At 36.3% G+C, this 83,809-nt stretch carries 79 protein-coding genes and 1 riboswitch; of the genes, 19 read left to right on the forward strand and 60 right to left on the reverse strand.

Translation table 11 applies throughout. The annotated features are described in order from the left end of the window. Window positions 1-86: 86 nt before the first annotated feature. Genes AC1DCY_RS05170 through AC1DCY_RS05180 form a run of 3 tightly spaced genes read right to left on the reverse strand, consistent with a single transcriptional unit; the run spans window position 87 to window position 2,936 of the window. Entirely contained in the window at window positions 87-893 is an 807-nt protein-coding gene (locus tag AC1DCY_RS05170; RefSeq protein ID WP_477348062.1) for an ABC transporter ATP-binding protein, read from the reverse strand. A 20-nt stretch (window positions 894-913) separates the two neighbouring features. Further along, entirely contained in the window at window positions 914-1,846 is a 933-nt protein-coding gene (locus AC1DCY_RS05175) for a hypothetical protein (RefSeq protein WP_477348209.1), read from the reverse strand. Further along, window positions 1,806-2,936 carry a ThiF family adenylyltransferase gene (locus AC1DCY_RS05180; protein ID WP_460014730.1) on the reverse strand — a complete coding sequence of 377 codons (1,131 nt, stop codon included), beginning with the start codon at window positions 2,934-2,936 and terminating at the stop codon, window positions 1,806-1,808. Before AC1DCY_RS05180 ends, AC1DCY_RS05175 begins: the two co-directional genes overlap by 41 nt. Window positions 2,937-3,768: 832 nt before the next feature. Between AC1DCY_RS05180 and AC1DCY_RS05185 the strand changes: the two genes are divergently transcribed. Continuing rightward, window positions 3,769-4,089, forward strand: coding sequence for a hypothetical protein (locus tag AC1DCY_RS05185; RefSeq protein WP_477348064.1), 321 nt, complete (start codon window positions 3,769-3,771; stop codon window positions 4,087-4,089). Here the strand turns inward: AC1DCY_RS05185 and AC1DCY_RS05190 are convergent. From AC1DCY_RS05190 to AC1DCY_RS05210, 5 genes are read right to left on the reverse strand one after another with little or no spacing between them, the layout of a single operon-like run. Further along, window positions 4,078-5,124, reverse strand: a complete 1,047-nt coding sequence (locus AC1DCY_RS05190; protein WP_477348066.1) for a glycosyl hydrolase family 18 protein — start codon at window positions 5,122-5,124, stop codon at window positions 4,078-4,080. The two genes, AC1DCY_RS05185 and AC1DCY_RS05190, sit on opposite strands and share 12 nt — an antisense overlap. Window positions 5,125-5,145: 21 nt before the next feature. After that, complete coding sequence (locus tag AC1DCY_RS05195) at window positions 5,146-6,897, reverse strand: polysaccharide deacetylase family protein (RefSeq protein ID WP_477348068.1); 1,752 nt, start codon at window positions 6,895-6,897, stop codon at window positions 5,146-5,148. Next, window positions 6,894-8,756: a glycosyltransferase family 2 protein gene (locus tag AC1DCY_RS05200; RefSeq protein ID WP_477348070.1), complete on the reverse strand. Its 1,863-nt coding sequence runs from the start codon at window positions 8,754-8,756 to the stop codon at window positions 6,894-6,896. The genes AC1DCY_RS05195 and AC1DCY_RS05200 overlap by 4 nt, the downstream gene beginning before the upstream one ends. A 5-nt stretch (window positions 8,757-8,761) precedes the next feature. Continuing rightward, on the reverse strand, window positions 8,762-10,198 hold the full coding sequence (locus AC1DCY_RS05205) for a polysaccharide deacetylase family protein (protein WP_477348072.1): 1,437 nt from the start codon (window positions 10,196-10,198) through the stop codon (window positions 8,762-8,764). An 11-nt stretch (window positions 10,199-10,209) separates the two neighbouring features. After that, complete coding sequence (locus tag AC1DCY_RS05210; protein ID WP_477348074.1) at window positions 10,210-11,535, reverse strand: nucleotide sugar dehydrogenase; 1,326 nt, start codon at window positions 11,533-11,535, stop codon at window positions 10,210-10,212. A 380-nt stretch (window positions 11,536-11,915) separates the two neighbouring features. Between AC1DCY_RS05210 and AC1DCY_RS05215 the strand changes: the two genes are divergently transcribed. Next, window positions 11,916-12,335 (forward strand): hypothetical protein, encoded by a 420-nt coding sequence (locus AC1DCY_RS05215; protein ID WP_477348075.1) that lies wholly within the window; start codon window positions 11,916-11,918, stop codon window positions 12,333-12,335. Between the two features lie 18 nt (window positions 12,336-12,353). Here the strand turns inward: AC1DCY_RS05215 and AC1DCY_RS05220 are convergent, their stop codons facing one another. The 17 genes from AC1DCY_RS05220 to AC1DCY_RS05300 form a co-directional block, all read right to left on the reverse strand. After that, window positions 12,354-13,517, reverse strand: coding sequence for a dicarboxylate/amino acid:cation symporter (locus tag AC1DCY_RS05220; protein ID WP_477348078.1), 1,164 nt, complete (start codon window positions 13,515-13,517; stop codon window positions 12,354-12,356). Window positions 13,518-13,817: 300 nt separating this feature from the next. Further along, complete coding sequence (locus AC1DCY_RS05225) at window positions 13,818-14,039, reverse strand: hypothetical protein (protein WP_477348079.1); 222 nt, start codon at window positions 14,037-14,039, stop codon at window positions 13,818-13,820. 40 nt (window positions 14,040-14,079) lie between these two features. After that, window positions 14,080-17,256 (reverse strand): hypothetical protein, encoded by a 3,177-nt coding sequence (locus AC1DCY_RS05230; protein ID WP_477348082.1) that lies wholly within the window; start codon window positions 17,254-17,256, stop codon window positions 14,080-14,082. Then, entirely contained in the window at window positions 17,253-18,677 is a 1,425-nt protein-coding gene (locus AC1DCY_RS05235; RefSeq protein ID WP_477348083.1) for a glycosyltransferase family 2 protein, read from the reverse strand. The genes AC1DCY_RS05230 and AC1DCY_RS05235 overlap by 4 nt, the downstream gene beginning before the upstream one ends. Further along, window positions 18,674-19,720 (reverse strand): HEAT repeat domain-containing protein, encoded by a 1,047-nt coding sequence (locus AC1DCY_RS05240; protein ID WP_477348085.1) that lies wholly within the window; start codon window positions 19,718-19,720, stop codon window positions 18,674-18,676. Before AC1DCY_RS05240 ends, AC1DCY_RS05235 begins: the two co-directional genes overlap by 4 nt. After that, window positions 19,717-20,601 (reverse strand): response regulator, encoded by an 885-nt coding sequence (locus tag AC1DCY_RS05245; RefSeq protein ID WP_477348087.1) that lies wholly within the window; start codon window positions 20,599-20,601, stop codon window positions 19,717-19,719. The genes AC1DCY_RS05240 and AC1DCY_RS05245 overlap by 4 nt, the downstream gene beginning before the upstream one ends. A 510-nt stretch (window positions 20,602-21,111) precedes the next feature. Further along, on the reverse strand, window positions 21,112-21,960 hold the full coding sequence (locus tag AC1DCY_RS05250; protein ID WP_477348090.1) for a MetQ/NlpA family ABC transporter substrate-binding protein: 849 nt from the start codon (window positions 21,958-21,960) through the stop codon (window positions 21,112-21,114). 85 nt (window positions 21,961-22,045) lie between these two features. Then, complete coding sequence (locus AC1DCY_RS05255; RefSeq protein WP_477348092.1) at window positions 22,046-22,714, reverse strand: methionine ABC transporter permease; 669 nt, start codon at window positions 22,712-22,714, stop codon at window positions 22,046-22,048. Next, a complete protein-coding gene (locus AC1DCY_RS05260) occupies window positions 22,704-23,732 on the reverse strand; it encodes a methionine ABC transporter ATP-binding protein (protein WP_477348094.1) in 1,029 nt (342 codons plus the stop codon). The genes AC1DCY_RS05255 and AC1DCY_RS05260 overlap by 11 nt, the downstream gene beginning before the upstream one ends. 196 nt (window positions 23,733-23,928) lie before the next feature. Continuing rightward, a riboswitch (SAM riboswitch) is annotated at window positions 23,929-24,033 on the reverse strand. A gap of 64 nt (window positions 24,034-24,097) precedes the next feature. Beyond that, window positions 24,098-24,400, reverse strand: coding sequence for a thioredoxin family protein (locus AC1DCY_RS05265; RefSeq protein ID WP_477348095.1), 303 nt, complete (start codon window positions 24,398-24,400; stop codon window positions 24,098-24,100). 16 nt (window positions 24,401-24,416) lie between these two features. Continuing rightward, window positions 24,417-24,758 carry a toprim domain-containing protein gene (locus AC1DCY_RS05270; RefSeq protein ID WP_477348096.1) on the reverse strand — a complete coding sequence of 114 codons (342 nt, stop codon included), beginning with the start codon at window positions 24,756-24,758 and terminating at the stop codon, window positions 24,417-24,419. A 186-nt stretch (window positions 24,759-24,944) separates the two neighbouring features. After that, window positions 24,945-25,325: a glycine cleavage system protein GcvH gene (gene gcvH / locus AC1DCY_RS05275; RefSeq protein ID WP_142509367.1), complete on the reverse strand. Its 381-nt coding sequence runs from the start codon at window positions 25,323-25,325 to the stop codon at window positions 24,945-24,947. 170 nt (window positions 25,326-25,495) lie between these two features. Further along, a complete protein-coding gene (locus AC1DCY_RS05280) occupies window positions 25,496-25,852 on the reverse strand; it encodes an arsenate reductase family protein (RefSeq protein WP_370042360.1) in 357 nt (118 codons plus the stop codon). A gap of 80 nt (window positions 25,853-25,932) precedes the next feature. Then, window positions 25,933-26,064 (reverse strand): hypothetical protein, encoded by a 132-nt coding sequence (locus AC1DCY_RS05285; RefSeq protein ID WP_477348099.1) that lies wholly within the window; start codon window positions 26,062-26,064, stop codon window positions 25,933-25,935. Window positions 26,065-26,578: 514 nt separating this feature from the next. Then, window positions 26,579-28,363, reverse strand: coding sequence for an acyl-CoA dehydrogenase family protein (locus AC1DCY_RS05290; protein WP_477348100.1), 1,785 nt, complete (start codon window positions 28,361-28,363; stop codon window positions 26,579-26,581). A gap of 120 nt (window positions 28,364-28,483) precedes the next feature. Further along, the gene (locus tag AC1DCY_RS05295; protein ID WP_477348102.1) at window positions 28,484-29,656 is read right to left on the reverse strand and encodes an acetyl-CoA C-acetyltransferase; all 1,173 of its coding nucleotides are present in this window, start codon (window positions 29,654-29,656) and stop codon (window positions 28,484-28,486) included. A gap of 246 nt (window positions 29,657-29,902) precedes the next feature. Beyond that, on the reverse strand, window positions 29,903-32,287 hold the full coding sequence (locus AC1DCY_RS05300) for a 3-hydroxyacyl-CoA dehydrogenase/enoyl-CoA hydratase family protein (protein WP_477348104.1): 2,385 nt from the start codon (window positions 32,285-32,287) through the stop codon (window positions 29,903-29,905). A 354-nt stretch (window positions 32,288-32,641) separates the two neighbouring features. On the opposite strand from AC1DCY_RS05300, the gene AC1DCY_RS05305 reads away from it, so the two are divergent. Beyond that, complete coding sequence (locus AC1DCY_RS05305) at window positions 32,642-32,995, forward strand: thioredoxin family protein (protein WP_477348106.1); 354 nt, start codon at window positions 32,642-32,644, stop codon at window positions 32,993-32,995. A gap of 162 nt (window positions 32,996-33,157) precedes the next feature. After that, on the forward strand, window positions 33,158-33,661 hold the full coding sequence (locus AC1DCY_RS05310) for a C39 family peptidase (protein ID WP_477348108.1): 504 nt from the start codon (window positions 33,158-33,160) through the stop codon (window positions 33,659-33,661). Between the two features lie 53 nt (window positions 33,662-33,714). Here the strand turns inward: AC1DCY_RS05310 and spoIIP are convergent, their stop codons facing one another. From spoIIP to AC1DCY_RS05385, 15 genes are all read right to left on the reverse strand, one after another. Then, window positions 33,715-34,626 carry a stage II sporulation protein P gene (spoIIP, locus tag AC1DCY_RS05315; protein WP_477348110.1) on the reverse strand — a complete coding sequence of 304 codons (912 nt, stop codon included), beginning with the start codon at window positions 34,624-34,626 and terminating at the stop codon, window positions 33,715-33,717. Further along, the gene (locus AC1DCY_RS05320) at window positions 34,616-35,155 is read right to left on the reverse strand and encodes an RNA polymerase sigma factor (protein ID WP_477348112.1); all 540 of its coding nucleotides are present in this window, start codon (window positions 35,153-35,155) and stop codon (window positions 34,616-34,618) included. The genes spoIIP and AC1DCY_RS05320 overlap by 11 nt, the downstream gene beginning before the upstream one ends. Window positions 35,156-35,209: 54 nt before the next feature. After that, a complete protein-coding gene (locus AC1DCY_RS05325; RefSeq protein WP_477348114.1) occupies window positions 35,210-35,578 on the reverse strand; it encodes a hypothetical protein in 369 nt (122 codons plus the stop codon). A gap of 139 nt (window positions 35,579-35,717) precedes the next feature. Then, window positions 35,718-36,605: a 5'-3' exonuclease gene (locus AC1DCY_RS05330; protein ID WP_477348116.1), complete on the reverse strand. Its 888-nt coding sequence runs from the start codon at window positions 36,603-36,605 to the stop codon at window positions 35,718-35,720. 131 nt (window positions 36,606-36,736) lie between these two features. Beyond that, a complete protein-coding gene (locus AC1DCY_RS05335; protein ID WP_477348118.1) occupies window positions 36,737-37,726 on the reverse strand; it encodes an agmatinase family protein in 990 nt (329 codons plus the stop codon). Between the two features lie 20 nt (window positions 37,727-37,746). After that, window positions 37,747-37,947: a hypothetical protein gene (locus tag AC1DCY_RS05340; RefSeq protein ID WP_477348120.1), complete on the reverse strand. Its 201-nt coding sequence runs from the start codon at window positions 37,945-37,947 to the stop codon at window positions 37,747-37,749. Window positions 37,948-38,166: 219 nt separating this feature from the next. Beyond that, window positions 38,167-39,192: a polysaccharide deacetylase family protein gene (locus AC1DCY_RS05345; RefSeq protein ID WP_477348122.1), complete on the reverse strand. Its 1,026-nt coding sequence runs from the start codon at window positions 39,190-39,192 to the stop codon at window positions 38,167-38,169. Then, window positions 39,180-39,926, reverse strand: coding sequence for a hypothetical protein (locus AC1DCY_RS05350; RefSeq protein WP_477348124.1), 747 nt, complete (start codon window positions 39,924-39,926; stop codon window positions 39,180-39,182). Before AC1DCY_RS05350 ends, AC1DCY_RS05345 begins: the two co-directional genes overlap by 13 nt. After that, a complete protein-coding gene (locus AC1DCY_RS05355) occupies window positions 39,907-41,571 on the reverse strand; it encodes a GNAT family N-acetyltransferase (RefSeq protein WP_477348126.1) in 1,665 nt (554 codons plus the stop codon). The genes AC1DCY_RS05350 and AC1DCY_RS05355 overlap by 20 nt, the downstream gene beginning before the upstream one ends. Window positions 41,572-41,737: 166 nt before the next feature. Further along, window positions 41,738-41,827 carry a glycosyltransferase gene (locus tag AC1DCY_RS05360; protein WP_477348128.1) on the reverse strand — a complete coding sequence of 30 codons (90 nt, stop codon included), beginning with the start codon at window positions 41,825-41,827 and terminating at the stop codon, window positions 41,738-41,740. A 177-nt stretch (window positions 41,828-42,004) separates the two neighbouring features. After that, complete coding sequence (locus AC1DCY_RS05365; protein ID WP_477348130.1) at window positions 42,005-42,244, reverse strand: hypothetical protein; 240 nt, start codon at window positions 42,242-42,244, stop codon at window positions 42,005-42,007. Window positions 42,245-42,248: 4 nt separating this feature from the next. Next, window positions 42,249-42,512: a glycosyltransferase gene (locus tag AC1DCY_RS05370; RefSeq protein WP_477348132.1), complete on the reverse strand. Its 264-nt coding sequence runs from the start codon at window positions 42,510-42,512 to the stop codon at window positions 42,249-42,251. 153 nt (window positions 42,513-42,665) lie between these two features. Then, on the reverse strand, window positions 42,666-43,301 hold the full coding sequence (locus AC1DCY_RS05375) for a sugar transferase (RefSeq protein WP_477348134.1): 636 nt from the start codon (window positions 43,299-43,301) through the stop codon (window positions 42,666-42,668). Window positions 43,302-43,683: 382 nt separating this feature from the next. Then, complete coding sequence (locus AC1DCY_RS05380; RefSeq protein WP_477348136.1) at window positions 43,684-44,127, reverse strand: SACOL1771 family peroxiredoxin; 444 nt, start codon at window positions 44,125-44,127, stop codon at window positions 43,684-43,686. A gap of 183 nt (window positions 44,128-44,310) precedes the next feature. Continuing rightward, on the reverse strand, window positions 44,311-44,592 hold the full coding sequence (locus AC1DCY_RS05385; protein WP_477348138.1) for a hypothetical protein: 282 nt from the start codon (window positions 44,590-44,592) through the stop codon (window positions 44,311-44,313). Between the two features lie 208 nt (window positions 44,593-44,800). Between AC1DCY_RS05385 and AC1DCY_RS05390 the strand changes: the two genes are divergently transcribed. Next, window positions 44,801-45,481 carry an NUMOD4 domain-containing protein gene (locus AC1DCY_RS05390; RefSeq protein WP_477348140.1) on the forward strand — a complete coding sequence of 227 codons (681 nt, stop codon included), beginning with the start codon at window positions 44,801-44,803 and terminating at the stop codon, window positions 45,479-45,481. 117 nt (window positions 45,482-45,598) lie between these two features. Here AC1DCY_RS05390 and AC1DCY_RS05395 read toward each other — a convergent pair whose 3' ends face one another. Beyond that, window positions 45,599-47,287, reverse strand: coding sequence for an FAD-dependent oxidoreductase (locus tag AC1DCY_RS05395; protein WP_477348205.1), 1,689 nt, complete (start codon window positions 47,285-47,287; stop codon window positions 45,599-45,601). 515 nt (window positions 47,288-47,802) lie between these two features. On the opposite strand from AC1DCY_RS05395, the gene AC1DCY_RS05400 reads away from it, so the two are divergent. Continuing rightward, entirely contained in the window at window positions 47,803-48,489 is a 687-nt protein-coding gene (locus tag AC1DCY_RS05400) for a ZIP family metal transporter (protein WP_477348207.1), read from the forward strand. Between the two features lie 41 nt (window positions 48,490-48,530). On the opposite strand, the gene AC1DCY_RS05405 is transcribed toward AC1DCY_RS05400, so the two are convergent. The 13 genes from AC1DCY_RS05405 to AC1DCY_RS05465 form a co-directional block, all read right to left on the reverse strand. Continuing rightward, complete coding sequence (locus tag AC1DCY_RS05405) at window positions 48,531-49,565, reverse strand: S-layer homology domain-containing protein (protein ID WP_477348142.1); 1,035 nt, start codon at window positions 49,563-49,565, stop codon at window positions 48,531-48,533. A gap of 544 nt (window positions 49,566-50,109) precedes the next feature. Further along, a complete protein-coding gene (locus AC1DCY_RS05410) occupies window positions 50,110-50,778 on the reverse strand; it encodes a M15 family metallopeptidase (RefSeq protein ID WP_477348144.1) in 669 nt (222 codons plus the stop codon). After that, window positions 50,775-51,179, reverse strand: coding sequence for a phage holin family protein (locus AC1DCY_RS05415; RefSeq protein ID WP_477348146.1), 405 nt, complete (start codon window positions 51,177-51,179; stop codon window positions 50,775-50,777). Before AC1DCY_RS05415 ends, AC1DCY_RS05410 begins: the two co-directional genes overlap by 4 nt. A 94-nt stretch (window positions 51,180-51,273) precedes the next feature. Beyond that, window positions 51,274-51,468 (reverse strand): hypothetical protein, encoded by a 195-nt coding sequence (locus AC1DCY_RS05420; protein WP_423490684.1) that lies wholly within the window; start codon window positions 51,466-51,468, stop codon window positions 51,274-51,276. A 28-nt stretch (window positions 51,469-51,496) separates the two neighbouring features. Then, the gene (locus AC1DCY_RS05425; protein ID WP_477348148.1) at window positions 51,497-53,302 is read right to left on the reverse strand and encodes a prophage endopeptidase tail family protein; all 1,806 of its coding nucleotides are present in this window, start codon (window positions 53,300-53,302) and stop codon (window positions 51,497-51,499) included. 70 nt (window positions 53,303-53,372) lie between these two features. Then, the gene (locus AC1DCY_RS05430) at window positions 53,373-55,289 is read right to left on the reverse strand and encodes a pyocin knob domain-containing protein (protein ID WP_477348149.1); all 1,917 of its coding nucleotides are present in this window, start codon (window positions 55,287-55,289) and stop codon (window positions 53,373-53,375) included. Between the two features lie 22 nt (window positions 55,290-55,311). Next, on the reverse strand, window positions 55,312-56,124 hold the full coding sequence (locus AC1DCY_RS05435; protein WP_477348151.1) for a distal tail protein Dit: 813 nt from the start codon (window positions 56,122-56,124) through the stop codon (window positions 55,312-55,314). Then, window positions 56,121-61,031, reverse strand: coding sequence for a phage tail tape measure protein (locus tag AC1DCY_RS05440; protein ID WP_477348153.1), 4,911 nt, complete (start codon window positions 61,029-61,031; stop codon window positions 56,121-56,123). Before AC1DCY_RS05440 ends, AC1DCY_RS05435 begins: the two co-directional genes overlap by 4 nt. Window positions 61,032-61,219: 188 nt before the next feature. Then, window positions 61,220-61,543, reverse strand: a complete 324-nt coding sequence (gene gpG / locus AC1DCY_RS05445) for a phage tail assembly chaperone G (RefSeq protein ID WP_400959713.1) — start codon at window positions 61,541-61,543, stop codon at window positions 61,220-61,222. Between the two features lie 109 nt (window positions 61,544-61,652). Beyond that, window positions 61,653-62,228: a major tail protein gene (locus AC1DCY_RS05450; protein WP_477348155.1), complete on the reverse strand. Its 576-nt coding sequence runs from the start codon at window positions 62,226-62,228 to the stop codon at window positions 61,653-61,655. A 26-nt stretch (window positions 62,229-62,254) separates the two neighbouring features. After that, complete coding sequence (locus AC1DCY_RS05455; RefSeq protein ID WP_477348157.1) at window positions 62,255-62,596, reverse strand: hypothetical protein; 342 nt, start codon at window positions 62,594-62,596, stop codon at window positions 62,255-62,257. A 251-nt stretch (window positions 62,597-62,847) separates the two neighbouring features. Next, window positions 62,848-63,156, reverse strand: coding sequence for a hypothetical protein (locus tag AC1DCY_RS05460; RefSeq protein WP_477348159.1), 309 nt, complete (start codon window positions 63,154-63,156; stop codon window positions 62,848-62,850). Between the two features lie 737 nt (window positions 63,157-63,893). Next, on the reverse strand, window positions 63,894-64,292 hold the full coding sequence (locus AC1DCY_RS05465; protein WP_477348161.1) for a DUF1492 domain-containing protein: 399 nt from the start codon (window positions 64,290-64,292) through the stop codon (window positions 63,894-63,896). A 288-nt stretch (window positions 64,293-64,580) separates the two neighbouring features. Here AC1DCY_RS05465 and AC1DCY_RS05470 point away from each other — a divergent pair, with 288 nt between their 5' ends. From AC1DCY_RS05470 to AC1DCY_RS05485, 4 genes are all read left to right on the forward strand, one after another. Beyond that, window positions 64,581-65,213, forward strand: a complete 633-nt coding sequence (locus tag AC1DCY_RS05470; RefSeq protein WP_477348163.1) for a LexA family protein — start codon at window positions 64,581-64,583, stop codon at window positions 65,211-65,213. Window positions 65,214-65,230: 17 nt separating this feature from the next. After that, complete coding sequence (locus AC1DCY_RS05475; protein ID WP_477348165.1) at window positions 65,231-65,884, forward strand: hypothetical protein; 654 nt, start codon at window positions 65,231-65,233, stop codon at window positions 65,882-65,884. Between the two features lie 215 nt (window positions 65,885-66,099). Then, window positions 66,100-66,999 carry a 3-hydroxyacyl-CoA dehydrogenase gene (locus AC1DCY_RS05480; RefSeq protein ID WP_477348167.1) on the forward strand — a complete coding sequence of 300 codons (900 nt, stop codon included), beginning with the start codon at window positions 66,100-66,102 and terminating at the stop codon, window positions 66,997-66,999. Between the two features lie 607 nt (window positions 67,000-67,606). Beyond that, window positions 67,607-67,894 carry a hypothetical protein gene (locus AC1DCY_RS05485; RefSeq protein WP_477348169.1) on the forward strand — a complete coding sequence of 96 codons (288 nt, stop codon included), beginning with the start codon at window positions 67,607-67,609 and terminating at the stop codon, window positions 67,892-67,894. Window positions 67,895-68,069: 175 nt separating this feature from the next. Here the strand turns inward: AC1DCY_RS05485 and AC1DCY_RS05490 are convergent, their stop codons facing one another. Then, window positions 68,070-68,567, reverse strand: coding sequence for an N-acetyltransferase family protein (locus AC1DCY_RS05490; protein ID WP_477348171.1), 498 nt, complete (start codon window positions 68,565-68,567; stop codon window positions 68,070-68,072). Window positions 68,568-68,683: 116 nt separating this feature from the next. Between AC1DCY_RS05490 and AC1DCY_RS05495 the strand changes: the two genes are divergently transcribed. Both AC1DCY_RS05495 and AC1DCY_RS05500 read left to right on the forward strand, forming a co-directional pair. After that, window positions 68,684-69,256: a DinB family protein gene (locus tag AC1DCY_RS05495; protein ID WP_477348173.1), complete on the forward strand. Its 573-nt coding sequence runs from the start codon at window positions 68,684-68,686 to the stop codon at window positions 69,254-69,256. A 66-nt stretch (window positions 69,257-69,322) separates the two neighbouring features. Next, the gene (locus AC1DCY_RS05500) at window positions 69,323-69,658 is read left to right on the forward strand and encodes a CHY zinc finger protein (RefSeq protein ID WP_477348175.1); all 336 of its coding nucleotides are present in this window, start codon (window positions 69,323-69,325) and stop codon (window positions 69,656-69,658) included. Between the two features lie 63 nt (window positions 69,659-69,721). On the opposite strand, the gene AC1DCY_RS05505 is transcribed toward AC1DCY_RS05500, so the two are convergent. From AC1DCY_RS05505 to AC1DCY_RS05515, 3 genes are all read right to left on the reverse strand, one after another. Beyond that, window positions 69,722-70,915: an alpha/beta hydrolase fold domain-containing protein gene (locus AC1DCY_RS05505; RefSeq protein ID WP_477348177.1), complete on the reverse strand. Its 1,194-nt coding sequence runs from the start codon at window positions 70,913-70,915 to the stop codon at window positions 69,722-69,724. A 232-nt stretch (window positions 70,916-71,147) separates the two neighbouring features. After that, window positions 71,148-71,441: a hypothetical protein gene (locus AC1DCY_RS05510; protein WP_477348179.1), complete on the reverse strand. Its 294-nt coding sequence runs from the start codon at window positions 71,439-71,441 to the stop codon at window positions 71,148-71,150. 92 nt (window positions 71,442-71,533) lie between these two features. After that, window positions 71,534-72,382, reverse strand: coding sequence for a pyridoxamine kinase (locus tag AC1DCY_RS05515; RefSeq protein WP_477348181.1), 849 nt, complete (start codon window positions 72,380-72,382; stop codon window positions 71,534-71,536). 191 nt (window positions 72,383-72,573) lie between these two features. On the opposite strand from AC1DCY_RS05515, the gene AC1DCY_RS05520 reads away from it, so the two are divergent. The 4 genes from AC1DCY_RS05520 (at window position 72,574) to AC1DCY_RS05535 (ending at window position 74,910) form a co-directional block, all read left to right on the forward strand. Beyond that, a complete protein-coding gene (locus AC1DCY_RS05520) occupies window positions 72,574-73,125 on the forward strand; it encodes an ECF transporter S component (RefSeq protein WP_477348183.1) in 552 nt (183 codons plus the stop codon). Window positions 73,126-73,329: 204 nt separating this feature from the next. Next, window positions 73,330-73,740: a hypothetical protein gene (locus tag AC1DCY_RS05525; RefSeq protein WP_477348185.1), complete on the forward strand. Its 411-nt coding sequence runs from the start codon at window positions 73,330-73,332 to the stop codon at window positions 73,738-73,740. Between the two features lie 95 nt (window positions 73,741-73,835). Next, on the forward strand, window positions 73,836-74,276 hold the full coding sequence (locus tag AC1DCY_RS05530) for a cell wall hydrolase (protein ID WP_477348187.1): 441 nt from the start codon (window positions 73,836-73,838) through the stop codon (window positions 74,274-74,276). A gap of 193 nt (window positions 74,277-74,469) precedes the next feature. Then, window positions 74,470-74,910, forward strand: coding sequence for a cell wall hydrolase (locus AC1DCY_RS05535; protein ID WP_477348189.1), 441 nt, complete (start codon window positions 74,470-74,472; stop codon window positions 74,908-74,910). A gap of 238 nt (window positions 74,911-75,148) precedes the next feature. Here AC1DCY_RS05535 and AC1DCY_RS05540 read toward each other — a convergent pair whose 3' ends face one another. Together AC1DCY_RS05540 and AC1DCY_RS05545 are read right to left on the reverse strand one after the other, a co-directional pair. After that, on the reverse strand, window positions 75,149-78,178 hold the full coding sequence (locus tag AC1DCY_RS05540; protein ID WP_477348191.1) for a SpaA isopeptide-forming pilin-related protein: 3,030 nt from the start codon (window positions 78,176-78,178) through the stop codon (window positions 75,149-75,151). Between the two features lie 980 nt (window positions 78,179-79,158). Beyond that, a complete protein-coding gene (locus AC1DCY_RS05545; protein WP_477348193.1) occupies window positions 79,159-80,625 on the reverse strand; it encodes a DUF7309 domain-containing protein in 1,467 nt (488 codons plus the stop codon). Window positions 80,626-81,313: 688 nt separating this feature from the next. On the opposite strand from AC1DCY_RS05545, the gene AC1DCY_RS05550 reads away from it, so the two are divergent. The 3 genes from AC1DCY_RS05550 to AC1DCY_RS05560 all read left to right on the forward strand — a co-directional run bounded on the left by AC1DCY_RS05550 (window position 81,314) and on the right by AC1DCY_RS05560 (window position 83,084). After that, on the forward strand, window positions 81,314-81,949 hold the full coding sequence (locus tag AC1DCY_RS05550) for a hypothetical protein (protein WP_477348195.1): 636 nt from the start codon (window positions 81,314-81,316) through the stop codon (window positions 81,947-81,949). Window positions 81,950-82,105: 156 nt separating this feature from the next. Next, the gene (locus tag AC1DCY_RS05555; protein ID WP_477348197.1) at window positions 82,106-82,321 is read left to right on the forward strand and encodes a hypothetical protein; all 216 of its coding nucleotides are present in this window, start codon (window positions 82,106-82,108) and stop codon (window positions 82,319-82,321) included. A gap of 517 nt (window positions 82,322-82,838) precedes the next feature. Next, complete coding sequence (locus AC1DCY_RS05560) at window positions 82,839-83,084, forward strand: hypothetical protein (protein ID WP_477348199.1); 246 nt, start codon at window positions 82,839-82,841, stop codon at window positions 83,082-83,084. Window positions 83,085-83,809 lie beyond the last annotated feature (725 nt).

An 83,809-nucleotide genomic window follows, 5' to 3' on the forward strand; every position in this document is an offset into this window, starting at 1 on the left:
TTATTGAAGATGGTGCAAGCCGATAGTTAACTACTTCATTTTGACTGATTTTTCTTAACACCCAATTCAAAGCATCTGGAACTTGTTTATGTGTTAGCCTCGAAATCATATTGCATTTCTTCATCATTAAAATCAATATCTAATGCTTCTGGAAAATCATTTAAGTCCAACGAATTATTAACCGTTATTGTTAGTAAGTTTGACACAGATAACCCTAATTTCACTTCTCTAATGGGAGAATCCTTAATCAATTTTCCTCGATCCATAAGAAGATATCTGTCAGTGTATTGTTCTACTTCTAACAAATTGTGCGTGACTACAACGATAATATGTCCTTTTTGCGCAAGCTTCCTCAAGTATCTCCAGATGATTTTTCTTCTCACAGGGTCTACATCATTTGTAGGTTCATCTAATAAAATAATAGGTGGGGGTGCTACAACTGCCATAGCAAATGAGGTAAGTCTTTGCAATCCCCCAGATAATTTTTCTCCAGGTTTATTTGCCCATTCCTCAATCTGCAATTCCTGAATAATGTCATCAGTCAGTTGCTTATTTTCATATCCACTAACACCTTTTATTCTTAACACTGACTCAACAGATTGTCTCAATGTCACACCAGCTAACGGTGCATGAAACTGCGGCATCATTGATATTAAACTTCGGGCAACTTTAGTTTCTTTAACTAAAGAATGTCCCTGATAAGTTATAAAACCACTATCTGGTTTTGTTACACCAATTATTTGGTTTAAGAATGTTGTTTTACCAGCACCATTGTGACCTGTTAGAGCTACAACTTCACCCGCAGAAAAACAAGTCGATATGTTATCATTTGCTTGTACATTGCCTTTTCGATAGCTTTTACTAATTGAGTAGATACATAAATCATTTTTCATTTCTTCACCCCTTTATTTATTTAGTGCACTATGTTAATTACACTATGCACAAAAGGAATAAACCATAGAAAAACTAATATGAACGTAACGAAGTATCCCATTAAGCGAATTTTACTTAGAAAGGGATTCTGGCTGTTTGAAGCCTTTGAACTAAATTCTATGAAAGGATCGTCAATAACCATAGATATCAAAAATTGTCCATCACTTTTTTTATGAAAGCGCAACTGCCAAAGAATCCTAATCCACAATATGGAGCAAGATACAGGAAGAACCCAGCTATTAATCCAGAACTGAGAATACGTCAAAATCGAAAGGAGGAATAAATCAAAAATTACTCCCGCACTAATTGCAGTAATTCTACCTAAGAATGACCATACCCAGATATGGGACATTGCAACTGTTGCGGTTGCCTTTTTAAAGTTTAACTTCAATCCTCCTTTTGTCTTTTTCCAACTATTAGCGAATAGCATGTGCATTACCTCATGAATAGAAGTAGTCACTATGGAGAAGAGTATAATAAAAAGAATATTTACCCATATGTTTGTATCTTTTGAGATTAATTTGCTACCAATTGGAATACCAAAAAAGAATGTAGAAACAATTATACTTATTAAAGAAATGAAGCCAACAATCAATATGCCTTTTCTAAGAGTAGTCCACTTTTTCGTAATATTTTCTTCCGAAAAAGCAAAATTTTCTGATTCGACAGACTGAATAAATCCAGTTTCAGTAAGAGTGTTTATGAACTCTTGGTCATAAATTTCTGAATTAAGAACCCCTGATGATAAAACAGTAACAATATCTTCGTCAACAACAATTGGTTCGGATTTAGTTGATAAGATTATATAATCCCCACACTTAAGTTTTCTGCTAAACGTTGGATTTAAGACCAATAATTTAGACATAATATACTCACTTTCCATCTTCATAGTATTGGAAGATTTCCCAATCATCTATCTCACCTTCACCACAAGTTGGACATTCTTTTGGAAATCTCGGCCATGAAGGATGTCTAAAAGAGGAACCATCTTCATAATTGATTTCGCATTGAGTTCCCAAACTTCTTGGTGCAGCATAATTAGTCACCAATCTGACTAATTCATCAACAATCCCTGAGGTTAATTGGAAAATTCCTGGTCCGTATGCAATTGATGGGGGATCAAAATTAATTTCTCTAAATCCCACAAATTGTTCGATGAACTTTGGATCGTTTTTACTAAAATTCAAATTTAAACAGTCGAAACAACCTGTTTCCCTTGGAATTACTGTGTAAACTCGTCCTCTACTTACTTGAGAGGCTCCAAATACACATGGTAATCCAGCCCGCACAATCGCTTGGTTAACAATTCTATGAATAATAAAAGGAGGTTCATCAATTGCGCAAATTACCACATCCACGTCATTCGTATATAATAGAACATCCTCAACAGTGACAATTTTTTTATTATGACTCTCAATGATAATGTTTGAATTCATTTGAGAAAGTGATTCTTCAGCTACTTCAGTTTTCAACCTACCAATATCAGATTCTCTGTATAGAAATTGTCTCCCAAGGTTACTTGCTTCAACTCTATCATAGTCAACAATAGTAATTTTTTTTGGACCTAATCCAGCTAAAAGGGTCAAAATATTTGACCCTCCACCTCCAAGTCCCAATAAAAGTATACGTGTATCATTCATTTTTCTTTGAATGTCAAATCGATTACCTTGTGTATTCGTAAATCTGCTGAAGTAGTTAACATTGGCAATGTATCTGTCTTGAATTTCTTGTTCAGGTAGTGTTTCTTCAAGGACTCCTTCACTATCAAGTAATTCTATTCCACCAATAACGTCCTCCTCAGTCAAGCTAGGAAACAAGGTCTGCATTTCCTTTACTACTTCATCTATATGTCGTCCGTCCAGTATTTTAGCTAGTTCCCAATACTGTTTTTCTGGATCTTCGAATTCTGTTGTAATCCCCAGCTGCGCTCCAATTCTAAATACTTCTGGATTTAATTGATATAAAGGATAAATCGGTTTTATTCGCGGATTTTGAAATGACATAACTAAAGACCTCCTTATGTTATTATTTCTCTGGCGTGTTTATTATCGAAAGTCATATAGTAGATTTTTGATAAATCAACTGCGCAGATTTCAAAATATCGTTTATGTGTTCTGAAATTAGTTAAATAAAAACCAAAGGCAAGATTATTAGATAACCTCGCTTTTGGTTTTCGACTGTCCTTAAACGATAATCCACCATGCTGTAGCATCAACCTTTACCGCTTTCCTAACTTTAACATTTTTCATAGCTATCCCTCCCTTCGTATTAAGTTACACCTTTGCATAATAGGTTAGGTGCGTTTAATCACATATAGGGTTTAGATACCAATAGAATTCTTTTAACCTAAAAATTAAAAGATTTTACTTTCTATCGTTACGTTCATAATAATGTTAAATTTCAAAAAATTCAGCAAGCTGCAACAATTGACAATCTAGATGTAATAATTAACCTCGTATATGACTCATAAATCAAAAATATGGTCAAATTCTTTCGCCTCCAATCGGAAACAAGAAATAGAAGTTATTTTTACTTTTTTATAAAAGCAGTGTAATCTTTACTAAATATCTTCTTGGATTACACTAAAATTGCTAAATCAAGTGCATCTTTATGGAATCTTTTCGATGAAGCAAGTGAACAGCAATTTCAAATAACTAACGCCAGAGTTAATACATAAGATGATCTAGAAACTTATTGTCCATGAACGAGATACAAGCACACAATGAGATTCATAGTTTTGGTCTAGGAGGATTAATCATCACAGAAGATGCATTAATCTAACAGGAAAAAATAAGAGAAAATAAAAAAGCAATTTGACCACAAATGTGATCAATATTGCTTATCGGTAAATATTCCCGTATAAAAAGTTACCTAAATGGCTTTGGCGGCTCTACCCATCGCTTTGATGATTCTTTCCACGACTTTGGCTGTTCTATCCATCATTTTGACGTTTCTATCCACGATTTCGGCTGTTCTATCCACGACTCTGACGTTTCTATCCACGAATTTGACTCTGTAATCCGTCGCTTCGATGATTCTTTCCGTCGCTTCGGCTCTTCTTTCCGTCTCTCTGATTTTATCCGTCACCTTGGCTCTTCTTTCCGTCGCTCTGATTTCCATCCGTCACTCCGGCAATTCTATCAATCATTCCGCTGATTGTTCGTTAATCCATTGTAACGTTTTTGAGCCTAGACCTCCGGCACGCCATAAAACAACCTCATTGTAGCTTCTCTTTTGCACGTGCGCTGTCCATTTTTTAAGTGTTTCCTGATCGGCGTACCAAACTTCATGCTTAACATTTTGTTCATCTAAAAAAGTGAAATAAGCCGCACCACTTGCTTGATCGCGATGTTTAACCGCTTTCGTTTTGTTTAGTAATTCCTCTGCTTCTACCTCCGTTAAAGCAACTGTCTTGCCTTGATTTACCCATTGGAATCCGCCAGTTGCAAAAGCGATCGCTAATTTTTGATTAGACTTCCTAATTTTTTTTACTAAATCATTTAAAAATGCAAAGGTTGCCTTTGGACCTGGGCCACTATGATACCCGTGCACATTATAAGCCATCACTGTATATTTAGGCCCACTCGGTATTTTAATATTAAATGGAAATCCTGGCTCTAGTACGACATGTAATGAAACATCCTTTTTTAATAGCTGTTCATAAAGTTCCTCTATGAAATGGACGTACTTAGAGAGATCCTCTTTAGCAAACTTTTCATAATCAATTTCGATACCATTCACATTATATTGTTCAACAACCTGCATAATATTATCAATATGTCGCTGCCTTGATGATGTATCTTGAAGCAATCGATGTAATAGCGCACTATCCTTTTGAACTAATGGCGCGTTATCTGTAACATAATCGTTAATTAACGTGAGTATAACAGGATGTGATTCATTAAATTGTTGCTGCGTTTGTTTCAACGTTTCTATCGCATCTTCAGTTAATAATAATTGGTCATTCTCATTAAAATAAGCACCAAAAACGTGAATGTCTTGTAAGCCCTGTTGTGAATTTTTCACATCCTCGATGGCAGATTTATTTTGCCATTCCGGTAACCAAATAGATAATTGAAGCTTGTCTTTGTGCTTCAACCTCTCGCTTGCTTTAACAGGTGCTTCTTTGCTATTACTACAAGCTGTGATAATTAGTAGTGCTATACAGATAAACAGAATAATTTTTTTCACTTGAATCTAGTTCCCCCCGTTTTAGAAGGTTTCAATAAAGAAATCAACAACATTATTAAATAAAGTCATTGTTTTGTGCTTTACTTTATCGAAATTCGTATATTGGTTAGTAAAAAGCGTATGATCGTTAACATCTGTAATCAAAATATCTTCGATGAATGTATCATAAATATCATCTGCATACTGTTCATGCGATGTTTCTTTTTTGCTGAACAACGCACCAAATCCAATTTTAGATCCTTGAATGTCAGGATTTACTTGAATTGTCTTGGATAATACTTTATCTACATCTATCTTAATTTCACCATTTTCTACATAAATATTAAATACTCTCTTTTTTGTTAAGTTTCGCGGATACTCTTCCTCGTCAATTCTAGAACCTTTTTGCGTATCCTGATAATTGTATACAGTAGCCTTATTAAATGCATACTCTTCTTCATTCCACTTTATTTCATTTAGCAGAAACCGCTCCTTCTCAACAACGCTTGATTTTGGTGATTTTTCAGAAACAACAATCTCATTATCTATTAATGCCACCCGAATATAACTATTATTTTTTTCATCATAGTTTAAATAAATAGATTGTTGTCCAACGACATTCCCTTTAAAGGCAAAGTTTATATTATATTTCTCCGGAAGAGTTTCCTTCAATATTACCCGACCTTCACTTGAAGGTGCTGATGTTATTGTAATCTCATTATTTTTAAATTCTGCTGCACCTTTTATTACAGACCATTCTTTTGCCCGTTGAGGATCTCCGACTTCAAATTCTACATTTTGCTTACTAGCTTGGCGGATTTTCATCATCACATGATTGGTAGACCAATAGGGTGATACTTGTAATCTACTTAAATTGTAGAGATCAGCATCCGCATCATTATATGCTCCTAGTTCCAAATTGAAATGCATTTTAAATATATCCTTAATTTGCTTATTATTCGCACTTCCAACTAACGAATCCATATTATTATAAAGTGCGTTGGCATGCATAATAGCATAGGCCTTAGGAACTTCTCCTAATTCCTCCTTATAAATATCATGCATTAGCTTGTAATCTTTTTGGATACGTTTTTCCATTTCTTGTCGCGTTTCACTTGGAATCATATATTGATTGCGAATGAAGTCCATTAAATAATGATTATAATATTCGATAGTCGTTTTATCCGGCACATTATTTTCATCTATTACACCTAACGACTGTCCTTTATTGTTATAAATATTAATATATGTCAGACGGTACCCATTTGAGCCCAACTCCCAATAGCCACTTTTCTCCATAAGTAATAAGTCTTTCGGCTTTAAAAATTTGTTGTCCCGTGTATCCATTTTATTGGCGTACGTAAACATCGTAGCTTTATAATTTAGATCCTCCATGATGTTTTGAGCAAATATACTAGAATCTGTACGGCCATCTTCAAATGATAAATACAACGCCTTTTCTGGCAATGGTTTGTTTTGCTGATAAAAATCTAAAATATCCTGCTGAGTAATTGTTGTATAGCCTTGACTTTCAAGCAGTGCTAGTTGTTTTCTCAAATTCTCTTTAGATACATATTTAGGAGATTCACCCCTGCTCACACCAAAATATGATAAAGCGATGAAACCATCTTTATTCACTAAAGGTACCGTTTCCTCTCCCCTTTTATCAGTTAAAAATACTACACGTATTAAAATAACAGCTAAAAATACAACGATAATCGTTTGAACAATGGATCGTATTATTTTCCTTCGATTTTTTTTAGTTGGATTTAATACAACATTTTTTTCACTCATTTCTTCTCACCCATTTTTCTATTTAGAATCGAAAATCGGGATTTTCGTAATTTGTGTTTTTCTAATTTCTTTTCTTTAGCGATGACATCTTGAGGTGTTTCTCTCGTACCCCATGTTGATTTCCAAAATGTAACCCATGCAACAGGCATTTGCCACAGCAAAATAAATTCATAGAAAAGTACAAAGATAAAACCAAATGCCCACAATTTACTTTTTCTAAAGAAAAGATGGGCCAAACTCATTAACATCGCCATCAATAACAAGCCCATTAAAAATGTAGTTGGAAAAATGCCATGCATAATTGGCACATAAATTAAATTGTAAACAACAACAATAGGAGCTGCTATTGGTACGATTAAACCAATGATGAAGAAAAGAAACATAAAAGGTTCCTTTTTCCACATAAATAAAAATGCTCGTAACGATTCGCGTAGCCATGATCGTTTCCATCTCATTTGTTGAGATAAAAATACTTTTGTATCTGATGGAACAATTGTAGAACATACGGCATTGTCCTGATATCCCGTTCGATGTGTTTTTAAAATATAATTTGTCATACTACGGTCATCACCGAATGTTGCGGGTTGTCCAAGAAATTTTTGGTTTAACCAAGCTGTTTCGTTTTTCAAAATAAGCTCTTTTCGATAACATGCTAACGGACCAGATAAACAAGTTACTGTATCAAACCAAGACTCAGCAGCTTTCATGATCCGGAAGGCTATATAATAGCGAACTGTTTGCAATTTTGTCAGAGCATTTGTAAATTTATTTTCAACCTCTGTTCTTCCTGCCACACCGCCCATTTTAGGATCTTGGAAAGGCTGTACTAAATTTCGAATGGCATGAGGTTCTAAAAAACTATCAGAATCTACGAAAACAACTAAATCGTGTTTGGCCATATGCACTCCTGCCACTAAAGCTTCACGTTTCCCTCCATTTTGAGGTAGTTTATAGAAACTCAGGCGATCTTTTGTTTTAAATCGCTCACCCTCGCTATAAATAAGTTCAATCATTTCCTTTGCCTTTTCCTCAGTTCTATCTGTTGAATAATCATCTACAACAATAACCTCTAATTTGTCTACAGGATAATACTGATTAATACAGCTTAAAATTGTTCTATGAATCCATTGTTCTTCGTTAAACACTGGAATAATAATAGAAACGCCCGGTTCAAATTTAGGATTTATCGGTACATTCCTATAGAAAATACCAAACAAATATCTACTTAAAAGAAAAGTTGCAGCAATAATACTATATAGATATAGAAATTTATTAAATCTAAAATAAATAACACTTTCAGCCCTCATTAACATAACAATAAGAGAAACAATCAATAGAAATAGACTTGCCACAAAGATTGATAGTCCCCAACGTTTTTTAGTCATATAGTCATTTAAAGGCTGTAAAAATTCACATGCATAATAGCTTCTAGTTTCACCATCTACTTCTTTTGTAAAATGACGAACAACTTTCGCCTTTACCTTTACCTTAGATTCATAACCCTCCGGCATCGCACCACCAGGTATAGTGAATTTCATCGTAATAATTTCATCCATAAAAAAATTATTAGGACTATTTGAAAATACAAGGATACCCGTAACCGAAATATCCTCCGCATAATATTTGTTACTAACCTTTTGCTTTGCTCTTTTAATTTGTACTTCAAAATCAGTTTCATAGCGTAAACTTAACAGCTGTAAACGATATATTTCATTGACATCTGTAGAATCGATTTCTTCCTTTTGATACGAAGCACCTCGACGGTTAACGAGACTTCGTACATTTTCTGGGTCAGGAATATTTGATAAAATTCGTCGATCAGAGCGCGGTATCGTTAAAATCTCTTTTTTCTTATTCATGATTATCAATTCACTTTCTTATTTGAATCTTCTTCAATCCAAGTCGACATTTTTGCAAAACTATAGCCATCTTTTTGCAGCTTTTCAATGATTAATGGTAATGCTTCAACTGTTTTTGTTCCGTCTAAAATGTGCATAACAATTACCTTTCCAGGACCAATTCTAGTCATCACACGATTATAAATATCTCGAGCGGTATATTCTAAATTCCAATCGAATGATGCTATATCGTACATGGCAATCGATTTAACACCGGTAGCAGCAATAATTTTCGCTGATTCTTCATTAATAGCACCTTTATTAGGCCTGAAATACAACAAAGGCTCTTCTTGCAAGGCGTATGTTAGAGCCTGATGTGCCATTACGACATCCTCTTGGAGTTCCTCGGATGTCATTGTCGTTACATCAAGATGATTATAGGAGTGACTTGCAACCTCATGCCCTCTCTCAACAATTAATCGCGCTAATTGCGGATCCTTTTTCACGCCTTTGCCAATTAAAAAGAATGTAGATTGAACATGATACTTATCAAGAACATCTAAAATTTCTTTAATTCTCTCCTCACTTGCCCAATCATCGAAGGTTAAAGAAATTTCTTTTTTTGAAGTATTTTTACGGTAGAACATATTTGGTTTAACATTTTTGTAATCTGGGTTCAATTTAATAGCATCATAGCCTTCAATTTCCTCTAAGGGTTTTGCTAAATATTGTTCATCTAATACGTCCGTTAATGTAGAGAATGCATATCCTTTCTCTTCCCCTAATTGAGACAGTAGTGGAATAACATCAATAATCGCAGGATTAATGTACGTGTTTAAATGAATAACAGATCCTCTATTGATAAAGCGATGAATATAATCCATTATTTCCTCAGCACTTTGCATATTTCGATCTTTCGGATTAATGGAAGATTCGACGACTCCCTTCATATTGAGCGTTTTAGTTGCTAAACGCATATTGTCAGTTGAATCACCAGAACGACTACGAACAAATTTTGGTATATAACCTAGATGCTCTTCAAAAACTTGATTAGCTAAGTAAATTTCTTTATATGTTTCTTCATAATTTAAATCAGTCATATCAGTAAACGTTAACGTACCATTTTCTACTTCATGACCTTTAGCTAAAATATCCTTCACTAACTCAGGATCTTGCGCTACTCGCGTACCTTCTACAAAAAATGTTGCCTTCATGTTAAATTGTTCTAATACCTTTAGTAATTTCTGCATTGTTTCATTGTCTGCAAGTCCATTAAAAGTTAATGCTACCTTTGGACTAAGAATGCTTGCGTGACTATAAATTTCACTCATCGTTCCATCCGGTTCCTTTATTTCAATTGCTGAATCAACTGGTTTAACCTCATTAGTTTGAGCGGACGATTGACATCCTGCAAGAAATAAAATGAATAATAGACTACATAATTTTAGTCGCCTCGTGATCACAGAATCCCCCTCTACAATTTGTGATATCCTTCATTTTTAAACAAATAATGGGTATTGCGTGTGTCAAAAATTAAAGCAGCATGTTGATCAATCAATGCATAATCAATAGCTGTATGATCCGTTAAAATGACTACAGCATCCGCTTTTTCAATTAATTCTTTTGTAAGTGAAACTGTGTTAAACATGTCATTACCAACTGTAAATGTTTCAATAAATGGATCAATAACTTTTAGACCACACCGCTTTTCCTTTAATTTATCAATGACATGTAATGCTGGTGATTCCCGAAGATCATTAATATTTGGCTTATAGGAAACTCCAATAACTACAATTTCTGCATCATCTATCTCTTTTCCATGTGCACCTAAATAATTTTCTAATCTTTCAATTACAAAGCTTGGCATAGAATCATTAATTTTATCTGCCGTCTCAATTAATGTTGCTGAAACACCATGCTGCTGGCCAGCCCATAATAAATATTTAGGGTCTATTGGTATACAATGACCACCTACCCCAGGGCCAGGTGTAAATGGCATAAAACCATAAGGCTTTGTCGAAGCCGCTTCAATAACTTCCCACACATCGATATTCATTTTATGGCAAACCTGACTTAATTCATTGACAAGGGCAATATTAATTTGCCGAAACGTATTTTCTAGTAACTTTTCCATTTCAGCAATCTTTGGGTCTGTTACAGCAAACACATTTGTATTGATCACTGTTTCATAAAAAAGCTTGGAAACTTCTAAACAAGCAGCTGAGATACCACCTACTACTTTAGGCGTATTCGAAACTGAAAAATTTAAATTTCCTGGGTCCACACGTTCAGGAGAATAAGCTAAAAATATATCTTGTCCAATAATGAAGTTACCTTTTTCTAAGATCGGTTGAACTACTTCTTCTGTTGTTCCAGGGTAAGTTGTACTTTCAAGAATAATTAATGTATTAGGGGATATATTTTGTTCGATTGCATTAGCTGCATCTACAATATACGAGATGTTAGGTGTTCCATCTGCAGTCGTAGGCGTCGGTACACAAATAATAATGATATCTACATATACAAGTTTAGAAAAATCATTTGTCGGCTCAAATTTATCTTCTTTAACCGCTTTGTCGATGATTGCATTAGACATATCAGCAATATAACTATCACCACTTTTTAATTTGGCAATTTTTTCATCGTCTTTATCGAAACCAATTACTCCAAAGCCTTTATTGACGATTTCCAAGGCTAGTGGGAGCCCCACATAGCCAAGTCCAACAACCCCAATTGTGGCACTTCTTGTCTTGATTTTTTCTGATAAAGCTAATCCCTTTGACTCAATCTTTATTCCCATAAACAAATTACTCCTTTGTCTAAGTTATTGTGAAAACGTAATTCTAAGACTGCTCTGTACAATTGCTATTTTTTTACGATTCATTCCTTTGTACATGTAATCCCCTCATATCACACCCATTCTCTTCCATCAAATTCTTAAATATAAAACACACACTTCCTCAATACAACTATAATACTAAATAAAACTAAACTTTTTCTAAACAATTCCGTGACAAAGTGAAAAAATAACTATCTTACCACAAATTAGTTTCGACTAAATCCGCAGTTCCTATCTTTGGAACTATATATTTTCGATAAATTTCTAGATAAATACGGAATTTTATTAAATTTCAACAAGAACTAAGCAAAAAAAAAAAATCGCCGTAGCAGGCGATTTTTTTGTATTCAGGTGGTTCTATTAGTCAGATTGGCTGTTCTTTCCGTCGTTTTGACGGCTCTATCCACGACTTTGGCTATTCTATCCACGATTCTGACGCTTCTATCCACGACTTTGACTGTTCTATCCGTCACCTTGGCGCTTCTTTCCGTCGCCTCGGCACTTCTATCCGCCACTCTGACGTCTCTATCCACGACTTCGGCTCTTCTATCCACGATTCTGACGTTTCTATCCACGACTTTGGCTATTCTATCCACGATTCTGACGCTTCTATCCACGACTTTGACTGTTCTATCCGTCACCTTGGGGCTTCTTTCCGTCGCCTCGGCACTTCTATCCGCCACTCTGACGTCTCTATCCACGACTTCAGCTGTTCTATCCATGATATTGACGTTTCTTCCACGACTTCGACTCTGTTCTAGCCGTCGCTCTAATGTTTATTAATTAGTTTTTTTACTAAAACGATCGACAATCATGGCTAATGCACCATCTCCCGTTACATTTGTAGCTGTACCAAAGCTATCTTGTGCTAAGTACAGTGCGATCATTAGTGCAACCATTGTTTCATCGAAGCCGAGCATTGTTTGGAGTAAACCAATCGCTGCCATAACTCCCCCTCCAGGGACACCTGGTGCAGCAACCATCGTAATACCTAGCATAAAGATAAAGCCTAAATATTGCGCAAAGCTTATGTCCATACCGTTCATCATCATAACACCTAAAGAACAAGTTACGATTGTAATGGTACTACCTGATAAATGAATGGTAGCAAACAGCGGGATTGTAAAATTCGTTACTTTTTCTGAAGCTCCTGTTTTTTGTGATTGTCGCAATGTAACCGGAATTGCTGCAGCTGAAGATTGTGTACCTAATGCTGTAAAATACGCAGGTAGCATTGTTCGAAGTAACTTAAGTGGATTTTTCTTATTTAAAGTTCCCGCAGTAGTGTATTGCACTAGCAATATTACCCAATGCATCACAATTATAAGTGCGAAGACAATTGCGAAGACAGATAATATTTTTGCTACTTGTCCTCCATATGTCATGTTCAAGAAGATCCCGAAAATATGAAATGGTAAAAGTGGAATAATAACAAATGAAATTAACTTTTCAATGATTACATTAAACTCTTCAAAACCACGTTTCATAACATCGCCTTTGATGGCAGTCATACCAATCCCCACGATAAATGCAAAAATTAATGCTGACATAACACCCATTAATGGAGGCATTTCAACTTTAAAGAATGCCTGTGCTAAAAACTCCTCTGGGTTTTTCATGCTTTCCATAGCACCATTTGATATGAAATTAGGCAACACATTTCGCGCTACCAAAAAGGCAAATATTCCTGCAATGATTGTTGAGAAATAGGCAAAGAATGTTGCCAAGCCTAATAATTTTCCTGAACCTTTCCCAAGCTGAGCAATGCCCGGCGCAATAAATGCAATAATAATAAGTGGTACAACAAAATTTAAAAAATTACCGAATAAGCCATTAAATGTTGCAAATATACGTACAAATGGCTCTGGCATAAATCCTCCAAGTATTACCGCTAACAAAATAGCGACAATAATTTTTGCCAATAGACCAAATTTAAACTTCACGATTTTGTCCTCCTTAGAAAAACAACTGTCTCTCTCGAATGTATTATAAGTAATTTAACATAAACAGTTGCGAGAATATACAGCTCACAAAATAGGCGGAATTGTAAAATTTTTTTATATCTTCTAATAACGAAACAAAAAACTTAGAATAGGCAAAACTCACCTATCCTAAGTTCCATTTAACTTCTTTCAGCAATGTTTTCTGTAACGAAAGTGAAACGGCAGTTACAAAATTCTCCCACCTCTATAGATGATGAGATGAATGCGGATTTAAGCTACTTTACAACGGTTGTCCAAACACTAGCTGATATAGAGGAACTCAGTCGTTGCCACGTCCTGTGGCAACGACTGAGTAACCAACATCATGCCGCTGACGCTACGCTTTCGCGCAAAAACATCTGTTGTTGCTGTCGCTTCGCTTTCGCACAAAAAACATCTGTTGCTGTCGCTTCGCTTTCGCACAAAAAACATTTGTTGCTGTCGCTTCGCTTTCGCACAAAAAACATTTGTAGGCCTAAGCACAAAGCCGATTCCAGACGCAATTATGCCGAGGCATAATTGATTAATCTTTAAATAATTTTTGTAAAATATAATATGATTGTTTTAAACGCTCTTCATACTTTGGAGTTTGCCATTTTTCCCAAGAATAAGCTGAGAGAGCAGGTAAAACATGATCCTTTGTCTCTGGTAATGATTTCACAACCTTGCCATCCTTATCTACAAAGACAGCACCAATATAAATATTATCTACCTTAGTAGAAGCTGTCACTCCATCTTTATATAGATCTCCCATAAACTCACGCTGACTTGGATCTTTTGCTTGGATTAGTAGCCAAGGAATTCGTAGCTCAATAACATTATCATCCGTCCACGTATAATCTACTAACGAATTATAATCTTTTGCTTTTGGATTGGCGTTCCCTTGAAGCAGTTTCCCTGTTTCATAAGAACTAAAATCGGTCGTAATTTTTTGTTCTGGTAAATACAGCTCTTTATTTAATACATAATTAATCGGTGCAAACTTACCGCTATTTTTTGTGATAGCTGCCATACGAGGCGGAATCATTTTTAAATTGTGACCGTAAAAATAATCATAGAAATCATAGTACTCATCTATGACAACTCGAGAGTCTCCACTTTTATTTAATTCCACCATAAAATCTACGCCATTTGAAAAGGTCATATCTTTTATTGATGTTGCCGACGTATTTCCTTGGTTTGGTACGACATCAAGTAAAATACGCGGTGAGGCTTTATCTAAAACATCACTTTTTATTTTAAAATACAAATATCTTTCATCATAATCGACAGCAAAATCTGTTGAATCAGAAGGTGCGGTATTGTACATTTGTGTACCTTTCCACTCCTTTGTATCGCCGTCTACTTTTACTTTAAATCGATCAAAGCTTAATACGCCAAATTGTTGTTCGTTCGTTTGTGCATTGGACCAAAACGGTCGACGATTTGGATCATCGTAATCCATCGTATTCCAAGTTCGCTTAAACCACTCGTCCTGCCATGTAAAAATAAGACCTCCTAGCAAGCCTTCATGCATAATATCTTCATATAAATGTTGAAGCGTTTCACCCTGCTGCTGTTCGGACATATGCCCCTGATTCCAGCCGTATACATTTTCATGTGTCTTACCACGCGCTGCTGGGATTCCAAATTCAGCAATAAGAACAGGCATACGATGAGCTTCATGTAAGTCTTTTAAATATCCTGCATAACTATTTTTATTGCCCCGGAAATCTTTGTAATTTAAATATTTTTGGTCGTAGTTAAAGAAGTCAGGGTAATATGGATACACATGATAGGAAGCAAATTGTCCTGGTGCCTGCATCTCACCCTTCGTATAGATAACATTTGGATTTACGCCTACCAAATCTTCATCCTCTGAAGGTTCAGATGGATGGTCTAGTAAGTCAGTTGTTACCCAGTTTGTGAAACTCATTGGACGGATCCAATTATATTTATCCTTCTCGTAAACAGTAATAAGATCCATTTGCTCCGCTAGCCAATGCTCAAATGGTGAAGCATTTTTCGTTTCGAAATACTTCCCATTGTATTCGCCAATATTAGCGTGTTTTTCGTTCGTACCGACTACCATGTGCGGATACCATTCGATTCCAAGCACCCAACCAATAACATATTTTGAAACGTCAACATCGTATAACCCTGAAGCATGTCCTGCTACTGGCTTCACATAAGTATTACCGTGAATAACGTCTACCATGCGCTTCATTTCACTTTGAAAATCCTTCAAGGTAGCTTCATCATAGGCATCTAGTGAATCAACCAAGCCTTCCTCATTAATCCACACACCATGCAATACATACAGTGGTTTATCTGGATTTTCTTCATTGTATTTAGCAAGTGCTCGATAAAAACCTGGAGGGTGTAATGTATAAACACGAATCGTATTGGCATTCATCTCACCAATTTGACGGAACCATCGATAGTACTCTTCCTCCGTAATAGCAGCTTCCCCGGGGAATGCTCCCGGTTTACCCATACCGATATTAACGCCCTTAAAGACTAGTGGCTCCCATTTCCCATCGCGTAAGACTTCAAATGACTCGCCCTTAGTACGTGCGTTATAATTTAATTTGTCATGATTAACGTTTTCTTGAACTTCTTTTTGCTCAAACGTTTCAAAAATTTTATGCATGACCGGTATATAGATTGACCAATAAAATGAACTATCTGCATACTTCTCAGCATATTTATAAATGGTCGGTAATCCCTTTATTTTGTAAAGGGTCGGTACCCGTGACATATCGTTGAAGTCTCCAGCAAAATAGTAGCTTGTCGTGTAGCGTTTATCCTGTGAAACGATTGCCGCAAATTGCTGTGGAATATCGTTATCCTTTAATAGTTTTTCTCCTTCTTTGGTTAAGTCCCATTCATAATTAGCGAGAGCATCTTCCGCATATTTTGGTGTGACAATATCAAACCAATAGTCATACTCTGCACGAGTAGAAGTATTAAAGAATTTTTGCCCTTCTTCAGTAAATTGCACCTGGATGCCTTCGGTTTTTACATGTTTGTCCATTTCTAGCACAATGAGCTTTTCTGTTATTTCATTAAATAGAAGAAAGCCTCCGCCCTTGTATGGCCAATTATCACCATGTTCATCGATTACCCATTGTGGGATTTCTGAATTTTTATGATAATCAAGCTCATCGAAATAACGCCCAATCCATCCAGACCATGAAATTCCTAAATAATCCTGTAACTCTTTTCTAACTGCCTCTGATGTTGGTGACGCAAATGTATTGTATTCTGCTATTAGCATACTTTTCTTGTTGCTTGCTAAACGACCAACTATTGACTGCCATTCATCCATTTCCAAGCCGCCAACAATTTTTTCTGAGCGTTTACCTAGACGCTTTTTTTCATTTAAATCATCCTTATAAACCCCATACGTATCTGCCAAATAAATAACATCATAATTACTATAGTCAGTCGGAAACTTTTTTTCTGACACTTTCTTCGTTTTATCATTCGGAATCGTACCATAATAATTTTTTTGTACATCATACGGATGATCATCGATAGTGTATTTATAATGGTTTAAAAACCAGTTCACACCTAAATGCTCTCGATAGGTTTCATTCGGAACCGTTTTATCTAGAATCGCAACGTTCAGCGGTTTTTCATCGCTTAAATACCACCATGCTATAGGTGTGATAATAAGAATTAGAACGACAATAATTCCTATATATATACGCTTCATACACTTTTCTCCTTTTCACCGATGCCGACACGCTTCATATTACCCCAATCGCTTCTTCTTAACATAAATCGAATCAATCCCTCACAGCGCCAAAAAAGAGTAAGTGGTCTATACCAGAAAATTTCAGTAAATGCTAAAAGTATCATGCGTAGTAGATCTCTCGGTCTCGGATAAGCATTCAAGATCCATGCTTCGAATAATATTGAGGCTATTGAAAAAATTACGCCATAAATGACGAAAAGTAGTAACAGGATTATGGCTACTTCATAATAGATTTTCCCTAAGAAAAATGCCACTACGATATAAATATAACCACCTAGCTCAACTAGTGGTCCTAGGCATTCTACTAGCCAAAAATATGGAAATGAAAGCAAGCCTATTAAGCCATATTTAGGATTCAACGTCATCGTCTTATGCTTCCATAGGCTTTCAAATAATCCTTGATGCCAGCGTCTACGTTGGTTTCGTAAAACCCCTAATGACTGAGGTGCTTCAGTCCAGCACACAGGATCTGGAACAAATTCTATACGTTTCTTTTCTTTTTTCTTTCTTATCAAACGGTGAATATTAACGACAAGCTCCATGTCTTCTCCAATAATATCCGTTGAATAACCGCCCGCTTCTACAGCCCATTCCTTCGAAAACACACTAAATGCTCCCGAAATAATAAGCACAAGATTGTATTTACTTAAAGCTATTCGCCCCATTAAAAAGGCTCGAGCATATTCTATTATTTGCATGATGACTAAGTGATTATTTGGTAAGTGTGTTTCAGTAACGGAACCAAGCTGCATCTTCGCTCCATTGGCTATTCGGATATTTCCTCCTGCCGCAATCACTTCTCCATCTGATAAAATAATCGGCTTCATCACACGAAGCAATGACTTTTCATCTAAGATTGAATCACCATCAATAGAGCAGAAGTATGGATATTGAGATACATTAATACCAACATTCAATGCATCTGCCTTACCACCATTTTCTTTATCAACTAAAATACAATTTTTATAGATTTCAGATTCATAAATTTGTTTAACTTGTTTTGTAGGGATATTTGTACGAACAATTTTATCAACGGGCTTCATTCGGAAATGCTCGATTACGGTTTGTAGTGTAGAGTCAGTTGACCCGTCGTTAATAATGATAATTTCCGTTTGTGGATATCGTAAATTCAACAATGAATAGACTGTGTCTACAACACCAATCTCTTCATTGTAAGCAGGGACTAATAAGGATACTGGTTTGGAGTAAAAGGCATCTATATGCGCATCATCATACTCCGAGGGATCTAATTTATAGCGTTTTCGCATAGCTAGCATGGCAATGACAAACATTGCGCAATATGAAACAATAACAATTAACATATAAAACAGAATAAAGCCACCAAAAAACCACATACAAAAATCTAAAAATACTTTCATTTGCTCCCTCGCTTTCTGACTATTGTTTCCTGTGCCATTTCAATTGCATATGGGTCATTTGAGGACTCCAAAAATTGCTGTAATTTTGCAATTCCTTCTCTTTTTTCTACAATTGTTTTAGCAGCCTGTGAGCGTACCCACCAATTTTCATCTTGAAGAAGCTGTTCTAAATAAGCATAGGTATAGCTAAGTGGTACATGCTTAAAGATTTTCGCAACCATTAATCTTATTTCCCACATATCCGATGTTACAAACGGAACATAAGGATCGATTTCATCAATTACACCAATTTCATAAAGACCCTTTAATGCTCTTATTTTTATTTCTGGCATCTCATGTGTTAATAGCTGTTTTAACTGATCAATATATTGCATATTTTTTTTGACAGCTGCAGTATCAATTGCAGCAAATTGGATTTTTTGTGTCCAGTTATTAAAGTCTTCAAATAATCGAATAAATATGTCATCCTCTAACAATACAAATAATCTTCTATATTCACTTTCAGAATAATTGACACTCGATTCTTCAATTTTTTCAATAAACAATTCTGGTTGGAAGATAGAGTAAATTTTTAACAGCTGAAAATATTCCTCTTCCGAAATTTTGGTTTTCTCGAATTGTTGACAAGTATCTACTAATGCTTCTATCTGGAAATCAGCAATTCGATATAAAGCATTCATCCTTATGCTCCATCGTTTACTGGATAAATCCTTTTCATAAAAATTTTTTAAATAGAAATTAGAAAACTCTTTTATTTTATGTTCAACTTTTTCATTGGTTATATTTTTCAAATAAGATGAAAAGATTGTTTCTATAGCCGCAACTTGAGCTCTTCCTCGGGGAACAAGCACTACAGAGAAAATTTCATCATTGATCAAATAGTTGTACCAATGCTGTGCAGAGTTTTGTAAAAAAGTATCACGCACTTCTGCAAAACGAATCTCTCGCTTGCGCTGGACAAGTATATAGATCGTAAATAAAAATAAAACTACTAATAAAACACCGCTGACCGTTAAAAGCAAAGGAATCGACAGCTTGATCATAGCCAAAACCTCGCAAAAGTCTGCTTAATTTTTGCTTCTAATATACGTAAATTAAATGGTTTTACGATATATTCATCGACGCCACCTTCATAAGCATTAAGTGTCGCACCCTCTGAGTTTCGTTCTGACATCATATAAATGATGAACTTTTTCTCATTCGGCATTTCTCGTAAAATGTGCAAAATTTCTAAGCCATTTTTACGTGGTAAAATATCGTTCATCACAACTAAATGCACATGGCCTGTTTTATAGCTATCGGACTGTAAAAAACTATAGCCATCTTCATAGGTTGACACGTCTAAAGTATAATGAGGAATGTCTAAATTTTTGAGTGTCATTTCTAGCACTTTTCTAAAGATTTCATTTTGTTCAATAATGCTAACTTTTACTTGCTCCGTAGGTTGTACACGATAATCTGTAACCTGCTCTACTAACCAAGTCGGCTGTTCGTCATCTGCCAGTTTGTGCTTATTTTTCTCTAACAATGTTTCAAAGTCAACACTATTATTTCTTATTTCAGTAACAGAAGCTTTTAACTCTATTTGTTGAAATTCCCTTTCTTGCGTTAGAATTGCGAAAATCCGTTTTAAAAACGCCTTTACCTCTACCTCACTACTTTGCAGAAAAAATATTCCCCAATGCATGCCATCTGCTAGTTGGAAAAGTAAATCTGTTTTTCGTATTTTTGATTTTAGAAAAGCCGAAATTTGATGATTCACTTGATTTCGTTCTATATTAGTTCCTTGTGAGGAATTCGCTACTTTAAAAAAGACTGCAGTCATCGTTAAACGTGAGCGAATAACACTCTCACGTAATATTTCAAAATATCCCTTTACCTCATGCTCCTGCATAATGTCTTCTGTAATAATTAAATTATTCATTGATGATCACCCCAGTCGATGGAAGAAGCATTTTATTCTCCTTCATTATTCTTCTATCATTCTTTTGATTTATAAACACAACAACTATAGTAATAAAAATGACTAAACAATTGCTATACAAAATTTTTGGTAAATCGATTACTTTTAAAATATTATTACATTTTTGCTACAAACTACAGAATAATATCTTTTTCGACAAAATGTTATATTTTTCTGACAAAAGACAACCCTATTATAATAGAAGAAAGGGTATGTAAGCTTTATCACTTACATATCCTTTCAGACTACAAAAAAACACTATTTTGATTCAGCTTGTCGACTCATCCTGTGATGAGAAACCGTTGATTTGTCACGGAGATTGACGAGGAGATTGAAGCCAAGAGCCACAGCAAGCGCCAACTCGGAGTGAACATCAACCTTTGTTAACCGATACGCAATTATTCTTTTGTCGACAAGCAAAAAGGGTATGTAAGCTGCATACTTACATACCCTTTTTTCGATAAGTTTTAATTATTTAACTGGTACAACTGAGCCTTTCCACTCTTCAATAATGAAGTCTTGGATTTCTTTAGATTTTAATACTTCTACTAATTTTTTAATTTCTGGTTTTGTTTCATCACCGGCACGTACAGCGATAATGTTTACATATGGAGATTCTTTATCTTCAAGAGAAATTGCATCTTTCATTGGATTTAAGCCGTTATCGATTGCAAAGTTCGAGTTGATCAGAACCGCATCACCTTCATTATTTTCGTACATTTGTACAAGCATTTCAGGTGCTGTATTTGCATCGAATTTAAGTTTTTTAGGATTTTCTGCGATATCTTTTATTTCTGCTGCTGTTTTATCAACACCATCTTTTAATTTAATTAAGCCCTTAGCTTCTAACAATGAAAGCATACGACCGTGGTCTGCAACTGAGCTAGAAAGTAAAATTGTTGCACCCTCTGGAAGATCCTCAAGAGATTTATATTTTTTAGAGTAAATTCCGATTGGTTCAATGTGAATAGCACCAGCATTTACAAAGTCATAGCCATTTTCTTTCATGCTAAGCTCTAAGAAAGGTAGATGTTGGAAATAGTTTGCATCAAGTTCGCCAGATTCTAAATCTTTGTTTGGTAATACATAGTCTTGATATGTTTCAATTTTAAGATCGATGCCTTCTTTAGCTAAAATTGGTTTTGCTTTTTCCAGAATAACAGCATGTGGTGTATTTGAAGCACCTACTGTTAACGTTGCTTTTTCTTTACTATTACTAGATGATGATCCTGAGCTTGTATCTTCTTTTTTACCAGCACCACAAGCGGCTAAAGCTAGTACTAATACTGATAAAAATAATCCAGCTAATAACTTCTTCATTTTATTACTCTCCCTTTTTTCTTAATTTAAATATGTTAGCGGTATAAAACCGAGATAACCTCTTAGATGTAGCGAAATGTTCTTTTTAGCGTTTATCTGTTTTGATCGTAATCATGTCGCCAATCCATTGGATAATAAATACAACTATTAAGATTAATATAGTCGCCATTAAAGTTACATCTGTGCGATTACGTTGGAAACCATCTAAGAATGCTAAGTTTCCTAGACCACCTGCACCGATAATACCTGCCATCGCAGTATAGCCGACAAGTGCTACAGCCGTTACAGTAATACCAGAAATAAGCGCTGGTAACGATTCTGGAATTAATACTTTCCAAATAATCGTTGACGTTTTAGCACCCATTGAACGAGCTGCTTCAATAACACCTTTATCAATTTCGCGTAAGGCAATTAATACCATTCGTGCATAGAATGGGGAAGCTCCAATAATTAAGGCTGGTAAAGCAGCATCTGCGCCACGAATTGTGCCAAGTAAAAATTTCGTAAATGGAATTAATAAGATAATCAATACGATAAATGGAATCGAACGGAAAATGTTAACGATTGATCCTGTTAAAAAGTTCACAATTTTATTGGCCCATAGTTGGTTGGGACTTGATAAAAATAATAAGATTCCAATCACTAATCCAAGTATAAATGTGATGACCGTAGAAATTGTTGTCATATACAATGTTTCATACGTAGCGTCCCACATTTTTTCCCAGTCGACATTCGGAAAAAGACTAGTTAGCATTTGCAATCACCTCCGTTTGTACTTCGACTGTATTTAAGTAGCTAAGTGCAGCAGCAACATTTGCCTCTGAGCCATCAATTTGCACAATAAGTGTACCGTACGCTCCATTTTTCGTTTGCGAAATATTACCATGTACAATACTTACTTCTACATCAAACTGTTTCACAAGATGTGAAATGACAGGCTGCTCTGTTTTTTCTCCTACAAAGATTAGCTTAACAAGTTGTCCATTAGGGTAATTTGCTTTAATTTGTGTCACAGTTTCCTGTGTTTCCTTCGTATCTGTAATTTGAGAAACAAATTTTTTCGTAATGGCTGCTTGTGGAGCTTGGAATACTTGTAATACTTCACCACGTTCTACAATTTCTCCAGCTTCCATAACCGCTACACGATGACAAATTTTACGAATAACGTGCATTTCATGTGTGATTAACACAATCGTTAGACCTAATCGTTCGTTAATATCGACAAGTAGATCAAGGATAGAATCTGTTGTCTCCGGATCGAGTGCGGATGTGGCCTCATCACATAACAATACCTCTGGATTATTAGCAAGTGCACGAGCGATACCTACACGTTGCTTTTGTCCCCCTGATAGTTGTGATGGATATGCTTCTGCGCGTCCTTCCAAGCCAACTAGTGTAATCAATTCTTTCACACGTGCTTCACGTTTTGCCTTTGGAACGCCTGCGATTTCTAGTGGGAAAGCGATGTTTTCTGCAACAGTTCTAGACCAAAGTAAATTGAAATGCTGGAAAATCATACTGACTTTTTGTCTAGCATCCCTGAGCTTCYGCCCCTTTATGGATGAAAATTCCTGATTGTTAACCGTCACCGTACCTGATGTAGGCTTTTCTAAACCGTTTAACAAGCGAATCATTGTACTTTTACCAGCGCCACTATAGCCGATAATGCCAAAAATTTCACCTTTATTAATAGAAAGATTGACGTCTTTGACTGCTGTTAATTCGCCATTCGCGGTTTTGTATTTCTTCGTAATATTTTGAAGATTGATCATAGCGAATTCTCCTTTTCTCATTTCATATCAATTATGCCTCGGTATAATTGCGTCCGGAGGCTTTAGGCCAACAAATGTTTATTGCGCGAAAGCGTAGCGACAGGTACAGGTGTTTGGAAACCCGCTGAAAGAATTAAAAAACCCCTTCACTTATAGACAAGTAGAAGGGGTCACGTAACTTATACGCTAAACCGTTCTCTCATCTGTCAAAGATAAATCTTTGGGTGATTTGGCACCTTTTCACAATTGTGATGGTTGCCGGGCTTCATAGGGCACTTCCCTCCGCCGCTCTTTATAAGAGTTCGATATATTTATTGTTTTTTTAATATATTTGTTACTTTACCATGCGATTAATATTCAGTCAATTAGTTTTTTAACAATTCGTATAAATATGGTACGGATTGAAAGGCATAAACCTTTTCTGTCACTTCTCCGCCTTCACATACGAGTAAACATGGTACACTTTCGATTTTATTATCATAAGCTATTTGCTCTATAAAATTTATATTCGCTTTACCAATCTTTAACTGTGGCAGCAATTGCTCAACAACCATCATCATTTTCGATGCAACTGCACACGTCCCACACATTGGCGTATATAAATAAAAGGCAGCCTTTTCACCGGATTGGACAGCCGCGTCCCACTGCTCTTTTGACCATTCTTCCATCTTTTTTCACGCAACCTTACAAAATATATTCATTATGGATTGAGAAATGTGCACGAAGCAATATCGTCGCTAACACTTTCCTCGGAGTTGTCTCAACTTCCTTATACGTTGGCATCGTACGTAAATGCTCAGCCTCTGGATAATGTCTGTCCATTAATGCCCTTAGCTTATTACCCGATGTATCTGCATCAAAAAATGTATAAAGCTCACAACCCTCATATGGATCGAGTAGCTCTTCTAATTGATGCACACCAATTGTACCATTTGTACAAAGTATTTTTACGTCTTCATTTAAAATAGGTTCGATTTGAAGTTTATCCGATCGGCCTTCGACAATTAAGCATTTTCCATCGAACATCACGCCACCCCCATTTAGACATATCCCTTATAATTCATTATATCAATAAACCTTGTCGTCGATACAGTTAGATACCTATTAATAAGGGAATATACTTGTATTTACCTTACCAGCTATAGTGGCAGGATGGTTGAAGATAATAAAAAACGTCGGTAGTTTCCGACGTTTTTCTATTTCAGGCTTGTCTTATTCAGCAATCATTTCTTCGTATTGCTCAGCTGTCATAAGCTTTTCAATTTCTGAAGCATCAGCAGGCTCTACAACGATCATCCATGCTTTTTCATATGGTGATTCGTTAACGAATTCTGGGCTATCTTCTAAATCTGCATTTACTTCAACTACTGTACCTGAGATTGGTGCGTATAATTCAGAAACTGTTTTAACAGATTCTACGCTACCGAATGGATCATCAGTTTTGATTTCGTCGCCAACTTGTGGAAGTTCAACGAAAACGATATCTCCAAGTTCAGCTTGTGCGAAATGAGAAATACCGATACGTACTTTACCATCTTCTACTTTTACCCATTCGTGCTCTTCAGAGTAACGTAAGTCTTTAGGTGTGCTCATGCAAAAAACCCCTCCATAAATATGTAATATATTCATTTTCAGTGTGCCATACTTCTTCCATAAAAACAAGAAGAATCAATCATGCCTCGGCATGATTTCGTCCGGAATCGGCTTTGTGCTTGCACAAAGAATTCCTTTCCGATTTCGTGACATCCGCCGGAGGCTTTAACTTATTTCCAAGCTTGCTCAAAATCTGATTCTTTAAACCCTAAAGTAACTTTTTTTCCATCAGTTACAATCGGACGTTTAATCAACATACCATCTGATGCAAGCAGTTCAAGCTGCTCCTCTTCAGTCATTTCAGCAAGTTTATCTTTCAAGCCAAGCTCTCGATATTTCATACCAGAAGTATTAAAAAATTTCTTTAAAGGTTGTCCACTAGCTTGCCATAAGTTTGATAATTCGTCCTTTGTAGGTGGTTGTTCGACAATGTGTACCTCTTCGTATGAAACCCCATTGTCATTTAGCCATTTTTGAGCTTTTTTGCAAGTAGTACATTTCGGATATTGAATAAATTGAATCGTCATTTATAGGCTCCTCTACTTTCATCTTTAGGAACTACATTTTCAGTGTAGCCCTCATTTTCTGTAGTATACCATCATAACCGTTACGAACCAAAATGAAACTCATTATGGGAAAGCATAGGGTTGATTTCCGTTCCGGCTGGGCGCTTTCCTGGGGGCGTCCGATGAGCCGCTTCGCTTCGCTGCAGGGTCTCATCTGTGACGCTAATCCCCATGGGGTCGCCCAGCCTACACTCCAATCAACCAATTCATATAGCGTGTATTACATGTATCTCTAATTTAGAGTAATAAAATCAAACTTTAGCAAACGGATTTTCATGTACGAATGCAGAGAGCTAACGTAGCGATAGCAACAACAGATGTACAATCACCGTCACTATTCTGATTGATTATGGTGAGTAGCCATAAAGCTCTCTTTTGACATACATAAAATTTATTAAAGTTCTACGCTATTGTTGATTGGAGTGGAAGGCTACTCGACTCCCGTGGGAAAGCGAGACAGGCGAGACCCTGCACGGAGCGTAAGCGGAGGAAGCGGCTCGACGCTCGCCCACAGGAAGCTCTGCTCTGCGCGAAAGCGAAGCGTCAGCGACAAAGCGAGTAGCCTGGAAAGGAAATCACCACTCGTTTTGTAGAAGAGCCATACTTTAATTTCATTGGGATAATAGTTTTTCAACAAAAAACCTAGCTATCACATCTTGGATAGCTAGGTTAAGTAGGTCTGCTATATTAAACTACAAATTTTTCTGCTTCAATTAGTTTAACAGAAGCTTCGCGTTTCTTCGCGATTAAGTTGTATGGGTTGTTACGAGTTAATTTACGTAGCGCAGACAATGTCATGCGTGCAGCGTCGCCGTCTGCTGAAGCAAGAATCGTATCTTTTGCTTCTTTTTCAATTTCTGCAAATGCTTCTTGGCAGAAGATTTGAGTGTACAGTAATTTTTGGTGAGCTTTTTCAGCACCGTCACGAGCAATCGCTTTTTCTGTACGTAATACAGCTGATTCCATCGCGAATAGTTGGTTTGCGATATTTGCAATATTCACCAATACTTCTTGCTCTTGATCAAGCTTCGCGCCGTAGCGTTGTGCTGCTAAACCTGCTGCTAACACAGCAATTTTCTTCGCATTTTTCACAAGATATTTTTCTTGTGCTAGCGGCTCTGTGCCTACATCTTCAGGCATTAGCATAAGAAGCTCTTGTTGTAAGTTTTGAGCGACTTGTAGTAATGGCAATTCACCTTTTAATGCTTTCTTCATAAATGTACCTGGTACAATCATGCGGTTAATTTCATTTGTACCTTCAAAAATACGATTAATACGAGAATCACGATAAATACGCTCTACTTCGTATTCAGCCATAAAGCCGTAACCACCGTGTAATTGAACCGCTTCATCTGCAATGTAATCTAAAGTCTCAGAACCAAATACTTTAGCAATAGAACATTCAATAGCATACTCAGCAATTGCACCTGCAATCACTTTCCCTTGCTTTTGCTCTTCTGGGCTTAGCTGACTTAAACGATCTTCAAATAAACCTACTGTACGATAGTTTAATGACTCAGACGCATATAATTGTGAAGCCATTGTTGATAATTTTTCTTTTGTTAGATTGAAATCAGACAGCTTCGTTTTAAACTGCTGACGTTGGTTTGTATATTGAATAGCAAGCTCTAATGCACGCTTCGAGCCACCAATTGTGCCAACCCCTAATTTATAGCGCCCGATATTTAAAATATTAAAGGCAATAACGTGTCCACGACCTACTTCACCTAAAAGGTTTTCTACAGGTACTTCTGCATCTTCAAGGATTAATGTACGAGTCGATGAAGATTTGATCCCCATTTTTTTCTCTTCTGCGCCAACCGAAACGCCATTGTAGGCACGTTCAACGATAAATGCTGAGAATTTATCGCCATCGATTTTCGCATAGACAACAAATACATCTGCAAAGCCTGCATTTGTAATCCATTGCTTTTCACCATTTAAAATATAATGTGTCCCTGCATCATTCAATTTTGCAGTTGTTTTTGCACCTAATGCATCAGAACCTGAACCTGGCTCAGTTAATGCGTAAGCAGCAATTAATTCACCTGACGCAAGCTTTGGTAAATACTTTTGTTTTTGCTCTTCATTTCCGAAAAGTACGATTGGTAAAGAACCAATACCTACGTGTGCACCATGCGTAATAGAGAAGCCACCAGCAACTGACATTTTTTCTGCGATTAATGCAGAAGAAACTTTGTCTAACCCTAGACCTTCATATTCTTCAGGTACATCTGCGCTTAGTAAGCCGAGCTCACCAGCACTTTTTAGTAGACGAACCGAATGCTCAAATTCATGGTGTTCCAAGTTTTCAACGACTGGTAACACTTCATTTGCTACATACTCTTCCGTAGTTTTAGCAATCATTTTATGCTCATCTGTGAAATCTTCTGGTGTAAATACACGATCTAATTCCACATCTTCAATAATAAATCCGCCGCCTTTAATGAAATCCGTTGTTTTTTCTGTCATTCTAAATTCCTCCCTATATATCTATTTTTAATAGTATTTATCCCCAATATATAGAAAAGCCTGAAGCACCGTGTTCGGAGGCAACCGAAAACGCAGCACTCCAAGCTGATCTAGCAAAAATTATAGAATTTCAAATACTCCTGCAGCACCCATTCCGCCGCCAATACACATTGTCACGACACCATATTTCTTACCTTGTCGCTTCAATTCATGAATAAGCTTTAATGTTAAAATGGCACCAGTTGCACCAAGTGGGTGACCTACGGCAATTGCTCCACCATTGACATTTACTTTGTTTTGGTCGATGCCTAAATGACGTACGACCTGTAAGGATTGTGACGCAAATGCTTCGTTAATTTCCCATAAATCAATGTCATCAATTGCTAACCCTGCAATTTCAAGTGCTTTAGGTACTGCCACGATTGGTCCAATACCCATCACCTCAGGAGGTACGCCACCAACTGCAAAGCCTAAAAACTTCGCCATTGGTGTAAGCCCTTGCTTCTCGGCTTCCTCACGATCCATCACAAGTACTGCCGCTGCACCGTCCGAAGTTTGAGAGGCATTACCAGCTGTAACACTGCCCTTAACATGGAAGGCTGGACGAAGCTTCGCTAAACCTTCTACAGATGTACCTGGACGTACACCTTCATCCATGCTAAACGTGAATTTTTTCACCTGTGGCTTATTGTTTTCATCTACATAATGCTGCTCCACTTCGATTGGTACGATTTCATCATTGAACTTACCTTCTTTAATCGCTTTTTCTGCAAGCTCATGTGAACGCACAGCAAATGCATCCTGATCTTCTCTACTTACATTATATTGACGTGCCACTTCCTCTGCTGTGTGCCCCATCCCCATATAATATTGGGGAGCAGTTTCTGCTAGCGTTGGATTTAAGCGAGGTGTATTACCTACCATTGGCACCATACTCATAGACTCGACTCCACCAGCAAGAATTGCCTTAGAATGCCCTAGCATAATACGCTCTGCTGCAAAAGCAATTGCCTGTAAACCTGATGAACAGAATCTATTAATTGTCAGCGCTGGTGTTGTATCTGGTAACCCGGCTAGCGCTCCTATATTACGTGCGACGTTCATGCCCTGCTCAGCTTCAGGCATTGCACACCCTAAAATTAAATCGTCAATCGGACCTTCATAGCCCGCTCTTTTTAATGTTTCTTTGACAACAACCGCTCCAAAATCATCTGGTCTAACTGTTGCCAAAGAACCTTTCTTCGCTTTTCCAATCGGAGTTCGTGCTCCTGCTACAATAACGGCTTCACGCATCGTATTAATCCCCCTTTGTTTCATGTGCAAGTATGGTTAAGTTCGTGTTATCAATTATGCCTCGGGCATAATTGCGTCCGGAATCGGCTTTGTGCTTGCACAAAGAACTCCTTTCCGATTCCGTGACATCCGCCGGAGGCTTTAACTTCTTTCAGCGGATGTTGGATATCCGCTGAAAAGTAGCTTAAATTCGCATTCATCTCACCACCTATAGAGTTAGGAGACTCCTGCTGAAAGAAGTTAAAATCAGTTACGCAGTGGTTTGCCCTTTAAAAGCATGTGCTGCATTCTTTGTTGAGATAAAGGTTCTGCAACTAAGCTTAGGAACGCCTCACGCTCAAGGTTTAATAGGTATTGTTCATCTACTAATGTGCCATACGGAACTTTACCACCAGCAATGACATACGCTAATTTTTTAGCGATTTTTAAATCGTGTTCACTAATATAGCCTGATTCAAACAATCCTTGCGCACCGATTAATAGCGTACCGTAGCCTGAAGCACCGACTACAGGAACTTTCGCAGGTACAGGTGGTTGATAGCCTGCCTCATAAAGAGCTAGTGCAGCTTGTTTTGCATCATATAGTTGATGATCTGGGTTAACAGAAATCCCATCAGCAAAGTTTAAGAAGTTATTTTCACGTGCTTCTTCGCCAGACGTCGAAACTTTTGCCATCGCAACTGTTTCAAATACTTTATTCGCAATATGTTGATAGTCTACCTCAACACCATTTGGTAACCCTTTGATGAATTTTTGGTAAAGTGCCTTATTACCGCCACCGCCAGGAATTAATCCTACGCCGACTTCCACTAAGCCCATATACGTTTCCATTGTTGCTTGAATATGTGCAGCTGGTAAGCAAACCTCTGCTCCTCCACCAAGTGTCATAGCGAAAGGTGCTGCCACAACAGGTTTGCGAGAATATTTAATCTTTTGCATTGCATCTTGGAATGCTTTAATAACGAAATCTAGCTCAAAAATATTATCATCCTGTGCTTCTACTAAAATCATTCCTAGATTCGCACCAACACAGAAGTTTTTCCCTTGGTTACCGATGACTAAGCCTTTATAGTTAGCTTCTACTTCATCGACTGCAAAGTTAATCATTTGAATAATGTCTAAGCCGATTGCATTTGATTGGGAATGGAATTCAAGTAAGGCAATTCCGTCACCTAAATCTATTAAGCTAGCACCTGTATTTGATTTAATAACACCATGCTTTTTCTTATAGCGTTTTAAGTTAATTTCCTTTTCATTAACTGGCACTTTTACATATTCAGAGCCATTATAAAATGCTAGGTCACCGTCAATTTCCGAATAGAAAGTTTCAAAGCCGCTTGCTAACATATCTTTGACAAATGCCGGCACCTCACGACCTTCAGCCTCCATTTTAGCTACGGACTCTTTGATGCCAATTGCATCCCATATTTCAAATGGCCCTTGCTGCCAGCCGAAGCCCCATTTCATAGCATTGTCAATCGCAACAATATCATCAGCAATTTCACCGTGTAGCTGTGCCGAGTAAATTAGCGTCGGAGCGAAGATTCCCCATAATAACTCTCCTGTGCGATCCTTCGCATATGTTAGAACTTTTATTTTATTTGCTAATCCACGAGTTTGTTTTGCCATCTCGATAGAAGGTGTTTTTAATTTTTTTGCTGGGCTATATTCTAGTGTGTCTGGATCAATTTCAAGGATCTCTTTACCTTGCTTCAAGAAGAAACCTTGACCTGATTTTGCCCCTAGCCAGCCGTTTGTGACCATTTTCTGTAGGAATTCTGGTACTGCAAATACTTGCTGCTCTTCACCAGTTGTTTGATCATAAACGTTTTTCGCTACATGAATAAATGTATCTAAACCAACAACATCCAACGTTCGGAAGGTTGCAGATTTTGGACGACCGATTAATGGACCTGTTACAGAATCCACCTCGCCAACTGAATAGCTACCCTTCATCATTTCTTGTAAAGTAATTAGTAAGCCGTACGTTCCGATACGGTTGGCAATGAAGTTCGGTGTATCCTTAGCAAGTACAACGCCTTTTCCAAGTACATCTTCGCCAAATGTTTTCATAAAGCTTACGACCTCTGGCGCTGTTGTGTTTGCCGGAATGACTTCAAGTAATTTTAAATAGCGTGGCGGGTTGAAAAAGTGAGTTCCAAGGAAATGCTTTTTAAAATCTTCTGAACGCCCTTCTGCCATTGCATCGATACTTATGCCAGATGTGTTTGAACTAATAATTGTGCCAGGCTTACGTACAGCATCAATTTTTTCATATAGGCTTTGTTTAATCGCTAAATTTTCAACGACAACTTCAATAACCCAATCCACATCTTTTAATTTCTCTAAATCGTCCTCAAAGTTACCAACCGTTAGTAGTGATAAATTTTTCTTAGAAGTAAGTGGTGCTGGCTTTTGCTTTAATAACTTTTGAAGAGCTCCGTTAACGATACGATTTCTTACAGCAGGATGCTCTAAGGAAAGACCCTTCGCTTCTTCCTCTTTTGTTAGTTCCTTCGGTGCAATGTCTAATAATAATGTTGGAATACCGATGTTTGCTAAATGTGCTGCAATTCCAGAGCCCATTACCCCAGAACCTAGAACAGCCGCTTTTTTAATGTTGTAAGTCACAAGCAATTCCCCCTTATTCTCCCATTGAATGAATAGCCATTCATTTTTTGGCCAAAAAAATATCAAGTTTGCCTTAGTGTATTTTTGTCCAGATAATTTTAGGCGTAATCTGTGACATACGACTGAGGCTTATCTTCATTCAGCTACCATTTGATTTAGAGGTAAATATCTTCTGCTGAATCAAGATAAAACTACTTTTTCTGTTTTTAGTGTAGAATATTTTGTTTAATTTAGCAATCTTTTTTCACCAATTATTTTTGCAATATACAACTTTTTTTGTTTTTTACGAGCGAAAACTAGACAATAAGTAGATAGCGATTATTCCAAACAGAAAACTTTCAGGTTGCGGAAAAAATGTGTAGAATGGAAAGCAAGGAGAGTGAAATACTAATGAAAACAATTACAACTGCTGAACAATTTAATGAACTGATCTCAGGTGATCAAAAAGTTCTAGTGAAATTTTACGCTGGATGGTGCCCAGATTGCACACGCATGAATATGTTCATCGATCCAATCATCGAAGAATACAACCAATTTGACTGGTATGAGCTTAACCGCGATGAGCTTCCAGAAATTGCGGACAAATATGATGTAATGGGTATTCCAAGCCTACTAATTTTCCAAAACGGTGAAAAATTAGCACACTTACATAGTGCTAATGCTAAAACACCTCAGCAAGTTACAGAATTCTTATCTGCTCAACAATAATTAACTAGGCTAAAATAGCAAAGTTAATGTAGAAGAGCTACTAATCTGTGGCGAAAGCGAAGCGTCAGCCGCAAGTAACAGAATTCTTATCTGCACAACAATAATGGAAAAATGAGCTGCATTTCTTTTTGAAATGCGGCTCTTTTTAGAAAGGAGATTATGATGCGCCAGCAATTGTCGCTACTCGGAAAGTCTCAATATGATGCATCCATTTCACCAAAATACCATAATTCAGCTTGTGGTCCTACAACTGTACACGTAGTCTTGCACTATTTAGAAGATCAAGCTCCTTCGGTAAATGAGCTTTATAAACTTCTCGGTGGCACAAAAATAGGTTTATTTAAATGGCGTCTAATTCGCAATCTTCGCCGGTTACGTCCGACATGGGATATTCGCGACTGTACTTTAAAGGAAGCCATGCAGGAAATCGATGCAGGTCGCCCTGTCGCTATACGTTTTGACCGATACTTTAGCCTAAATTGGCGCGATAAAAAATCAGCCTTCGCCTATCATTGGGTACCTCTCATTGGCTATGAAATACGAAATGATGAGCTCTGGTTAATGTTCCATGATAATGGTGGTGCTAATCGTGAAAGTATAATTCGAACGGCTCCTTTTAAAGATAATGAAAAAGTATTGAGCTTTGTAAAAATTACACCGAACTAAGTAAGAGCGTGCCTGCAATGTTTAGACACGCTTTTTTGTCAATAATTCGAGGCTTATTTATTCTTCTCCAGAATATCTTTTAGAACTTCTGCAAAAACATCCATTGTTCTATACGTTTCTTCCAACGTATTATCTATACCTCCAACTTCTAATAATACTGAATTATCATGGAGCTCTTGATTATAGGTGTTTTGGGGATCGACCCCTTTTTCTATTACACCTATTGATAGTCCCGGATATAATTTTTCTAGTTGTTCATGAAGCTGAGTGGCAAATTTCTTATTCGTTTCATAGTTTCCACTCGTTTTTGATACTTCAAATTTAATTCTTGCGTAATCCTTCCCTTTAATTTCAATTGTGGATTCACTTCTTTTTTGAGAATCTCGATGTATATCAAACACCATGCGAATACTGTCATTTTCAGCTAAAACTTTTTGTAAATTTTCCCGTGATACTTTATATGAATCCGGAAAATTTAAACCTCTACTTTTTAAGATTCCAGTTATATCGGTCTCATCATGAATTGAATTAATTTGCATTTCTTTTAATGCTCTACTTAACTCTTTACCTACCAATGTTACATTTTTAGTATCACTATACGGCGGCTGCTCTCTATACGCCTGCTGTTCAGGAAGCTCCGGGAAAAACGATTCCCTGTTATGTGATTGATAAATATATACCACAGGTTTCTTTTCTTCCATTGCATAAGACAATGACGCCCTTCCATCACTATGGACTACCTCTGAAACTGTGCCACCTTCATTTAAGGAGATTAACCATGAAAAAATAAATGCACAAACTAAAACACTACTTGAAATCACCGAGAATTTTGTGAAGATCCTTTTTTTACCCATGCTTCGAGCTCGTTGTCTAAGAGTAGTTTCAGTTGCAGAAACAAATTCCTTTCTAGGATGTTGAGGGTACATTTCTTTCAGCATATCAAATAAGTCTTTTTCATTTTGCATTTGTCAAAACCCCCTCTATTTCAATATTCAGTTTTCTTTTAAGCTCTTTTAGGGCTCTATGATAATCAACTCTTACTTTCGCCGCACTACATTGAAGAATTTCCGAAGTCTCGTTTATGGAAAATTCATTAATACCTCGAAGAATGACTACTGCTCTGTAATTAGGTTTTAATTTAGCAATGGCCCCATGTATAAATCGCTTTAATTCTGTGACCTCAAATTCCTCATCAGGCTTCTTTTCATTCGATAATAACTGATTAAAAAAACCGTCCTTAAATAGTGAGGAAAATCTTTTCTTTCTGTAGTGATCTATTGCTACATGTTTTGCGATTGAAAAAATCCATGTTTTTAAATTATAGTTGCCATTAAAATTCGATAAACCTTTTAAGACCCGAATGAATACTTCTTGGGTCAAATCCTCAGCATCATTTTGATTTCCCGTAAAACAAACAAGAAATCTATAAACGTCTAAGTAATACAAATTGTAGATTTCAACTATTCTTGATTCTAAGTTATTTGAATCAATCAATCTTTCCCCTCCTTTTACTTATTTGCTTATAATTCGTTTGAGGTTAGGAAAAGGTTACAAAATTTTGTATAAATAAGGCTCATCACCATAAAGTGTGGTTGATCTCCGTTCCGGCTGGGCGCTTTGCCGCTGACGCTTCGCTTTCGCACAGATAAAACATTTGTTGCTGTCGCTTCGCTTTCGCACAGATAAAACATTTGTTGCTGTCGCTTCGCTTTCGCACAGATAAAACATTTGCCGCTGTCGCGCAGAGCAGAGCTTCCTGGGGGCGTCCGATGAGCCGCTTCGCTTCGCTGCAGGGTCTCGGGCCAACAGATGTTTTTTGCGCGAAAGCGAAGCGGCAGCAGCACCGATGTTGGTCACGAAGGCGTTATCACAGGACGTGATGGTTTTAGCCTTCGTTCCTCTATTGCTGATCCCCAAGGAGTCGACCAGCCTCCACTCCAATCAACCTAAATACATGGTATATGTTTTAACAAATGTCAGTCTCAATATTTGGTGATGAGCAAAAAAAAACAGAGCATATTTCTATACTCTGCGTTGATTACCATGATGTTTGTGTTTAAATAAGTGAATACAGTGAGCGTGCTTGCTTGGCGATTAATGTGTAGCCACGTTCTTCTATTTCTTTGAACGTTTGGGGCTCGTAATTAGGTAATACTAAGCTCGCTAAATCTGCCTCGATTGGTACGTTCGTTTGAATTGTTGCAAGCTCGTGTGACAATTTTAGCATGTCTACATTCTCATTAATTTTCGTACGTTGACCTGGCTTTAATTCGTCTATTGATGTAAGAACATTTTCGATAGAACCATATGTTTGAATTAACGTAAGTGCCTGCTTCGGTCCAATGCCCTTTACGCCTGGATAACCGTCACTCGTATCCCCCATAAAAGCTTTGACCTGTGCAAATTGAATAGGTTCGATGCCATATTCCTCAATAAAGCGTGTATGCGTATAAAGGTCATACTCTGTGTAGCCTTTTTTCGTAAAAGCAATTTCCGTTGATGGTCTTAAAAGCTGCAGTAAATCCTTGTCTCCGCTAATTACCGTAATGTCAGCCTCATCCTGAAATTTTGTAATCATTGAGCCAATTAAATCATCTGCCTCCATCCCTTTAACACCGAAATTTTGCCAGCCGATTTGTTGAGATAAATTTTTCGCCATATCAAATTGCGGTAGCATCTCCTCTGGTGGTGATGGACGATTAGCTTTATAGCCATCAAATAATTCGTTACGGAATGTATGTGCACCCATATCCCAGCAAACAGCAAGATGTGTTGGCTTCATAATAGATTGTGCCGTCAATACATGACGCACAAAGCCTTGGGCACCATTAGAAGGTGTCCCATCCGCAAGGCGAATATAATGTCCCATCGCAGCCGACGCAAAAAATGAACGGAATAATAGCGCCATGCCATCAATAATTAATAATTTTGGTTTTGTTGTCATGATAAATAATCCTCTCTATAACAATACAATGATGTATTCATTCATAATATATTAAGCATTGTTCTATTATAGCAAACTATCATCAAACTTCATTGTAAATATATACAAGCCATTATTCCGTCTCATTTTTACTATCTAATCATAGTGTTGCCTTTCTTTGAAATACGATTGCGGTAATCCAATCGAATACCTGTTATCCATTGCAAAAATGCCATCACGCCCATCTTTACAGTTTCAGTGCGTAGGTCCCCTTCCTTTGGATCGGCGTAGACAAAGTCAATATGGCGGACCCCTTCATTTTCACCAATGAGCTTTAGGATATCAAATAATTCATAGGCCGTTAATCCACCTGGTGTTGCAGCAGGGACATCTGGGGCGAATATAATATCGAGTACATCCAAATCTACTGATACATAAATACGATCCACCTCATACATAAGCTGACGAAGCATTTCGCGAATCGTTAATTGAATGCCATCACGACGCATTTGCTTTAATGTAATCATATGTATTCCTTGTTCTTTCGCGTAGTGAATCATTTCTGGTGAATTAAAAAAGCCGTGTAATCCGACATTATAAACATGTTTCCCCTCCACAACGCCTGCTGCAATGAGCTGCTGTATTGGTGAATCCAAAGCTAAGCCAATCTCTTCCTGATTCCGGGCATCCAAATGTGTATCAATCTGAATAATCCCTATGCGATCCTTTGGAAAAGCATTCTTTATTCCTCTTAGAGAGCAAGATGTTATCGCATGATCTCCACCTATAAGACACGTAAAACTTTTAGAATATGCAGTGCTTAAGCTTTCTGCCGCAGCTTCTATAGCTGACTCTGAGAGCATTCTATCCGTCTCGTGGATGGCCACATCGCCTACATCAACGACTGCTAACGAGCGCAAATCTACTTGCTCATCTAAATTATAGGATTGAAAGCTGGGCCAAGCCTTTCGAAATGCTGTTGGATACAGTGCTTTTTCGGAGGGTTTACTAGCATACGATAATAAAGCACCATATAAAATAATATCTACATCACTTGGAAGTGGATTTTCTTTTTGCTTAATCCATTGATGCATAGCTGAACCATTCTCTTGCTTATACTGCCATTCTGGTTGAATAAACATGTTAACCGACCACCTTCATGCTATTTTTCTATAACTATCATAACGTGGGGTTGACTTTCGTTCCGACCGGGCGCTTTACCGCTGACGCTTCGCTTTCGTGCAGATAAAACATTTGTTGCTGACGCTTCGCTTTCGCACAGATAAAACATTTGCCGCTGACGCTTCGCTTTCGCGCAGAGCAGAGCTTCCTGGGGGCGTCCGATGAGCCGAAGTGAAGTCAATTACCCTATGCTACCTTTATTGTTCCTATAAATATACCTAGAGAAATATCTTCCACATTAATAGTACCATTAGTACATATTTATTTCGTCAAAATTCAGTACTTCCCCTCTTAATTTTGAAAAATTCTCCACAGTCCATTTACCCCTATAACATAAAAAGTAGCAAACTAGGCCATTTTCTAGTTTGCTACTTGTGGGGGTTTTTTCACCCACTGATTATTAGTCTTCACCAATCGGGCTTTTGCGGGATAAAGTTTGGCAAAGCTCCGCGACCTCGTACATCGTATAGCTTTGAAAGCTATATTGATTATGCAATTCCTGATAATACTGTAAAAGTTCCTCAAGCATAGCTAAATTTTTTTCGATGTTCTTGCCAAAATTATGAGGGTGCCACCATAAATGATAAAAAGCTTTAGACCTTGCAGCTGCATGCATTCCCTCTTTAATACGTTGGACTTTTAAGCCTTCAAAAAATCGTAAAGGGCTACAATAGGGCCTTAAAAATGCACTTGAACGAATGTTAATAAAGGAATCCTTTTGCATTTCTTCTAGCGTTACTAGATGATTTCCCGTTATATTAACATAGCTATCCAGCCATTTTTTCGCACCTAATAGTCGACCTTTTTTCGTAAATTTTTGAGGATCGTACAACAGATGTTTTTCATTTCCTCGATAGCATACAAACCCCACTTCCTGACACGCCGGGAAATACGCTTCATTCACTTGATTACGTGGAAATACAATCGATTTCATTGGTGCGATATTTTCTTCACAAATCATGGCAGTAGCATGTAAATCTGCACGAAAATTTGCTTCAGTTTGTCCATTTTCTAAACAGTAAAAATGTGAAAATGTATGACTGCCTATTTCTTGATGTGGCGTACGTTTAATCTTCTCAATTAAGGATTTGCCGAAATGTAAAAGGTCCTCTTGCTCATTTTCTCCTACTTTTGCAAGTTGTGTATGTGCCGCGTAGCGCATGTTTTTATACTTTATGGGAATACCTCTTAAGTAGTGAGCCATTTCAGCTTTTGTTTCTGCAAACAATAGACCCACTGTTGCCCAAGTCGCATGAATGCCATATCGTTCAAATAACTCTAGTATTTTAGGCAATGCCTCACGTGCACCATATATATTTTTTTTGTATTGTCCGTACTTAAATACATCGTGGACACCCCAATTTAGCTCAAAATCCAATGATATAACAAGACCTCCACGATTTACTTCAATTACTACTTCCTCCATTTTTGCACGCCCAGTAACAGTGCACGTATTTTGGATTGGGTAATGTAACCGGAGTATACATCGACGACTTGTCCACCGAAGCCTAGCTTAAATGCACGAACATTTTGATCATCTGTCAGTTTCCCCATATCATATAAAACAAAGCCTTGCTCCTTTAAATGCAATAAATTATGCCATAGTAAGAAACGATTTGCATAACGAATTGGTCTTATTAAATGCTCTGGCATCGATTGTGAATGACAAGTCGCAACATAATAGGACATTGCTTTTTTAGCGTATACAATATCGAGTCTATAGCATAATGTTTGCCCACAAATACTGCGAATCTCAGACAGCCATAGTGCTCCTTTATTTTTTAAGAGCGTAATAGCTTCCATTTGAGACTTACTAATTAGCTCGAGTTTTTTCCTTTTTGCGAAGTTATTATAAAACTGTTGAAAGGCTCGTAAATTTTCATCTGATGGTTCTTTATAAATAAAAACTTGATAGGACTCTTTTTGTGCACGACGAAGAATTTTTCGATTACTTTCTGAAAGAGCAAGATACAATGATAACTCACTATCTGTAAGGTGAATATGAACCGTTTCACTTTTAACAAGCTTACGGCTTGGTACAAGTGAATTTGTATATCCAACAACTTTCATGGATTTTCTAACATTGGCTGGCTTCTCTACAAAATAAAAATGCTGCATTGCGATATTCCATCGCTTACTTTTAATGGACAGAATGAACATCGCCCCCACTCTCTGTGTATTTTTCTACATGATTTCGCTCATAGCGAGCACATTTAAAATGTTTCATTCGAGAAATACGTTTATAGCCTAGCTGCAATAATCGTTTACGCTTTCGCCATTGCCAAAAGCTTGCAGTAACCCAAAGTGTTTGTGCAGGTTTCATTTTTTGGAAAAAGGCTGTGATAATATCGATATTTTTATAAACATCATAGGTTAAAAAATATGTCTGCTTCGGCAATGCTTCAACAATTTGCAATTCATCTACACGCAAGTTCACCGCATGTAACGCAAACGCAGGCTTATTCGTTTCTGCATAAGAATCTTTGTAAATGGAGTATCCCTTATAAAATAGAGAAATAATTTCTTCCTTATCGAGTTGCATCGCATCCTGTATCGACAACTCCTCAAACAAATCTCCTACAGGTCGTTGCGGTGTAACATTATCTGATGGGGATAATTCATACAAATCCACTTGCTTAAAACGAATAAATTTTTCTACGAACATTTGTCCATATTCTAGCCAATCTTTTACTTTTCCATACTTTACTAAGTAACGTAATTGACCTAGAGTATTGCGTTTCCATTCCACGACACGATGATTGCCTTTTAAAAATTCCTTGAGTCGTTCTTTCAGCGTATAACTACTCGTCAATAGCTTTGAGCGTTTCGTTCCACTGCTTACGAGCATACGTCTTGTAAAATCAATATTAGAACGCCAATCGAACTTATATGGCTCGTAGCCAATACTCATATCGAACAGGCGATAGTTTTCAGAATAGGTTCTCTTAATAGTTTCCTGATTCACTAATCTGCCAGGGCCAAATATATTAAATGTTGGCTCATGTGCAAGTTCGTAAGTTACATAACGTCCACGGCAGCAAATTCCGTAGGTGAAGGCAATCCATTGGTCTTCAAAAACAAGTGCGTCTACCTCGACTTGCAATGCTTCCCCTTTAAGAAGCGTTAACTGTTCAAAAAAATCCTTTTTCTTACCTTTCGTAAAATCACTTGTATCTATTTTATTAGCCCATCGTCGATCAAATAATTTAAACATTTGCCAAAGCTCGTCCTGAGAAGGGATTTTCCTCGTTAATGAGCCTAATTCACGCAGCTTACGCTCTCTGCTATCCACACCATGCATTTTTCTACGTTGATTGAAATAGTTAGGGAAATCTATATCACGAAAGGCTAGATACGGAGTCACTACACGAAAAATACTCGGACGTAACTGCCTTTCAACAAAATATTGCTCAATGACCTTTGTAGAGTCCTTGCTTTCCAATAATCCATGAAACTTAAATAGTAGATGTTTATACTTTTCAATGAGCTGATCAAACACAAATGTTGTAGCAGGCAACAGCCATTCTTTTTTTGCAGAATAATTTGCAATATTATCTCCTGTAAAAGCATAAATTCGTATTCCCCATCGAAGTCGAACTAAGAAGGGGAAAAAGGCAATGATAGAACCATTTTCTTCAACAGCATAGAGCTCAACACGCTCTCTTCGCCCAACAATTTGCCACCAGTTATAAAACCAAGCAAATTCTATAAATGGATTATCATTGTCCTCCGCTACTAAAATTTCATCCCAAATATCCTTGTACCACATAAGCTCATCATCAGTTCGAATGCGAATTAATTGCAAATTAATCACCTTTCTTAGCCGACTTTAATACAGCCTGTTCGTAGACAAATAGAGTTTTCTGATACATTGGTAGAAACGTAAAATTCCTTGCGTCCCCCATTTTTTAACGTAAGCTCTCATCCAATAATAATTGTTTATGTCTTTTCTTTAGTAAGTTCTTATCATCTCAATTAATTAAAAATCCATTCTCATTATCAGAAACTAACTCATTAACACCACCTATATTCTTAGCAATAATCGGAAGTCCTGCTCGCATTGCTTCAATAATTGAAATCGGTAAGTCCTCCTAATCTGATAGCAAGACAAATAAATGACATTTAATTGATTACCAAAAAATGAGACACGATCCATTAAGACTTTGTCGGCAACGAATTTTTCTAAACTAGGGCGAAGTGAGCCATCACCTATCAATTGCAAGCGCCGCCAAGGTACATCAGAAAGCTCCGTTAAAGCCTCTAGCAATAAAACCCTGTCTTTTTGGCACTTCAAAACGAGCAACCATCACGAATAATGGATGCTCCTTATTCTCTTTAATAGGGGCTACTCGCTTCTCTATTTGGTAGATGCCATTATGAATCGTCAGCATTTTATGAGCAGAAGCAATTTTTTTAATGCGATCATATTCAAATACCGTAATAATTTTTGCTGTCAATGGCTGAACGAATTTTTCCATTCGACTATACATCATCTTTTTTGTGCGGTACGCCCTCTGTAAAACTCCAGCTATGAGCTGTAAAAACAATCGGAATGCGTAAAAGCCTACCAACTACACGACCAATTGCGCCTGCTTTCGATGAATGCACAGCAATAATATCTGGTTGTAATTTAAATATTAATCTCAATTGCCAAAAGGTTTGTAAATCCTTTTTAGATGAATCGCTCGCTGCATGGCTCATGGCTGGGATGCTGAAAACTTCAATTTTTTCTTCTTGAAAACGCACAGTGATGGATCATAAAAGCCTGTTACAATAGTTACCTCGTGAGCATCTTGCTTCAATTTTATGGCAAGGCCTCCACATGCTTTTGCGCTCCTCCGATCTTATCCATTCATGTAATAAGCTGAACGATCTTCAGAACCTAACACTCCTTAATTTTTAATAAGCACCCGTTCTCGCTAAAACTACGTAAAGTGTTTTGATGATAATTTTAATATCCATCCAAAAAGAATAACGATCAACGTACTCTAGATCATATGAAATTTTTTGCCCGTGAGAAATATTAGAGCGGCCGTTAATCTGAGCAAGCCCTGTTAAACCTGGCTTTACTTCTAAACGGCGTGCCTGTAAAGTGTTATAAGCATTTGTGATGGTTGGAACTTCTGGTCGTGGTCCAACAATACTCATATCTCCTTTTAAGACATTAATGAGCTGTGGAATTTCATCAATACTTAACTTCCGAAGAACGGCCCCGACCTTCGTGATTCGTACATCCTGTTCAGTTTTAAAAAAATAATCATCCGGAATTCCGTCTGCACACATAGTAGGCATATTCACTGGAATCGCCTGTATAGTCATTGTCCGTAGCTTCCAAATAACAAAGCGCTGATGATCCTGTCCGGTACGGATTTGTTTAAAAAAAACAGGGCGGCCTGTGCTAATAAGTAAAATGAGGAATACTACAAACATAAGAGGAATGGTAATAAAAAGTAATAGAAGTGCCCCCGTAATATCAAAAATTCTTTTCCCGTACTGACTATAAAATTTAATAGTCTGAGCTGACTGCTCGTGCAACACATCATCCTTTGCATTTTTTTAGCACCTAATTTTATATATTCATTTGGGACATTTATAGAACTACTTTTGAAAAAGCAGTTTCATAATAATATGTAAAAAAAAAGAGGCACATCATCATATCGTGGGTTGATTTCCGTTTCGACTGAGCGCTTTCCAGGGGGGCGTCGGAGAACTACTGAGTTTTGTCTGTGCGAAAGCGAAGCGACAGCAAAGAAGTCGCCTATTCTCCACTCCAAACTGACTACTAAAAATGCCATACATTTTAATAAATGTCGTTTCAAATTTTTAGTGATAAATGAAAAAAAGGAGTTATTTCAAAAATCATTTTTGAATAACTCCTAACATTATTATATTCAGCCATTAATGGTGATGTTCCTTTTCACCCTTGTATAATTTGTACATCGCATGTAATTTGAACATTTCCTTTTAATGCCTTACTAATCATACATGTTTGCTCTGCCTTCTCAGCTAATCGATTGATTCTTTTTTGTTCTCGCTCAGATAAATTTTGTACAACAATTCTTGGCTTATGTACGATTTTCTCATAAGTAAAAACACCGTTCGTGACATCAACAAAACCTTCAGCTTGCATAGATAAATCCAACACAGCAATCTTCGAATTTTCAAGTAGTGTAGCCAGTGTAATTAAATAGCAGGTTGCTGCCGCTCCAAGCAGCATTTCATCAGGATTTGTCCCAATTCCTGGTCCATTCATTTCTCGAGGAATAGAAATTTTCGTATTTAGATTGTTCGCAACAATATTCCCGGTCCCACTTCTCCCCTCCGACCATTTTAAATTCATAGTAAATAAATGTTTCACCATAAATAAATCCTCCTTTTGAGTATGTGGTTATAGATTATAGCAGTTGCCCTGTGGGGACCTAGCAGTTTTACGCTCTACCCGATCACTTTTCTTGATTACCCGACCAATTCTATTACCTAGCTAATCAGTTTGCAAGGTTACTTGGGCGATTCTCCATACAACCCAATCTCCCTAATAAAGATTCTACATTTTTAAAATAAGTTGATTGGAGTGGAGACTAGGTGACTCCTCGTGGATTAGCAATAGAGGAACGAAGTCTAAAACCATCACATGCTGTTGCGGCTGTCGCTTCGCTTTCGCACAGACAAAACACTTTGTTGCTGTCGCTTCGCTTTCGCACAGAAAAACACTTTGTTGCTGTCGCTTCGCTTTCGCACAGAAAAACACTTTGTTGCTGTCGCTTCGCTTTCGCTCAGAAAAACACTTTGTTGCTGCTACGTTACTACTCTTTCGCGTAAAAAACATCTGTTGGCCCGAGACCCTACAGCGAAGCGGCTCATTGGACGCCCTCAGAAAGAGCCCAGCCGGAACGGGAATCAACCCCATTCTATAGCGATGAACATTTTTCTTTCCCCCACATCAGTGCAATAATGAAATATCCAATATTTAAGAAAAACAGGAAAACTGATTTTATGGTAAAATAGAAAAAACGATTCTTTAGGAGATTTAAAAAATGATTTTAACAAAGCAACAAGCAATACAAGTACTTAAAAAGAACAAATTTATCGGTTTTACTACTAAAACAGGAAATATTATTATGAAGAAGATGAATAAAACCGATTATAATATTTTTGTATTTGAAGAAGGCAAAGATAAACCAGTACGTTATGTAGGTTCTATTATGAACGTGATGGCGACAATGAGCGACAAAGCTTCTAACAAGGATTTCGTCATTGTGGAACAGCTTTCAACTCAAAATAAAGAAGAGGCTGAATCTGTAGAGAAAGATGAAGTCAAAGAAGTAGTTGAGCCTGCAGAGAAAACTGAAATTAAAGAAGCTGCTAAGCCTGTAGAAAAAAACGAAGTCAAAGAAGCAAAAAAAGAAAAAGTAGAAAAAACAGCTGACTTCGATGAAGAAAGACGTGCTATTTCAGGTTACGAGGGCTTATATGATGTTACAGCGAGCGGTCGAATCATTACAGTGCGTGAAAATCGTCCATTAGCTCGATGCAACGATGAATATGGTTTCCATATTGTTCGTCTAACAAAAGAAGGTACTGCTTCAAGTCACAATGTATTTGAGCTTTGGAAGCAGGCATTCCCAGAACTTGAACAAACTAATTTTAAAGGTGCCTTAAAAGCGAAATATGGTACAGGCTGTAAGCTAAGCGATAAACCAGGTATACACTTTTAATCATAAAAAACCCCTAGCGTGCATTGACGCTAGGGATTTTTTTAGGTAAAAATGATAATTGCTATAGTTGTTCAAAATTTTCACCTGTTGATTGAAGATATAGATTTAACAGGCTATTTATACCTTTAGCATTGTCGATTCTTTCTTATTAACTGCATTTGCCATATGCGTTGTTGCAATGTAACTTAATGTCATACCAGGCCCTAATGTTGCACCTGGTCCTGGATACGTTTCGCCCATGATAGAGGCTGAACAATTCCCCGATGCATACAACCCTTCAATTGCCGTACCGTCTGACTTTACAACGCGAGCATACTCATCCACTACTAAGCCACCCTTAGTCCCGATATCTCCTGGATATAAAGAGAGTGCATAAAATGGAGCATTATTAAGCTCTGCTAGGTTCGGATTCGTCAAAGTGGGATCTCCATAATAATTATCATAGGCACTATCTCCTCGATGAAAATCTTCATCACGACCATTACGAGCAAAGGCATTGAAGCGCTCTACAGTGTCCACTAAATTTTCTGGAGGAACATTCATTTGCTCGGCAAGCTCTTCAATTGTTTGTGCACTTTTAACGATGCCGTTATCAAACCAACTTTTGGGGAAAGCTTGTCCTGGGAATAATCCCGTGAAAATATAGCGACTCTTTGCCGTTGCATCGATCAATATCCAAGAAGGTATAGCATTGTTTGTTTTATGATGGTGACTATGCATATTGTCTACAAATTCATGATAAGGTGCCGCTTCATTCAAATATCGTTTCCCAACACCATCCACAACCATCATATTAGGAACTCCGCGGTCTGCAACAAGGAAGAAAGGTTGTCCTTGTGGATCAATAACAGAAGGTGCTCCCCATACTTTATCCATTAAATCTAGTGTCGCCCCTATTTTCACGCTTGGCTCGATAATATCTCCCGTTTGTCCTTCTGGTGTAGAAGTCCATTTTGCGTTAGTTGGTGCTGGCAAATATTTTTCACGATATGCTTGATTATGAGAAAAACCACCCGAGGAAAGGACTACCCCACGCTTCGCCTCGATGTGCATCGCCTGCCCATCTCGTTCAACTACGATACCAGTCACCCGATTATTTTCAACGATAAAATCTTTAAATGCAGTCGAAATCCACAGCTCTCCATTCGCTTCTGCAAGTGACATTCGTAAACGAGCAATTAATGCTTCCCCTAATGCAACAGGCAGACTTCCTTTAACTTTCGACTTCACCAATCGTATGCCTAATTTTAAGGCAGTTGTTTTCCCTTTTATCGTACGTCTAATCATATTCACCTTATGAAATTCATAGCTATTCATCGTAAAGCCTTTAGTAGACAATGTCGAACGACGCATCGTATCTGCTAATGACCCCATTTTCTTCAAATCAAAAATAAGTGGCTCAATCGACCGTCCTTGAGGTAAGCCACCTGGTTTTTCAGGATAATAATCTGAATATCCTTTTGCATATTGGAAACGCATATGCCTAGTATGATTATTTAAAAACCTTAACATTTCTGGTCCTCGTTTAATATAAGCTTCCTTTAAAGCCTCTGGTACACGATCACCAATGGTTGAATCTAAGTATAAACGCGCTAGTTTATGTGTATCAGGAACACCCTCACTCTTAATCACATAATTATTTGGAATCCATAGTGCTCCTCCAGACAAGGCAGATGCCCCGCCATAACGCTCTGTCTTTTCAATGACTAATGATTTCATGCCCTGTAGCTTTGCTGTTAGACCTGCTGTTAACCCAGCTGCCCCTGAACCTACTACTACCACATCATAACTCGCATCCCATTTCATACTCACATTCCTCACCTTCATTAGTAGTTACTAAATCAATGAATCTGGTATAACTACTTAAGAGTATAGAATTTAAATAATATTCAGTCAATTTAATACCAACAACTTTGCAATTGCTGTCTGTCCTGTTTGATTACAGATTTCGATAATAATACCCCTAAAAATAGATTTATCGATAAAATAACCTTTTACTTTTTAGTAATTAATACCATGAACATTTTTCTAAAACTTGCGATTATCATATTCGTTTCTACTTAGCATATATTTTATCAATTATGTCTCGGCATAATTACGTCCGGAATCAGCTTTGTGCTTAGGCCTGCACGATGCAGGTCAGTTAGCCGTTATCGCATGGATGCGATGATTTTAGGCTAACATCCCCTAAGAACTCCTTTCTGATTCCGTGACATTCGCCGAAGGCTTTAACTTCTTTCAGCGGTGTTTAGACACCCGTTGAAAGAAGTTAAAACGGCTTAAAGAATATATAGGGTGGAGGAATTTTGCAGTTGAGTGCAATGATACTTGGTGGTTTCCTTTTTTTTAGTGCTAGCATAGGAGGAGCTCTAGCTTGGGTATTCTCCAGGCTATTCCAACATACAACTCATGGATTATCATTACTAAGTGGAGGATTTTTAGTTGGCATACTTGTAGTTGACGTCATTCCTTCTTCTTTTCAAATGTACAAATCATTTGGCCTTTTACTTGGAATATTGATGGGCTATTTAATGTTTGAAATACTTAATAGTTTATTTCACACTTCCCATACACAAAATCCCTCTGTATCACTACTCGCAATCGCTATAATTATCCATACTATTCCAATGAGCCTTACTGTCGGACAGTTACTAGGGAAGTCCGCATTAAGTATTGCAATAACAGCTTCCATTATTCTACATCATCTACCAGAAGGCTTTGCACTTTCAACAGCATTACTATCACAAGGAGAAAGACCATGGAGACTCTTTATTTATTTTGTGGCATTCTCGATTTTCTTTAGTATTTTTATACAGATCGGTCAATATTGGGAGTTATCTGATAAGGCACAAGGCGTACTAATGGGTGTATCGATTGGGTTAATCGCAAGCGCCAGTATTTCAGAATTTATTTTGCATCATATTCGTTCAGTATCACGAAAATCCTTTATAGCATTTATTTTATTAGGTTATTTATTAAGTCACTTATTTCATATGCTAGTCGAATAAAAAAGCAATCCACCAAATATTGTGGATTGCTTTCTTTTTTATTACGCTTCGTCATCAAGTAACACTAATGCTAGTGTTAAAATTTTAGAGAACTCCGCACGTGTAAGATTACCTGTTGGATTAAATTGACCGTTCACACCATCAATCACACCTAATTGCTTTAATAATCCGATTGCTTCAACAGTTTCTTGTCGCATTTTACTTTTATCTGTAAATGGGTTATTTTTGCTAACTTTACTTACATCATAACCCATTGCTTCTAGATATCTTGCTGTTACAAATGCCATTTCCTCACGTGTAGCCGGTTTATTTGGCTCAAAATTAGCAGCATCAAAAATATCGATTAAGCCATACTCTTCTAAAATCGCTACTTCTTTTGCACCTGGGAAGTTTGCTAAATCATTATATGAAGCAGGACCTTCATAATCTTCCTTCACATCTAATCCAGCAGCACGGAAAATCATAGAAGCTAATTGTCCGCGTGTTACTTTTCCGTTTGGATTAAACGTTGTAGCAGATGTACCATTAATTATGTCGAATTGATAAAGTACTTGGATATAGCTCTCAGCCCAGTGTCCGATAGAATCTGTGAAGTACCCCCCTGGTTTTAAGTCAAAACTTTTTTCTGGGAGCATTGTTGTAATTACAGTATTTAATTCTTTAGTACTTAAAGCTATCCATTTCCCACCAGCAGTTAAAACTTCTCCTTTATATGAATTTCCAGATGGAGTAAATTTTATTTGCATAGTTGAACCGTACAACGCTTTAAATTCTTTTTGTTCATTTGCAGTCAAATCAGGACTGATGGAGAACTTCGCCGTGATACTATTTTTTGTTGTTACAACACCATGTTCATTAATAGCTAAATCGGAGATTAGTAGTCTTTTATAGAGGTCCTGGTAAGTCATTGATTGCACTTGTATAGTAGCTGCAACCGCCTGTTTTGGGTGGATAATGCTAGCAACGTCTACTTCTTGCACATTTTCTTGTGTATTTACTTGTGCATTTGCTTGTAACCCAAAACCTCCTGTAAAACATGCAATACTAAGTGCTCCAGCTAAAACTGTCTTTTTCATTATTATTCTTGCCCCTTTCAATTCATAAATTCAGTGTACTAAAACATTCGTTAGTAATTCTACAAAAATATGTAAGTAATTCAAAATTATAAGAAAGTCCTATTTTTAATAACGTAAAAAATTACTAAATCACCATGCAAACCCACAAATACATTACATAATTTCTACAATATATTAAGTAATTTTTTCAATAAATTCAACGAATTATATCATTATTTCCTATTTTGAATGAACATCCCATCTTAAATTTGTTTTATATCTCTTTTTATTTATGGAGGAAAAATAGTAAAGCTTTTCATTCGTTAGTAGGTAGTTAGTAGTTAAGGAAGGAGTTTCCAGTTAGAAGAAATCTAAAGAAATAACGCAGTAAAACTATTTTGTTTGTAGAGGTAAGTAATGGAGAATCATTTTTGAAATAAAATTTCATTGCCAAGCCAATGAACACCGCCATTATTTTGGCGGTGTCTATCAATTATGCCTCGCATAATTGCGTCACGGAATCGGCTTTAACTGCTTTCAGAAGATTTGCTGAAAGCAGTTAAAACTAGTTAGCTCGGCGTTGCTGAATTGTAATATACAAGCCCAATAATCGGTCAGTTGTCATTACACCATTTTTTAAATCTTTTAGATGCGAATCTTGAATAATACCTTCTTTGGTTGCTTGCGCTATATAATTTTCTGTTTCTGTGCGCATTGCTGGTGATGCAGGATTCCATACTTGTGTCACTTTGTTGTCCTCCTTCTTGTCTTCTACAAGTAATTGGACTGTTGTTTTGCTACTACTAGAAACGATTACTTGTCCCTCTAACTTATAACCTGTAGGCATCTTCCAAGTCGATTTAACTTCAAAATGCGGTCGGTCAATGCTACCAATCCAATCCCCGCCCCATGTAATGCCAAGCTTGCGAGCGATAGTACCCACTTTATTCAGTATAGTTACATCATAAAGTGTTTTTGGAGGACCAACGGCAATATCCCAAGCTAAACGACTGCTATGATTGCTTTTAAGAGTCCAAGTAACAACCTGTCCCGGTCGAGTTCGTCCTTGGGCATATAAATAATTTTGTCTTTCTTGAGAGCGATATGTTTCGGTAATAAAAACGTTACGAATGCCTGCCTTGTAGCATTCTTGAAATAAGAGTCGACATGCTAATTGCGCAGTTGGTAATAATTGGGCTAAATCTCTGCATGTTGTTGTTATATTAGTACTCATTTATTGTCCCCCTCACCCGTTTTATCTTTCACAATCGCTAAAATATTTTTAATGAAAGTTGGTGTAGGAAACCCCATCTTTGTACCATTTTCTGTTATAGAAATAAACTCTATAACACAAAAAGCAATCGCCGCTCCATCACCTGCATATTCGATCCCTGGTATCACTAAAGCTAGTAAATAAACTGATCCAACTAACATCAAATAATATATTTTTCGAATAATACCATTCACACCAATTCGGCTATTTAAATTATGGTTAGCTATACCAGACAAAATACCAGTGAGATAATCAATCGCCATAAATCCTATTAAAACCGTTACTGCCATGCCGAAACCATTCACCAGATATGAAATAATTGCTCCAATAAAACCACTCCAAGTCGCTATCCATTTGTCCACTCCACCACTTCTTCCTATTAATAGTCCATAAGAAAAGCCCTCCACATATGTGGAAGGCTTCTACTCAAAATTGAATAAAAAAATAACGCCCGTCTTAAGACTGCGTTTCTGTTTGTGTGGCTGTCGCCGGTAATACACTCACGATAATGTGCTTGTTAATGATGGCCCCACCAATATTTACAAAGTTAATTTTTTGATCGTTTAATGTTGCTGTAAATGCCGTAGCATCAAACTCAGCATTTTTCAAATTAATTGCCTGTCCATTGTTTAGTTGTACTTGATAATCCATGTTTATCATTCTCCTTTTAATCAAATTTTTAAGCGTCAAACTTAATTATTCCAATATCTTGGCCAGATGAATTTCGCAAATATAAACGCCCAGAAGCACCTGAAGTACGATTCCAAGCTAAACTTAAACCATCCATATTAGTAGTCATGATGTGTTTTCCGTTTGCTGTTACACCCTCGAGTGCATTCAAATGTAAAGTGTCACCCGAATGCTGAATAGAGCCACCAGACCAACTTCCAAAACGAATCATTTTTGGCGAACTATCTAGCCAACTCGGACCGATTTGTAATGTATTACCGATATAGACATCTTCATTAATTCTTATATAAGCAGAATTAATATTCACGGAATTCAATGTACCAGTATTTATCGTTCCTAAATTCCCTGTAATGTCGGACAACACGTTAACTGCACCAATCAAGTTAATCTTTGAAGCATGTATACTAATAGTCGTCGCTGTTTGATTTATCTTAGATACAACAGAATTACCCGTAAAATCTGTGACACTGACTTTTGACTCTATCTGATTAGCTTGTTGTGTAATATTACTCTCCGCTGTAGTAACTCGTGTTCCTAATCCACTGATTTGAGTTTGTTGACTAGTCACAGTTGACTGTATTTGTGAGGCTATTTGTGTAACAGCCGATACATCATTTCGGACTGTTTGAATATTGTTATTAATTGTAGTTACTTGAGCAGTTACTTCACTTCGTATCTCAGTAGCTGTTTGCGTGATACGACTACTTAAATTGTTATTTAAATCTGTGACGCTCTGAGTAATACTATCAGCACGAATATGAATTGCAGCAATCGATGTGTCAATTTCTTCTACTTCTAAATCAATTCGATCATTCGTTTGCTCAAATTTAGAACGATAGCGTTTATCGTTAGCATTAATAGTTGCATGTTGATTTAACAGGGCATCTACAATACTTTTCGCTTGAGTATTCCCAATCTCTACCTCTGAATTACTATAATCTCTTTTTGTCTTTTTACTTAGAATTCGAGTTTGGTATTCTAGCGCAAGATCCTCATGTATAAGCCAAACCATGTCCCCTACGTCACCGTCTACTGTTGTGACCTTAACTTTAATGTTCGTTTCAGGTGCTGGAGGCAGCTCACTAGCTAAACGTGTGGTCATTTCTTCAGCAGATTCTATCTTCTCGTCATGAATAGGATCTGCAACGCGGATACCAATTCTAGGTGAATCAGCTAATGGCGAAGTATAAGTTATATCAATTCCCTCTGCACCATAACCACGAATTTGTGTTTTTAAATTTGCAGTATTTACGCTGTATGATAAGGTTTCAATGTTATGACGATAGCGGAATTGAATGTCATTATCCGCGCCAATTTTCTTTGTGAAGCGAAGAACTTTACCAGGTAATATTTGACGTTCACAATTAAATGCTGTACATAATTGGTCAATTAAAACAATTGGATTTGCTTCCTCGAAATTCGGTAGCAATTGATGCCCGTCTACATCTTCATTGATAAAAGTCCAGCCAGTCCCAGCAAGGACAAATGACATAAAATCATCGAAAGTCCTTGTGCCACCGTAAATATCATATTTAAACTCATCAGCTAAAGAAAAATATATGTGAACAGCAGTTGCCTTTTTAGAAATTGTGTCACCACCGAAATCTTTGACTACATATTCATGACCATCCTCATCTTCAATAATTGTTTCAAAATCTAACAACGGATGCCCTGGATTTTTTTCATGTGAAAAAGAGTTAAATGAGATACGTAATGCCCCATTCAACTCTTCAATTTTTTCGTAATTTGTTTCTAGAAGTGGCTCTATTTGTGAACCGTTTGTTACTATTAGCAAACTCTATCACCTACTTTCGATAAAATATTCTTCAATAAAGTAGATTCCATCTCAAATAAAATTATATTTATTATCCCCAAGCAAAAAACTCAATGCCAACTTTTTGTGCTGGAACGTTAATACTACCAAAATAAGTTAATCTAGCATTAACAGTATTACCTTCTATACCACATTGTAAGTTTCCATTACTGAACAAATAAGGATAAACATCTGCTAACTGTACTCCATCCTGAGAGTGGCCACCTACCTTTAGATATCCTCCTTCACCTTTTGTGTATAAGTAAGAAACGTTTGCTTCTATTTTCCCATTATTCGCCAAAAAACGATGACAAACTATTAAAGCACTCTTTACTGGAAAACCAGCATTAAAGACCTCTTCAACCTCATGTCTTGAAGCACTATAGTTAATACTTATAGATCTGTATTCACTTTTATAGTTGGATTGTTGTATTGCTAAAATGTTATTAGTCATTGTCGCGAACTCTGCTGTAGGACTAGTAGCTACACCTTTTTGGGTAATGGCGTTCGCAACTTGAGATTTACCATTACTTACAGATGTAAAAAGCCCTTGTAGATCCTGAGACCATGCCGTCCAAGTACCATTATAACAATGTCGTACTTTTAAAGTTGGGGTTGTACCTGATGCATAACTAGTAGCGATTTGACTCTTTTCCCCAGCACTAGTTGATCTATACCATTTCGTTTCTATATACCACCAGCCTCCTCCAGCATTTGCATGGTTAGTAAGAATTAATGGTTTTGAAGTTGTGTTAGGGTCTTCGTTCCCACCAGTATCTGGCGCCACATTCATTCCAGTTTCAGTAGGATTCCATTCAGACCAACCTAAATTATCAGTGAACCACCTAGAATAACTTAATCTATCAGAAATACCAAAAACCTTTTGATAAATAAAATTACCAGTATCATTAACAATAACTTCTCCCATAGCCCATTGATTAAGCGGTGCGTTCCCCTGGGAAATGTAAATACCATTACTAGTTGCACTATTCCAATCATTTGCCATTTTAGCTCTCTTCCCAAAACGAGATGAATCATCCATATGCTGCGATTTGTTTTCTAAATGTTTATTAATTTCATCTTTATTAACATCAACAATTTGCTGCAAATCTGAAATAGTTTGATTTAGTTCGGTAATATCTGCATCTTTTCCTGGTAGCCCTTGCTCTCCCTTTTCTCCTTTGTCTCCTTTATCCCCTCTGTCCCCTTTTTCACCTTTAACATTCCCAACGTTTTCCCACGACAAGCCATTCCAAATATAAAGACTTCCCTCAATTAAGTATGCATCACCTATATTTGCTTGTTGAGGTAAATCGTTTACACTACTTAATTTTCCAAGTATATTAATTCCTGCTCCTGGCTCACCTTTTTCACCTTGTTCTCCTTTTTCAACAAACAATGACCAATAATCATTCACTTTATCTTGTTGGTTGGGTAAGGACTCTCCAATAGTATCCTGCAAAGCAATAAATGTAGAGCCATCATAAACTACCATATTATTCTTGTAATACTGTACACTTGGAGACCAAATGCCTCGATGATTTAAATGCTCAATAAAAGATCTGATTTCACTAATTGCTATCATTGTTTGTTCCACAGCATCTAAAGCACTTTGTTTAGCTAAATTTGTCTCAGTTGTAACAGTTTCTGCATTTGAAATTGCCAAATCTAACTGAGTAATCATTTCAGAAAGTGTATTCAAAGCATTTTGCAGTGCAGTATTGTTGGCTTCAATAGCATTTTGGGTTTCTTCATTATTTTTATCGATCGCTTGTTGTACAGCAATATTAGCTTGTTCTATTGCATCATCTAACTTTTGTAGTAATCCATCAATTTCTCCGCCTACTAAAATATTTATCTGAGTTTGTAAATTCGATAACCCTTCAATAATCCTTTGCCAGTTTTCATTTATTTTCATTCGTTCTGATCGACTGACTGGTGATTGTGTCGTGTGTAAATTAATGACCATCTCTTTACTTCACCATCCTTATTTACATATATAAAAATCTAAAATTAAAAACGATACTGTGAACAGTACCGCCTGAGATTGAAAAACTATTATCTCCAACTGCTAGTGAGAGGAGTTTTTTATTTGTCTGTTTAAAAATGGAAGTACCGTTTTTAAACGAGCGAATACCGCTAATGTTTAATTCATCTGAAGAAGTTAAAGCACCATTAAATTGATACATTTCTCCTGTGGTGTTATTAGTAATAATAACGCTATTGTTGAAATTACCTTTTAAGGTAATAGTAAGCTCGTTTTGGCGTGGATCCACAGCAACATTTCCATAATTTTTAATTGTGAAATGGTTGCTATTACATGAGTAGGCTAAATCTTCATCCCAATCAAGACCCATGCCCCATGCCCATTTATCAATGTCCCATTCCTTTAAATCTAAAGTTGTAGGAACCGATTCTGCATAAATATTTTCACAAATAAATTGTATTTCGAGCTCTCCTACTTTTCGTAATAGCTCATTTGGTTGATAGCTGTTTGCAAGACGTACCTTCCAGCGCTTTCCAGGCTCAGCATCAAAAATAATATAAAAATATTCTTTTCGGGCAAATAGCATATTAATGTCGGCAATAAACAATTTAAAATCATGATAATCAAATGCTTTATACATAAATTTTGCAGTAATTGTTCGTCCACTAAAGCGTGTGCTCGTGAAGATTGCTCCATCACTGCCATCGACCTCAGACGATTGATGCTCTATTGATACAGAAGGAATGTAATATTTTAATAATTTTAAACTGTAGTCGCTCATCAGCATTTCACGGCCATCCTTTAAAATCATCTTCATATACCACTTAACCCCCTCGTCAATGCATGAATGCTTGCATTGCTATATTGTTTGCCGCTTACGACATCTACAACAGATTCTCCTAAAACTTGTCCATCTAATATGGATTGTACAACAATAGTTGATGGCCCTGAATTTTGTGATGTTTTGTTATTCTTTGATTTTTGTATTGGCAATAAAGAAGAAGAATCGTGGGTAACACTATTTGCTAGAAGTTTACTAACATTAGTAGCTTTATTCATAATAGAGTCAAACCCATCGACTAAACCATCTCCAACCTTTTGTAATAGAGAAGATGTTGGATTTAGATTTAGCACATCTCTTAATGTATCCGAAACATTTTGGACAAGGTTATTTGCTGTTTGCTGTAATGCTGATTGCATTCCCTTCATGCCATCAATTAAACCTTGAATAGCATTTTTCCCAATTTCATTCATAGAGCCTAGGGTTTCTTCTGTTCCCAGAACAACATCCTTGATTTTCTTTTGCCATTCGCTATTTAGTGTGTTCAATTCCGAGTTTGCTGTTTTACGTAAACCCTCAATTTTCGCCTTCGTTTCAGCTTCTAATGGCTCTAGTTCCTTTATCGCTGATTCACGTGCTATTAGTAGCTTTTTCTCATACAAGTCTTTATATTGCATCATTTCTGAATCTGTCATTCGATTTAAAGCTTCCAGTTGTGCAAGGACACTTGGGCCCATTGCCTCGAGTTCATCGATAATCACATTTGATAATAATCCACGAATTTCAAGTTTTGATAACTCAATTCGCCATTGAGATAAGGCATTCACTTGCTCACTTAAATTTTGCGTTAAGCTAGAAGAATCAATAGGATCGGCTACTTTAACTTCATCAAATAATCCAAAGTAACCTTTAATACTTTTTATACGACTATCTAAAGCCTTATTGTAATCATCATTAAGTTTTTGCTCTTCATCCAATAATTTTTTGTTAACATCCTGCGTCTGCTTTAAATAATCATTATTGATAGTTTTAATTTTTTCGCTTATTTCTTTTTTCGTATTATAAAATTTTTCTTCATAATACGTTCGTTCGTCTGTACCAGCTTCATATTGTCCTAGATAGCGTTCATAAACCTTCAATTCCTCTGCTAGAGAGATTGAATTGTACTTTTTACGTTTTTCAACGTAGTCCTTCTCTTTTTCGAATTGTTCCTTAACCATCTCAGAATACGCTTTTTTGAACTCTTTTAATGCATTTGTTTTTTCTTTTGTACCTTCTTTAAACGCCGTTGCACTATAGCGCCAAAATTCAGCTTCTTGTTTTGCCGACATTTCTCCAGCAGATTTCTGAGCTTCAACATATTCTTTTAAGGCTTTGAATTTTACATCTGCAGACCTAGATTCTGCTTTTGCCATTTTTTCAGCGTATTGATTTGTAATTGCTTCGCGGTCTTTTAATGATTGTTCTTCTAACTTCTTGATTTGGGCTACCTGTTCTGCTGTAAGAGCTACCTGTTTTTTCGCTGCATTATTTTTGATTGCTGTAATTTTGTCTGAAGCCTGTTGAGAAATCTCAGCTTTCTTATTCTCGGCTTCTTTCTGCATGGCCTGAATTTCAGCTGCATTGGCTTTTATTACATTGCTTACGATTTGCTGAGCTTTTTCGATGGCCTCTTTAGAAATTGATAAACGCTGGGTTAAATCAGGAATTGCAGCCTCTGCTAATTTCTCAGCGGCTCTGTTAACTCCATCACTGCCTTTCTCAATCCCTATTGCTAAGCCTTCACCAACGCCTTTACCGATTGCAATCATTACTCGTGAAGGAGAATTGATTTTTAAAGTTCTCTTTATTGCATCTCCTATTGATGTTGCAATTGATTTAGCTTTATCCCATACAAGATCTGCCATGTCGCCAATACCATTAATTAGACCTTGAATAATATCGTTACCAATTTTACGCAAATCGAGGGCGCTGAAAATACTAAGTATTTTATCCCAAATATCAGTAACAACTTTTTTAGCCTCATTCATCTTTGTTTCTATTGCCACTTTAATATCGAGGAATTTTTGGATAGTGCTTGTTACTAATTGGGTAGCTGTATTTACTACCGTAGTTTTGATAGATTCCCATACATTACTCAAAAAGTTTTTTATCGTATTAAATGTATTTGTTGTCATCTGGCTGAACCTTGTCCATCCCGATACGACTAAATCAACAATACTTCCTACCGTGCCTACAATTGCATTTTTCACATTGTTCCATACATCACTCAAAAATGACTTAACCGCGTTAAATACAATTTCGGTAGTTTCTTTTAATTTATTCCATCCAACTTCTATTCCATTAATAATAGTTGTAACTATTTCGATAATCGCAGATGAAATGGTACCCCATATAGTAGTAGCGATATCAACTATTGATGTCCAAATATTTGATAGGCTTTCTACAAAACCAGTCCATATTACTACAGCTCCGTCTATAATTGACGTCCATAAGTCTGTGAGTAGTTGAGTAAACTCTTCCCACGCGATAGATGCAATTTCTGTAATACTTGTCCACAATTCCGAGAAGAAGGTTACCATGCCTTCCCAAATTTCTATCGCTCCGTCTATAATTGACGTCCATAATTCTGTGAGTAATTGAGTGAACTCTTCCCATGCAATAGACGCTATTTCTGTGATATTTGTCCACAACTCTGAGAAGAAAGTTACCATACCTCCCCATACTACTATCGCTCCGTCTATAATTGACGTCCATAATTCTGTGAGTAACTGAGTGAACTCTTCCCATGCAATAGACGCTATTTCTGTGATATTTGTCCACAACTCTGAGAAGAAGGTTACCATGCCTTCCCATATTTCTATTGCTCCGTCTATAATTGACGTCCATAATTCTGTGAGTATCTGCGTAAACTCTTCCCATGCAATAGACGCTATTTCTGTGATATTTGTCCACAACTCAGAGAAGAAGGTTAACATGCCTTCCCATATTTCTATTGCTCCATCTATAATTGACGTCCATAATTCTGAGAGTATCTGCGTAAACTCTTCCCATGCGATAGACGCTATTTCTGTGATATTTGTCCACAATTCTGAGAAGAAGGTTACTATACCTCCCCATATTTCTATCGCTCCGTCTATAATTGACGTCCATAATTCTGAGAGTAGTTGGGTAAACCCTTCCCATGCAGCGGAAGCCGCTTCTGTAATGCTTGTCCACAATCCTGAGAAAAAGCTTGCTATGCCTTCCCAAATTTCAACTGCTTTTGCGCTAACTACATCCCAGTTTTTATATAATGCTATACCGCCAGCTATTAGTGCAGCAATAGCAGCTACAATCCATCCTATTGGTCCACTTAATACTGCAAAAACAGATCCTAGGCTACTAATTGCTCCTATGATTGTACCGACCGTTGATATTAATGTTCCAAATACTACAAGAACTGGCCCAATAACCGCCGCAATCCCACCAATAATCGTAATTAGCTTTTTGGTACCATCGCTAAGGTTAGAAAACTTTTCAATCCACGGCTGAAGCTTTTCTAAAAAACTCTTAACGATCGGTATTAAAATATTCCCGATGCTAATTCCAATATCTGTTAGTTCGTTTTTCATTGTAGCCATTTGAGATTCTGTCGTTTTATAGCGTTCAGCTGCTTTATCTGATAAAGCCGTGTTTTCCTCCCACGCAGCTGAGGATGAATCAACAGCCGATGATAGCAAATCAGAGGCACCAGCCATGCTTAAAAGTACATCTGTTTCATCACCGTTAACACCTAAATCTGCAAGTACACTTTTTAGGTTTGCTCCACCTTCTGATGACTCAGCTAACCCCTTCACTAATGCATCTAATGCAGAGGTAGCATCTGTTTCAAAGGCCTTTTTAAAATCTTCACTAGACATGTTGGCCGCTTTAGCAAATCCTGATAAGCTATCGCCACCATCCCCTACTGCTTTTTGGATTTTTTGGAGAACCGAAGTCATCGCCGCTCCCCCGGTTTCAGCGTTAATCCCCAGACTAGACATAGTAGCAGCTAGCCCCATGATTTGGGCCTCTGTTAGACCAGCCTTGGAAGCTTGCTCGGCAAATCCCATTCCCATTGCCATAATATCAGAAGCAGCAACACCCGTTTTGCTACTAAGTTCAACAATTGAAGAGCCTAAACGATCAAAATCACCTTGCCCCATTCCAACAATATTTGCAAAATCAGCAAATTCCTTCGCAGCCTGCTCACGGGTCATACTCGTGGAATTGCCCATATCAATAACTGTTCGTGAGAAAGATAAAAGGTGTTCTTCAGCAATTCCTAGCTGTCCAGCTGATTCAACAACTCCCGCAATTTCGGTAGCACTAACTGGAAGCTCCTTAGCCATACCACGTATACCATCTTCAAGATTTTTAAAACCTTCCTCGCTCGTGTTCACCGTTTGACGCACTCCAGCAAAAGCACTTTCAAAATCTACTGCAGCATTAAAAGCAAATGAACCAAAATCTTTAATAGGGGCTGTAATAGAGGATATGCTTTCGCCAACAGATTTTACTTTGCCTCCAGTTTCCTGAAATTTATCCCAAGTTGACGTCTGTACATTTAATTGATTATCTACATCTTGTAACTGTGTAGTTAAACGATTGTATTCAGCAAGAGCTTTATTAACAGCGATTGCCTGTCTATCAATAGCATCTGTACTTGCTGACTCGGAGGCTATTAATTCTTCGTATTTTCTACGTTGCTCTGTTAGTTTAAGGTTCGATGCTTCAACTGATCGTGTGAGAATATCATGTTTTTTTGATAAACCCTCCATAGAGTTTTCGTAGTTAGTACCAAGCGCCTGTAAAGCCTGTAATTCTGCCCCCATTGCGGTCAATCGCCTAATAGATTGCTCAATGGATCCATCGAAATTAGAAGTATTTAGACTAAGTTCAACAGCACCAATCTCCGCCATTTTTCATCACCGCCTTTTTTGGAGAATAAATCACAACCAAGAAATTTCATCAGCTGTAACCTCCTCCATTTCATCAAAATCACTTGTAAGTTCAAACCAAAAATGAATATCCATTTCGTCGACTTCATGTAATTTATAACCTTCTTTTATCAAATCCCGATAAAATTTTTTAATATACTCATAAGGAGTTATTCCACTAGCTTTCCCTCAGCATCATTAAGAGCCGGTTTTGTTTCAAGTCCGCCAATATTTAGCACGTTATTGAAAACTCGCATAATTTCCTCTTGTAATCTTCCAGCCTCTAAACCATCCCATACATCATCAATTGTGAATTGATTATCAAACACGTTCACAACAAAGGAAATCATCTCATCAAATGTTTCTACAGAAATTTCATTACCTTCTTTTCGCATTTTTTCGTTCATCTTTAGTGCATTTCGGAACACTCGTGCTTTCACAAAGTCATTCGAGAAAATTTTTTCTTGTCCGTTAATTTTTAAAGTAATTTGCATAATTCATCCATCCTTTTCTAGTTATCTTCGTTAATAATGTTGTCATTACAGCTACTCACAGAGTCTTGAAATAAAAAAGAAAAGAAACCCTTAAAGGGCTCCTCTCTAATTATGGTGTTTCAACTGTTTCACTTGGTTTCGCAACAGCTTTAAAGAATGTTTCTGCAGTTACTGTTACTCCTGCATCTCGTGTATCTACCGTATGTTTGATAACACCATCGATTAGTGGTAATGCTTCACCACCGAATGGATATACTTTATAACTTGTTTCACCTTTTTTACGAGTTGTATTTGTTTCTTCACCTGGTTTTAATTTTGCTTTTAATAACCAAACCAGCTTAGAGCCTGATTCAAAACCAATTGCAATCGAGTTTGGTGTATCATTTGCGTTTGTAATAATACCGCCTTCAGCAGATTTTTTGTGTCCATACCAATCTACTAGCACATCTGTTGGTAAATCAGCGGTTTCACCAGCAATTGTGATAGAATCCAATTGTGCTTCCTGATCTACTACACGATCCCCAGCATCTAAATGCGCTTCTGAGAAGTTTGGTGTAAGTGTCATAGAAATAGGCATTGTTAAAGTTTTCACTTCACCCCATGCCTCTGTTTGTTCATTTGTCATTAGTGCATAGTGAATACGTTTTAAGCTAATTTTTTGTGGTTTTTCATTTACTGTTGTCATTTACATGACCTCCTAATTGTTTATAATTATTCATCAAAAAAGACGAATCGTAGCACCCTATTATAGTGAGACTCGCCTGTGGTAGTTGGTTCATCATATTCTAATGTTCGCTCATAGCCCGCATTTCCCATCAATCGTTTGATGTTCTCTGCAAGCTGATGATAATTCGAATTGGACCATACATTGATTTGTATAATCCTTTCGATTTCTAGTTCATCTCCGCCTACTTCAAAAATAGGCTTTGCACTTATTTCTAAAAAGGTAATGAACTGATTTGGCTTTTCTGAGCCCTTAGGATATCCATTAAAGATGATGGGCAGACCTAATGGCTCTAATATAGAGGGAATGTGATTCATTAGATCTCTCATATTTTTCTCCTAATCTACTTTTATTAATGTAGGTAAGACTTTAAAATAATTTCTCCTTTCAGTGAATGAAATATTGAACTTCTTAAATAAAGTAAGAGTTCTAATGATGTTGGCTTCTCGATATAAAAAAGCTGTTTACAATTACTTACTTTTGGAATATTAAAAACGCCTACTGAAAAGAAACTAGTAGACGTTTTCATTCTTGCGTTCCTATTCACTTTATTCACCTCCTTTCAAGAGCCCTGATTCAATTAGCCTTCAATTAATTTTCTAACACTAGCCATACCGTTCGAAATTAATTGTTTTAAGTCAGACTCTTTTATTTTCAGCCCATCTAGCTCGTCTTTTTCAATCCATTTCATTTCTCGATGCAGCTCTCTTAAAGTAGCTTGAAGTTTACGTGTATTTTCATCCGTGTAAAAACATACATACTCTCGACCACAGTTTGGACAAGTAAAATAAGTTTTCTCAATCGCAGCCTGCAGCTTGTCTTTCTTAAAATGTTGAACATAAAATTTGTGACCACATGATTTATTGCACTTTGCGTAAATAGGCTCCATCTACTCACACCCTTCTATTTATAAATTTTAATGAGCAAAAAAACCACTCGGCTTGGAGTGGTTTCTAGCTGATAGTTATTTATCTTTACTGTGTATGTTGCTCGTCAATCAAACTTTTACACTACCATCATATAATGGAATTTCAATCGTTTCTATTCTCTTTACTGAGTGTCAGTTAAATGAAAGTTCACTTATCAGAACTTCCCTTAAAAAAAGATCACTTTCTTCTAAGTGATCTTTAACTAAAGAATATGTTGTTTATTAACGCGAACTTTTACACTACCATCTTATAATGGAATTTCAATTGTTTCTATTCTCATTACTGAGTGTCAGTTAAAGGAAAGCTCACTTATCGAGGCTTTCCTAAAAAAGGAYCACTTTTTTCTAAGTGATCTCTAACTAAAGGGTATGTTGTTCRTTAAGCGAACTTTTACACTACCATCTTATAACGGAATTTCAATTGTTTCTATTCTCATTACTGAGTGTCAGTTAAAGGAAAGCTCACTTATCGAGGCTTTCCTAAAAAAGGACCACTTTTTTCTAAGTGATCTCTAACTAAAGGGTATGTTGTTCRTTAAGCGAACTTTTACACTACCATCTTATAACGGAATTTCAATTGTTTCTATTCTTACTACTAGGTGTCAGTTAAGGGAAATAAACATATCCCGTTGTCTATAAAAAAAGACCACTTTTTACAAGTGGTCTTAAGCTACAGTTAATAAGCACTTCCATCCTTATCAATGTGTAAGTTTTATTTCGTGAGCAAATCTAATCATCTTGGCAATTTCCGCATGTTTTTTATAAATATAACTTGCACTGTAATTTAACTCTTCAGCTATTTCTTCTAATGTCATACCATCCACATATTTCAATTTTAAAATTTTATGATTCAATCCACTGAAGTTACTAATAAGCTCCATAAAATTCTTCTGTTCAGTAAGCTTAATTTGTAATTCTTTTTCAATTCGCTCTATCCGTTCCTCTAGTTTCGCGCCATCAGATTCTGCAGTCAGCTTTACTCCTGCTAAATCACCACTGACCCAACGTTTCAACTCTTTTTGTGATCTCTCTAAATTATATTCCAAATATGTAATTTCATCTTCAATTTGCTGATAATCTCTTAACCATTCGTACATACTTAGCACCCACTTTATTTTTATTTGATTAACGATACCTTTAAACGGTACTGCTGTATAAATTTTTTTGCTTCTTCCACTACGCGTTTCTTTGTTTTATTGCATTCAAAATCCCGCTCCTTATTCTTAAATAGATTCTGTTACTACTCAATCAATATCTTTTACAATGTAAATTTATTGTAATACCTTTAAACGGTATAGTCAAGCGAAAAATTCCTTTAAAAGGTACTTTAGAGTTTACACAACTACTGATTATCGGTATCATTATATTAAAGGAGGTGCTTTAATATGGATAAATCGGATAAACTAAAAATCGTCTTCTCCATAAACTTAAAACAGCAATTGGATAAAAGAGGTTTAAATCAAACAGATATGGCTAGAGATTTAAATTTACCAGAGACAACCGTTTCTAATTGGATGAAAGCTAGCACATACCCTAGGCCTGATAAAATTCAGTTAATGGCTGACTACTTTAATATTAGGCGTTCTGATTTAACGGAAGAGCAGCCGACAAATTTAATAGAAATACAACCAAACTTTGCGAAAATTCCAATCTTAGGTACCATCGCTTGTGGAGAGCCCATCCTAGCGGAGCAAAATGTAGAAGGCTATATGTACGAATTTTCCGAGTTATTACCCGCAGGAAATATTTTTGCTTTAGTGGCAAAAGGTGATTCGATGGAGCCGACTATACCAAATGGCTCTAGAGTTTTAATAAGGGAACAAAGTGAAGTTGAATACGGCGAGATAGCAGCTGTTCTTGTAAATGGAGATACAGAAGCAACTCTTAAGCGCGTTAAAAAACAAGGCGATACCATTTTACTAATGCCAGATAACCCAAAACATGAACCTTATATAGTAGACCAAAATAATCCTGCAAAGATTATTGGAAAAGCTATCAGTTTTAAAGTTACACTATAAGAAAGGGGGCTTTATACTTGTTTAAAATACTTTCTGGCATATTTATATTAAGTGGTATAACGGGAGTGATTTCCCTTCTTCTTGCCATTTTCAATTTCATAAAATTGGACAGAATAAAAGCAATTAAAATGCTAAAGTTTACGGGAATTTCTATTATTATTTTATGTCTTTCTGCTTTAGGTGCTAGTGAATTTCTACCTGAGTCTAAAATAGTAAGCCAAGAAAAATCTCCTAAGAAAGAGATACATGAAGAAAAACCAGTAGCTAAAGTAGAATCAACAGAAGATGCAACTTGGCAGGATAAAATAAAAGAGGTTGCTTCTCTTAATAGCACTCCTCCAAAAAAGTTCGATGCAATTGAAGACTACGCTAAAAAATATCCAGCTACAAAGGCTGAAATCAAAGAATTCGAGGATTACGTCGTTGCCGAATATAAAAATAAACAATATTTAGCAGACGTACAAAATGATGTATATATGCTAGGAAATATATTTAAGGCATATGTAGTGAATAGATACTATGGAGAAGAAGAAACGCCTATCAACAATTTTGTCTTTGGGTTTTATCAAAATTCTAATTATACTTTTAAGGGACTCGAATCCACTAATAGCAATGTAATAAAATATAATGAACGCCAAATGGACAAAGCATTAGCAGCCATTGAAAATTAAATGTCACTCTCTCGGGTGACATTTTTTTATTTTATTACGTCCATACTTGCTTTAGGAAATTCAATTAAAGTGTATAAATCTTTATATCGTTATAATAATTGAGGCTTTCATTTGATTTTTCATTATCGAAAGAAGTAGTATGGTGTTGTAACAAGGGATACATTACATATCCAAACAATTATATTAATGTAACAATTTCGAAGGAGGAATTTATGATGAATTATCAAAATATTACGGTTGCAGGTAGCGGTGTTCTAGGTAGTCAAATTGCTTATCAATCAGCTTTTAAAGGATTTAATGTAACGGTATACGATATTAATGATGAGGCATTAACAAATGCACAAGAACGTATCACACAATTAAAACCGTTATACCAACAAGATTTAGGCGCTACTCAAGAAGAAGTGGATGCTGCATATGCACGTTTATCATTTAAAAGTGATTTATCAGAAGCGGTTGCAAATGCTGACCTTGTGATTGAGGCGATTCCTGAAGTTGTTAAAATTAAAACAGAATTTTACACAAACCTTGGCAAAGTTGCCCCTGCTAAAACAATCTTTGCGACAAACTCATCTACTTTATTACCAAGCCAATTTGCAGAAGCAACTGGTCGTCCAGAGAAGTTTATAGCACTTCACTTTGCAAATACGATTTGGAAAAACAACACAGCCGAAATTATGAAACACCCAGGCACTGATATGAAAGTGTTCGATGAAGTCGTAGAATTTGCACGTGCAATTGGCATGGTTCCACTTCCATTATATAAAGAACAACCAGGCTATATTTTGAATTCATTACTAGTTCCATTTTTAGATGCTGCTGAATCACTATTAGTAAAAGAAGTAGCAGACCCAGAAACAATCGATAAAACATGGATGATCGGAACAGGTGCACCACTAGGTCCATTCGCCATCCTTGACATTGTCGGCATTAACACTGCATTCAACATTGTAGAAGCAAAAGCCGCTGCTACTGGTGAAGAAAACTTTAAAAAATTAGCCAACCTCTTAAAAACAGAGTATATCGAAAAAGGCAAACTTGGCCGCGCTACAGGTGAAGGCTTCTATAAATATCCAAATCCAAACTTCGCAAAACCTGATTTCCTAAAAGGTTAATCAATTAATAAAACGATGTACATAGTGTCTTCGCTATGTGCATCGTTTTTTATTTTTTCGAGGTGACGACAGTGAGTTGCAATAAGCCCCGCTTTGCTGTGTAAGTGATGAGCTTTTAATTCGACATGATCAGGTTTGCCAAGAAAACATTTGCTGATAGAAGTTAAATTTCATTGTGACCGGATGTAATTTATTGCTAAAAAGTTTACCTCTTTTGTATGATTGTAATTAATAGGAGGGGAAATTTATGATAGCCTACAGGAGAATTGCTGTACTATATTTTCTTATTATGTTCCTTAGCATTTTTATTGCTACACAAGTGAACAGTATATTAATGGGTGTGTTGGTTCTTGCTTTTTTGTATTGGTTGTTTATTGGTTTTCCTTATTTACTACAAGAAAAGGTAAAGTTTTTCGAGATATGTTGGAGTTGGTTAACGAAAGGTGGAAGAATAGGCCCTAGAAACTAAAGATTTACCTGCATAATTCACTGAATATTCCGATGAATAAACCGAGTAATGTGATCAAATCCGGTAAGCTTAAATTCTTTATCAGATTTTTATTTTAAGCATACTATACATCTATAAAGGGAGTGATTGGAGGCAATTATGATTAGCAACAATAAAATTGCAACGACTAATATTGTGCTGGCAATTTTACTTGTTCTTGGTATCACCTATAATTATTTTTACAATCAATCACCAATTCAAATTGAACGCTTAGGTGATTTAGGGTTTTGGCTAGCATTCGCATTATCAATTATTAATATAGTACTGGGCTTAAAGCTACTGAAAAATAAAACGGCGGGTAGCGCTAGTAGCTACGTCACTTTTATGATTACTGTGATTATTTTAATCATTGCTTTAGTTTCAATATTTCATTGGAGCTCACCATAAAAAAAAAACTCCAAAGGCTAAAAGCTCTTGGAGTTTTTATCAATCAATTATGCCAAGGCATAATTGATTCCGGAATCAGTTTTGTGCTTGCACAAAGAACTCCTTACCGATTCCGTGACATCCGCCGGAGGCTTTAACTTATTTCAGTGGATGTTCAAACATCCACTGAAATAAGTTATAGAAACAAAACCATATAATCCTCATCAAAATATTGCTGACCTATTTTTAATGCCTTCTTCTCCGTTCCAAAAATCTCAAATCCTAAAGAAGAATACAGTCCTTTTGCTGAAGCATTCGTTGACACCACCGTTAAAGTAAGTTGTTCAACTCCCTTTAACTCCCTCGCTTTATTAATTGTTTCAACCATTAAACGCTTACCAATGCCAAGCCCTCGCTTTTTCGGAGAAACATAAACAGCAAGAATACTCGCTTTATGCTTTAACTTAAGCTTACTTTCTTGCACTAACGTCGCAACGCCCACTAATTCTTCATGATCAAATACCCCTAACGTAAAGGAGTCTTGCGATTCAAATCTACTGGCAAACAGCTCAATCGGATAATCCTTTTCCTCCTCAAAGCTAGAACCAAATGCCTCGGGATTATTTTGTAGCCCTTCTAATCTTAATTCCCGATAGGCTTCAGCATCTGCAGCTGTTAAAAATCTACTATTCATTCATATCCCTCCTACAATACTTTTCATTTTTATCGACATTTCCTAATAGTGTTTTATGTACTTTCACAAGATAATTTCCTAAAATGGTAATAACAGCATAAAGGAGAATGGAAAATATGAAATCTAACAGTATGGCGCATCATTTTCATACATTACAGGAGCAGCGGACTCACTACCTACCTTGTATTCAATCACTCCCACAGGAACAACTATGGCATCGTGAGAAAGAAGGAAAATGGTCTATCGGTGAACACTTCTACCACCTTTATCTAATCCTAAAAATGCTTAAAACAGCAACAAAGTTTTCCTTACTACTGACGCCTTACGCGAAAATGCGAAGAAACAAACCATTTGCCACTGAAATACATGATATTTACGAGGAATATAAAAACAAAAAAAGACGAGGCATGCGGGCTCCAGGAATATTAGTACCTCCCACCAAAATACGTTTTACGCTAAGCAGTGACGAAATCGAACAATTACTAGTAAACGAAACGAGCGCAATGCAAGAACTAGTAAAAAATATTGAGGAGGATATTGCCGGGCATATTGTTTTTCCAGATCCTCTTGCTCACTATCCTAACCTTATTCAATCTATCCAGCTACTTGCCATCCACGAAGAGCATCATTTTAGAATAATGACGGAGCAATATAATCGATTGATTACGTCTAGCGAAGTTTTAATTTAAGCGTTTTGAAATGAAAAAACGATGATCCATTGAAGTAGATTTTATTTATGAAAAGAGGTTTGAAATATGAAGATTCTAGGTAATGTTATTGATGATCAAGGAAGGTGTAAGCACTATTCTAATAAGGTAGATACTATTTCAATTAAATTCAAATGTTGTGGAGAATATTATCCTTGCTATAAATGTCATGAAGAAAATGCAAATCACAAAATTCAGCCATGGAAGAAAGAAGATTTTGATGAAAAGGCAATACTTTGTGGCGTATGTAAAAATGAATTAACTATTCATGAATATATGAATAGCACAAACTGTAAGCATTGTAATGCTCTTTTTAATCCAAATTGCAGTAAGCATTTTCACATATACTTTGAGACAGATAATAATCCTACATGTACTTTCTAAATAGAATAGCCTTTGAAGGGTTAATGCCTTCAAAGGTTTCCTATTAGGAGCTATGCGTAATGATTATTTATTATATTTTTGAAGAAATGCTTTTACTTTCTCCTTGGCAAATTGCGTGCTCAAACTACTTGGATTTGCATCAAAGCCATGATCGACCTTTGGAAGAAGATAAAGCTCATGCGCGACACCGCTTTTAGTCAGTTTCTCGTCCAATACGTTCGCTTGCTCTACAGGAACAATACGGTCCCCCGTTCCTAAAAACGTAATAGTTGGTGGCGTATTTTCCTGGATATAGCTTATAGGGGAAAGCAGCTCATAACGCTCAGGGTATTCAGATAGTGAACCTCCAATGTACTTATTCATAACATCTTGGACATAATTCATACTTGGATTGCTCTTGTAAAACAAAGTCATATCTGACGGTCCATACATGTTAATCACCGCCTTGATTGGTACATCAGGAACATCCGTTGATGGTGGTAAATGCTTATCACCCTTACTATACGCTGTAAGCATAGCTAGATTCCCTCCAGCAGACTCCCCCATTAAAATAATTCTGTTCGGATCAATCTTATACGTATCTGCATTTTCAACGATCCAACCTAACGCCGACTTTACATCTCCAACTTCATCTTTCCAATCTGCTTCAGGAGGCATACGATATCGGACATCAAAAACAGTGTATCCTTGATCATTCATCCACTGATTCCAGTCTTGAACTTGGCCTTTATCTCCACTTACCCAACCACCCCCATGCACTTGAACAATGACGGGTGTTACAATATCCTCTGATTTTTTCTTCGCTGGCCACACATCAAGCTTTAATTCAATGCCGTCCGTAGTTTTCCCATACACCACATCTTCACTAGGCTTTGTTGAGATATCTTGTTTATAGAAAAAATGTGGGCTAAGAGAAACCGATACATTCTCGCTTTTAGCATAGCTTTTCATATTACTAATTGGCTGCACAATTAAAAAGATTAATAACAACAAAATAGGAATTAGAACTGTAAGAGCAATGAAGGTTTTCTTCCAAAAAGAAAGAGCTAATAAAACTATTATTATTAATGTTATAACTACTAGAATAATCGGAAATATAGAACCCCCCCATGCAAGTAGACTCATAATTTTATCCATATTACTTGGATTAAACATATAGTAAGCCACTATAATGATAAAGTAGCATACTATTACAGAGAGGATTGTGAGTAGCCACTGAAGAAAACCTCTAGGTCGCCAATTTGTTGTCTGATTCATCTTTTTAAAACCTCCTATACATACGATATGTTATTATCATTTCCACTTAAAAATGCAGCCCCAATTTCGTCACCACATTTTAATTCTACACGCACAAATCACACTTAATATTACAATAAATGCCCGCAACCATTAATCGTGGCACGGGCTGTTAACTATTTTATCGAGAGATAGAATGCTTAAGCTCAGTCGAAAACTGCATAAAAAAGAACCGAAAAGATTCGATTCGGTTTTATTCAAACATTCCTATACTGAGCTCCCTACAAAATGATTCTATCGTGTCACGCTCGTCTTTTGGTAATGCTTCGTACTCAACCAGATATTGTGCTGAAAAGTCTTCTAGCTCCATATAACTGACTTCTCTTGTCAGGACAATTCCATTGACCTCATTAGCCATCTGGTTTGCAGCCACCATATCCGTAAACGCAAAGGCCTGTTCTTCATCATCCGTAAATGTAAGAAGGTCAATTTCCCCCTGATAATAGCGCTCATCTACTTGCACTACGTAATATCTAATTGAATCCATTATACACCTCCCTAATTCATGATTTTCATTATTTCCTTAATTAACTGATGAATACCCACCATACTCAAAATGTGATTAAAACTCCTAAAATTCTAAAGTAACATTCGTAAAAACTTTTCAAAATTCACGCCTGCCTCGCGTGGGATTTGCTCCTTTGATGTAGCTTCAATTGAAGCGGCTAAAAACGACTCGGCAAGTTTCATCGATTCAACTAAATCTTGCCCGCGCATCATGCCACCCATAATGACGGATGCAAATAAATCTCCTGTACCTGAATAGCTCTCGCCATTGTATTCTCGGATGCTAGAAAACGAACGATGTGCATCAACATACATATTGCCTACATAACGCTTGTTCGCATGTGCTGACGGCGGATTCAAACCGGTAATAATGACGTTCGCTCCAGTTTCCTGCTGTAGCTGATGACCCGCTTCCTCTAACGCCCGAATATAATCCGAATCATCTTGATAGCTCTGTAGCTTCTCGTATGACAAACCTGTCAGCAAGCAGCATTCTGTAATATTTGGCGTAATAATATCTGCACTCTTCACAAGCTCTTTCATACGATCAAGCAACTCGCCTGAATACATTTTATACACCTCGCCCAAATCACCCATTACCGGATCAACAAGCAAAGTCGTTTCACTCGAATGAAAAACGTTTAAAAATCGAAAGATATTATCGATTTGCTCCTTCCCAGTCACGAAGCCTGTATGAATGCCATCAAAAGTCGCACAAAGCTTGCTCCACTCATCCACAAAATGGTCCATCTTTGACGTTAAATCCTCACAATAAAAACTCGAATATCCTGTTTGCGCCGTTAATATCGCAGTTGGTAATGGCACCGCCTGAACACCCATCACTGACAACACAGGCATCGCAGCCGTTAACGAGCACTTCCCAAAGGATGACATATCCTGAATTACAGCAACTTTTTTCATCATACTCTCCACCTTACTAATCCTGCTTGTATTCTCTTCATCGTATCATAATTAGAAAGATGCGAAAATGCACTCCCTTATAGAAAATCAAACTGACCTTTAATATTTTTATCAAATTGGCACTTTTACGATAGTCAGTCCTTTGCTAAAGTTAAAATTATCGAAAAATTCATCATAGCGAGGGTATGCAGATGCAAAGTATACAACGTCAGTCTTATACAAAACCACGTACGAAAACATTTGATTTAGTCATTACATCAATTCTTGCAGCACTTGTTTTCGTCGCGACAATGTTCATCAATTTTAAACTACCATTCGGGCAAGGCGGACTTATTCACTTAGGGACATCCATGCTTTTGATCACGTCGATTTTATTCGGTCCTAAAAAGGGAGCACTTGCTGGAGCAATCGGAATGGGCTTATTCGATATCGTAGGTGGTTGGTTAATTTGGGCGCCAATCACAATAATCTCCCGCGCATTACAAGGCGCCATCGTTGGGAAAATCGCTTGGTCTAAAGGACATAGAGGCGACAACATTGGGTTAAACATTTTCGCAGCAGTTGTTTCAATGCCTGTGATGATTGCAGTCTACTATATCGGGCAAGCGATTATTTTCAACAACTGGATTTCCCCTATGGCATCCATTCCAGGTGACATAATCCAAAACGTTGTCGGTTTAATTATCGCGATTCCCGTTTGTATCGTGATGAAAAAAACACCGTACTTCAAAAAGAATTTCTAATACTACAAAATAAACACGCCATCTTGTTGTTTTGCCGACAGCATAGATGGCGTGTTTTTTTGTTGGAATCGCAACAATGTAGGATTTTTTCCATACCATATCTTTAAGGAAAAAAATGCCACGAGCAAAAACAGAAGATGAAATTCCCTTAAATTAAAAAAAGTCACAAGTTGAATTAACCTATATTCAAAGGGGTGGTTAGGAATGGATGGAGATGCTTTCATTTGGATCGTTCTATTACTATCTATTGTAGTTTGTGATTATTTAGCAGCCTATTTATACAAAAATAAGAAGTTTCCTTTATGGGCTTCTGCACTTGGCATGGCTTTTTTAATTCCAGTAATAGTCGGTAGCTTTGTATATTTAGGGGTCAGTTATGCTAAAGCCTTTGAACCAGATAACACAAGAGAAGGAATTGCTTTTGCAGGAGGATTTATGGCGTTGATCCTTGCATTAAATGCAATCATTATGTTCGTTATAGGCGTTATTTTAAATATTTATACGTTCGTTAAAAAGCATAAAAAAATCATGTGTAATAAAGCATATGATTTTTTATTTACACACAATTGCTTGCACTTGACGTTTCTGGAAAATTCAAAAACTAAAATAAAGTGAATTGTTACCTCACTTTCACCAACCTTTTCTGAATGAATAATTTTGATGTTCAATAATGGAGGGTTTTTTTCATACTATATGGTGGAGGTGAAAAAATGCCAAGAGTAAAATATATAGATGCTGACATTGGCTTAGTGGCAAGAATGATGAGAGCGGAAGCGGAAGGTGAAGGAAACCAAGGAATGCTATATGTTGGCAACGTCATTGTGAATCGTGTTATAGCAGAATGTCCAGACTTTAGAGATTTAAGAACAATTAATGATGTTATTTATCAGGTACAGGGAGGAAATTATTCTTTTGAAGCTGTTCAAAAAGGGAATATGTTTTACCAAAGAGCGCGAGCTAATGAAAGAAGATTAGCAAAACTGACGCTGGATTATTGGCGAGATCATCCAGCGAAATATGCACTTTGGTACTTCAATCCATACGCACCATGTCCTCCAACATGGTACGGTCAACCTTTTACTGGGCAATTTAAAAATCATTGCTTCTATGAACCAGCACCTGATACATGTGAAAGTATTTATCAAGGATAGGTAGCCGTTTTGCGTTTTTATGCTGCGAATACAACATTTTTAGTCGCAGGTACTTACAGCGAACAATATTCATTCTCCGTAGATAACAGTTATCGGTTGGGAAAACCTCAAAACCCTAAAAACACCTTAGGGAGGAGAAATTCGAACGAACTACTGTTGGCAATTTTTCCATACTATATGTTGGAGGTGAAAAATGCCAAGAGCAAAATACCGAGATTCTGACGTTGATTTAATGGCAAGGATGATGAGAGCAGAAGCTGAAGGTGAAGGAAATCAAGGAATGTTATATGTTGGCAACGTCATTGTGAATCGTCTTGTATCAAATTGTTTAGACTTTATAGACTTAAGAACAGTAGAAGATGTCATTTATCAAGTACAGGGAGAAAATTATTCTTTTGAAGCTGCTCAAAAAGGTGATTTATTTTACCAAAGAGCTCGATCTAATGAAAAAAGATTAGCAAAAATGAATCTGGATTATTGGCGAGATCATCCAGCGAAATACGCACTTTGGTACTTCAATCCATATGCCCCATGTCCTCCAACATGGTACGGTCAACCTTTTGCTGGTCAATTTAAAAATCATTGTTTCTATGAACCAGCACCTGATACATGTGATGGTGTTTATATAGGATAGGAGCTATTTTGCGTTTTGGTGCTGCGAATTCAACATTTTTAGTCGCAGATTCTTATAGCCAACAATATAATATTCGATGTAACTCTACCAAGATTATTTTTGTATTTATATATTTACATTGAACATTCTTAATTCAAAAAAGCGTTTAGAAAAAGCCTTTTAAGGGCTTATACTTTATACGAACCCATTATTTGGACATAATAATCCCCCTGTTCGTTCAAAACAGGGGGATTATATTTTAAATTTCTCTTCTACTACGTCGTAATAGCAAGCATGCTAGTGCTACTAAAACCAAACCAAGTACTTGGTATAAGGTTGTATTACTTTCCCCTGTTTGAGGTAAGCGTTTTGCTTGATTTAGAGTATTTTGATCCTTTTGGTCAACTTTTTGATTTTGAACAACTTTGTTGGCTTGCTCTTTTGATGACATTTCTACTACATTACCTTCATTTTTTGAGTCATTTGGTTTTTCACTAAGTTCCACCGGTTTTTCTGACTTCTCTTGAGTCTTCGGCTCCTCTATTAAATTACGCTCATTTTTTGGATCTTTTGGTTTCTCACTTGGTTTCACCGGTTTTTTTGGTTTCTCTTGAGTCTTTGGTTTCTCTTGAGTCTTTGGTTCCTCTACTACTTTACCCTCATTTTTTGGTGTTTTTTCAATCTCTATCGGTTTTTCTGTTTTCTCTTGCGTCTTAGGTTCCTCTACTACATTACTCTCATTTTTTGGGTCTTTCGGTTTTTCACCTGATTCCACGGGTTTTTCTGGTGTTATCGGTTTTTCACCTGATTCCACCGGTTTTTCTGGTTTCACTGGAGGCACTAGATTTTCTATCGGTTTTTCAGGTTTAACTTGATTAACTACTTGTAATTGAATAACAGATTCTTCGTTTACCAAACTAACTTCAAAATCGATTGGTTTTGCATCAAGTTGATAACCATTTGGTGCTTTTGTTTCCACAAACGCATATTTACCTGGACGTAAGTTATCTACTTTAATTTGACCGTCCTTATCTGTTACTAATTTTATTACTACTACTTTACCCTCTTGATTAATAAGTTTGAATTCTGCATTAGGTAATACTGGACCTTGCTCATCTTTAGCATGCTTTGTCAATACTACCGTTGTCTTGTTATAGAAATTTTCTACTGTTACTTGAACATCTTCTTTTTGTTCGTGTTCAATTGAAAATTCCACTTTTTCATATAAAGGTTTATATCCATACAATCCTTTTGTTTCCACAAATGCATATTTGCCCGGAGGTAGATTGTTAACTTTAATTTGACCGTCTTTATCAGTTACTAATTTTTCTGCAATTACTTTGCCTTCATCGTTAATTAACGCAAATTCAACATCCGCTAATTTTTCTTTAGTGTCAGCATTTATTTTCGTTAAAACAATTGATCCTACAGGTATTTTTGTATTTAAAATATCATAACCCTCAACTTTTGACTTATACCCTTCTACTGGTTGCTCTTTCACAGCATATTTGATTTCTTTACCTTCTACTGTGTATTGGTCTAAGTTTTCAAATTGATATTTCCAGCCATTTTCTGCTGTTACTGTTTTTGTAGCAATAACCTCATCGTCTTTTAGTAAATCTACTTTGATTTCTGATGGACGATCTTGTTCACGATCGTTGCTCCATGTTTTCGTTCCTTCAATTGAAGTCTTTTTCAAACTGTTGCCAATTGGTAAGTCAATACCTTTTGGAGCGCCGGCTTCTATTTTAAATCGAATTTTGTTATTTGCGTCAAATGTTACATATTCAGGAGCTGATACTTCTTGTACATAGTACTCACCAGCTTTCAAGTTCGGTACTTCTACAATTCCTTTGTCATCTGTTGTATAGAAATCGCCAATTTGTTGATCATTTGATGAGAAAACTTTAAATTGAACACCTGGAATGACCTGTTCTTTATGACCATCTATATATTTCAGTATTCTTAATGTACCTTTGTCTGGTAAATTCCCTTCAGCCCAACCATTGGCTAAAATATTTTTTACTTGAGCCACTTTTTTCTCATGTACTGGCAATTGGTTGTTGACTTTGTAACTCAAATCATATTCATTCTTCAAATATTTTTCATTTATCCCTTCAGCTGTAATCGTCGTTTTATAACTTACAGTGAACGACGATAAGCTTGCATATCCTTGTTTAATTACTACATTAAATGAATTATCACTTGTAAAACTCACATATCCTAACCCATTACTTTGAAACTCTTCAGGTGTGAATTGACGATTACCTAATTGGCCACTTGTTTGGATATTGAAACTATCTTTCTTTATTTGTTGACCACCTTTTGAAGTATCTTGTAAAACGATATCACTATCAAGATATTCTTTCTTTAAGTTGAAGTTTAGGAACCAGCGCACTTCATCAGCATTTTCTGGCATAATATCTCCTGCTTTATAGAAAAAGATTCCTGAACCACCACTAGTTGGGTGAGTAATTGTTACAGCTTGCTCACTTAAACTTGTTCCAAAGTTCGTATAAATCGTTTTTTTAATTCCATATTTTACATTCGTCCCTAATATAGAGAAATTAAAGAAACCTGTAATATTTTCACGTTCCTCTACTTTGCTATTGAATGTACATACAACTTGTCCGCTAGTCACATCACACGAACCATAATCCTCTAGATTAATATTCGTATTGAAACCTTTTAATTCCGGAGGTAAAGTCATCGTAATTGTATCGCCCGTTTTTAATTTGAGATTAGGCTTTTCACTAAATGTTACATAGACTCCTGTTTGTTCACCGTATGTTAAATTTGTTTTTGTAATTTGCGCACTATCGAGAAAACCAGTATTGCTTAGTTCTCGTGCTTTTCCTACAGGAGACGTATTTGTTTGAGTTTGTTCGGATTTTGCTGAGTTATTATCTTCTCCGACAATTTTAGATCCTTCTGCAAGAGTACTTGACTTGTCTGTAGGAGCATTGGGACTGTCTATTAAAGTGCTTGATTTGTCTGTAGGAGCACTTTGGTTGTCTGTTAGAGTGCTTGATTTGTCTATAGGAGCACTTTGGTTGTCTAATTGTTTAGGCGAAACAACGCTGGTTTCTTTGTCTACTGGCCCATCACTTACACCAGCACTTTCATTGATATTTGCTCCGTTTCCTTCTACTGCTGGTTCTTCTTTTGTTTCAGTTGTTCCAGGTGTGCCAATATTAGCATCCGCTTCGCTCGCAAATACTGAGATTGGTGATAATACTATTTGGAATACGATCAGTAATAACATTACTACTATGTTTAATTTTTTCATATTTTTCTCCTTTCTAAATCCTGAGAGATACCTATTGGTGTTTGTTGACGACTTTCATACATTCTTTCTTACTGTTGCAAAGGATGTCACAAACAATAAGTTGGTACCCCTATCCTTCAATTCACTTCTTGTCATAAATGAATACATTCTAATCAATCCTTCAAAGCATAGGACAAAATTGCATGTATAAGCCCTGCCTTCATCTCTCCACCAACAATTAACCCTACTTTATAATCATTACAAAGTAGACTGCTCAAAAAATACTAAATGATTCCAGACTTTTTGTCTACATAAATTTTAAAAATTTCTCCATTTTTTTCATTTATCTTTAAATAACAAAAAAAACAGTAAAATTTTACTCGCAATGAGTATTTTTTTATTGTTTTTCATTATCAATTTATTGGAATTCTGCTCTCGTTGAATAAACATTTTATTAAAATAGGAAATATTATTATATAGAAAAAATTTATAAAGAAACATGGTGGACTCTTGATGTTCATAACAAGTCTTATCCTACTACCCCCCCGTCTTTCTTATGTATAAAATCAACTGCTGAAACTACTCGAAATAAACTATGTTCATTATTTCTTGTGAGTATCCATTTAAAATAAAAAATGGCATGCTAACCTAATACCAGTCCACTCGCCATAATGAAAGTTATTTGTTTATAACATTTTCAATATTATTTATTATATTAGAATTATATATCACTATATCTTCTTCCGCTTCACATTACCCCCTTATCCTTCGGGTTCAACGATTTTCTTTGATTACAATTAAATACAGTCATTTAAACAACAATGAGTATATTTATTATTAAACAAACTTAACCGTTCAATATTCAAGGTTTCTTCCGAATACTCATCATGATCTTGGAATCGTACATAATAGGATAAAAGAAATGCAAAGAAAAAGGTCATTTAGAAAAACCACACATTTAACTGTGCTAAAATCACAGAAATGTGTGGTCTCGTTATTCACTATTCTCCAAAAAAATTCATTGGTACAGTTGTCAAAATTTCTCTCACTTCTCGAATACAAGGAAGTTCACTCTCTACAAGCTCCACCCCGACAATTTTTGCTAGTGGCTGAAGCATCGGACTTAACTCTTTAGAGACAAATATTTTACTTGGTCTTACCTCTAAGCCTTGTAAAAATGCCCATAACAAGCCTTGTGCAATTGGTGGCGTTTTAGGCATAGCGAGCAATTCGTGTTCAATAACAAAATTGCTTCCTCGTTCAACAAGCATGCCAGAAATCGGATAAACAGTGCGGTCCGTTTCTTCCGATTCTACGCCAAAAGGCATGTAAAATAAATCATATTCTAGCTGTAATGCGCTTTTAGGTTTTTTCTTATATTTCGCTTTTTCAAACATTGAAATTTCCTCGTAGCACTCATACGTTGGCTTTGGTATATTTATTTGCAAAATATAGATTTCTTGTAATTCCCCATCCATTTGCACTTTAAACGTTGGATATTGATGTGCAGCTAGCTGTGGATATTCCCAGCCATCCTTCCGAGCTTCTGTAATATTAATCATCCAACTTACAACATCAATTAATAGCTCTACCTCTAGATAGTTTGGCCTTTCAGGATGCGTTCCCTCCAGATAGCTACGGAATTGAATCCAGTTCTTCTTCCCTCTATACGACAACCCACAATCTTTAATTAACTGATAATCTGCTGGGTCTAACTCTTCCCTATCAACAAAATTCACAGACAAAGCATTTAAACTATAGGAGAAATCGCTCGATAGTTTTTTTTCATAAAGAATCTTCGCTAAGCTGTTATAGCCAAGTTCCATATCAAAAATCATTAATCCAAACTCTTCACCACCAGCCCCCATAACAGAAACAAATACTTTGTAATCTACATCTTCAAAGTGAATGACAACGACTTCATCATCCCTTAAATATTGCCATGGCTTTAATTTTTTCAGGTCATTAGTAAGCTCCAATAAAGTAAGATAATCTGGCTCCAGGTTTTCTAGTAAACTATCTGCCTCTTCATCCTCCCGTATCAGTTCATTAATCTCCTCCAAATCAATCTTGTCCATTTTACCTGTATGAATATTGCCTGCTCCAGCAATACATAAAGGAGTTTCAGAGTTCATTAATAAATCCTCATTGCTCTCTAATCGAATCGTAAATGATTCACTATTATCAATGACATGTGCAATGGCTTCATCACCAGGCTTTCGAAGCCATTCATCGACCAACTCTTCATCTGTATCTAATTCCGCGTCATTTTTAGGTAAAAAACAAATCTTCTCTTTAGATAATCGTCCATCTTTTTTAACAATCTCAAAATCAAAATAGTCCGCCCCATCCAAATCAAAACTTAGTAATAAAATTTCATCTAGCTTGGAAAAACTACTGTTCTTCGGTAACAATAACTTTCGATAAATTTCTGGTTTCTTCTTACTTTCAATATGCAACTGTATCATTATTTAACCTCCTTCTTCTTCTACTTGTTAAAGCAATTCTGATGAAGTTACGGCTTACTCTACATTCACACACAAGAGCAATAATCACTTGCTCCATTTTTTCATTAAATACTTCTACTTTGTAGATTTTCTCAAAGTGAACCACTTTCTATTCACTTTACTAACAAGCTGTCCGTTGTGCAATACTTCAAAATCTATTCCTCACCAATGTTACACATTTCAATACTTGCCGTGTTAAAAAGCGAAAAAGTTTCCGGACTTTTATCAATTTTTGTTCAATTATTGACAAAAGTTGATTTTGAAACTTTTGTCAATAATTTACATCGAACAGATCTACTTGTGGCATAAGGTTCTCTAAATGAATTCATGAGTACTTTAATACCATTATTCAAATGCAGAAGTCTTGTTTTTACAGGCTTTTTTCTTTCATATAAGTATCATTTGTGATATCAAATTCAAAAACTGAGTATTTTTCTGAATTTTATCAATTTTTGTTCAATTTCTAACAAATGTTGATTTTTAAAATTTTATTGCTAATGGTATGTTATTAACAACCCGGGGATAAAGTAAAGGCGAATGATTATGAAAACAAACAGTTTAATAATGACAATTATCTGAAAACGGATGAGATTACGATTATAAGTATGTGAAGCGAGTGATATACCTAAAAATAAAGGAGGCAATATCCATGAAAAAGATAATTTTATCTCTATCTTTTACTTTTATATTTGCAATACTTTCAGCCCAAGGTGCAAATGCTTCTGAGAATTTTGAAACAAAAGTCAATGAACTAAGCGACAAATATGATTTTGAATTAGTAGACTTAGAGAATTCTGATATGGATAATAATAGTTTTCTAGAATTCAATGATCTAGAGGAATTTGAAGAATTCTTAATACAAGCGAAAGAAAATGATGCTATTTCAACTAGCGAAGAAATTATAATCGAAAAAAATACTAGAATTTCCTTATTTGCAACAGAATATAAAGATAGTCACACATTCTCTTGGTGGGCACCACTAAATGGCCCAGTATTGGGTGTGCTAAATATGAGAAATATTTCATTTGATTACACTTATAAATTTGTAAATAATAAACCTCAATTTGTAAAAGTAACTAATATCAACTCATGGCAAACTGGCTATCATGATGTAAGTTGGACACATAGAGATGCTACTAGCTCAATCAGTAAAAAATATTCTACTAAAGATACAGCTATTGTAGTAGCAAAAGGCATATATACACTTGGTGTTGTCATCGGAAGCAACCCTATTGGATTTACTTGGAATGGTGAATGGAGTAGAAGTTTAACTTTAATAAATTAAGAAATGTACAGAAAATCGATAGCATAGTATGAAATGCCCTGGAAATGTCCATCTATATCACAAACATTTCTGGGGTGTTTTTATAGCCAATTATCAAGTTTATAGGCAGTATAAGCATTTATCAGCTATAAATATAGATAATAAGGAGGTAGATGTGTGGAGAAAAAGAACATTGCTATTATTAGTTTAATGATTGCATTTTTTTTAGGGATTCCGTTTAAATGGATTCAATATAAAGGAACAGTAGATGTATCAATTTTTCAAATAATAGATTTAGGGATTAATAATTTATTTTTTGATTTTACTCTATTATTCTTAAGTACTTTAATAATTTATTTAGTTTTATCTAACTTACTAAAAATCAGAAAATAATTATGATAGTTAAATGTCTCACTTACCTTGATGTTTTTTTACAATAGTTTTTTTACAATAGGTTTTTTTGCTCATAGATTGACCGGCTGCTTCTTGTATCTATGAGGAAGAAGGCTAGTTTTAAAAAGGAGCCTCAGTGAAAAAAATTATATTTAATTTAATATTTTTCTTAATTGCATTTTGTGTATTGTTAATTACAGACTACTTTATTTCAGGAGATTGGCTGATTACTGATAAATTATTTCACAGTCTTATACTTACTGTAGTATTAATGTTTTTCGATTGGGCATTTGATAAACCTAAAGAAACAAAATAATAATTAAAACTAAAAAAGATAATACAAGTATTGGATGATTTATTAAAACGGATGAGATTATGATTATATGAAGCGAGTGGATTATGGAATAGCAATTTTAATGAGCAAAGATTATTCTAGCAAGTTATGATCGACACTTAGTACTTCCACTAAAAGTTATGTCACTGTTACTGAAAGTACTTTCATGGAGGAAAACTCTCAATGAATGAAGTAGATTTTTTTGGTTGGAAAATTCGCTTCAAAGATGGATTAAGAGCTATAAAAGATAACGATGCAAAAGAGATCGTTATTATTGAAGGTATTCTAGAACTAAATGCAATGATTCGCATTGATGAACGCGGTGAACTTCAAATTAAACCTACATGGGATACTGTTGTTTTAATTAATCCAAATGATAATATTATTACTATTCGCCATGCTAATAAAGTTTTTACGAATGAAGATTAATTGTTGAACATTTAACAACTATCCCTTATATTTGATTTTTTTAGAAGATAACTTTATAAATGGTTGCCTCAAACCAGAAAAACTCCATTTTCACTTTATGAAAGTGGAGTCTTCCATATTTAATAGTATCTTACCTCGAGAATCAAATTGAAAATGCAACTCTCCATTCTCCACCAAATCGCACATACCTAAATACCGACCGAATTAATTGTTCAAAACACCTACGTATTTTTCTAGCAAAAGCTCTAATTTCGTAAATTCATATTTTAGAAGGCAAAGTATAACTTTCTGAGTTTTATCAATTTTTGTTCATTTTTTGACAAAAGTTGATTTTGAAACCTTTATGGATAATGGTATGGTTCTACTTAAGAGAGGAATTTCGGAATTATTTCGCTATCACTCTTCATAGCTATTATATCGGGAATAGTTCTCTTTTCTATCATCCCTGATAATGGCTGATAGTTTTATTTATTGTATTAATCAGTCAACATTGTGAAATTCTCTGAACAAAAAAAGTAAATTTACGTTATGAGCTTTAGCAATAACTTGTTTCTTTTCATCCTTATTCGAATGGGGAGAGTTATTATAATGACGGATTGTAATATTAAGTGCAACACTCAGAAATCAATATAAAGGAAGCCCATAACGACCTCGTGTAGAATGTAGTTACCACACCAACATTCAAACGGAGGAATCGTTATGAGCTATACCCATCTTACCATATC

The sequence above is a fragment of the Lysinibacillus sp. 10T31 genome, from assembly GCF_056394365.1.

Coding starts and splice junctions, on each gene's coding strand:
- AC1DCY_RS05170 (WP_477348062.1), bottom strand. CDS start 893: ATGAAAAATGATTTATGTATCTACTCAATTAGTAAAAGCTATCGAAAA.
- AC1DCY_RS05175 (WP_477348209.1), bottom strand. CDS start 1,846: ATGATTGGGAAATCTTCCAATACTATGAAGATGGAAAGTGAGTATATT.
- AC1DCY_RS05180 (WP_460014730.1), bottom strand. CDS start 2,936: ATGTCATTTCAAAATCCGCGAATAAAACCGATTTATCCTTTATATCAA.
- AC1DCY_RS05195 (WP_477348068.1), bottom strand. CDS start 6,897: ATGAGTGAAAAAAATGTTGTATTAAATCCAACTAAAAAAAATCGAAGG.
- AC1DCY_RS05200 (WP_477348070.1), bottom strand. CDS start 8,756: ATGAATAAGAAAAAAGAGATTTTAACGATACCGCGCTCTGATCGACGA.
- AC1DCY_RS05210 (WP_477348074.1), bottom strand. CDS start 11,535: ATGGGAATAAAGATTGAGTCAAAGGGATTAGCTTTATCAGAAAAAATC.
- AC1DCY_RS05230 (WP_477348082.1), bottom strand. CDS start 17,256: ATGAAGCGTATATATATAGGAATTATTGTCGTTCTAATTCTTATTATC.
- AC1DCY_RS05235 (WP_477348083.1), bottom strand. CDS start 18,677: ATGAAAGTATTTTTAGATTTTTGTATGTGGTTTTTTGGTGGCTTTATT.
- AC1DCY_RS05240 (WP_477348085.1), bottom strand. CDS start 19,720: ATGATCAAGCTGTCGATTCCTTTGCTTTTAACGGTCAGCGGTGTTTTA.
- AC1DCY_RS05245 (WP_477348087.1), bottom strand. CDS start 20,601: ATGAATAATTTAATTATTACAGAAGACATTATGCAGGAGCATGAGGTA.
- AC1DCY_RS05250 (WP_477348090.1), bottom strand. CDS start 21,960: ATGAAGAAGTTATTAGCTGGATTATTTTTATCAGTATTAGTACTAGCT.
- AC1DCY_RS05255 (WP_477348092.1), bottom strand. CDS start 22,714: ATGCTAACTAGTCTTTTTCCGAATGTCGACTGGGAAAAAATGTGGGAC.
- AC1DCY_RS05265 (WP_477348095.1), bottom strand. CDS start 24,400: ATGGAAGAATGGTCAAAAGAGCAGTGGGACGCGGCTGTCCAATCCGGT.
- AC1DCY_RS05270 (WP_477348096.1), bottom strand. CDS start 24,758: ATGTTCGATGGAAAATGCTTAATTGTCGAAGGCCGATCGGATAAACTT.
- gcvH (WP_142509367.1), bottom strand. CDS start 25,325: ATGAGCACACCTAAAGACTTACGTTACTCTGAAGAGCACGAATGGGTA.
- AC1DCY_RS05280 (WP_370042360.1), bottom strand. CDS start 25,852: ATGACGATTCAATTTATTCAATATCCGAAATGTACTACTTGCAAAAAA.
- AC1DCY_RS05285 (WP_477348099.1), bottom strand. CDS start 26,064: ATGGGGATTAGCGTCACAGATGAGACCCTGCAGCGAAGCGAAGCGGCT.
- AC1DCY_RS05290 (WP_477348100.1), bottom strand. CDS start 28,363: ATGACAGAAAAAACAACGGATTTCATTAAAGGCGGCGGATTTATTATT.
- AC1DCY_RS05295 (WP_477348102.1), bottom strand. CDS start 29,656: ATGCGTGAAGCCGTTATTGTAGCAGGAGCACGAACTCCGATTGGAAAA.
- AC1DCY_RS05305 (WP_477348106.1), top strand. CDS start 32,642: ATGTGTAGAATGGAAAGCAAGGAGAGTGAAATACTAATGAAAACAATT.
- AC1DCY_RS05310 (WP_477348108.1), top strand. CDS start 33,158: ATGCGCCAGCAATTGTCGCTACTCGGAAAGTCTCAATATGATGCATCC.
- spoIIP (WP_477348110.1), bottom strand. CDS start 34,626: ATGCAAAATGAAAAAGACTTATTTGATATGCTGAAAGAAATGTACCCT.
- AC1DCY_RS05330 (WP_477348116.1), bottom strand. CDS start 36,605: ATGACAACAAAACCAAAATTATTAATTATTGATGGCATGGCGCTATTA.
- AC1DCY_RS05335 (WP_477348118.1), bottom strand. CDS start 37,726: ATGTTTATTCAACCAGAATGGCAGTATAAGCAAGAGAATGGTTCAGCT.
- AC1DCY_RS05345 (WP_477348122.1), bottom strand. CDS start 39,192: ATGGAGGAAGTAGTAATTGAAGTAAATCGTGGAGGTCTTGTTATATCA.
- AC1DCY_RS05350 (WP_477348124.1), bottom strand. CDS start 39,926: ATGTTCATTCTGTCCATTAAAAGTAAGCGATGGAATATCGCAATGCAG.
- AC1DCY_RS05360 (WP_477348128.1), bottom strand. CDS start 41,827: ATGCGAGCAGGACTTCCGATTATTGCTAAGAATATAGGTGGTGTTAAT.
- AC1DCY_RS05365 (WP_477348130.1), bottom strand. CDS start 42,244: ATGGAAAAATTCGTTCAGCCATTGACAGCAAAAATTATTACGGTATTT.
- AC1DCY_RS05380 (WP_477348136.1), bottom strand. CDS start 44,127: ATGGTGAAACATTTATTTACTATGAATTTAAAATGGTCGGAGGGGAGA.
- AC1DCY_RS05385 (WP_477348138.1), bottom strand. CDS start 44,592: ATGTTTTTTACGCGAAAGAGTAGTAACGTAGCAGCAACAAAGTGTTTT.
- AC1DCY_RS05390 (WP_477348140.1), top strand. CDS start 44,801: ATGATTTTAACAAAGCAACAAGCAATACAAGTACTTAAAAAGAACAAA.
- AC1DCY_RS05395 (WP_477348205.1), bottom strand. CDS start 47,287: ATGAAATGGGATGCGAGTTATGATGTGGTAGTAGTAGGTTCAGGGGCA.
- AC1DCY_RS05400 (WP_477348207.1), top strand. CDS start 47,803: ATGATACTTGGTGGTTTCCTTTTTTTTAGTGCTAGCATAGGAGGAGCT.
- AC1DCY_RS05405 (WP_477348142.1), bottom strand. CDS start 49,565: ATGAAAAAGACAGTTTTAGCTGGAGCACTTAGTATTGCATGTTTTACA.
- AC1DCY_RS05410 (WP_477348144.1), bottom strand. CDS start 50,778: ATGAGTACTAATATAACAACAACATGCAGAGATTTAGCCCAATTATTA.
- AC1DCY_RS05420 (WP_423490684.1), bottom strand. CDS start 51,468: ATGGATTATCAAGTACAACTAAACAATGGACAGGCAATTAATTTGAAA.
- AC1DCY_RS05430 (WP_477348149.1), bottom strand. CDS start 55,289: ATGGTCATTAATTTACACACGACACAATCACCAGTCAGTCGATCAGAA.
- AC1DCY_RS05435 (WP_477348151.1), bottom strand. CDS start 56,124: ATGAAGATGATTTTAAAGGATGGCCGTGAAATGCTGATGAGCGACTAC.
- AC1DCY_RS05440 (WP_477348153.1), bottom strand. CDS start 61,031: ATGGCGGAGATTGGTGCTGTTGAACTTAGTCTAAATACTTCTAATTTC.
- gpG (WP_400959713.1), bottom strand. CDS start 61,543: ATGCAAATTACTTTAAAAATTAACGGACAAGAAAAAATTTTCTCGAAT.
- AC1DCY_RS05450 (WP_477348155.1), bottom strand. CDS start 62,228: ATGACAACAGTAAATGAAAAACCACAAAAAATTAGCTTAAAACGTATT.
- AC1DCY_RS05455 (WP_477348157.1), bottom strand. CDS start 62,596: ATGAGAGATCTAATGAATCACATTCCCTCTATATTAGAGCCATTAGGT.
- AC1DCY_RS05460 (WP_477348159.1), bottom strand. CDS start 63,156: ATGGAGCCTATTTACGCAAAGTGCAATAAATCATGTGGTCACAAATTT.
- AC1DCY_RS05465 (WP_477348161.1), bottom strand. CDS start 64,292: ATGTACGAATGGTTAAGAGATTATCAGCAAATTGAAGATGAAATTACA.
- AC1DCY_RS05470 (WP_477348163.1), top strand. CDS start 64,581: ATGGATAAATCGGATAAACTAAAAATCGTCTTCTCCATAAACTTAAAA.
- AC1DCY_RS05480 (WP_477348167.1), top strand. CDS start 66,100: ATGAATTATCAAAATATTACGGTTGCAGGTAGCGGTGTTCTAGGTAGT.
- AC1DCY_RS05485 (WP_477348169.1), top strand. CDS start 67,607: ATGATTAGCAACAATAAAATTGCAACGACTAATATTGTGCTGGCAATT.
- AC1DCY_RS05490 (WP_477348171.1), bottom strand. CDS start 68,567: ATGAATAGTAGATTTTTAACAGCTGCAGATGCTGAAGCCTATCGGGAA.
- AC1DCY_RS05495 (WP_477348173.1), top strand. CDS start 68,684: ATGAAATCTAACAGTATGGCGCATCATTTTCATACATTACAGGAGCAG.
- AC1DCY_RS05500 (WP_477348175.1), top strand. CDS start 69,323: ATGAAGATTCTAGGTAATGTTATTGATGATCAAGGAAGGTGTAAGCAC.
- AC1DCY_RS05505 (WP_477348177.1), bottom strand. CDS start 70,915: ATGAATCAGACAACAAATTGGCGACCTAGAGGTTTTCTTCAGTGGCTA.
- AC1DCY_RS05510 (WP_477348179.1), bottom strand. CDS start 71,441: ATGGATTCAATTAGATATTACGTAGTGCAAGTAGATGAGCGCTATTAT.
- AC1DCY_RS05515 (WP_477348181.1), bottom strand. CDS start 72,382: ATGAAAAAAGTTGCTGTAATTCAGGATATGTCATCCTTTGGGAAGTGC.
- AC1DCY_RS05520 (WP_477348183.1), top strand. CDS start 72,574: ATGCAAAGTATACAACGTCAGTCTTATACAAAACCACGTACGAAAACA.
- AC1DCY_RS05525 (WP_477348185.1), top strand. CDS start 73,330: ATGGATGGAGATGCTTTCATTTGGATCGTTCTATTACTATCTATTGTA.
- AC1DCY_RS05530 (WP_477348187.1), top strand. CDS start 73,836: ATGCCAAGAGTAAAATATATAGATGCTGACATTGGCTTAGTGGCAAGA.
- AC1DCY_RS05535 (WP_477348189.1), top strand. CDS start 74,470: ATGCCAAGAGCAAAATACCGAGATTCTGACGTTGATTTAATGGCAAGG.
- AC1DCY_RS05540 (WP_477348191.1), bottom strand. CDS start 78,178: ATGAAAAAATTAAACATAGTAGTAATGTTATTACTGATCGTATTCCAA.
- AC1DCY_RS05545 (WP_477348193.1), bottom strand. CDS start 80,625: ATGATACAGTTGCATATTGAAAGTAAGAAGAAACCAGAAATTTATCGA.
- AC1DCY_RS05550 (WP_477348195.1), top strand. CDS start 81,314: ATGAAAAAGATAATTTTATCTCTATCTTTTACTTTTATATTTGCAATA.
- AC1DCY_RS05560 (WP_477348199.1), top strand. CDS start 82,839: ATGAATGAAGTAGATTTTTTTGGTTGGAAAATTCGCTTCAAAGATGGA.